Below are 115343 nucleotides of genomic sequence, written 5' to 3'. Positions count from 1 at the left end.
CCTGCAGCTTAAAAACCTGGGTCAAAGATGACGTCATCACCTTCGTTGACGGGGCAAGCGAGTCCACGTTTACACACGGTGCCCCGTGTGTGAAAGGGCTGACCTACCCGCGCCGGGTCTACTCCCCGGACCGTATTAAATACCCGATGATCCAGGATGGGCGCGGCAGCGGTAAATGGCGTCGCATCTCCTGGGATGAGGCCATGCAGCGCATTGCCAGCAAGATGCTGGAGATTAAAAAGAAAGACGGGTCTATGCTCGGCCTGGCGCTGTCGAAATACTCCGGCAACCTGGGCGTGATGAGTTATGCCGTGGAGGGGATGATGTCTTCTCTCGGTTACACCACGCGGTTCGCTGGTACGCCATGCTGGCCAGCAGGGATCGATGCCCAGCACTACGACATGGGCGACATGTGGTGTAACGACCCGGAAGATCTGGTGAAAGCCAAATACATCATTATCTGGGGCGCAAACCCGGCCTGGTGCTCCATGCATACCATGAAGTACATCTATCAGGCGCGTGAGAAAGGGGCGAAAGTGGTGGTCATTGATCCGCTGTTCTCGCAAACCGCCGCGAAAGCCGATTTGTATCTGCGCGTGCGCCCGGGATCGGACGGCGCATTGGCGCTGGGAATGGCGCGGCACCTGCTGGATATTGGCCGCGTCGACCAGGAGTTTGTGAACAACTTCGCGCACGGCTTCCCGGAATTTGAACAGTATCTGCGCAGCAATATTACCGTGGAGTGGGCATCTGAAATCTGTGGCCTGTCGGCAGAGGTGATTCGCCAGCTGGCGGAAGAGTTCACCGCGGTAAAACCTGCCACCGTCTGGATCGGCTACGGGATGCAGCGCCACGTCAACGGTGGGGCGAACGTGCGCGCCATTGACGCTTTTGTTGCCATGACAGGCAACATCGGTGTGGAAGGCGGCGGTGCCCGCTACGGCCATCTGCAGACCTGGGGCTACAACTATCATGCGATGACGCAGAAGCCACCGGTCGGATCTGTTGGCATGGTGGGAGAAAGCGGCCCGGTAGGGGAGTTCGTCAGTGACAGCGGCGAAAAGAGCCACTATTCCGACCGCGCGCTGAACCTGAACCAGACCGCGCAGAGCATTCTTGATGCCAACGATCCGCCCATTCGTATGCTGTGGGTAGCGTGCAAGAACCCGTTCGCGCAGGACTTTGACCGCAACAAAATGGAAAAAGCCTTCAGCAAGCTGGAGATGGTGGTCTGCGTCGATCAGTTCTTCAACGAGACGGTGCAGCATGCCGATATTGTGCTGCCGGTGACCACCACCTTTGAGCACTGGAACCTCTCGTCGTCTTACTGGCATTACTGGCTTTCGGTGAATGAACCGGCCATTAAACCGATGTACGAGTGCAAGAGCGATTTGGATATTGCCGTGCTGCTCTCGCGTACCATCAACAAAATGGAGCCGGGCTCCTGTACCTTCCCGCAGGACATTGACCAGAAAAAATGGCTCGACCTTGAGTTCAATGAGGGCATGGCGAAGCAGTTCGGCATCCGCTCCTGGGACGATCTGCTGGATGGGCCGGTGAAAGCCAAAATGGTCAGCTCGGCGGCCTGGCACGACCGCAAGTTTAAAACACCATCGGGCAAGTATGAGTTCCTCTCCGAGCTGTGTGAAAAGAACGGCCATAAAGCGCTGCCGGAGTATCTGCCTGCCGCGGAGGGCAAGCTGCCGTTCCATCTGTTTACTCCGCATTTGCAGTACGGCCTTCACTCTCAGTTCGTCAACCTCGACTGGATGCAGGTCTTCTGGCCGGAGCCGTTTGTCTATATCCACCCAGCCGCCGCGCACAAGAAGGGGATTCGCGAGCTGGCGAAAGTCCGCGTGTTTAACGACGTGGGCGAAGTGGAGCTGCGGGCGAAGATCACCACCAACGTGCCGGAAGATTTCCTGGTGATGTATGAGTCCTGGTTTAACAAGCTTAAGTACAACGTGCAGAACGTCGTGAAAGATACGCCAGCCGATATGGGCAAGATGGCAACCGGCGCGCCTGGCGCGGCGATCCACAGCCAGTTTGTCGACATTGCCCTTATCGCGAGTGAAGGAGCAGACGCATGAGACGCGCATTTTTAGTGAACAGTGATAAATGTATTGGCTGCCGCGGATGCGCCATGGCCTGCAAGAGCTTTAACCAGCTTGAGCCGGATCGCTTCTGGCGCTATGTCTATCCGCTGGATAAAGAAATTTATCCGCATGAGGAGCGTGCGTTTTTCTCGCTGGCCTGTAACCACTGTGAAAACCCGGCCTGTCTGGCGGCGTGCCCGGTGGAAGCCTACACCAAACGTGATGACGGCGTGGTGGTCCATAACCCTGAACGCTGTATCGGCTGTAAAAACTGCATCCGTAACTGCCCGTACGGCGCGCCGCGCTTCAATGAAGAGACGCAAAAGGCGGAGAAGTGCAGCATGTGCTATGAACGTCTCGATATCGGTATGGCTCCGGCCTGCGTGAACGCGTGTCCGGTCGGTGCCCTGTCGATTATCGATCTGGATGCCGATCCGCTGCCGAACAATGCCGTGCAGTATCCGCCGGGCTTCCCGAAGATGCCTCAGCTTAATCCGGGTACGCGCTTCATTCTGGCCCGTCAGCCAAAACAGCCGGGGGATAAATAATGGAAAAGTATGAATTACCGCTCGTTATCTTTACCGTGCTAAGCCAGATGTCCGTCGGGATGACGCTGCTTCTGACCTGGCGCACGCTGCGTGGTGAAGTGCATGGCACCCGCCTTCACTGGCTAATTACCGGGCTGATTCTGGGCGTTGCCTCCATTGCCGCGGTGCTGCATCTGGCGCACCCGGAACACGCATACAACGCGTTGATTAACCTGAAACATGCCTGGCTGAGCCGCGAAATTCTGGGCGCGACCCTGTACGGCGCCATGATTGGGCTGGCCTTCCTGAGTAAGGGAAACAAAGGCGCAGCGCTGCTGGCGTCCCTGTTCGGGATCCTGCTGGTGGTGGTGCAGGGAATGACCTACGCGGCACCGGCGATGCAGGCCATTGCCAACGGCATCACCATGATGCTGTTCTTTGCGACGGTCTGGGTGATGGGCTGTGCCGCAACGCCGCTGCTCGGGCTGAAAGGATCAAACGCCGCGCTGCGCCAGGGGATTATCGCCCTGATGGCGCTGCTGATTGCCGCGCCGGTGATGTGGCTCAGCGGCGGTACCATCATGAAAATGACCGCTCACGCCTGGTTAAGCTCGCCGCTCTATCTGGGTAGCCTGCTGTGCTGCGTTGTGGGTGGCGCGTTATCGCTGAAGCGCCAGCCGATGCAGAAAGCGGTGTTTGCGCTCCTGCTGGTAGGTGTGGTGCTCAGCCGCCTGACCTTCTTCGGCGATACCGTCAGCACCATCGTCAATATTGGTCACCTGTACTGATAAACAAAACCCCGCGCAAGCGGGGTTTTTTATTGGTATTTACCGGACCACCATCACCGGAATATGGGTGTGGCGGATCACGCTGGAAGCGTTCGACCCCAGCAGGTGAGTGGTAATGGAAGGATTACGTGAACCGATCACCACCACGTCTGCATTCAGCTCCGCGGCCAGTTCATTGACGGCATCGCGCACGCTACCGAACCGGACGTGGGTTTTGATGCGGGAAGGGTCGATGCTGAAATGCCCGACCATGGTCTGCAGCCGCGTTTCGGCTTCGTGCTGTAAGTGCTCCTCAAAGCGACGCACGTCGGCGGCAAAGCGGTGCAGGCTCAGGCTGGCAGAGCCCGGTAAGACGTGTAAAAGATGAATAATTCCGTCCTGCTGCGCGAGGAATTCCGCGTGGCGAACAGCTTTATCGCTCAGTTCCATTTCGAAAACATCAACCGGCATAATGATTGTCTTATACATAACCGTTTCTCCTTGTTTATAAACGCTGGATACATTCAACCACAAAATATGAATGGTTTCTGTAAGCGCTTCGGCACTTTTCCTCTCTCGCCAGGATAAATCTCAAAAGGCGCGTATTTCCCGGCAGACTTTCAGGGGTAGCTACCCTTTATAAACTTACCTGAAACCTTTCGGAGGTCGCATGAAAGCACTCACGTACCACGGTCCGCACCATGTTCGCGTTGAGAATGTCCCCGATCCCATCATTGAACAGCCCGACGATATCATCCTGCGCGTCACGGCCACGGCGATTTGCGGCTCCGACCTGCATCTCTATCGTGGAAAGATCCCAAAGGTGCAGCACGGCGACATTTTTGGACATGAATTTATGGGCGAGATCGTCGAGTGCGGTCGAGAGGTGAAGGACCTGCAAAAAGGCGATCGCGTGGTGATCCCCTTTGTCATCGCCTGCGGTGACTGCTTCTTTTGCCGTCTGCAGCAGTACGCTGCCTGTGAGAACACCAATGCCGGGCAGGGCGCTGCGCTGAACAAAAAGCAAATTCCCGCGCCGGCAGCGCTGTTTGGCTATAGCCATCTCTACGGCGGCGTGCCGGGAGGACAGGCGGAATATGTGCGCGTGCCGAAAGGCAACGTCGGACCGTTTAAGGTGCCGCAGCTGCTCTCTGATGATAAGGCTCTGTTTCTGTCTGATATTTTACCCACCGCCTGGCAGGCGGCAAAAAATGCGCAGATTGAAAAAGGCTCCAGCGTCGCCGTTTTCGGTGCCGGTCCGGTGGGGTTGTTGACGATTGCCTGCGCACGGCTGTTAGGGGCTGAGCAGATTTTTGTTATCGACCATCACCCCTATCGGCTGCGGTTTGCCGAGGCGCGCTACGGTGCTATCCCCATCAATTTTGATGATGATAACGACGCGGCGGAAAAGATAATCGAGCAAACCGCCGGACAGCGGGGTGTCGATGCCGTCATTGATGCTGTCGGGTTCGAAGCCAAGGGTAGCACCACGGAGACGATCCTCAGCAACCTTAAAATTGAGGGCAGCAGCGGCAAAGCGCTGCGTCAGTGTATCGCTGCCGTCCGGCGCGGCGGGGTGGTCAGCGTACCCGGCGTGTATGCCGGGTTTATTCATGGCTTCCTGTTTGGGGATGCCTTCGATAAAGGGCTAACGTTTAAGATGGGCCAGACGCACGTCCACGCCTGGCTGGGCGAACTGTTACCGCTGATCGAAAAAGGGCTGCTGACGCCGGAAGAGATTGTGACGCATTATCTCCCCCTGGCGGATGCGGAACGTGCCTATAAGATTTTCGAAAAACGGGAGGAGGAGTGCCGGAAGGTGATTCTGGTGCCCGGCGCGGAAACACCTGAGGCCGCTGAGCAAAAAGTGAAGGGCCTGGTAAATGCGTTCCCGGGCGGCGTGGTGTGAGATCACTCGCCGGTGGCGCTCAAGGTACTGTCCTGCGATGTAGCGCAATCGGGTGAAGATGTTCGGAAAGAGGATGCAGGCGCATCCTCTGTGCAACGCGGGTCGCGTTTGTTCAGAATGACATTAACGCAGGTAATCGCCCGCGGCTTCTGGCTGGTAGAGCAGCTCCAGCACTTCCAGATGGGTGGAGGCACCGCCCGGCAAGTCCCAGTGGATGGTATCTCCCGTGCGCAGCCCCAGCAGTGCGGCCCCCACAGGGGCCAGAACAGAAAGCTGTGCGCTGCTGTCGGTCATCTGAGCCGGGTAAACCAGCGTGCGGGTCAGTTCTTCACCGGTGGTCAGGTTGCGGAATTTCACCTGGCTGTTCATAGTGACCACGTTATGCGGCATCGTCTCAGGCGTGCACATCTGCGCCCGGTCGAGTTCCTCATTCAGGGCATCGGCCACCGGAAGTGAGGCGAATTCTGCTTTTTCCAGCAGCCTGTCGATACGTTCTGCGTCGAGCTCGTTGATGATGATTGTAGGTCTGGACATTTTTTACTCCATGTCGTTAATGCTGCGTCTAACGCAGAAACCAATCCAAAAGAAAACCCTCGCCGTCTGGCAGCGAGGGTTTAACTCTCCCGATGATACTGGCTGAACGCGCAAGTTTGAAGTGATGAAGGTCACATTCATGTGCCATATGAATTTTCACTGAAATTTATTCAGTCTTCATTCCTGGCGGATTGCGTTACGCTGTATGTTCTGAACCCGGGCGCTGCGCGAAACATCATTCGCCGCAGCCCTTACCAACGAGAGAGCGCTATGTACTTCTACCAACCGTCTCAGGGGCATGGCCTGCCGCATGACCCGCTGAATGCCATTGTCGGCCCCCGTCCGATTGGCTGGATCTCCTCTTGCGACCAGGCCGGTCAGCTCAACCTTGCGCCGTATAGCTTCTTCAACTGCTTTAACTATCGCCCGCCGATCATTGGCTTTTCCAGCAACGGCTGGAAGGACAGCGTGCGTAATATTGTTGAAACAAAGGAGTTTGTCTGGAATCTGGCAACGCGCGATCTTGCGGAAGCGATGAATCAGACCTCTGCCACGCTGCCTCACGACCAGGACGAATTTACCTTTTCCGGATTAACGCCTGCGGCAAGCCAGCTGGTGAGCGCCCCCCGCGTGGCGGAAAGCCCGGTCAACTTTGAGTGCCGCCTGTCTCAGTGCATTCAGCTTACCGGCGCCGACGGTACGCCGGTGGATACCTGGCTGGTGCTGGGAGAAGTGGTCGGGATCCATATTGCCGAAACGCTGCTGGAAGAGGGGATATACCAGACGGCGAAAGCGCAGCCCATCCTGCGTGCGGGTGGGCCGACGGCTTACTATGGCATCAGTGAAGAACACCGGTTTGACATGGTGCGACCGGTGGTGGGCGATCAGTAACCGGCCTTATCAATGACAAATTGTTTTCCGCAGTTGCCTGGATGCGGCTGCGGAGCAAAGGATGTCGCAGAAAGCGGGGCGTTAATGGTGTCTGCTTTGAGTGAAATTTGCATCTCGGTCAGATACGCCGGATTACCGTTGCAGGTCAGCTTGAAGGCTTTGATATTTTCCTTGCCCCAGGTTTTGGCAACGGCGTTGTCAAAATCACTCCGGCTGACGGTTTTACCGTAATTTTCCGCAAGGAAATGACCGACGGCGCTGTTTTTCACTTCCTGATTCATTCTCACCATGGTGCCGAAATAGGCATCGGGATCAAAACCAAAGCAGACGCCATGTTTGGCATATTCGTAACGTTCCAGACAGGAGTTTCCACCCGCGCCCGGCATGACCTCGTTCAGCTTAGCCGCGCCGGAAAGCGACAGCCCGGTTTCGGCTGCTGCGCATTTGCGGCTGGCCTTCACTTCCGGCATGTTCGGGATAGGGCGCGTGGCGCAGCCAAACCGCATCCATCGACGTTCATCCACGCCGCGTGCGGCAATGGATTTCGGCAGGCCGGGCCATAGCCCGTGAACGGTCAGAAAATCGGTTTTATTGTCGCGCTCTTTTTGCAGACGACATTCATCCGGTTCATTGCGGTTACGCTCGACCATGCTTTGACAAAATCCCGTTTGCCAGGATAAAGCCAGCACATAGCGATCGAAATCGCCGTACTGCGTGGCCTTGAGGGGGTCGGCCTGTGCTGAGAAGAGACTGAGTGCAAGCGCTACTGCGCCAGACGGGATAACGATATCCTTCCTGAACATGTGATTTCCTGATTGGTTGTGCGCAATTCATTTTTGTGGGTTATTAAAGCACAAAAAGCGCCCGCAGGCGCTTTTAGGTAATCAGGAATTTCACTTAGGCGGCGCCGGGAACCAGCACTTCGGTAGCAATAATGACGATGATTAGCCCAACCAGCACCGGCACTGACGTGCGTTTCACCACTTCAAACGGCGAGATTTTGGCCATCCCGGCAACCGCCACCACCACGCCTGAGACAGGCGAGATGGTACGACCCAGGTTTGAGGCCTGGAGCATGGGAATGGAAAGATAAGCCGGGTTGATACCGGACGAGTGAGCCAGCTTAGGGATCATCTCAACGAAGGCGTAAAATGGCGCATTCCCGGAACCGGTGGTCATTGCCGCCAGCATGGTCAGTACCACCAGGACCAGCATCAGGATAATACTGGCCGAGCCAAACGAGGTGGCGATGGAGATCAGGCTCTGGATAAAGCCGATCGTGCTCAGACCCTGGGCAAAGACACCTGCTGCAACCAACAGCATCACCACGCCAGCAAACGCATCTGCCATACCGCGATACGCGACCTCAAGGCCGGAGAAGACTTTTTGGGTGTTGAAACCGCGCACGAACTCCAGCACAGCGGCTAACAGCATACAGATAACCAGAATAGTAATAATGTGCAGCTGCGGGCCCCATTTCCCGTCAAAAATGAGCACGCCGATAATCGGCGTGAACGGCAAAATGGCATAGAACGCCGGCGCGGTGGTGGTGATTTCGCTTACATCCATCATTTCATGGCTGATGTTCTCTTTCTTATCGAGATAGCGCTGCCAGAAGAAATGCGCGATACCCATTCCCACAATGGCGACAATCGAGATCGGCAGCGTGGTTTTAAAGGCGAAGTCGATAAGCGACATTTCGGCTGCTTTCGCCGCCAGCACAACGTCACCTGACGTCGGGGAGAGAATAATGGCCGCCGGGGAGGCGCAAATTGCCGCCGCTGCCCCACGGCTGATGCCCACGTTCACCATCACCGGGAACAGCGTGGCCATTAACAGTACGCCAAGCCCGGTTGCCGATGAAACGGCCAGCGACATCAGGCAGGCGAGGAAATAGGCGGCAACCATCAACAGATACGGCGAGTTAATGTACTGCAGGGGTTTCGAGGCAAGCTTCACAACCATGTCGTTCGCGCCGATATGGGTCATATAGGCTGCAAAACCGCACAGCATCATGATCATCATACCCAGATCGCCACCGCGGCTCATGAGCAGGATTTTAATATATTCAACAATATCCGTGGCGGTGTAGCCCGTGCTGGCTGCGCTGGCAGGTAAAACCTGATGACCCATTACTGCGCTGATTATCAGCAGCGTTAAACCACCGACAAATAAAACGCCCGTGGCTGAGTATCCTTTAATGATGTAGCGAGCTACACCCACAATGACGACAACCCCAATTAGGAGCTCGATAAAGGTAAGCATGATTTCCCCTGTGTCTTTCTGCCCTGAGATATAAAAAATTAATATAAAAATGAAGGATGAAAATGTGCCGAATTAATGGCCCGCCCTTGCTGATTAAAATCAATAAACAGACGACTAACGAACAGCATAACAGCGTTTTTGCCATGGCTAAGGCATTTATGTCATAAGGATCTTGACCGGCAAAGACAGCGTAACATGTCTATGTAATGATAACAAAATGTTAAACTTTTGTGTGGTCTGGCCTGTTAGTACTGGAGACCGTTAACAGACATTAGGCGTACATGATGTGGGTTTATTCGGGATAAGCAGAACGCCGCTTTAGGAATATTCCCGAAAAGCGGCCTGATATTTAAGAGTAGGGGTGATACCGTTAAGGCTTGGTTCAATTATTCTATGTTAAACTTTGCCTCGAATATCAAGAATGGTAATTGCATTGTGATTGTACGTAATACTTTTTTCTCTATTTTATTGTTTATTATTGGCCAGTTAACGTTTTCTTCTGTTGCACAGGCAGAGAACAACGCGACGGATAAAGGTTGGTTCTCCACTTTTACGGATAATGTTTCGCAGACCTGGTCAGCGCCTGAACATTATGATCTCTATGTCCCGGCAATAACGTGGCATGCGCGCTTTGCTTACGACAAAGAGAAAACGGATAAATACAACGAGCGTCCCTGGGGAGCGGGTTTTGGTCAGTCGCGCTGGGATGATAAAGGAAACTGGCATGGCATCTACCTGATGGCCTTCAAAGACTCCTTTAACAAGTGGGAACCGATTGGCGGCTACGGCTGGGAAAAAACCTGGCGCCCGCTGGCGGATGAGAACTTCCACGTTGGTCTGGGCTATACCGCCGGGGTGACCGCGCGCGACAACTGGAAGTACATTCCGATCCCCGTATTGCTGCCTCTGGCCTCTGTTGGTTACGGCCCTGCAACGTTCCAGATGACCTACATTCCGGGAACGTATAACAACGGTAACGTTTACTTCGCCTGGATGCGTTTTCAGTTTTAACTGACAAAACATTACCTGGTGGTGAAAAAACGTGCAGCCGTTGATTCGTAAGCGATAAAAATCTGTCAGTGAAAATTAACGCGACTTTAGTCACTTTTTGTCAAAGATCCGCTGGACAAAAGGTCCCACAATTGATGTACTGGTAACCGACACAGCATTTGTGTCGTTTTTTAATGTAAAGGTAATTTTGATGTCTAAGATTAAAGGTAACGTTAAGTGGTTTAATGAGTCCAAAGGATTCGGTTTCATTACTCCTGAAGATGGCAGCAAAGACGTGTTCGTACACTTCTCTGCAATCCAGTCTAATGGTTTCAAAACTCTGGCTGAAGGTCAGCGTGTAGAGTTCGAAATCACTAACGGTGCCAAAGGCCCTTCTGCTGCTAACGTAATCGCTCTGTAATTCAGACGCGTCAGCAAGAATTTCAAAACCCGCTCATTGAGCGGGTTTTTTTCGTTATGAATCAGCCAAGCAGGTAAATTTTCAGGAAGCTGGCCACGATCAGTACGCTCAACAACACCATGCCTGCGCTCATCAGACTCTGTTTCATTTGTCACCCTCGTTCAGTATTGCCTTCAGAGTGACAGAGAAAAATTAAGCCAACATTAACGCTCCGGCAGTTAATGCGTGCTTACAGAGGAAAAAAGCCAAAATGCGATCCCCGTCATCGCGAAAGATCCGATCATGTTGATCGCGATATTCACCAGCGCCCAGCCGATACGTCCTTCCTGAAAGAGAAAAACCGTTTCCGCGGAAAAGGTTGAAAAGGTGGTCAAACCGCCGCAGAAGCCGGTGGTAATCAAGACTTTCCACATGGGATCGATGTGCGTCATCCGGTTAAACCAGGCCAGCCCCATACCAATAATAAAAGCACCAATCAGGTTGGCGGCCAGCGTTCCTAATGGAATCGCCTGGTGCAGGGGATTAAATCGCATACTCAGTAACCACCTCGCAACGCTCCCCGTGCCTCCACCAATAAAAACAGCTAAAAGGAGTTGTAACACGCTAAATACCTGCTATTTGATGTGTAAGAGTAGCGAGTTTAACGCTGTTTATAATGAGGGGACAAATATGTATGTTGCGGTAGGGCAGTTTGCGGTCACGCCTGACTGGCGGGTTAACGCAGTGCAGTGCGTTAACCTGATGATACAGGCCCGACAGAAAGGCGCGTCGCTGCTGGTGCTTCCTGAGGCGTTGCTGGCAAGGGATGATAACGACCCGGATTTGTCCGTGAAGTCCGCACAGGCCCTTGACGGCGAATTTTTACAACAGCTGCTCGCTCAGAGCGTAGGCAGTACGATGACCACCGTCTTAACCGTGCACGTTCCCTCAACGCCGGGTCGCGCAGTGAATACGCTGGTGGCTATTCGTGACGGTGCCATTGTTGCGCGCTACGCCAAGCTTCATCTCTATGATGCGTTCAGCATCCAGGAGTCGCGACGCGTTGATCCGGGAGATGTCGTCCCACCGCTCATTGATATCGACGGGTTTAAGGTGGGGTTGATGACCTGCTATGACCTGCGTTTCCCGGAGCTGGCGGTGCATCTGGCGCTGCAGGGGGCGGAGGTGCTGGTATTGCCCGCCGCATGGGTTAAGGGGCCGCTAAAAGAGCAACACTGGGCTACGCTGCTTGCGGCACGCGCGCTGGACACGACCTGTTATGTTGTTGCCGCCGGGGAGTGCGGCAATAAAAACATCGGGCAGAGCAGGGTGGTTGATCCCCTGGGAGTGACGATTGCCGCCGCAGCGGAAGCGCCGGTTCTGCTGATGGCGGAGATAATTTTAGAAAGAGTTGCGCTTGCGCGTCAGCAATTACCTGTTCTTCGCAACCGTCGCTTTGCGCCACCGCAATTATTGTGATGTTTTTTTCAACAATGCTTGATTCACCTTGTTACAGATTGCTATTGTGTGCACGCGCCAAATGACCGTTAATACGATCGGGTTTTGGCGCTGAATGCAGCCTGTTTTAAGTAAAGAAGGTATCTATGGGTGAGATTAGTATTACCAAACTGCTGGTGGTTGCCGCACTGGTCGTCCTGCTGTTTGGTACCAAGAAGTTACGCACGCTGGGTGGTGACCTGGGGGCTGCCATCAAAGGCTTCAAGAAAGCGATGAACGACGATGACGCAGCCGCGAAGAAAAGCGCTGACGACATCCCGGCAGAGAAGCTTTCCCACAAAGAGTAACGGCAATGCCTGAGGGCTTGCGAAAAAAAACCGGCTCATGAGGCCGGTTTTTTTGCATTACTGTAAATGAATATTACGACGTTATTTGACTTCTTCGCCTTTCGCCTGCATATCCGCATGGTAAGAAGAACGAACAAATGGACCACAAGCCGCGTGGGTAAAGCCCATCGCCAGCGCTTCGGCTTTCATCTCGTCAAATTCATCCGGGCTCACGTAGCGCTGTACCGGCAGGTGGTGACGGCTTGGCTGCAGATACTGGCCGAGCGTCAACATGGTCACACCGTGGCGGCGCAGATCGCGCATGACGTCGATGATTTCGTCATTAGTTTCACCCAGACCAACCATCAGACCTGACTTGGTCGGGATATGCGGATGTGCTTCTTTAAAGCGCTCCAGCAGCTTCAGAGACCAGTTATAGTCGGCTCCCGGACGCACCTGACGGTAAAGACGCGGAACGTTCTCCAGGTTGTGGTTAAACACATCTGGCGGCGTCGCGGTCAGGATATCCAGCGCGCGGTCCATACGGCCGCGGAAGTCAGGAACCAGCGTTTCGATTTTGATGTTCGGGCTTTTTTCGCGAATGGCAGTAATGCAGTCAGCGAAGTGCTGAGCACCACCATCACGCAGATCGTCGCGGTCAACGGAGGTGATAACCACATAACGCAGCGCCATGTCGGCGATGGTTTGCGCCAGTTTTTGCGGCTCGTTGGCATCGGGGGCCACCGGGCGGCCATGCGCCACGTCGCAGAATGGGCAGCGGCGGGTACAGATGGCACCCAGAATCATAAACGTCGCGGTGCCGTGATTGAAACATTCAGCAAGGTTCGGGCAAGAGGCTTCTTCACAAACAGAGTGAAGGCCATTCTTACGCATCGCCGCTTTGATCCCCTGGATACGCGAAGAGTCTGCCGGAAGTTTGATTTTCATCCATTCCGGTTTTCTTAACAGCGCCTCGCGCTCTGTAGCCACGTTTTTAACCGGGATAAGGGCCATTTTATCGGCATCGCGGTATTTAACACCGCGTTCCATCACAATGGGTTTACTCATAGCGTGCGTGTTCCAGTTGCGAATATCGAAGGAAAGCGTTTCAATTCAAGGGAATGTTGTATTTATCAACTATTTTTGAACGAACGACAGGCAGTATATCATTTATAGGGGCGTTAAAGCAGCCTGCCAGGTCGCCAATTTGTAAAATAGTTGTTGTTTTGTGCCTTTTGCCCTGCGAGCGGCAGGGACGTGTACGGGTACGCTCTGTCAGAAGGCCTGACGGATAATGCGGATGACGTTTTCCAGTACCGGATCGCGCAAGCTGAGCTTGTTGTAATGCAGTGAAATCTCGATAGATTCTGCATTGAGCTGGCTAAGCGGAATACTCTCCAGCGGCCAGCATTTCCGCAGCAGGTTATACAGGCGTGAAGGCATGATGCACAGCATATCGCTGCTGCCAATCAGGGATGCGGTGGTGAACATATTGTAACTGCTGAAACTGATCTGACGTTCCGGGAAAATTTCGTCTATACGCTGACGCAGAGCGTGATTAGATTGCCCTTCGGTCATAAAAGACGAGTGGTCGTAGTTGCGCAGGTTTTCAATGGATAACGGCTCGCTGAGGACGGGGTGCTGCTTGCGGCAAACCAGCACCAGGTTATCCGCGTAAAGCACATTTTGCCCCAGCGCTCGGGCGCTAAAGCTGCCGCTTTCGATGACCAGGTCCGTCTGGAACTGAGCAAGCTGAACGTCAGGTTCGTTAAGAGGCACATTGCGAAGCAGAAGCTGAGGCGCATGCTCTTTCACTGCCTGGAAGATCGCGGGCATCACCAGCACGCCGACAGAAGGGGAGCAGCCGATGGTGATGGTTCTCTGTTTGTCATAGCTTCCGGTTAAATCCAGCGCACCCAGAATCGACTCCAGCCCCTGGCTGATGTATTCGTGGAGATGTGTCGCATAGGCTGTTGGCGTGACGCCCTGGCCCTTACGGATAAATAAGGGGTCGGGAAATATAGCCCGTAGCTTTTGAATTGACTGACTTATTGCCGATGGCGTGAGATTAAGAATTTTCGCAGCATTAACGATACCCTTATGGACATATACTGCCTCAAAAATAGTCAGTAAATTGAGATCAATATTACGTAAAGTCCGAAAAATTTGCGGCTTATCTTCGCCACCAGGGTCATTCAGGCGTTTGGCTGGTAAATTATTATACTCCACGCTTTCACTCCGTATACATTCACAACATGAATGATAGTTCAATTTATTTATTATGCTTGTAGAGATTCGTAAAGTGTTGCTTTTGTTCCACTTGTTTATCAAAAACAAACAGTTGTGTGATTATCACTCAAGTTACTTAGCCTGTGTATGCCGTGCTGTCCGGAGGCTAAATAATATGTAAGGGCAATATTCGGGCGCTTCGAAAATATAGAATCTGCGGATTATTGTAAAGCGTAAAAGCGGTAAATAAACAGTGGCCCGTCAAATTATCGAGCCATTCTGGATGATATATTAAGCAGGGATATATTCGTGCGGGGGATTGTTAAGTAGCGCTAACACATTCTTCAGAAGCACGGGACGTATATTTTCTGGCGTAGCGGTATCGACCCACTGGCGCATTTGCGTCATTTCCATGCCGGCGTAGCCGCAGGGGTTTATGCGCTGGAAAGGCGTAAGATCCATATTAATATTCAATGCCAGACCGTGGAAGGAACAACCTTTACGAATACGTAGCCCCAGAGAGCAGATCTTCATTTCGCCAACGTAGACGCCCGGCGCATCGGCACGCGGATGCGCGTCAATCCCATACTCCGCCAGCGTGTTGACGACGGTCTGTTCCAGTAACGTCACCAGCTCACGTACGCCAAGCTTTCTGCGCTTCAGATTAAGCAGGACGTACATGACCTGCTGACCCGGACCGTGGTAAGTCACCTGTCCGCCACGATCGCTCTGGATCACCGGGATATCGCCCGTCATTAATAAGTGTTCCGCTTTTCCCGCCTGGCCCTGCGTAAATACCGGCAGATGTTCGACCAGCCAAATCTCATCAGGGGTTGTGTCATCGCGTGAATCGGTGAACTCGTGCATAGCCTGAGAGACAGGCTCATAAGGTTGCAGCCCGAGATGACGGACCAGAATTTTATCCTGATACAAAACGCGTCTCCGAAGACGAGAAACAAAAGATGAGGGGGAGTATATCACAGCGGGGAAGAGGGGTTACCCGGTAAACCGGGTAACCGCAAAGGGACTACAGCACCATACGAACGATTTCGATATTGCCGAGCTCTTCGTACAGCGTCTCAACCTGCTCGATATGTGTGGCAGTGATGGTAATAGAAACCGAGTGGTAGTTGCCCTTGCTGCTTGGTTTTACTGACGGAGAGTAGTCACCCGGCGCATGGCGCTGTACCACTTCAACCACCTGATCAACCAGCTCAGGTTTCGCCAGACCCATTACTTTGTAGGTAAACGGGGTAGGGAATTCAAGCAGTTCGTTAAGTTTGGTTTTCATGTCAGCTCCGGCGTAACGTCAAAAAGAATAACTCCCACGTCAGGTGGGAGTTATCAGGATACTTAGTATATGGGGATCAAAATCACACTTTCAAGTGTTCGATTTTTAGCCAAACCAGTGATGGAACATCAATTTAATGTAATCAATGATTTTGCCGAAGAAATTGCCTTCAGGAATTTCTTCCAATACCACGAGTGGACGCTGGTCGATCGTTTTACCGTCCAGCTGGAAGTTGATGGTACCCACCACCTGGTTTTTATGCAGCGGGGCATGCAGTTCGGTGGTGTTGAGCACATAGCTTGCTTTCAGATCCTTCATACGACCGCGTGGAATGGTCAGGTAGAGGTCTTTATCCACGCCCAGAGAAGCACGATCGTTATCGCCGAACCAGACGGGTTCAGAAGCAAATTCTTTGCCTGCTTTCAGCGGGTTCACAGTTTCGAAGAAACGGAAGCCCCAGGTCAGCAGCTTCTTACTCTCGGTTTCGCGACCTTTAAAGGTGCGACCGCCCATCACGGCAGAGATCAGGCGCATCTGGCCTTCAGTGGCAGAGGCTACCAGGTTGTAACCGGCTTTGTCGGTGTGGCCGGTTTTGATGCCGTCAACGTTCAGGCTGTTATCCCACAGCAGGCCGTTACGGTTGGTCTGACGAATGCCGTTGAAGGTGAACTCTTTCTCTTTGTAGATAGAGTACTCGTTAGGTACGTCGCGGATCAGCGCCTGACCGATCAGCGCCATATCACGTGCGGAGCTGTACTGACCGTCTGCATCGAGACCGTGTACGGTCTGGAAATGGCTGTTCTTCAGACCCAGGGCATTTACGTAGCTGTTCATCAGGCCCACGAACGCATCCTGACTACCGGCGGCGAAATCGGCCATGGCCACGCAGGCATCGTTACCGGACTGCAGGTTAATGCCACGAATTAACTGAGAAACCGGAACCTGCATTCCCGGTTTCAGGAACATCAGCGAGGAACCTTTGAAAACCGGGTTCCCGGTAGCCCACGCATCGTTGCCGATGGTGACCAGATCCGTCTCTTTGAACTTACCGGCTTTCATTGCCTGGCCGATGACGTAGCTGGTCATCATTTTGGTCAGGCTGGCCGGGTCACGGCGGGCATCGGCATTCTGTTCTGCCAGCACTTTGCCAGAGTTGTAATCGATCAGGATGTAGGATTCCGCGTCGATTTGCGGAACGCCAGGGATCATGGTCTTGATATTCAGGTCATCAGCATGAGCTGCAGAGAGTGCAGCCGCGCAAAGGGCCGTGGTCAGCGCCATGCGCTGCACAAAACGAGCAGAAAAAGTGGTCTTCATGGTCAGAACTACGACATCCGTGATGGAATTAAAAAAAGTGCCTTACTATAGCAAATGCTATTCAGGCAGGCATCCGACTTTAAGCATGAGTTTGTGAATGTGTTTTACACAAATTGACATTTCGGATACCGCCGATTAATTACTTCGTAACAGCGATAAAGGACTGCAGCTGTGCCTCGCTCTGCAAACGCTGCTGCAGGGATGCCGCCTGCGACTTGCTGGCAAACGGCCCCATCTGAATACGCCAGACCGCGCCGTTTTGCTCAACGCGTCCTGGCACGCCAAACTGCTGGCTTAGACGCTGCTGATACTGCTGGGCACGGGCCCGATCGCTCACTGCGCCCACCTGGACGACAAAGCCGCCGCTGGCTGCTGCGGGAGCGGCAACGGCTGCGCTCTGGGTCGTGACCGGAGCCGTTACCGGGGCAGGCTGCTGCACGACGGGGGCGGCAACAGGGGCTGGCGTCGGCTCACTGCTCTCCAGCACGCCCGAGGCTAAGTTCGTTGGTGCGCCAAGGAAGCCGCTGCTTTTTACCGGTGCGCCAGTGGCATCATCGCTTTGCAGGGTGTCATTGCTGATTGGGCGTATTTCTCCCGCCGGCTGAGAAGGCTCTGCCGGCGAGGAGACGCTTCCCATGCCGCCGTCCAGATTTGGGCGGTCGGGGAGGGCATAGGTCTGTTTCGCCACCGTGGTACACGCGGTTCCCGGCCCGGAGAGCGAACCATCCTGCGCCACGATAATTGGGTCAATGCGAACTTTGGTGTTGTTCGAGGTATTCAGGCGATCGGCAGACGCGCGGGACAGGGAAATCACCCGGTCATTACCGTACGGGCCGCGGTCGTTAATACGCACGACGATCATACGGCCGTTCGCCAGGTTGGTGATACGGGCGTAGCTAGGGATAGGTAGCGTCGGGTGCGCTGCAGTCAACTGCATTGGGTCAAATGTTTCACCCGATGCCGTCAGGTTACTGCCCGGCTCAGCATCATAAATGGCGGCAAAGCCAGCCTGGCTAAAGCGGGACGGATCCTGCACAATTTTGTAGCTTTTGCCGTCGCGCTCGTAATCCTGATTCGCGCTGGCATTCAGCGGTTCATAAACGGGATCGGCACCGCTAATTTCAACGATTGGGCCATTACACACCGCAGGCTGCGGCGGCGCGACGGTTGCCTGTTGCTGACCATCATCACTTGTACAGGCCGCAAGTAAACTTGCCGCAATGCAGATACCCAGCCACTGCTTACGCATTCCGATCCCCTTATTTTTATACGCTTTTTGACAACATTTTTCTGTGGGTGTGGATCGACATCACGATACCAAACCCGGCCATCAACACGATCAGTGCCGAGCCTCCGTAACTCACCAGCGGCAGCGGTACGCCTACCACCGGCAGAATACCACTCACCATACCAATATTTACGAAGACATAAACGAATAAAATCAACATCAGTCCGCCTGCCATGACGCGGCCGAAGGTGGTCTGCGCGCGGGCCGCAATCCACAAACCTCGCATGATGAGCAGCACGTAGAGCGCCAGCAGGATCAGGATGCCAACCAGTCCCAGCTCTTCCGCCAGTACCGCAAAGATAAAGTCGGTGTGGCGCTCCGGTAAAAACTCCAGCTGCGACTGGGTACCGTGCAGCCAGCCTTTACCGCGCAGGCCGCCGGAGCCAATCGCAATCTTGGACTGAATAATATGATAGCCCGCACCGAGCGGATCGGTTTCCGGATCCAGAAGCATCATGACGCGCTGGCGCTGGTAGTCATGCATCAGGAAGAACCACAGGATAGGGATAAACGCAGCAACCAGCACCACCGCGATACCAATCAGACGCCAGCTTAAGCCCGACAGGAACAGGACAAACAGGCCGGAGAGGGCGATAAGGATCGAGGTGCCGAGGTCAGGCTGCGCCGCAACCAGCAGTGTCGGCAGGAATATCAGCACCAGGGCGATAGCGGTATTTTTCAGCGACGGCGGACAGACGTCGCGGTTGATAAAGCGCGCCACCATCAGCGGGACTGCGATTTTGGCAATCTCCGAGGGCTGGAAACGGACTACGCCCAGATCCAGCCAGCGCTGTGCCCCTTTTGAGATGGCACCGAACGCATCTACCGCCACCAGCAAAATAATACAGAAGATGTAGAGATAGGGCGCCCAGCCTTCATAGACGCGCGGCGGGATCTGCGCCATTACCACCATAATGACCAGACCCATCGCGATCTGGCCGATCTTGCGTTCCATCATGCCGATGTCCTGGCCGCTGGCGCTCCAGATAACCAGGGCGCTGTAAACCAGCAGGGCCAGCAGGATCAGCAGCATGGCTGGGTCGATGTGAATTTTATCCCACAGCGATTTTTTATTTGGATTATCCGTCATGATTATTGGTCCTCCGCCGCAGCGGCGGCCGGATTTTCAGCCGGCAGTTCGGTGTTGTTATCACCCAGCATAATGTGGTCCAGGATCTGGCGCATGATGGTCCCTACCGCCGGTCCAGCGCCGCCGTTCTCCAGAATCATTGCCACCGCCACCTGCGGGTTATCATAAGGGGCAAACGCCGTCATCAGCTTATGGTCACGCAGACGTTCGGCAATGCGGTGTGCGTTATAGGTTTCATTGGCTTTCAGGCCAAAGACCTGCGCCGTACCGGATTTCGCGGCCACTTTATATGGCGTACCGGCGAAATACTTGTGCGCGGTTCCGTTAGGACGGTTTGCCACACCGTACATACCGTCTTTCGCTATTTCCCAGAAGCCGGAATGGATGTCGCCTACCGGCGCTTCATGGGGCTGCACCCACGGCACTTTTTTGCCATCTTCAACGGTGCTTTGCAGCAGATGCGGAACTTTCACCACGCCGTCGTTAATGAGGATCATCATCGCTTTGTTCATCTGAAGCGGGGTGGCCGTCCAGTAACCCTGGCCGATACCCACCGGTATGGTATCACCCTGATACCACGGCTTCTTAAAGCGCTTCAGCTTCCACTCACGGGTTGGCATGTTGCCGGAGCGCTCTTCAGCCAGATCCACGCCGGTGTAGTGCCCGTAGCCGAATTTGCTCATCCACTCTGACAGGCGGTCAATGCCCATGTCATACGCCACCTGATAGAAGAAGGTATCCGCAGATTCTTCCAGAGATTTCGTAACGTTCAGATGGCCGTGGCCCCATTTCTTCCAGTCGCGATAGCGTTTTTCAGAGCCCGGTAGCTGCCACCAGCCCGGGTCAAACAGGCTGGTATTGCGGTTGATGACGCCCGCGCTCAGCGCCGAGACCGCCACGTACGGTTTAACCGTTGATGCCGGCGGGTAAACGCCTTGCGTGGCGCGGTTCACCAGCGGGGTGTTAGGGTCATTCAGCAGGCCGGAATAGTCTTTGCTGGAGATGCCGTCAACAAAGAGGTTCGGGTCATAGCTTGGCATAGAAACCATCGCCAGAATGCCGCCGGTGCGTGGGTCGGTGACCACCACGGCGGCGCGGCTGCCCGCCAGCAGGGTTTCAATATACTGCTGCAGTTTGAGATCGAGCGTCAGATAGACGTCGTGCCCCGCCTGAGGCGGCACTTCCTTAAGCTGGCGAATGACGCGACCACGGTTGTTGACCTCAACTTCTTCATAGCCGGTCTGCCCGTGCAGGACATCTTCGTAGTAGCGTTCAATCCCCAGCTTGCCGATATCGTGCGTCGCGGCGTAGTTCGCCAGCTTGCCGTCTTTATCGAGGCGCTCGACGTCTTTATCGTTAATCTTGGAAACGTAGCCAATCACATGCGTCAGCGCGGATCCGTATGGATAGTAGCGACGCTTGTAACCCTTCACTTCCACACCGGGGAAGCGGTACTGGTTCACCGCAAAACGGGCGACCTGGACTTCCGTCAGATTGGTTTTAACCGGAATGGAGGTGAAACGGTGAGAGCGGGCGCGCTCTTTTTTGAAGGCCGCGATATCATCATCGTTAAGATCGACAACGCTCCTTAGCGCTTCCAGCGTATTCTGCACGTTATCGACCTTCTCCGGCATCATCTCGACTTGATAGATGGTGCGGTTTAACGCCAGAGGGGTGCCGTTACGGTCGTAGATAATGCCGCGGCTGGGTGCGATAGGCACCAGCTTAATGCGGTTTTCGTTAGAACGCGTCTGGTAATCGGTAAAGCGGACAATTTGCAGATTATAAAGGTTGGCGATCAGCACGCCGGTAAGCAGCAAAATCCCCGTAAAGGCGACCAGCGCCCGGCGCACAAACAGCGCGGACTCAGCCGTATAGTCGCGAAAAGAATTCTGTAGTTTCATCCGCTGCTTAATCTACCCTGGTCAGTCATTACTCGCGGTGATAGGGGTGGTTGGTAGTAATGCTCCACGCGCGATACAAGCTTTCCGCCACCAGGACCCGCACGAGCGGGTGGGGCAGCGTCAGCGCAGAGAGAGACCAACTTTGTTCTGCTGCCGCTTTGCAGGCGGGGGATAACCCTTCAGGTCCGCCAATCAACAGACTGACGTCGCGGCCATCCTGCTTCCAGCGCTCCAGTTCATGCGCCAGCTGCGGCGTATCCCAGGGTTTACCTGGAATATCAAGGGTGACGATGCGGTTCTTGCCTGCGGCAGCAAGCATCAGTTCACCCTCTTTGTCGAGAATACGTTTGATATCCGCGTTCTTACCGCGCTTCCCGGCGGGGATCTCCACCAGTTCGAACGGCATGTCTTTGGGAAAACGACGCAGATATTCAGTAAAACCGGTTTGTACCCAGTCCGGCATTTTGGTGCCGACGGCGACCAGCTGCAACTTCACGCATTAACCCCAGAGTTTTTCCAGCTCATACAGGCGACGGCTCTCTTCCTGCATGACGTGGACAATCACATCGCCGAGGTCAACAACCACCCAGTCAGCGGTCGCTTCACCTTCAACGCCAAGCGGTAAGAGTCCTGCTGCGCGCGATTCCTGAACCACATGGTCGGCAATCGAAACAACATGACGCGTAGAGGTACCGGTGCAGATAATCATGCAGTCGGTAATACTGGATTTACCCTTAACGTCGATAGCGATGATGTCCTGACCTTTCAGGTCATCAATTTTGTCGATAACAAAATCCTGGAGTGCTTTACCCTGCAAGTTTTCCCCCTGGGTGAATGAGATTGTACAACTATGAATTCGTGGCCAGACAGTATACCTGAACTGACGCCCCTGTCGGGACAAATGTCACCGTCCGGGCTTTTGAAGGCGGGTATCATCCCACCCTCCGCCTGAGATTGCATCGCCATTTTTGTAAAACAATTTCTGTAAAGCAACGATCGGCGGGAAAGTCTGGCAGCGGAGGATAACAGTATGGCTTAACCTGTCAAGGCAGGATAATCAATATGCTGCTTTTTATGCCCTCCGGCTATTTATCTGCGGTTTTCTGATACAACCCGTGCGTATGAATATACGCCAGCACCGGGGCAGGCAGCAGATCGTCACAGGCTAAACCCTGCTGTAAACGTTCGCGAATAACGGTCGCAGAGATGTCGAACCACGGCGTCTCCGCCAGATAAATCTTCCCGGCGGGCTGGTTGTGAAGATCTTCAACGTTATCGGTGAGATGGTCTTCAAGCCACTGCTGATATTGCGCTTCGCGCATGGTCAGCGGGTAGCCCGGACGGCGGCAGACGAGCAGGTGGCTGTTCCCCAGAATGGTTTCATACTTGTGCCACGTGGGGAAGTTGAGCAGGGAGTCCTGACCGATGATAAAGGCGAGCGGCTGGTCAGGCCCTTGCTCGGCCCGCCACTCCTGCAGCGTTTGCGACGTCCACGAGGGGGTGTCGCGACGCAATTCCCGTTCATCCAGCCTGAAGAGCGGCTTATCCGCGATAGCCAGAGCGAGCATCTCTTTGCGCTGCTCGCTGGTTGCTTCAGGCTGGGGGCGGTGCGGCGGAACATTATTGGGCATGATGGTAACGCGCTGCAGGCCGATCAGATTTGCCAGAATTTCTACCGGCTTCAGATGCCCGTAGTGTACCGGGTCAAAGGTGCCGCCATACAGGGCCTGTAAAGAGTGCATACTATCCATCAATAAATACGTCAGCCAGCGCCTTGTGGCAGAGCAGCAGGGAAAGGCTTTCCAGCTCCGCCCACACCGACTGGCCGTAATCTTGTTTTAGGGTAAGCTCGGCGCGCATCAGAAGCTGCACCGCCTGGCGCAGCTGTTCATGGCTCAGGCGGTTGATGGCCTCGGTGGTCATTGCCCGCCGGTTTTGCCACACCCGGTGTTTATCAAACAGGGAGCGTAACGGCGTATGGGCCGACTGGCGCTTGAGCGTTATCAGCAGCAACAGTTCGCGCTGCAGCGTGCGCAGCAGGATGACGGGTTCACTGCCCTCCAGGCGCAGCTGCTGGAGAATATGCAGGGCGCGTTTGCTTTTCGCCAACAACAGAGCATCCACCCAGTGGAACGGCGTGAAGTGTGCGGCATCGTTAACGGCCTGCTCAACGCGCGGTAAGGTCAGCTTGCCGTCCGGCCAGAGCAGGGAGAGCCTGTCCAGCGCCTGTGCCAGGGCCAGCAGGTTGCCTTCATAGCAGTAGCAGAGCAGTTGGTTCGCCGCATCGTCCAGTTGAAGGTTGTGCTGCTTCGCTCTCGCGGCGACCCATTTAGGCAGGTGCGCCTGCTCAGGCGTCTGGCAGGTGACCAGCACCGCGTGGGTCGCGAGCTGGGTGAACCATGCCGCGTTTTCCTGCGCTTTGGTGAGCTTGCTGCCGCGCACAATTAACAGCAGATCGCTATGTAACAGGCTGACCAGCGTGGCGAGTTGCTCATTGATGGCAGCGTTAGGGCCGTTCTCCGGCAGCAGGATCTGGATTGTCTGGCGCGACGCAAAAAGGCTCATCGCCTGACAGAGTGAGAAGAGGGCGTTCCAGTCGGTGGCGTTATCCACCTGAACGGTATGGTGTTCATCAAAGCCCTGAGCCGCGGCCGCATGCCGCACGGCATCCAGGCTTTCCTGAAGTAGTAACGGGTCGTTTCCGAGCAGCAGATACGCCGCGCGCAGCCCTTCATTGAGCTGCGCGCGGAGTTGTTCAGGATACAGCCTGATCATCATTTACCCAAAGAGGTAGAAACAGGAGGCGTACTGGCATCCGGTTTTTCAATAATGTCAGAGCCTTCTCGGTTAGACGCTGCAATACCCGGCAGTTTGCGGATCAGCTGTTCCGCCGCCTTGTCGTACATTTCGTTGATGATAATCTGCTGTTCGGCATCTTTTGCCAGCGCGGTTTGCGGGTTATCAAAGAACGAACGATACACTTTTGCGCTGATCGGATAGATGTCTTTACCCGGGATCAGTACAGCCGCGTTGACCGACAGCACCATCTGATATTCAGCCGTGCGGCCGTCCTGGAAGATGGATGCCGTATCCTGGCCCAGCGTCATTCCCAGTACGCGCAGAGACGGTACATCCTGGCGCAGCGTACCTTTCTCAACAAGCTCAACGCCGTTCAGGCGCAGCTGATTACGAATGGCCCGGCTGAGCGGTCCGTTTGGATCCCCGGAATCAAAGATCATTGTTTTCATCTCAGCAGGCACCGCCGTGGTATTGCGCAGGTGCCAGCCACAGCCAGCGGTGACAAGCACCGCCAGAGATAAGAGTATTGTTGCCAGTTGTCGCACGTTTCCTCCCGCGCTTAGCCAACGACCAGATTGAGCAGTTTACCCGGTACGTAGATCGCTTTACGTAAGGTAACGCCCTCAAGATATTTCGCAACCAGAGGTTCCTGGCCCGCGCGCTCGCGAACCTGATCTTCAGTTGCATCGACCGCCACGGTAATTTTACCACGGACTTTGCCGTTGACCTGGACCACCACCAGCGTGGTGTTTTCCACCATCGCTGCTTCGTCAGCCACCGGCCACGGCGCGTTGTCGATATCGCCTTCGCCTTTCAGCTCCTGCCACAGGGTGAAGCTGACGTGTGGCGTGAACGGGTTAAGCATGCGAACCACGGCCAGCAGCGCTTCACGCATGATGGCACGATCCTGCTCGCCGTCCTGCGGGGCTTTCGCCAGCTTGTTCATCAGTTCCATAATAGCCGCAATTGCGGTATTGAAGGTCTGACGACGGCCAATATCATCGGTCACTTTCGCGATCGTTTTATGAACATCACGACGCAGCGCCTGCTGATCTTCGCTCAGCGCAGCGGCGTTCAGTGCCGGAGCATCACCCTGTGCGGTATGTTCGTACACCAGCTTCCAGACGCGTTTCAGGAAGCGGTTCGCGCCTTCTACGCCGGATTCCTGCCACTCAAGGGTCATATCAGCCGGAGAAGCAAACATCATGAACAGACGTACGGTGTCCGCGCCGTAACGCTCAACCATCACCTGCGGGTCGATGCCGTTGTTTTTAGACTTGGACATCTTGCTCATGCCGGTATAAACCAGTTCATGGCCTTCAGCGTCTGTCGCCTTCACGATACGGCCTTTCTCGTCGCGCTCAACGATCGCATCAACCGGAGAAACCCAGTTACGCTCTCCGTTCGCGCCAACATAGTAGAAGGCGTCTGCCAGCACCATACCCTGGCACAGCAGCTGTTTAGCGGGCTCGTCAGAGTTCACCATGCCGGCATCGCGCATCAGCTTATGGAAAAAGCGGAAGTAGAGCAGGTGCATGATGGCGTGTTCGATACCACCAATATAGATATCTACCGGCAGCCAGTAGTTGGCGGCGTCAGAATCCAGCATGCCTTCTTTGTACTGCGGGCAGGTGTAGCGCGCGTAGTACCAGGAGGACTCCATAAAGGTATCGAAGGTGTCGGTTTCACGCAGCGCAGGCTGGCCGTTGACGGTGGTTTTAGCCCACTCAGGATCGGCTTTGATCGGGCTGGTGATGCCGTCCATAACCACGTCTTCCGGCAGGATCACGGGCAGCTGATCTTCAGGCGTTGGCATGACGGTGCCGTCTTCCAGGGTCACCATTGGAATTGGCGCACCCCAGTAACGCTGACGGGACACGCCCCAGTCGCGCAGACGGAAGTTCACTTTACGCTCGCCCACGCCCAGTGAGGCCAGCTTATCGGCGATGGCGTTGAAGCCCTCTTCGAAGCTGAGGCCGCTGAACTCACCGGAGTTAAACAGGGTGCCTTTTTCTGTCAACGCCTGCTCGGACAGGTCAGGTTCAGAACCATCGGCGGCCAGAATAACGGCTTTAATCGGCAGGTTGTATTTGGTGGCAAACTCGTAGTCACGCTGATCGTGACCCGGAACGGCCATGACTGCACCTGTACCGTACTCCATCAGAACGAAGTTTGCTGCCCAGACCGGGATCGCTTCGCCCGTCAGCGGGTGCTTAGCATAGAAGCCCGTCGCAACGCCTTTTTTCTCCATCGTCGCCATGTCGGCTTCGGCCACTTTCGTGTTGCGGCATTCGTCGATGAAGGTCGCCAGTTCCGGGTTGTTCTCTGCCGCTTTCTGCGCCAGCGGGTGACCTGCGGCCACGGCCAGATAGGTCACACCCATGAAGGTGTCCGGACGGGTGGTGTAGACGGTCAGGGTCTGGTCGTAGTTCTCAACGTTGAAGGTAATTTCCACGCCTTCAGAACGGCCGATCCAGTTGCGCTGCATGGTCTTAACGGTGTCAGGCCAGTGATCCAGCGTATCCAGATCGTTCAGCAGTTCGTCAGCGTAAGCGGTGATTTTGATAAACCACTGTGGGATCTCTTTACGCTCAACTTTGGTGTCGCAGCGCCAGCAGCAGCCGTCGATAACCTGCTCGTTCGCCAGAACGGTCTGGTCATTCGGGCACCAGTTAACGGCAGAGGTCTTCTTGTACACCAGGCCTTTTTTGTACAGCTCGGTGAAGAACTTCTGCTCCCAGCGGTAGTATTCCGGGGTACAGGTCGCCAGCTCGCGGCTCCAGTCATAGCCGAAGCCCAGCATTTTGAGCTGGTTTTTCATGTACGCGATGTTGTCGTACGTCCACGGTGCCGGAGCGGTATTGTTTTTTACCGCTGCGCCTTCTGCAGGCAGGCCGAACGCATCCCAGCCGATTGGCTGCAGAACGTTTTTGCCCAGCATGCGCTGGTAACGGGCGATCACATCACCGATGGTGTAGTTACGCACGTGGCCCATGTGTAGTCGACCAGAAGGATAGGGAAGCATCGACAGGCAGTAATACTTCTCTTTGCTCTCGTCTTCGGTTACTTCAAAGGTGCGCTTCTCGTCCCAGTGTTGCTGGACTTTTGATTCTATCTCTTCCGGGCGGTATTGCTCTTGCATGGCAGCCAGTGGTCCTGTGTTCAATACAGCTACAAAAATGTAGCCAATGGATGTGGTAATTCAGATCCGCATAGCATAGCCCAAACGCCCGCGTCAAAACAGCCTTTCGCGCAATTGCACTTTGCAGGAATTTACCGGGTCTGTGCTTCACCTGACAAAGCGGCGGCGAAATAAGGTCTATTATTAGAAATAGTTACTTACCCGGGAGGCAAAATGATGAACAAGGTTGCTCAATTTTACCGCGAACTGGTGGCGACACTGACGGAACGGCTGCGTAACGGCGAGCGCGATATTGACGCGCTGGTCGAACAGGCGCGTAAACGGGTGACGCAAACGGGTGAGTTAACGCGAACCGAAGTGGAAGAGGTGACGCGCGCCGTACGCCGCGATCTGGAAGAGTTCGCGCGCAGCTACGAAGAGAGCCAGGATGAGATCGCCGACAGCGTCTTTATGCGGGTGATCAAAGAGAGCCTGTGGCAGGAGCTGGCGGATATTACCGATAAAACCCAGCTGGAGTGGCGCGAGGTGTTCCAGGATTTAAATCATCACGGCGTGTACCAGAGCGGTGAAGTGGTGGGGCTGGGGAATCTGGTGTGCGAGAAGTGCCATCACCATATTGCGGTATATACGCCGGATGTGTTGCCGCTGTGCCCGAAGTGCGGGCACGATCAGTTCCAGCGTCGCCCGTTTGAGCCATAAGTAAAAGCGCAGTTTAGTTCCCTCTCCCCGTGGGAGAGGGCCAGGGTGAGGGCGTCAGGCCGCACAATAGTAAGCAAGTCTTTCCGCCAGCAAATCCACAAACGCCTCCCGGTCGATATCCACCATCAGCGTCGTATTCGGTTTATTCCCCGTCAGCGAATAGTAATCCACCACCGTCATCCCCTGGGTATATTTCCCCTGTGTCTCCACGCCAACCCATCTGTCCACCGTGGTAAACATTTCAGGCTTCAGCAGCCAGGCGATGGTGCACGGGTCATGCAGCGGCGCGCCGTGAAAGCCCCATTTCTCGGCTTTGTGGTACTCCATAAAGAAGTCGAGCAGCTCGGCTACGGTTGTCGCAACCGGGTTGCCCACGGCGCGGAAGCGCTCAATATCGTCTGCCATAATCTGTGCCCGATGCGTCACGTCCAGCCCCGCCATCACAATCGGCAGGCCCGACTGGAAGACGATCTCCGCAGCTTCCGGATCAACAAAGATGTTGAATTCGGCCGCAGGCGTCCAGTTCCCCAGCCCCATAGCCCCACCCATAATCACAATACGGGCGATTTTACCGCGCAGTTCCGGATGGCTGTTCAGCAGGAGCGCAACGTTGGTCTGCGGGCCGGTTGCCACTAGGGTGACGGGTTCTGCACTTTCACGCAGCACCTTCGCCATCAGCTCCACGGCGGTGCAGTTTTGCGGTGCAAAGCCCGGCTCCGGCAGCGCCGGGCCATCCAGCCCGCTTTCACCGTGAACGTTGTCGGCAATGATCAGCTCGCGCATCAGCGGCTTAACGGCGCCGCCTGCGACAGGAATATCGGTGCGTTTCAGCAGCGTCAGCATGCGTAAAACGTTGCGCAGGGTTTTGTCCGGCGTCTGATTTCCGGCGGACGAGGTGACCGCTTTCACGTCCAGTTCAGGGGTGGCAAGCGCGAGGACGAGCGCGATCGCGTCATCATGACCCGGATCGCAGTCGAGAATTATAGGGTGTGCCATAGCGTTCTCCATTCTTAGCATTATTTTGTGACAAGGTTAACGCTGCGATGTGACGCCGAATAGAAAAAGAGATCTAAAGCGTGAAGCAGTGCGCAATCCGCAGATTGCGCACCGAGAAGATTAGTGCAGGATTTTCGCGAGGAAATCTTTCGCGCGTTCGGATTTCGGGTTGGCGAAGAACTCTTCTTTCGGTGAGTCTTCGACAATTTTCCCTTCGTCCATGAAGATCACGCGGTTGGCCACTTTACGGGCGAAGCCCATTTCGTGCGTCACCACCATCATGGTCATCCCTTCGTGCGCCAGCTCGACCATCACGTCCAGCACTTCGTTGATCATTTCAGGATCGAGCGCTGACGTGGGCTCATCGAACAGCATCGCCACCGGATCCATGCATAGCGCGCGCGCAATCGCCACACGCTGCTGCTGGCCGCCGGAAAGCTGTGCCGGGAACTTATCGGCATGTGCAGAAAGCCCCACGCGCTCCAGAAGCTTGAGCCCCTTTTCGCGCGACGCTTTTTTATCACGCTTGAGCACTTTGACCTGAGCCAGCGTCAGGTTCTCAATAATGGACAGATGAGGGAACAGCTCAAAATGCTGGAACACCATGCCGACGTGAGAGCGAAGCTGGGCCAGGTTGGTTTTCTTGTCGTTCACTTTCGTGCCGTTAACAACAATTTCGCCCTGCTGCACAGGCTCCAGACCATTAACCGTTTTGATCAGCGTAGACTTACCGGAACCGGACGGCCCGCACACCACCACCACATCGCCTTTTTTGACTTCGGTGGAGCAGTCGGTCAGCACCTGAAAGTGCCCATACCATTTAGAAACATTTTTCAGGGAAATCATTATACCGTCCTTTTCTTCAGCCAGCTGACCAACAGCGACGCGCTTAAACTAATCACAAAATAGACCGCACCCGCGAAGAGCACCATCTCGACCTGCGTACCATCACGTTCACCTATGGTCGACGCGGTACGGAAGAAGTCCGCCAGACTCAGAACGTAAACCAGAGAGGTATCCTGGAACAGCACGATACCCTGGGTCAGCAGGAGCGGAACCATGGCGCGAAACGCCTGAGGCAGAATGATGAGCTGCATGGACTGCCAGTGCGTCATTCCCAGAGCCAGCGCGGCGCTGGACTGCCCACGGGAGATACTCTGGATACCCGCACGGATAATCTCTGAATAGTAAGCGGCCTCAAACATCGAGAACGCCACCATCGCAGAGATCAGGCGGATGTCGGTTTTCGGCGACAGTCCCAGCACATTCTGTAAGAAGCCTGGAACAATCAGGTAAAACCACAGCAGCACCATCACCAGCGGGATGGAGCGGAAGACGTTAACGTAGGCAGTCGCAAACCAGGCGAGCGGCTTAAAGCTCGACAGGCGCATGACGGCCAGCAGGGTACCCCAGACGATACCCACAACGATAGCGATCGCGGTGATCTTTAGGGTAATCACCAGGCCATCGAGCAGGTAAGGCATGGATGGAACAATAGAACTCCAGTCAAATTCGTACATTATTTGCCTCCCAGATTGCCCGGCAGGCGTACTTTGCGTTCAACCAGGTTCATCACCAGCATGATGAAAGCGTTAATCAGAACATACGCGAGCGTGATCGCGGTGAAGGATTCCCACGCGTGAGCGGAGTAATCCAGCAGCTTGCCCGCCTGTGCAGCCATATCCACCAGGCCGATGGTTGAGGCGATGGCCGAGTTTTTCACCAGGTTCATCATCTCAGAGGTCATCGGTGGAACGATAACGCGGTAGGCGTTAGGCAGCAGCACGTAGCGGTAGGTTTGTGGCAGGGTCAGGCCCATCGCCAGGCCCGCATTTTTTTGTCCGCGTGGCAATGACTGAATGGCGGCACGCACCTGCTCGCAAACGCGCGCAGCGGTAAACAGCCCCAGACACATCATGGAGGAGACAAAGAACTGCACGTTCGGATCCAGCTCCGACTTGAACCACATGCCAATATTTTCCGGCAGCAGTTCCGGGATGACCAGATACCAGGTAAAGAACTGCACGATGAGCGGAACGTTACGGAACAGTTCCACATACAGTGTGCCAATTGTTGAAAGAAAACGGTTAGGGACGGTGCGCAGAATACCGAACAGCGAACCGACAAGAAACGCGATGATCCACGCCGTTATCGATAATGCCACGGTAACCTGAAAGCCGCTCCACAGCCAGCCAAGATAGGTGGTGTTGCCGAACGGGGCTTGTTGCAGGAAGATGCCCCAGTTCCAGTCTATTGACATAATAAACTCCAGAAAAAAGAGGGTAGCAGCGCTACCCTCGAAGATTGGTGAGAAGCTCTTTTTTCGCGCTGAGTGGGGAACGACCACTCAGCGTATATGTCTGTCCATGCTTCCCGACAATCGAGAGGGCAGGAGGTCCCGCCCCTGTTGTTCTAATTAGTTAAGAGCCTTGTCATTTGGAGATTTGAACAGCGCTTTCATGTCGTCAGACAGTTCAAAGTTCATATTGAGATTTTTTGGTGGAATCGGGTTCTTAAACCACTTGTCGAACCATTTTTCCGCTTCGCCGGAGGTCTGCACCTGGGCGATAGTGTCATCGATCAGCTTTTTGAACTGCGGATCGTCTTTACGCAGCATACAGCCGTAGGCTTCTTTGGACTGCGCGGTACCGACGATATCCCAGTTGTCTGGTTTCTTCGCCTTCGCACGTTCGCCCGCCAGCAGGGCGTCATCCATCATAAACGCGACGGCACGACCGCTTTCCAGCGTACGGAAGGAGTCGCCATGGTCTTTCGCGCTGATGATGCGCATATCCATTTTCTTCTCGTCGTTTAGCTTGTGCAGCAGGACTTCAGAAGTGGTACCGGAGGTCACAACGACCGCTTTGCCTTTCAGGTCCGCAAAATCTTTGATCGCGCCGCCTTTCTTGGTCAGCAGACGGGTGCCCACGACAAAGATGGTGTCAGAGAAGGCCGCCTGTTTTTGACGCTCGAGGTTGTTGGTGGTGGAACCACACTCGAAGTCAAAGGTGCCGTTTTGCAGCAGAGGAATACGGTTCTGTGAAGTGATTGGGATCAGCTTCACCTGCAGGTCAGGTTTGTTCAGCTTTTTCTTCACAGCTTCAACGATAGCGTTGGAGTAATCCTGTGAATAGCCCACGACTTTTTGCGTGTTGTCGTAGTAAGAGAACGGGACGGAAGATTCACGGTGGCCGACCACGATGACGCCGTTTTTGGCAATCTTGTCGAGAGTGCTGCCTGCTGCCGGAGCGTCTTCAGCGTGAACCACGCCTGCGGACATTCCCATAACCAGCATTGCTGTGGCCAGTTTACGTAATTGCATACCCAACTCCTTTCTTATCAGCGCCAGTGACGCATAGATACCCATTGTGATGTTGTTATATCTCGCGCAATGCGAGTGCAGTGTTATGCAAGCTTGTTAACATTTAGTCTGGCTTAATGTAAAGATTTTGCTGCGTTATTGTTTATTTTTGCGAAGCGCGCCGCACCATTCAGAGGCAATAATCTCCCGTTGCACCGTTTCGGTGCTAGCGACGATCTACACTGGTGCGACAAGGTTGCACGTTAAGCCAGACAGCGTTTACGTGAATAAATAAAGCAACAGGCGTGCCAGAATTGAAGATTGGGAGGAAATTGCCGGGTAAGGCGCAGCCGCCACCCGGCATCAGAAGGCAAGATTATTTATGACGCTGACGCAGGCTCATCAGCACGGCGCCAAAGCCGAACAGCGCGGTCAGGATCCACAGCGGCCAGTTGCCGGTGCGGGCGTACGGCGTCAGGCCCGTGGTTGGCGTGACTTTGGTTGTCAGCACTTCACGGGTGAACTGCGGGATCATGGCCTGGATTTCGCCCTGCGGGCCAATCACGGCGGTGATGCCGTTATTGGTGCTACGCAGCAGCGGACGCGCCAGCTCCAGAGAACGCATGCGTGCCATCTGGAAGTGCTGCCACGGGCCAATCGATTTACCGAACCACGCATCGTTGGAGATGGTCAGCAGATAGTCGGTGTCCGGGCGGAAGTTATCGCGCACCTGCTCGCCGAGGATGATTTCGTAGCAGATGGCGGCCGTCAGGGCCAGACCGTGCGCGTGAAGCTGGGGCTGAACGTACGGACCGCGGCTGAAGGAGGACATCGGCAGGTCAAAGAACGGTGCCAGTGGACGCAAAATAGACTCCAGCGGCACAAATTCACCGAACGGCACGAGGTGGTTCTTGTTGTACCGGTCGGTGGAGTGGTAGCTGTATTCGCTGTCTTTGCCGAGCGTAATAATGGTGTTGTAGGTGTCGTAGCGGTTCTGCTGATTCAGGCGCGCATCAACAATGCCGGTAATCAGGGTGCTGCCGCGCGCCACCAGCAGATCGTTCATCATGTTGAGGAACGGCTGCTGGTTAATTTCCAGATCGGGAATAGCGGATTCTGGCCAGATAATCAGCTGTGATTTGCCCATCACCTCTTCGGTGGCGTTGGCGTAGATCTTCAGCGTGTTCAGCAACTCTTTTTCGTCCCACTTCATGGACTGCGGGATATCCCCCTGCACCATGGAAACCTGCATGGCGCGCTCGGGCTCGGGCGTGAACCACTGGATATAGCGCAGCGGGAAGGGCAGAGCGAACAGCACCAGCGCCACAGCCAGCGGCTTCCAGCCGCGCGTGACCAGCGCCAGTACCAGCAGGCCGCTTACCACCATCAGCAGAAAGTTAATGGCTTCAACGCCCATTACCGGTGCCAGACCTTTCAGCGGGCCGTCAATCTGGCTGTAGCCGAACTGCAGCCACGGGAAGCCGGTCAGCACCCAGCCGCGGAGGAACTCGGTAATCTGCCAGACCACTGGCGCGGCAATGGCGACACGCAGCCAGGTGGTTTTAGGCCACAGGCGAGAGAGAATCCCGGCGAACAGACCGGTATAGAGCGAGAGATAGGCGGCGAGCAGGACGACCAGGAAGACGTTAACCGGCCCCGGCATCCCGCCAAACTGTGCGATGCTGACGTAGACCCAGTTAATGCCGGAGCCAAATAGCCCCAGCCCCCAGAAGTAGCCGATCGCAGCGGCCTGTACCGGACGACGATTCAGGGTTAACCCCTGAAGCCCCATCAGGGAGAGAATGGCCGCGGGCCAGATATCGTAAGGAGAAAAAGCCAGCGTACCGCTGGCTCCGAGTAACAGCGCCAGCAGCAAACGGACGCGCTGGCGTTCAAGCAATGGGGCAAATGCCATTTACATTAATCTTCCAGTTTTGGCACCGGTGAATCGTCCGGCGTTCTGACGTGAACCTGTATAATACGTCGGCTGTCGGCCATTGCCACTTTGAACTGGTAAACGTCGATGTCAACGGTCTCACCGCGCGCCGGAAGATGGCCAAAGGCCTGCATCACCAGCCCGCCAATGGTATCGACCTCTTCATCGCTGAAGTGGGTACCGAAGGCGTCGTTGAAATCTTCAATCGAGGCCAGCGCGCGCACGGTCCAGGTGTGGCGGCTAAGCTGACGGAAGTCGATATCTTCTTCTTCGTCGTACTCGTCTTCGATTTCGCCCACGATCAGCTCAAGAATATCTTCGATCGTGACAAGACCTGAGACACCGCCGAATTCATCAATAACAATCGCCATGTGGTAACGCTGAGAGCGAAACTCTTTCAGCATTCGATCCACACGTTTACTTTCCGGCACGACCACGGCCTGGCGTAACACTTTTTCCATGCTGAAGGCTTCGGCATCGCTGCGCATAAACGGCAGCAGATCTTTGGCCATCAAAATCCCTTCGATGTGATCTTTATCTTCGCTGATGACCGGGAAACGCGAGTGGGCGGATTCGATGATCACATCGAGGCACTCGTCCAGCGTCTGGTTACGTTTCAGGGTGATCATCTGCGAGCGGGGGATCATGATGTCGCGGACGCGCTGGTCGGCAATGTCCATGACCCCTTCGAGCATTTCGCGCGTATCTTCGTCGATAAGGTCGTTCTGCCCGGAATCACGAATCAGCTCCAGCAGTTCATCACGGTTTTTCGGCTCGCCGTGGAAAAGCTGGTTCAGAATGAGGGAGAAAAATCCCTTTTTACTGGTTGTCGTGTCGCTACTGTGTGAATTGTCGTCGCTCATGGCGTTTGTTAAGGGTTCTCTTGTTAGTTCAACGTTAACCGCCGCGCTATGTCCCTGCGCGGCGGCATGGTAGTCAGTAACTGACTATTCTTTCTCGGCAATGTACGGATCCTCATAGCCCAGAGCAAGCATTATCTCTGTCTCAAGGGACTCCATCTCTTCCGCTTCGTCATCTTCAATGTGGTCGTAGCCCAGCAGGTGCAGGCTGCCATGTACCACCATATGCGCCCAGTGCGCTTCCAGCGGTTTCTGCTGCTCTTTGGCTTCCTGCTCAACCACCTGACGGCAGATGATCAGATCGCCCAGCAGCGGCATCTCAATACCCGGCGGCGCTTCGAACGGGAAAGAGAGCACGTTGGTTGGCTTATCTTTCCCGCGGTAGGTCAGGTTAAGCTCATGGCTTTCCGCTTCATCCACCAGGCGAATCGTGACTTCTGATTCTTCCTGAAACTGGGGGATTACCGCATCCAGCCATTTCTGAAACTGTGCCTCTTCTGGCATGCCGGAATTGTCTTCACATGCCAGCTGTAAATCGAGGATCACCTGACTCATTTCTGTTCTTGCTCCTGCGCTTCGCGCTTACGTTCCGCGGCCTGTTCGGCCCTGCGTTTTTGATCCGCCTCTTCCCAGGCTTCATAGGCGTTAACGATGCGCGCGACCACCGGGTGGCGAACGACGTCTTCACTGTGGAAGAAGTTAAAGCTAATTTCGTCTACCTCTGACAGCACCTCAATGGCGTGGCGCAGGCCTGATTTAGTGCTGCGCGGCAGGTCGATCTGGGTGACGTCACCGGTGATCACCGCTTTCGAGTTGAAGCCGATACGCGTCAGGAACATTTTCATCTGTTCGATGGTGGTGTTCTGGCTCTCATCGAGAATGATGAACGCATCGTTGAGCGTACGGCCGCGCATGTAGGCGAGCGGGGCCACTTCGATCACGTTACGTTCGATCAGCTTCTCCACTTTCTCGAAGCCGAGCATTTCAAACAGCGCGTCGTACAGCGGGCGCAAATAGGGGTCCACTTTCTGACTCAAATCGCCCGGCAGGAAGCCGAGTTTTTCACCCGCTTCAACGGCAGGACGGGTCAGCAGGATACGACGGATCTCCTGACGCTCCAGCGCATCCACCGCAGCGGCAACCGCCAGATAGGTTTTACCTGTACCCGCGGGACCCACGCCGAAGGTGATGTCGTGGTCAAGAATGTTGGCGATGTACTGCGCCTGGTTCGGCGTACGCGGCTTGATGACGCCACGCTTGGTCTTGATATTGATCGCCTTGCCGTAGTCCGGCACGCTTTCCGCGCTCTGCTCAAGCACGCGCGCCTCTTTAATGGCGAGGTGGATCTGTTCCGGCTCGATATCCTGAATTTCGCCGCGCATCGGGGCGGTATCGACATACAGGCTGCGTAGAATATCTGCTGCCGCGTTGACGCAGATAGGGCGTCCGGTGAGTTTGAAATGGTTATCGCGACGATTGATTTCGATACCCAGACGTCGCTCCAGTTGTTTGATGTTGTCATCAAACGGCCCGCACAGGCTCAGCAGGCGAGCGTTGTCTGCGGGCTCAAGGCTAATTTCACGCGTATCTATGTTCAAACTGTTCCTCTTTAATTGGTTAACTGACCCGCTGCCACACGGCGCAATAGAACGGTCATTACCGAAATTATTCACGCCACAGAATAAAGGCGCAAGCGTTGCGGTAGATATTGGGGGTGATGAGAGGAAATACAAGGCCTGCCGAAGAGGCAGGCCTGAAGGATCAAGGCTGGTAAATCCCAACGCCAGAATCGTTTTCTTTGCGGGTACGAGAAATAACGGATTCCGGTGACTCGGCAATACGCAGGCCCATTTCGTCCTCGGTGCGTACCACCTTCGCGCGCAGCGAGTTGGTCAGCACTTCGACAATTTCGACGTCCACAAACTTACCGATCATGTCCGGGGTGCCTTCGAAGTTCACCACGCGGTTGTTCTCGGTACGACCGGACAGCTCCATGATGCTCTTGCGGGAGGTGCCTTCCACCAGAATGCGCTGGACGGTTCCGAGCATGCGGCGGCTCCAGGCGTTGGCCTGCTGGTTGATGCGTTCCTGAAGAATATACAGACGCTGCTTTTTCTCTTCTTCCGGCACGTCGTCAACCATGTCGGCCGCAGGCGTGCCAGGACGCGCTGAGAAGATGAAGCTGTAGCTGACGTCAAAGTTCACTTCACCGATGAGCTTCATAGTGCGCTCGAAGTCATCAGCGGTTTCGCCTGGGAAGCCGACGATAAAGTCAGAGCTAATCTGGATATCCGGGCGCGCTTCGCGCAGCTTGCGGATGGTGGATTTGTACTCCAGCACCGTATGCGGACGGCCCATCAGGTTCAGCACGCGGTCAGAGCCGCACTGAATAGGCAGGTGCAGGAAGCTCACCAGCTCTGGCGTATCGCGATAGACGTCAATGATGTCGTCGGTAAACTCCATCGGATGGCTGGTGGTAAAACGAATACGGTCGATGCCGTCAATCGCGGCTACCAGGCGCAGCAGTTCGGCAAAGCTGCCGGTGGTGCCGTCGTAGTTCTCGCCGCGCCAGGCGTTAACGTTCTGGCCCAGCAGGTTCACTTCGCGAACGCCCTGCGCGGCAAGCTGGGCAATTTCAAACAGAATGTCGTCCGCCGGGCGGCTGACCTCTTCACCGCGGGTGTAAGGCACCACGCAGTAGGTACAGTATTTGTTGCAGCCTTCCATGATCGAGACGAAGGCGGTCGGGCCATCGGCGCGCGGCTCTGGCAGACGGTCAAATTTCTCGATCTCCGGGAAGCTGACGTCAACGACCGGGCTACGGTTACCGCGAACCTGATTGATCATCTCCGGCAGGCGGTGCAGGGTCTGAGGACCAAAGACGATATCCACATACGGGGCTCTCTGGCGGATCAGCTTACCTTCCTGCGACGCGACGCAGCCACCGACGCCAATGATCAGGTCCGGATTTTTCCGTTTAAGAAGCTTCCAGCGGCCTAACACATGAAAGACTTTTTCCTGTGCTTTTTCACGAATTGAACAGGTGTTCAGCAGCAGCACATCGGCTTCTTTCGCATTTTCAGTCAGCTGGTATCCGTGGGTGGTATCCAGCAGATCGGCCATCTTGGATGAATCGTATTCGTTCATCTGACAGCCCCAGGTTTTTATATGGAGTTTTTTAGTCATCGACTTGCTCAGCTCAGGATTGCAAGCCGCGTATTGTAATGCTTTGGTGGGGTTGTGACCAGTATGAAGGTTGTGTGTCTCAGGACCGCAAAAATCCGGTAAACTTAAGGGATTCTCCAATAAGGAAAATTGACCATGACACTCCAACACACCGAAGTTGCCGTTGTCGGCGGCGGTATGGTCGGCGGCGCGCTGGCGCTGGGGCTGGCGCAGCAGGGATTTGATGTAACCGTTATTGAACAGGCGGCTCCCCCGGCATTCGATCCCGCCAGCAAACCGGACGTGCGCATTTCCGCCATCAGCGCGGCGTCCGTCGATCTGCTGCGCGGCCTGGGCGTCTGGGAGGCGGTGCAGGCGATGCGCGCACACCCCTATAGCCGTCTTGAAACCTGGGAGTGGGAAAATGCCCACGTGTCGTTTGACGCCGCCGAGCTGAAGCTGCCGCGCCTGGGCTATATGGTGGAAAACAACGTGCTCCAACTGGCGCTCTGGCAGGCGCTGGAGGCACATCCGAAGGTGACGCTGCGTATGCCTGCGTCACTTAAGGCACTGCATCCTCATGAAAGCGGCTATTTGCTGACGCTCGACAGCGGCGATGAACTGGCCGTGAAGCTGGTCGTCGGGGCCGATGGCGCTAACTCGCAGGTCAGGGAGATGGCGGGTATTGGGGTTCATGCCTGGCAATATCAGCAATCCTGCATGTTAATCACCGTTCAGTGTGAGAATGCGCCGGGTGAAAGCACCTGGCAGCACTTTACGCCGAACGGCCCGCATGCATTCTTGCCGCTGTTTGATAACTGGGCTTCGCTGGTGTGGTACGACAAACCGGCGCGCATTCGCCAGCTGCAGGGGCTGTCGATGGAGCAGCTGCAGCGCGAGATCCTGCTTCACTTCCCGAGCCGCCTTGGCAACGTGACGCCAGTCACCGCAGGTGCATTCCCGCTCACGCGCCGTCATGCTTTACAGTATGCCCGAGAAGGGCTGGCGCTGGTGGGCGATGCGGCACACACCATCCACCCTCTGGCGGGGCAGGGAGTCAACCTTGGATACCGTGACGTCGATGCGTTACTGGACGTGCTGGGCAACGCACGCGCTCACGCGGAAGCCTGGGCCAGCCATCAGGTACTGAAGCGATACCAGACGCGCCGTATGGCGGATAACTTCATCATGCAGTCAGGGATGGATCTGTTCTATGCCGGTTTCAGCAATGACCTGGCCCCGGTGCGCATTCTGCGTAACATTGGCTTAATGGCGGCAGAGCGTGCCGGTGGGCTGAAGCGTCAGGCGCTGAAATACGCCCTCGGACTCTAATCTTAATTCCCTCTCCCGTGGGAGAGGGGTAGGGTGAGGGCATCAGGCCGCACTATTCTGAGCAACAAAAACAAAAAAGCCCGCAGAGCGGGCTTGTTTGTTTTAAGTGGCTGGGGTGCAGGGATTCGAACCCCGGAATGCTGGTATCAGAAACCAGAGCCTTACCGCTTGGCGACACCCCAATTGCGTTAAACAGACTGCTTAACGACTTTTAAATTGGCTGGGGTACGAGGATTCGAACCTCGGAATGCCGGAATCAGAATCCGGTGCCTTACCGCTTGGCGATACCCCAACAATTTTTTATTACCGAAACAAATCGATAATCTTAATTTGGTGGCTACGACGGGATTCGAACCTGTGACCCCATCATTATGAGTGATGTGCTCTAACCAACTGAGCTACGTAGCCAGTACTGCAGTCTTCGATGGCTGGGGTACCTGGATTCGAACCAGGGAATGCCGGTATCAAAAACCGGTGCCTTACCGCTTGGCGATACCCCAATACCGCGGAGAACCGCAAAATCGAAGAAATATGGCTGGGGTACCTGGATTCGAACCAGGGAATGCCGGTATCAAAAACCGGTGCCTTACCGCTTGGCGATACCCCATCCGTGCAACGCTTACCCGGGAATGGTGCGGGAGGCGAGACTTGAACTCGCACACCTTGCGGCGCCAGAACCTAAATCTGGTGCGTCTACCAATTTCGCCACTCCCGCAAAAAGATGGTGGCTACGACGGGATTCGAACCTGTGACCCCATCATTATGAGTGATGTGCTCTAACCAACTGAGCTACGTAGCCATCTTTTTTTCGCGTTACCTTATCGGCGTTGCGGGGCGCATTATGCGTATAGACCCTTGCAGCGTCAACACCTTTTTCAACGAAAATAGCCGGAATGTGACTGTTTGGTTAGGTTGCGAACAGCGTGGCCGAATATTCGGCAATTATTGGTTATTAATCGGTTTTTGGTGGTGAAATGTGAGGCAAAAAAAACAGGCCCCTGAGGGGCCTGTTTGAAATCGTTGTGATTATTTGTAGGCGGACTGGTGAACGCCTACCGCACGCCCCGATGGATCGTTCATCGCCTTGAAAGATTCATCCCATTCAATGGCTTTTGCGGATGAACAGGCCACTGACGGACCGCCAGGAACACACTCGGCAGCGCTCGGCACCGGGAACAGTTCTTCAAAGATCTCACGGTAGAGGTACGCTTCTTTCGAGCCCGGCGTGTTGTACGGGAAGCGGAAGCTTGCGGTTTCCAGCTGCTGGTCAGAAATCTGCTTCGCCGCCACCTCTTTCAGGGTGTCGATCCAGCTGTAGCCAACGCCATCAGAGAACTGCTCTTTCTGACGCCATGCCACGCTCGCTGGCAGGTAAGATTCAAAACATTCACGCAGGATATGTTTTTCCATTTTGCCGTTGCCGCACATTTTATCCTGCGGGTTGATGCGCATCGCCACGTCGAGGAATTTCTTATCCAGGAACGGCACGCGCGCTTCCACGCCCCAGGCTGACATCGCTTTGTTGGCACGCGCACAGTCGAACATATGCAGCGCCTGCAGCTTACGCACGGTCTCTTCATGCAGCTCTTTGGCGTTTGGCGCTTTGTGGAAGTACAGGTAGCCGCCAAACACTTCGTCAGAACCTTCGCCGGAGAGCACCATCTTGATGCCCATCGCCTTGATCTTACGCGACATCAGGTACATCGGCGTGGAGGCGCGAATGGTGGTCACGTCATAGGTTTCAATGTGATAGATCACATCGCGGATCGCATCCAGGCCTTCCTGCACGGTGAAGTGAATTTCATGGTGCACGGTGCCGAGGTGGTTTGCCACTTCCTGCGCGGCTTTCAGATCCGGTGCCCCTTCCAGGCCCACGGCAAAGGAGTGCAGCTGCGGCCACCAGGCCTCGGAGCGCTCCTGATCTTCTACGCGACGAGCCGCGAATTTCTTGGTGATCGCGGAGATCACGGAGGAGTCCAGACCGCCGGAGAGCAGTACGCCGTAAGGCACGTCTGACATCAGGTGGCTTTTCACGGAATCTTCCAGCGCCTGACGCAGCTCGGCTTTATCCGTCACGTTGTCTTTCACCGCGTCATAGTCAAACCAGTCGCGCTGGTAGTACGAACGGATTTCACCGTCTTTACTCCACAGATAGCTGCCCGCCGGGAACTCTTTGATGGTGCGGCAGACCGGTACCAGCGCTTTCATCTCTGAAGCAACGTAGAAGTTGCCGTGTTCATCGTGCCCCATGTACAGCGGGATAATACCGATATGGTCACGGCCAATCAGGTAAGCGTCTTTTTCGCTGTCGTACAGGGCGAAGGCAAACATGCCCTGCAGGTCGTCGAGAAACTCGGGACCTTTCTCCTGATACAGCGCCAGGATCACTTCACAGTCAGAGCCGGTCTGGAAGGCGTAGCGGTCGCCGTACTCGGCGCGCAGCGCCTGATGGTTATAAATTTCACCGTTGACAGCCAGCGCGTGCGTTTTTTTCTCGTTATACAGCGGCTGTGCACCGGCGTTGACGTCAACAATAGACAGACGTTCGTGAGCCAGAATCGCTTTGTCACTGGCGTAAACGCCTGACCAGTCCGGTCCGCGATGGCGCATCAGGCGGGACAATTCGAGTGCTTTTTTACGCAGTTCGCCCGCGTCAGTTTTAATATCCAGTACGCCAAAAATTGAACACATAACCTTCTCCGTTAACTCTATTGCATTGTGATGTTGCTTGCTTATGAAAATGCCGCAAAAGGGGGGAGGGGCGCAAGGGTTTTACGGGCCAAAACGGAAATAGTGCAATAGTGATTGCGGAATAGTGAAAAAAGAGTACGTCACGCATCCTTTTATTGATGATTATGCAATGAAAATGGTTTTTTGTTAGATGGTGTTTTGTTTATATAAGCTTAAAATGAAAAACCACGCCCTGGGACGTGGTTCAGAATCAAATAACGTCGATTTCGTCGACAGAGGGGTAAATCCAGCTAGGTCGGAAGGGCATCGTATCGATGTCATCAAGCTGCGAGACGCCAGAAAGTACCAGGATGGTTTCAAGCCCTGCCTGGAAGCCAGCCAGAATATCGGTGCGCAGGTTGTCGCCAACAATGACGGTTTCTTCTGAGTGTGCCTGCATCGTATTCAGCGCGGCGCGGATGATCCACGGGCTCGGTTTGCCGACAACAAAAGGCTTACGGCCCGAGATTTTTTCAATACCGGCGCACAGCGCGCCGCAGGCCGGATAGAAACCACGGCCGTGCGTATCCGGGTTGGTGGCAATAAAACGCGCACCATTGGCGACAAAGTAGGCTGCTTTATGCATCATCTCCCAGTTAAAGGAGCGCGTTTCACCCACGATCACAAAGTCCGGGTTCACATCGGTAATGGTAAAGCCTGCTTTATACAGCTCGTGGATCAGCGCGCCTTCACCGACCACGTAGGCTTTTTTCCCTTCCTGACGCTTCAGGAAATCCGCCGTTGCCATTGCGGAGGTATAAAACACGCTGTCCGGCACGTCGACGCCTGCGGTGGCAAAGCGGTTCGCCAGATCCTGACCGGTTTGGGAAGGGTAGTTCGTGAGTAGAACCAATGGCATTCCTTTGTCGATGATGCGGTGAAGAAACTCCGCAGCACCCGGCACGGCAACGTTGTCGTGCATCAGCACGCCGTCGATATCACAAATTACATTCTTAATGGTCATGGACATTCCGACATCAAAAAAAGAAGGCGTTACTATAAGGTCCGATCAGGATTCCAGCAAATGCTGGAGCAGGATCCCGTTGAGCATGGCGCGCTTGACCAGCGCAAACGCGCCAATCGCCGAGCGATGGTCAAGCTTCGAACGAACCACCGGGAGGTTCTGTCGGAATGCTTTCAGCGCCTGGGTGTTGATACAGCCTTCGATGGCGGGCAGCAGCACCTTTTCCGCTTCAACAATCTCTCCGGCGATCACCACTTTCTGCGGGTTAAACAGGTTAATGGCGATGGCGATGGTTTTCCCCAGATGGCGACCTACCTGCTCGATCACCTCACAGGCCAGCGCGTCGCCTTTATTGGCGGCTTTGCAGATGGTGCCTATCTTGCATTCGTCCAGCGTGACGCGGCTTTGATAACCCTGCTCAAGCAGGTGGCGAACGCGCTGCTCGATGGCCGTGTTGGCGGCGATGGTTTCAAGGCAGCCGAAGTTGCCGCAGTGGCAGCGTTCGCCGAGCGGTTCAACCTGGATGTGGCCGATCTCGCCAACGTTACCGTTACGACCAATAAAAATACGGCCATTGGAGATAATGCCTGCGCCCGTACCGCGGTGTACGCGCACCAGAATAGAGTCTTCACAGTCCTGACTCGCACCAAAGTAGTGCTCAGCCAGCGCTAAAGATCGAATATCGTGGCCGACAAAGCAGGTCACCTTAAAGCGTTTTTCCAGCGCGTCGACCAGCGCCCAGTTCTCAACCTGAATATGCGGCATGTATCGGATCACACCGCTTTCCGGGTCGACCAGGCCCGGCAGAATGACGGAGATGGCGATCAGTTCGCGGATCTTGCGCTGACAGCTTTCAATAAAGTGCGCGATAGTATTCAGCAGCGCGTGTTCCAGCGTCTCCTGGGTGCGCTCGGGCAGTGGGTAGTGCTCTTCCGCAATGGCTTTGCTGCTCAAATCGTACAGCGTGAGCGTGGTGTCATGACGACCAAGCCGGACGCCAATGGCCTGAAAGTTGCGGGTTTCGGTAATGATGGAGATGGCGCGGCGGCCCCCGGTGGAGGCCTGCTGATCGACTTCTTTGATCAAACCGCGCTCAATAAGCTGGCGGGTAATTTTTGTCACGCTGGCGGGAGCAAGCTGGCTTTGTTCGGCTATCTGGATCCGCGAGATTGGACCATGTTGGTCAATCAGGCGATAAACCGCCGCACTGTTAAGTTGTTTAACGAGATCGACATTACCGATTTGAGCTTGTCCGCCTGGTGTCATACTTTTACTTACTCAGTGACGACCTCGTTACCATTAACGATGGTCTTAATAATTTTATAATCGTGTGTGAATGCCGTCAGGTTTGCAACCATACCTGGTGCAATTCCGCCGAGCTGTTTATCCACGCCGATGGCGCGAGCCGGATAAAGGGTGGCCATACGCAGGACTTCATCAAGCGCAATCCCACAATGCTCCACCAGGTTACGCACCCCTTCAATCATGGTCAAAGAGGAGCCACTCAGCGTACCGTTTTCATCCACACACAGTCCATTGCGGTAGTATATTGTTTTACCAGCAAAAATGAACTGCTCAATATTTGCACCTGCTGGCGCGGTGGCATCGGTGACCAGGCAGAGCTTGTCACCTTTCAGCCGTTTGGCGTTGCGAATGTTGGTGTAATCAACGTGCATGCCATCAGCGATAATGCCGCAGTAGACGTCTGGTTCGTCGAGAATCGCCCCGACCAGACCCGGTTCACGGCCGGTAATATACGGCATGGCGTTGTAAAGGTGGGTCGCAAAGATAATGCCGGCACGGAAGCCCGCTTTGGCTTCTTTCAGTGTGGCGTTTGAGTGGCCTGCTGAAACCACAATCCCGGCGGCAGCCAGTTTGCTGATGACCTCAGTACCGGTCATTTCAGGCGCCAGCGTCACTTTAGCGATCACATCAGCATTGGCACACATGTAGTCGACCAGTTCAGCATCCGGCTTGCGCACGTAATCCGGGTTATGCGTGCCTTTTTTCACTATGTTCAGCCATGGCCCTTCCAGATGCAGACCCAGCGCCTGGTTCGGGTGTTTGGCCAGGTATTCGCGCATCACGCGGATACCCTGTTTCATCAGGTCATCACTGCTGGTGATGAGCGTCGGCAGATAGCTGGTGCAGCCTGATTTCTCGTTAGCTTTCTGCATGATTTCCAGCGTTTCAACCGTCACCGCCTCGGCGGTGTCATTGAACTGCACACCGCCGCAGCCGTTAAGCTGTACGTCGATGAAACCGGGGGAGATTACTGCTCCATTGAGTGAGCGCTGTTCTATCTCCGGCGGCAGTTCCGCCAGCGGGCAAACACGTTCAATCAGGCCATTGGCGATAACAATCGCATGGTCATCCAGAATTTCATGGCCGGTATAAATCCGACCGTGGGTTAAAGCGTACATATCGACCCCCGGTTAAAAAAAGCGACCGCCTCTGACAGAAGAGGCGGTTATTCAATTACAGACCTTTGATGTTCTCAGCTTCTAACTCGTTGAAGTATTTCAGCGTTTTCACCTTCAGCTCCATCGTGGACGGTTCGTCGCAGACGATGACTGATTTTGGATGCAGCTGCAGGCAGCTGATGGTCCACATGTGGTTAACGTTGCCTTCAACGGCTGCCTGGAGCGCCTGCGCTTTCACGCCGCCCAGTACCAGAATCATCACCTCTTCGGCATCCAGCAGGGTGCCTACGCCAACGGTCAGGGCGTATTTTGGAACCTGGTTCACGTCACCGTCAAAGAAGCGGGAGTTTGCCACGCGGGTGTCATGGGTCAGCGTTTTAATACGGGTACGGGAAGCCAGAGAAGAAGCTGGTTCGTTGAACGCGATATGACCATCGTTGCCCACGCCACCCATGAACAGGTGGATTTTACCGTAAGAACGGATTTTTTCTTCGTACTGACGGCATTCTGCGTCAATATCAGGCGCATTTCCATTCAGCAGGTTAATATTTTCAGCTGGGATATCAACGTGATCAAAGAAATTGCGGTGCATGAAGCTATGGTAGCTTTCAGGATGCTCCTTTGGCAGGCCGACATATTCGTCCATGTTGAAGGTCACAACGTGTTTAAAGCTAACCTGGCCCGCTTTATGCATTTCAACCAGCGCTTTGTACGCGGTCAGTGGGGTACCACCCGTTGGAAGGCCAAGAACGAAGGGACGATCGGCAGTAGGCTTGAAGGCATTAATACGGTTAACGATATGGCGAGCGGCCCATTTACCGACTTGTTCAGCAGTTGCCAGGGGAATCAGTCTCATTGTTCACCTCAAAGTTTAAGTAGAAGAGTGGGCGGATGGGTATCGGAACCTGATGCTTAAGCGTAACCTGGAACCTTTCAGGCCGGATCAATCCGTCTTGATTTTTTGAATGATAAAATAAGTTTTGGCTGTTAGCCAGTGAAAGGGAGGGAGGAATACGATATTTGGTGACAAAAATCACAAAAAATAGGTGTTTAATTTGCGATACGAATTAATTTTTCACACACTCAGACTGCCAGTGAATCATCAACTGTATCTATCGTTCGTGACACAATAAAAACATAGTTTATGCGCGAGTCTTAATAATGGGTCTCGTAGGGGGAATAGGATGAATATTTTAGGTTTTTTCCAGCGCCTCGGTAGGGCTTTGCAGCTCCCTATCGCCGTGCTACCGGTTGCAGCGTTGCTGCTGCGATTCGGGCAACCCGATCTTCTTAACGTGCCGTTTATTGCCCAGGCAGGCGGCGCCATTTTTGACAACCTTGCGCTGATCTTCGCCATCGGCGTGGCGTCAAGCTGGTCAAAAGACAGCGCCGGTGCTGCGGCACTGGCAGGGGCGGTAGGTTACTTCATCCTCACGAAAGCGATGGTAACCATCAACCCGGAAATCAACATGGGTGTACTGGCGGGTATCATTACCGGTCTGGTCGGTGGTGCCGTGTACAACCGCTGGGCGGGTATCAAACTGCCTGACTTCCTGAGCTTCTTCGGCGGTAAACGTTTTGTGCCAATTGCGACGGGCTTTTTCTGTCTGATCCTGGCAGCTATCTTTGGCTACGTCTGGCCGCCGGTGCAGCATGCTATCCATGCGGGCGGCGAGTGGATTGTTTCTGCGGGTGCAGTGGGCTCAGGTATCTTTGGCTTTATCAACCGTCTGCTGATCCCAACCGGTCTGCATCAGGTGCTGAACACCATCGCCTGGTTCCAGATTGGTGAGTTCACCAATGCTGCGGGCACCGTATTCCACGGCGACATCAACCGCTTCTATGCGGGTGACGGCACCGCGGGTATGTTCATGTCTGGCTTCTTCCCAATCATGATGTTTGGTCTGCCGGGCGCTGCACTGGCAATGTACCTGGCTGCGCCAAAAGCGCGTCGCCCAATGGTTGGCGGCATGCTGCTGTCCGTTGCGATTACCGCGTTCCTGACCGGTGTAACCGAGCCGCTGGAATTCCTGTTCATGTTCCTGGCGCCGGTGCTGTACCTCATGCATGCGGTGCTTACCGGTATCAGCCTGTTTGTGGCGACCCTGCTGGGCATCCATGCTGGCTTCTCCTTCTCTGCAGGCGCGATCGACTACGTGTTGATGTACAACCTGCCGGCGGCAAGCAAGAACGTCTGGATGCTGGTGGTAATGGGTCTGGTCTTCTTCGTCATCTACTTCGTGCTGTTCACTGCGGTTATTCGTATGTTTAACCTCAAAACACCAGGCCGCGAAGATACCAAAGACGAAGTGGTCACCAACGAAGCCAACAGCAATACCGAAGAGGGGCTGACTCAGCTGGCGACCAGCTATATCGCTGCCGTCGGTGGGACTGACAACCTGAAAGCGATTGATGCCTGTATCACCCGTCTGCGTCTGACGGTGGGTGACTCGGCGCGCGTAAGCGACGCAATGTGTAAACGCCTTGGTGCATCGGGCGTGGTTAAACTGAACAAACAAACTATCCAGGTTATCGTAGGCGCCAAAGCGGAATCCATTGGCGACGAAATGAAGAAAGTGGTTGCCCGTGGCCCGGTCGCGGCGGCATCAGCCGACAGCGCACCTGCGTCGACGGCTGCCCCGGTAGCGAAGCCGCAGGCCGTGCCTAACGCCGTGACGGTGGCCGCGCTGGTCTCTCCGGTAACGGGTGACGTGGTTGACCTTGAGCAGGTGCCTGACGAAGCGTTCGCCAGCAAAGCGGTCGGTGACGGCGTGGCGGTGAAACCAACGGACAAAACCGTTGTGTCTCCGGCGGCAGGCACCATCGTGAAAATCTTCAACACCAACCATGCGTTCTGCCTCGAAACCGAAAAAGGCGCGGAGATCGTTGTCCATATGGGGATCGATACCGTAGCGCTGAACGGTCAGGGCTTTACTCGCCTGGTGGAAGAGGGGGCCGAAGTGGTGGCAGGTCAGCCGATTCTGGAAATGGATCTGGACTTCCTGAACGCCAACGCGCGCTCGATGATTAGTCCGGTCGTGTGCAGCAACATCGACGACTTTAGCGGTCTGGTACTCCAGGCTAAAGGTCAGGTGGTTGCGGGTCAGACACCGCTGTATGAGATTAAAGGCAAGTAATCGCTCCTGAGTAGAGTCATGCCTTAAGCGGCGGGGGATATCCTCCGCCGCTTTTTTTTGCAGCAAACGCCCCCATTATTTTCATCTGATACGTATTTTCCGTAACTAAGGGTTGTCACTACGTCCGGCTTATAAGATCATACGCCGTTATACGTTGTTTACGCTTTGAGGAATCCACGATGAGTGAGGCAGAAGCCCGCCCGAGTAACTTTATTCGTCAGATCATCGATGAAGATCTGGCCAGTGGTAAGCACACCACGGTACATACGCGTTTCCCGCCGGAGCCGAACGGCTACCTGCACATTGGTCACGCGAAATCGATCTGCCTGAACTTTGGCATTGCGCAAGACTACCAGGGGCAGTGCAACCTGCGTTTCGATGACACCAACCCAGTAAAAGAAGACATCGAATACGTTGAGTCCATTAAAAACGACGTGCAATGGCTGGGCTTCAACTGGTCTGGCGATATCTGCTACTCCTCTGACTATTTTGATCAGCTGTATGCCTACGCGGTGGAGCTGATCAACAAAGGTCTGGCATACGTTGACGAGCTGTCTGCGGACGAAATCCGCGAGTATCGCGGTACGCTGACTGCACCAGGCAAAAACAGCCCGTTCCGCGATCGCAGCGTGGAAGAGAACCTGGCGCTGTTTGAAAAAATGCGTGCCGGTGGCTTCGAAGAAGGTAAAGCGTGCCTGCGTGCCAAAATCGATATGGCGTCGCCGTTTATCGTGATGCGCGATCCGGTGCTGTACCGCATTAAGTTCGCAGAACACCACCAGACCGGCAACAAGTGGTGCATCTACCCGATGTACGACTTCACCCACTGCATCAGCGATGCGCTGGAAGGCATCACCCACTCGCTGTGTACGCTGGAGTTCCAGGATAACCGTCGTCTGTACGACTGGGTGCTGGATAACATCACCATTCCTGTGCATCCGCGTCAGTACGAGTTCTCTCGTCTGAATCTGGAATACACCGTGATGTCCAAGCGTAAGCTGAACCTGCTGGTGACCGACAAGCACGTTGAAGGCTGGGACGACCCGCGCATGCCGACCATCTCCGGCCTGCGTCGTCGTGGTTACACTGCCGCTTCTATTCGTGAGTTCTGCAAACGTATCGGCGTGACCAAGCAGGACAACACCATCGAAATGGCGTCTCTGGAATCCTGCATTCGTGAAGATCTTAACGAAAACGCCCCGCGCGCGATGGCTGTTATCGATCCGGTGAAACTGGTTATTGAAAATTACCCGCAGGGTGGAAGCGAGCTGGTCTCTATGCCTAACCATCCGAATAAACCGGAAATGGGAAGCCGCGACGTGCCGTTCAGCGGTGAGATCTGGATCGACCGTGCTGACTTCCGTGAAGAAGCCAATAAGCAGTACAAGCGTCTGGTGTTGGGTAAAGAAGTTCGTCTGCGTAACGCCTACGTCATCAAAGCCGAGCGCGTAGAGAAGGATGCTGAAGGTAACATTACCACCATCTTCTGTTCGTACGATGCTGAGACGCTGAGCAAAGATCCGGCAGACGGCCGCAAGGTGAAAGGCGTGATCCACTGGGTGAGCGCTTCCCACGCGCTGCCGGTAGAAATTCGTCTGTACGATCGTCTGTTCAGCGTGCCTAACCCGGGTGCGGCTGAAGACTTCCTGGCGACCATCAACCCGGAATCTCTGGTGATCAAGCAAGGTTATGCGGAGCCATCGCTGAAAGCCGCTGAAGCGGGCAAAGCGTTCCAGTTCGAGCGTGAAGGTTACTTCTGCCTGGACAGCCGTTACAGCACGGCAGAAAAACCGGTATTTAACCGTACCGTAGGTCTGCGTGATACCTGGACCAAGATCGGCGAATAATAACGCTGCACTGGTCAATGAGAAACAAACGCCGCTTATAGCGGCGTTTTTTTATTTAATGATCATATCGTTAAAGTAGGCCCGTAATTAGGCCAGCTAAAATTTTTGGTCAATGCGGTGCTACTTATTTTTCTAAAAAAAGTTTGTCTGTTTCATAAAAATGAGAATTAAGACAAATACGGGTTTTATTACGATCTAATACGCCGAAATTACCTGCTCTACCCCCGCCACACCTCGCATTCGGCCAAATGTTACAAAGCACTACCAATTATGTGCACTTCGTCATAATCCTGACTTTTGCCCACTGAAAAGCATTGATAATTCGCGTCGCGAAAAATAACCTAAAGACGGTAGTTAATTCGAGGGTATTTATAACTACCCCTGGCCTTTTGGTCTTTTATATTTTCGCCGTTTAAGGCGTTTTAATTCGTCAAAGAGGAATAATCTATGCGTACGTTCAGTGGCAAACGTAGTGCGCTGGCGCTGGCTATTGCCGGTGTGACAGCAATGTCGGGCCTGGTGGTGACACCAGAGGCAAAAGCAGCAGGTTTCATCGAAGATTCTACCCTCACTGGCGGTATTTATTACTGGCAGCGTGAACGTGACCGTAAAGATGTCACAGAAGATAAATACAAAACCAACCTCTCTCACTCCACCTGGAACGCCAACCTGGACTTCCAGTCAGGCTACGCCGCCGATATGTTCGGTCTGGATATTGCCGCGTTTACGGCGATTGAAATGGCTGAAAATGGCGACAGCGGCCACCCGAACGAAATTGCCTTCTCCTCCAGCAATAAAGCCTATGACGAAGACTGGTCAGGGGATAAAAGCGGTATCAGCCTTTATAAGGCCGCAGCGAAATTCAAATACGGCCCGGTATGGGCGCGTGGGGGCTATATTCAGCCAACCGGCCAGACGCTGTTAGCACCGCACTGGAGCTTTATGCCTGGTACCTATCAGGGGGCAGAAGCCGGGGCTAACTTTGACTATGGTGATGCAGGTGCGTTGAGCTTCTCCTATATGTGGACCAACGAGTACAAAGCGCCGTGGCACATTGAGATGGACAAGTTCTACCAGAACGATAAGAAAACCAAAGTCGATTACCTCCACTCGCTGGGCGCGAAGTACGATTTCAAAAACGATCTGGTTCTGGAAGCTGCATTTGGTCAGGCGGAAGGCTATATCGATCAGTATTTTGCTAAAGCCAGCTACAAATTTGATATCGCCGGTAGTCCGCTGAGCACCAGCTACCAGTTCTACGGTACGCGCGATAAGGTCAGCGATGGCAGCGTAAATGACATTTATAACGGTACCGCGTGGCTGCAGGCGTTAACCTTCGGCTACAAGGTTGGCCAGGTTGATTTGCGCCTGGAAGGGACATGGGTGAAGGCGGAAGGGCAGCAGGGCTACTTCCTGCAGCGTATGACGCCGACCTATGCCTCATCCAACGGTCGTCTGGATATCTGGTGGGATAACCGCTCAGACTTCAACGCCGACGGCGAGAAAGCGGTCTTCTTCGGCGCCATGTATGACCTGAAAAACTGGAACCTGCCGGGCTGGGCGGTGGGCGCTTCTTACGCTTACGCCTGGGATGCAAAACCAGCAGACATGGCGACGCCGGATGCGTACTACGATCCAAACTATCGCCTGAAAGAGTCCTCCTACAGCCTGGATGCTATCTACACCCTGCAGGATGGCCGCGCGAAAGGCACGATGTTCAAGCTGCACTTTACGCAGTATGACAACCACTCCGATATCCCAAGCTATGCGGGCGGTTACGGCAACATCTTCCAGGATGAACGTGACGTCAAATTCATGGTTATCGCCCCATTCACCATCTTCTGATGAGCACACCGGCGGGCTGAGTCCCGCCGGTCTGGAGACTGCATATGATGAAAAAAATCGTAATCGTCGCGCTGATGGCATCAGGGCTGGTGGCGTGTGTTCAGACTCAGGCGCCGAAAGAGGACGCCCGTCTGAAGGAGGCGTATAGCGCCTGTATTAATACCGCGGAAGGATCGCCTGAGAAAATTGAAGCCTGCCAGAGCGTGCTAAATGTGTTAAAGAAAGAGAAAGCGCATGAGGCGTTCGCGACGCAGGAGAATGTTCGCGTGATGGATTATCAGGCCTGCATTCAGGCACGTAAAACCGGTAACGATCAGGAAGTGGCGAAGCGTTGCGATAAAATCTGGAACGAGATACGCAATAACAACAAATAAGTTGCTCTACGCCCGGTGCACTTTGCTTACCGGGCTTTTTTCAGGCAAAAAAAAGCCAACCTTACGGCTGGCTCAGAGTATGAACGCTAACTTATTTTGTGTCGTGAGCGTGTTCATTCTCGCGGCAATCCCCTTCAGCGCAGTGACCGTAAAGGTACAGGCTGTGGTTGGTCAGGCGAATGCCATGACGAGCTGCGATTTCACGCTGACGCGCTTCGATGGAATCATCGCTAAATTCAATGACCTTGCCGCAATCGAGGCAGATCAGGTGATCGTGGTGATGCTGCTGGGTCAGTTCGAATACAGATTTACCGCCTTCGAAATTATGACGGGTAACAATGCCCGCGTCATCAAACTGGTTCAGCACGCGATATACGGTGGCCAGCCCAATCTCTTCACCCATGTCGATAAGACGTTTATAAAGGTCTTCCGCACTGACATGGTGATTGTCTGGACCCTGAAGCACTTCCAGGATTTTTAACCGAGGAAGCGTTACTTTCAGGCCAGCCTTCTTTAATGCGGTGTTGTTGTCAGTCATGCGGAATCTGTCCTGTTGCTAAACGATTCACTTCTCTGGGAAGTGACAGAAAATGCACCTGGGATAATGCGTCTCATTATAGAACTGCCATGCCTAAATGAAAACTGCAAGTCTCAGGCAAAGTATGCTTATAAAAACGTGGTATCACCTACAAACTTGCTCAAAGGAAACCACATTTTGCCAGGGAGACATTGTACAGGTCTGGGCGAAAAAGTTAAAAGTTTGTAGCAATTAATTTAATCGGTTTTACCTGGAAAAGGGCGCAACCCGCGTTGCGCCGTAAAAAATCAGGCGTTGAGAATATCGTCCAGATGCAGTTCTTCGCGGATCTGCTTAACCCACTTCTCTACACGCTCTGCGGTCAGTTCTGGCTGACGGTCTTCGTCAATGGCAAGTCCGACAAAATGATCGTCATCGGCCAGGCCTTTAGAGGCTTCGAAGTGGTAACCGGCAGTCGGCCAGTGGCCCACAATAACCGCGCCATTAGGCTCAATGATGTCGCGAATCGTCCCCAGCGCATCACAGAAGTACTCGGCGTAATCTTCCTGATCGCCACAACCGAACAGGGCAACCAGCTTGCCGTTGAAGTCCACCTCTTCCAGCGTCGGGAAGAAATCGTCCCAGTCGCACTGGGCTTCACCATAGTACCAGGTTGGAATACCCAGCAGCAGAATGTCATAGCCCTCGAGATCTTCTTTGCTGCTCTTGGCGATGTCATGCACATCAGCAACGTCTTTACCGAGCTGTTTCTGAATGTTTTTTGCGATATTTTCGGTATTGCCGGTATCACTGCCGAAGAAAATGCCGATGATTGCCATGAGTAAAATAACCTCTTGAAACTTAATGGTATGGTGGCGCAATTCGGCCACGGATAAGGGCAATAATAGCAGAACTGGCAACCCTGCGGAAACCGCTATCGCGCAGGACTGCACTCTGTGCTACATGAAAAGGGCGATAAAGGGGTTTTTCAGACTTATGCCTGGCTGCGCAGCGTCTCAAGTTGGGCGATGAGCATCTCTTCAATAAGCTCGCTGCGGCTGATGTTACGCGCCTCTGCCAGCTCGTTAAGCGCATCGACCGCGTCGGCGTTGAGCTTCAGTTCGACACGCTTAAGCCCACGATTTTTATCGCGTTTAAGCTGATTGCGTTTATTGATACGCAGCTGTTCATCGCGCGAAAGCGGATTCGTTTTCGGTCGTCCCGGTCGACGCTCATTCGCGAACAGATCTAGTGTCGTACGGTCCGTTTGTTCTTTGGCCATGATTATGAGACTTCGGGGGAAACACGCCGCCCTGCTAAAGCCCGGGCGATAAGCGCGCCATCATACATCACCAAAAACGGCACGCCAACGACTGGAAGCCCGTCATCTTCCAGTCGCTCTCTTTTTAATCAATTTGCAGTATCAGCGAGATAGCGGCGAATGGCGCGCAGTACAGCATCAGGTTTTTCCGCATGCACCCAGTGTCCGGCACCGGCAATGACGTGGGCGCGCGCCTGCGGGAATTGTGCCAGCAGCGTGTCGCGGTACGCGTCGGTAATATAAGGAGAGTTACCGCCGCGAATAAAGAGGGCAGGGTGTGGCCAGGTGGGAACGGTTTCCCAGCCCACGATGTTGTTGTACTGATCCCACAGCACCGGCACGTTAAAACGCCACTGCCCGTCAACAAACGACTTCAAAAGGAACTGCACCACGCCTTCTTCATCAAGATGCTCACGCATAACCGCTGCCGCCTGCTGACGAGTGGAAACGCCAGCTTCGGTTACGGCATTGATCGCCGCGAAAATCTCATCGTGACGGCGAACGTCGTAATCCACAGGCGCAACGTCAATCACGACAAGCCCGGAAATTCGCTCTGCCGCCAGCGCGGTGAGCGCCATAACCGCTTTACCGCCCATTGAATGCCCGATGAGGGTCACCTTCTGCAGGTTGTGCGCGTCCAGCGTATCCAGCAGATCCTGCGCCATTGCCGCATAGGTCATCTCGTCTGAGCGACCGGAAAGCCCGTGGTTGCGCATATCGACCTGTAAAATATCGTGATCGGTAACCAAATCGCGGGCCAGCACGCCCAGGTTATCCAGGCTGCCAAAAAGTCCATGAACCAGCACGATGGGGGAATTATTGTTCGGCGATTGTGCAGTTTGCGCTCGGGTATTCAATTTCATGGCAAAGTTCTTTTTTTACGTATGTCAGGTTAGGGTATCATGTTGACCATTCTGCCGCCCGGCTGCAAGGTTCCAGTTTAATCTGACTTTTGCCGCCAACCTGGTTTGACGCTATCCGCTGTTGGGATTTGACCTTATAATCCCAATGACTTGTATTCAGATAAGATATCGCACTGGATTAAGATGAAAACAATCGAAGTTGATGACGAACTCTATCAGTATATTGCCAGCCAGACGCGGCATATCGGGGAGAGCGCGTCCGACATTTTACGGCGCATGCTTAAAATTTCCGCCGCTTCACAGCCTGCCACCCCAGTTACCAAAGATGTCGTGTCTCAGCCGAGCGTTGCTGTACAAGCAAAACCTGCCGTGACGCCGGTAAAAGATAAAGTGCGCGCGATGCGCGAACTGCTGCTCTCCGACGAATATGCGGAGCAGAAAAAGGCGGTTAACCGTTTTATGCTGGTGCTGTCTACACTTTACTCCCTGGATAACAAAGCGTTTGCTGAAGCGACCGAGTCGCTGCACGGCCGTACCCGCGTCTATTTCGCGGGCGACGAGCAGACGCTGCTGCAAAATGGCAATCAAACCAAACCTAAACATGTCCCTGGCACTCCGTACTGGGTGATCACCAATACCAATACGGGCCGCAAGTGCAGCATGATTGAACACATCATGCAGTCCATGCAGTTCCCGGCGGAATTGATTGAAAAGGTTTGCGGTACAATTTAACCCTTGCATCATAAGGACCCGGTAATGGCAAATCACAGCCGTGCAGGCCAACCTGCACAACAAAGCGATTTGATTAACGTCGCTCAGCTGACCGCGCAGTATTACGTGCTGAAACCGGTCGTGGGCAACGCAGAACACGCAGTGAAGTTTGGTACATCTGGTCACCGCGGCAGCGCGGCGCGCCACAGCTTTAACGAACCGCACATTCTGGCCATTGCTCAGGCCATTGCGGAAGAGCGCGCTAAAAACGGCGTTACCGGTCCGTGCTACGTGGGCAAAGATACCCATGCGCTGTCTGAACCGGCGTTTATTTCCGTGCTGGAAGTGCTGGCGGCGAACGGTGTGGACGTGATTGTTCAGGAGAACAATGGGTTTACTCCAACACCGGCGGTATCAAACGCGATCCTTGTGCACAACAAAAAAGGTGGCGCGCAGGCTGACGGTATCGTCATTACGCCATCCCACAACCCGCCGGAAGACGGTGGTATCAAATACAACCCGCCTAACGGCGGCCCGGCTGACACTAACGTCACCAAAGTGGTGGAAGATCGTGCAAACGCGCTGCTGGCCGAAGGTCTGAAAGGCGTTAAACGTATTTCTCTTGATGAGGCGATGGCCTCCGGTCACGTGAAAGAGCAGGATCTGGTTCAGCCGTTTGTGGAAGGGCTGGCGGATATCGTCGATATGGCGGCGATTCAGAAAGCTGGCCTGAAGCTGGGCGTGGATCCGCTGGGCGGCTCCGGTATTGAGTACTGGAAGCGCATCGCCGAGCACTACAAGCTGGATCTGACCATCGTGAACGATCACGTCGATCAGACCTTCCGCTTTATGCACCTGGATAAAGACGGCGCGATCCGTATGGACTGCTCCTCCGAATGCGCGATGGCGGGCCTGCTGGCGCTGCGCGATAAATTCGACCTGGCGTTTGCTAACGACCCGGACTATGACCGTCACGGCATCGTCACCCCTGCCGGGCTGATGAACCCGAACCACTATCTGGCTGTTGCGATCAACTACCTGTTCCAGCACCGTCCGCAGTGGGGCAAAGAGGTGGCTGTCGGTAAAACGCTGGTCTCTTCTGCGATGATCGACCGCGTGGTGGACGCGCTGGGCCGCAAGCTGGTGGAAGTGCCGGTAGGCTTCAAGTGGTTCGTTGACGGTCTGCACGACGGCAGCTTTGGCTTCGGCGGCGAAGAGAGCGCAGGCGCGTCCTTCCTGCGTTTCGACGGCACCCCGTGGTCAACCGATAAAGACGGCATCATCATGTGCCTGCTGGCGGCGGAAATCACCGCGGTCACCGGTAAAAACCCGCAGGAACACTACAACGAGCTGGCTGCACGCTTTGGTGCACCAAGCTATAACCGTATTCAGGCTGGCGCGACCTCTGCGCAAAAAGCAGCTTTGTCCAAACTCTCTCCGGAGATGGTCAGCGCAAGCACCCTGGCAGGCGATCCGATCACCGCGCGTCTGACGGCGGCACCCGGTAACGGTGCGTCTATCGGCGGCCTGAAAGTGATGACCGAAAATGGCTGGTTCGCCGCGCGTCCGTCCGGTACGGAAGATGCGTACAAGATCTATTGCGAAAGCTTCCTCGGCGCTGAGCATCGCCAGCAGATTGAGAAAGAAGCGGTAGAGATTGTCAGCGAAGTGCTGAAAAACGCATAACTGCGGTTTGTCTGCCGGGCGGCACTGCGTTTGCCCGGCCTACAACAGCGATCGTAGGCCCGGTAAGCGTTAGCGCCACCGGGCTTTTTTTTAGCTATGTTTGTTCTTCAATTCAAATCTCGGCGACACCAGACCGTACAGCGTCCAGCCCATGAAGGTCACTATCGCCCCGTACAGCATCGCCTCCTGTCCGGACGAGTAGAGCGCATAGAAGCTGTATATCGCCCCAACCAGCGCCACGATATTCGCTACTCGCGCTTTGTGCGGATCCACCTTCGCCACCTTCTGAATGATCGCCAGCGCCGCCATCGACAGAATATACGGGATGATGTTCGTCACCACCGCCAGGTTGACCAGCACGTTAAACTGGCTGTTCAGCGACGGGCTGATGGTCATTAGCGATAATCCGCTCTGGAAGATGACAATTGCCAGCATACCCTGCACCGGCGCATCGGCTTTGGTCACGCGGGAGAAGATTTTCGGGAAATAGCCTTCATCTGCCGAAGATTTAAAAACCTGTGCAATGGTGAACTGCCAGCCAAGCAGCGATCCGCAGCAGGACATCACCATCAATCCCATGATCACTTTCCCGACTTCCGGGGTGAACATCTGCGCAAAGGCCAGTCCGAACGGTGCCGTGGAGTTAGCCAGATCCATGTTTGGCACGATCCCCGCTATCACGTTGGTTGAAACGATATAGATCACCGCCGCGCCCAGTGTCCCGCCGAGAACCGCAATCGGCACGTTCTTCTCCGGATTTTCCACCACTTCCGCATTTGCGCAGGCGGATTCCAGGCCCAGGAAAGCCCAGAGCGTCATGGCGATAGACGAGCCCACGGCGGTGAAGAACGGCACATGGTGCGGGTTCCAGGAGTTGGCGTACAGCGTCGGGCTAAACCAGAACCAGCCGATGATGCACAGACCGACCACCGGGATGATCACGCCCCAGACGGTGATGCTGCTGAGCTGTCCGGTGATGCGCGCGCCGCCAAAGTTGGCGACGGTACAGATCCACAGCACGCCGATGGTCGCCAGCCCAATTTGCACCGGGCTGAGCGTCGCGCCAAACAGCTCAGTACCGTAGCCCACGGCGGAGATGGCAATCGCCACGTTGGCGATCAGCAGCGACACCCCATAGGTATAGTTCGCCATAAAGTTGCCGGACTTGCCGAAGGCGTACTCGGCATAGCCGCCCATGCCGCCTGACTTGCGGCTGAACATCCCGCACTTGGCAAACGCCCACGCCAGCGCCATCGATCCGACAGCCGTCACCAGCCAGGAGATGATAGAGATGGTCCCCACCTCGGCAAGCTTGGTGGGCAGCATGATAATCCCGGAGCCCATCATGTTAACCATGGTGAGGATAGTCAGCTGCACCACGCCCATCTTATTGGACTTGCTCATAATTTTTCTCCTTTCAGCAGCGATGGCTGAGCAGCGGATTGTTTGATGACGTAGCAGCGAACCTGTTTGCGACCCTCACACTCCTCGACGTACACGCCCTGCAGCTCCGGCGCGAAGCCCGGCAGCAGGTTGATGCCTTCTTCCAGCGCGGCAAAGTAGCGCAGCACGGAACCGCCCCAGACTTCCCCTGGAACCACGCACAGTACCCCCGGTGGGTAAGGGAGCGCACCTTCGGCGGCGATGCTGCCTTCCGCGTCGCGCAGGGAGACCAGCTCGACCTCACCGCGCAGGTAGGCGTAGTTCGCCTCTTGCGGGTTCATCATCACGCGCGGGAAGTGAGACTTGCGGAACATCTCTTTTTGCAGCTGCTTCACGTTATGGCGGGCGTACAGGTCGTGCATTTCCTGGCAGATCTGGCGCAGGGTGTAACCCGCGTAACGTTCCGGATGCTGTTTGTAGAGGGAGGGCAGGACGTCTTTCAGCGGCACATCGCTCTCAAGCAGTTTTTCGAAGCGCACCAGTTGGGCGACCAGCTGCTGCAGCTTGCCCATGTCCTCCGCAGGGGTAAGCAGGAACAGGATCGAGTTGAGATCGCATTTTTCCGGCACGATGCCGTTTTCACGCAGGAAGTTGGCGAGAATGGTGGCGGGCACACCGAAGTCGTCATACTCCCCGGTGCGGGCGTTAATGCCCGGCGTGGTCAGCAGCAGCTTGCACGGGTCGATAAAATACTGATGCTCAGCGTAGCCTTCAAAAGCGTGCCAGCGTTCACCCGGTACGAAATGGAAGAAGCGCAGATCGGTTGCAATCTCTGCTGTGTCCCAGCTTTCCCACGCGCGGCCATCCACCGTCTCGGGCACAAATGGACGAATAAATCGGCAGTTCTCCAGGATCAGCTTGCGCGCCTCAATGCCCGTCACCACGCAGTCCATCCACATGTTGCGGCCGCTTTGCCCCTCATGCATGCGGGCGTTAATGTCCAGCGCGGCAAACAGCGGATAAAACGGGCTGGTGGAGGCATGCATCATAAAGGCATTGTTGAGCCGCTTATGTGGGACATAGCGCTGCTGGCCTTTGATGTGGCTGTCCTTCTTGTGAATTTGCGAGGTTTGCGAGAAGCCCGCCTGCTGTTTATGCACGGACTGGGTGACCAGAATCCCCGGATCGTTTTCGTTCAGCTCCAGCAGCAGCGGCGAGCAGTCGGCCATCATCGGAATAAACTGCTCGTAACCCACCCAGGCCGAGTCAAACAGGATGTAGTCGCACAGGTGCCCAATCTTATCCACCACCTGACGGGCGTTGTAGATGGTGCCATCGTAGGTGCCCAGCTGGATCACCGCCAGACGGAACGGACGCGCATCGCGTGCACGGCCTGGCGCCACCTCTGCCACCCGTTCACGCAGGTAGCTCTCCTCAAAGCAGTGCGCGTCAATGCCGCCGATAAAGCCGTACGGGTTGCGCGCGGTTTCCAGATAGACCGGCGTTGCGCCAGCCTGGAGGAGGGCACCGTGATGGTTAGATTTGTGGTTGTTACGGTCGAACAGCACCAGGTCGCCCGGAGTGAGCAGGGCGTTAAGCACCACTTTGTTGGACGACGAGGTGCCATTCAGCACGAAGTAGGTCTTATCGGCGTTAAAGACTTTTGCCGCATGCTGCTGGGCAATGCATGGCGCGCCCTCATGGATCAGCAGATCCCCCATCGCCACGTCGGCGTTGCACAGATCGGAGCGGAATAACGTCTCGCCAAAGAAATCGACAAACTGATTGCCGGCAGGATGACGGCGGAAAAACTGCCCGCCCTGATGCCCCGGGCAGTCAAACGCGCTGTTGCCCTGCTTCACGTAGTCGACAAGGGCGCGGAAAAACGGCGGGCGCAGCTGGGTTTCATACTTCTGCGCGGCCGCTTCCAGTTGGCGTCCATAAAAGTCTTTGCTGGTGTCTGAATGCTCAAATACGCCATGAATGCGCGATAAATAATCTGCCGGGATGATCTCTTCTTTGTGCGTCGCCACAAATACGGGAATGCCAAAACCGGTAGCTTCTATTTCTTCCAGGATACCGCTGGCAATATCCGTGACCGCCAGAACAATGGCGGCAACATCAATATAATCAGAAGCGCGGACATCCACCACTTCACGCTGGGTAGTAAAGCAGTCCGGACATGCACGGCTGGCTGCGATTTTTAAATTTTTCATCTTTCTCTCTTTATTTTAGGTAATAAGCGTCCCTCGATTTCTTGCAAGAAAGAAATCGATAATTTTCCGGAAAAAAAGCAATGGGTAGCCGCTGATTAAAATCAGTGAATTGCTTTTTTGATGATTGAAATTCAGTCCGCCCGGTGCGGATGAGTCTGAATCAAGATGAATGAGCGCACGAGTTCACAGGCAATTGCCTGTAAGTTAAGGTGTTTCAGGATAACCTGTATGCGAGTGCGCCAGAAGTCGAAGGACTACCGGGCATTAAAGAGATGAAAGTCAAAGCAGTTTCGGTGGGCAAACATCATAATATGCGTTGTCCGCCTTATATGGGGCATTAAGCGATTGTTGTTTTCCATGTTTCATTTTCCTTTCAGTAATTGAAAGCATGGTCATTTTATCCAGGCAAAGGCGATTAACCGTGAAGCAGATCACCATTAACCGATCATTTCAGAAATAATTAGTCGTTTTTGATGAATAATGCAGATCAAAATTCTGAATTGTTAGCATCACGTTAATAGATTGTGTTGTGAATGTTTGATGTGAGCATAAATAATAAAAAAATAACGGTTGGGATATTTGTGAAATATTTTCTGAGAGATTTCGTTTTTATTTAAAAATAAATTGAATAGTTATTCAAAACATAAACCGATAACCGATACCGGTTTCAGTTAATAAATGACGGGGGCGCGCGGGGTCAACTTCAAGTTTCTGGCGAAGATGTCCCATATATATGCGTAAATAGTGACTATGCTCCACCGCGTTGGGTCCCCACACCTGACTTAACAGCTGGCGCTGGGTGAGTACTTTACCGTGATTATTAAGCAGCACGGCGAGCAGGCGAAACTCGATTGGCGTGAGATGGATTTCTTCTTCACCGCGCACAATACGTCGCGCGGCCAGGTCAACCCGGATATCCCCAAACGTGTAGGTTGGGTCAGCAGGCGTGGTTGCGCTGTGGCGACGCAGGGCCACGCGCAGGCGAGCCTGTAGCTCGCCGATACCAAAAGGTTTTATCAGATAGTCGTCCGCCCCGGCATCCAGCGCGGCGATTTTATCCGTCTCTTCAGTACGGGCGGAGAGCACCAGAATCGGCATCTGGCTCCACTGACGTACCTCGCGGATAAAATCGATGCCGTCACCGTCCGGCAGGCCAAGATCGAGGATCACCAGGTCCGGCTTGCGGGTCGCGGCTTCAATTAGCCCCCGCTGAAGCGTACCCGCATCATGAACGCGCAGACCATCGCCTTCCAGCGCTGCGCGCAGAAACCGGCTAATGGCGATCTCATCTTCAACAATCAGAACGTTGATCACAAATCCTCAGGTAATTCATTCAGTTCTGGCGGGGTTTCCAGAGGAAGTGTAACACAAAAACGCGCGCCGCCTTCCGGACGATTTTCCGCGAAAATGGTTCCGCCATGAACATCAATTATTGCCTGACAAATCGCCAGCCCCAGCCCCACGCCCGGGATGGCAGACTCTTTATTGCCGCGTGCGAATTTTTCGAAAATAGCCATCTCCTGTCCGGCAGGAATGCCCGGCCCGGTATCCCAGACGTCAAGACGAAGCGTGTCGTCGTCAACCGTCGCATCCACCCCAATCCGGGCGCTGGCACCCGCATATTTGCCGGCGTTTTCCAGCAGGTTAATCAACACTCGTTCAAAAAGGGGACCGTCGACATGAATTAACGTCAGGGGCTCGGGCATGTTCAGCGCAATATGCCGCCCACCGAGGCCGGGTTCGAGCATTTTCAGTGCGCTGCCCACCACCTCTTCAAGCGTGAGCCACTCTTTTTTGAGGTTAAAACCGCCTGACTGGATCCGCGCCATATCGAGCAGGTTATTCACCAGGCGCGTGGTATTGAGCACGTGCTGACGGATTTCGCTGGCCTGCATGGCGTGTTTTGAACCTTCCGCTGCCAGGTCCAGCGTCAGGATTTCCGACTGGCCAAACAGGACGGTAAGAGGTGTGCGCAGGTCGTGTGATAGCGCCGCCAGCAGCGAGTTACGGATGCTTTCGCGCTCGCTTGCCAGCCGGGCCTGCTCTTCGCTGGCGGTGAGGGCCAGCCGTTCCAGCGCGCTGGCAACCAGCAGCGTAAAGGTCTCCAGCAGTCGCTGCTGTTCGGGGATCATCAGCTGGCGCAGATTAGAGGGCTCCACGATAACCAGCCCCAGATTTTTATCGGCGCTGCGCAGGGGCAGAATTTGATAGGGCACGCCGGGCAGGGTGTCGGTTCCTGCACCCGCCGGTAGCCCTTTATCAAAGCTCCAGCGGGCGATGGCTTCGTCCCAGGGCGTCATGCCCGAGGCCGACGTCAGCGGGCGCAGCTTGCCGTGATCGTCCGGGAGTAAAATCAGATTGCTGGCGTGAAAGGTTGAGCGAATAAACTGCTCGCTGGTCTGCACAATATCCAGCGGCGTGCGGCCCACCGCCAGCGATTTCGACATCTCATAAAGATGCCGCGTGCGCTGTTCGCGATAGCGGGCGATACGCGCCTGGTAGCGCACGCCAGCCGTTAAGTTACCTATCACCAGCCCGACGGTGAGCATCACGGCGAAGGTGAGGATGTACTGTACGTCCGAGACGGCGAGCGTCCCGCGGGGGGCAATAAAGAACAGATCGAAGCTGATGACGTTAATAACCGTCGCCAGTACTGACGGCCAGCGTCCGTAAAAGAGCGCCACCACTACCACGCCCAGCAGGTAGATCATCACCAGGTTGGCCGCGTCGAAGGCAATCAGCCATTTGCTGGCGATTATAGTGATCAGGGCGCAGAGCACGACGGCGACAAGGCAGCCGCGGAGCTGAATGCGCCATTTATCGCTGAAGGCCCGGCTGTCCGGCGCGCGGCTGGGGAGGGGAGCAGGTTTATCATCCAGCGCCACGATCACCAGGTCCAGATCCGGCGCGCGGCGGGCCAGCTTGTCGGCAAAGGATTCGCGGCTAAACCAGCGGCGATGCTGGCGGCGGCCAATGACAATTTTCCCCAGGTTATGCTCGCGCGCGTAGCGCAGAATGGCTTTATCTTCCTGCGGATCGGAAAGGGTAGCGGTTTCGGCACCCAGCTCCTGCGCCAGGCGCAGCGAGCTCAGGATCGCGCGGCGCTGGTTTTCGGGCAGAGCGTGCAGCTGCGGCGTTTCGACATACACCGCATGCCAGACGCTGCCAAATTTGGCCGCCAGGCGCGCAGCGGTGCGGACCAGTTTTTCATTGCCGCTGCCGTGGCCCACGCACAGCAGAATAGCATCCCGCGTGTGCCAGACGCGCTCCTGTCCTTGCAGGTCACGCCAGGCGCGCATCTGATCGTCAACGCGATCGGCAGTACGACGCAGGGCCAGCTCGCGCAGGGCAATCAGGTTACCTTTGCGGAAGAAATGTTCGATGGCGCGCTCGGCCTGGCCGGCAATATAAACCTTGCCTTCGTGCAGGCGCTGGCGCAAATCGTCAGGAGGCAGGTCAACCAGCACCACCTCATCGGCAGAATCAAAGAACGGGTCGGGCACCGTCTCGCGCACCTGAATGCCGGTCACGCCGCTGACCACGTCGTTCAGGCTTTCAAGATGCTGAACGTTAACTGTTGTGAACACATCAATGCCGGCCTCGAGCAGCTCTTCAACATCCTGCCAGCGTTTGGGATGGCGTGAGCCTGGCGCATTGCTGTGCGCCAGTTCGTCCATCAGGATAAGGGCAGGGCGGCGCGCGAGGGCGGCATCAATATCAAACTCCGTAACTAAACGACCACGATGGCTGATGCGGCGGGGCGGCTGGGTAGCCAGCCCCTTCAGCAGCGACGCCGTCTCTTTGCGTCCGTGGGTTTCAACCACGCCGATCAGAATATCGAGCCCCTGCGCCCGAAGCCGCTGGGCTTCCGTCAGCATGGCGAAGGTTTTCCCGACGCCCGCGCAGGCGCCAAAGAAAATTTTCAGTTTGCCGCGATGGGCTTCAGCCGTCTGTTCAAGCAGCCTGTCCGGATCCGGGCGCATGGGCTCGTCAGTCATTTAGTTTTTCCTTAGCGCGTCCAGCGCCAGATTCAGCTCAACAATATTTATCACGGGCATGCCGATGAAGCTGACCAGCGGCTTTTGCGTGTGCTCTGCCACCAGCTTGCTCAACTGTTCGACGGTCAACTGACGGGCGGCGGCGACGCGCGGGATCTGCCAGGCCACCGCTGCCGGTGTCAGGCTGTAGTCCAGCCCGCTGGCCGAGGCGGTCACCAGCTCTACGGGCACCTCGCGGCTGGCCTGAGGATTGGCGGCACGCAGGGTTGCCACGCGTTCAGCGACGGCTTTGTCCAGCTCCGGGTTGCTGCCCGCCAGGTTACTGCCGCCGGACGCCATAGGATTATACGGGCTTTCGGCAGTGGCGGAAGGGCGTCCCTGGAAGTAGCGAGCATCCGTAAAGTTCTGACCAATCAGGCGTGAACCGCGGTTTTCGCCGTTTTGTATAATCAGCGAGCCGTTGGCCCGATCCTTAAACCACCACTGGCCCAGCGCGGTGGTTACCAGCGGGTACAGCCCGCCGGTAATGAGAGACAGCAGAATAAACAAAAGTATAGCGGGGCGTAACATCGTCATTTGATTCACCTTTTAAACCAGCCCGAACAGGGTCAACAGCAGGTCGATAGCCTTGATACCGATGAAAGGCACCACCAGCCCGCCCAGGCCGTAAATCCATAGGTTGCGGCGCAGCATGGCGGCGGCGGTCAGCGGCTTATAGCTCACGCCCTTCAGCGCCAGCGGAATAAGAAAGACAATGATCAGGGCGTTGAAAATCACCGCGCTCAGAATGGCCGATGCCGGAGAGTGCAGGTGCATCACGTTCAGCGCATTGAGCTGCGGATAGGTGGCCGCAAAGGCCGCCGGGATAATGGCAAAATACTTCGCCACGTCGTTGGCGATACTGAAGGTGGTCAGCGAACCGCGCGTCATCAGCATCTGCTTGCCGATGTGCACCACCTCAATCAGCTTGGTCGGGTTAGAGTCGAGGTCGACCATGTTGCCCGCCTCTTTTGCCGCCTGGGTACCGGAGTTCATCGCCACCGCCACGTCGGCCTGCGCCAGGGCAGGGGCATCGTTGGTACCGTCACCCGTCATCGCCACCAGACGACCTTCCGCCTGATACTGACGAATCAACGCCAGTTTCGCTTCCGGCGTGGCTTCGGAAAGGAAATCATCCACGCCCGCTTCGGCGGCAATCGCCGCGGCGGTAAGACGGTTATCCCCGGTGATCATCACCGTTTTAATGCCCATTTTACGCAGCTGGGCAAAGCGCTCTTTAATGCCGCCTTTGACGATATCTTTCAGGGCAATTACGCCCAGCACGTTCGCGCCTTCTGCCACCACCAGCGGCGTGGCCCCCTGACGGGCTACGCTTTCGACCAGGTTGTCCACTTCAGGCGGGAAGTGGCCATTGTTGGCCTCAATGTGGCGACGGATGGCGTCAACAGAGCCTTTACGGATCATGCGATCCTGAATGTTAATCCCGCTCATTCGGGTTTGCGCCGTAAACGGCACGAAGGTGGCATGCAGGCTCTGAACGTCGCGCTGGCGCAGGTTAAAGCGCTGCTTGGCGAGGATCACGATACTGCGGCCTTCCGGGGTTTCATCGGCAAGCGAGGAGAGCTGTGCCGCATCCGCCAGCGTTTTTTCATCCACGCCCGGGGCGGGTAAGAATTCGGACGCCTGGCGGTTACCGAGGGTAATGGTCCCGGTTTTATCCAGCAGCAAGACATCCACGTCACCGGCGGCTTCAACCGCGCGCCCGCTGGTGGCGATAACGTTAGCACCGAGCATACGGCTCATGCCGGCCACGCCGATGGCCGACAGCAGGCCGCCGATGGTGGTAGGGATCAGGCAGACCAGCAGCGCCACCAGCACGGTGATGGTGACCGGAGTGCCGCCATAGGCGGAAAATGGCCACAGCGTCGCGGTCGCCAGCAGGAAGACGATGGTCAAGGCTATCAGCAGGATGGTCAGGGCAATTTCGTTCGGTGTTTTACGGCGTTGAGCGCCTTCCACCATGGCGATCATCCGGTCGAGGAAGGTTTCGCCCGGGTTGACGCTGCACTGGATCACCAGCCAGTCGGAAAGAATGCGCGTTCCACCCGTTACGGAGGCAAAATCACCGCCGGATTCACGGATCACAGGTGCGGATTCCCCGGTAATGGCGCTTTCATCTACCGATGCGCCACCTTCAATGACTTCTCCGTCGCACGGGATGATGTCGCCAGCTTCCACCAGCACCACATCACCTTTACGTAGTTCATCCGCCGGAACGTGGTCCATCTGCGCGCCGTATTTCGGTTCACGTAATTTCCGCGCAAACGCCGTTTTTTTCACCCCTTTCAGGCTGTTGGCCTGCGCTTTACTCCGGCCTTCCGCCAGCGCTTCGGCAAAGTTGGCGAATAGCACGGTAAACCACAGCCACAGGCTGATGGCCCCGGTAAACATCGCGTTTCCCGGCATGTGACCCGTCCCCATGGCAATCGCCAGTGCGGTGGTCAGGACGCTGCCGGCCCAGACGATAAACATCACCGGGTTGTGCCATTGCACGCGCGGGCTCAGCTTTTTGACCGCATCCATAAGCGCCTGACGAACTAACGTCGGTTCGAGCAGGGCCAGTTGTTTACGACTCATGACAAATACTCCGCAAAATCAGCGTAAAGAGAGAGTTTCCGCGACCGGGCCTAACGCGAGGGCGGGGATAAAGGTCAGGGCGCCGACCAGCAACACGGTGCCCGTCAGCAGGCCGATAAACAGCGCGCCGTGGGTCGGTAACGTCCCGGTGGTGGTCGGTTGGATTTTTTTATTCACCAGCGATCCGGCAATCGCCATAACCGGCACAATGATCCCGAAGCGGCCCACGAACATGCAGAACGCCAGCAGACAGTTCCAGAACGGAGAGTTGGCGCTTAAGCCTGCAAAGGCGCTACCGTTGTTGTTGGCGGCCGAGGAGACGGCATACAGCACTTCGCTAAAGCCGTGAATGCCCGGGTTAAAGATGCCGCTACGTCCTGCTTCGGTCATCAGCGCCAGCGCGGTGCCGAGCAGCACAAGCGCCGGGGTGACCAGAATCGCCAGCGCGGTTAATTTTATCTCGCGAACGTCGATTTTTTTACCGAGGTATTCCGGGGTGCGGCCAATCATCAGACCGGCAATAAACACCGCCAGCAGCACGAACAGGAGCATGCCGTAAAGACCGGAGCCCACGCCGCCAAACACCACTTCGCCAATCTGCATCAGCCACATCGGGATCATGCCACCCAGCGCCGTAAAGGAATCGTGCATGGCGTTGACCGCCCCGCACGAGGCCGCCGTGGTGACCACCGCATACAGGCTGCTGGCGAGAATGCCAAAGCGGCTCTCTTTACCTTCCATGTTGATATTGTTGTCAGCCCCCAGCTGCATGAAATGGGGGTTGCCGCTCCATTCAGCCCACATCACCAGCGCTACGCAGACCACAAAGATAAGCGACATCGTCCAGAGCAGAGTGCGGCCCTGACGGCGATCGTTGACCACATCACCAAAGGCGAAACAGAGCGCGGCGGGGATCAGGAAGATCGCCAGCATCTGCACAAAATTGGTCAGGGCGGTAGGGTTTTCAAACGGATGCGACGAGTTGGCGTTGAAGAAGCCGCCGCCGTTGGTGCCGAGCATCTTGATGGCTTCCTGCGACGCCACTGGCCCCATCGGCAGGAGCTGTTTTGCCCCTTCCAGCGAGGTATAAGGCGCGTAAGGCAGCAGGTTTTGCAGGGCGCCCTGCTGAATAAAGAACAGCGCGATAAGCAACGCAATCGGCAGCAGGATCCACAGCGTAATGCGCGTCAGATCCACCCAGGCGTTACCCAGGGTACCGATTTTCTGACGTGCAAACGCGCGCGTCAGCGCGAAAATTACTGCGATACCGCTGGCGGCAGAGAGGAAGTTCTGCACGGTTAACCCGACCATCTGGCTGAAGTAGCTGAGCGTGGTTTCACCGGCATAGGACTGCCAGTTGGTGTTGGTAACAAAACTGACTGCCGTATTCAGCGCCAGGTGCCAGGACAGGCCCGGTAACTCTTGCGGATTCAGCGGCAGGCTACCCTGCAGCATCAGCATGGCAAAAAGTGCAAAAAGCCCAACGATATTCAGCAGCAGAATAGCGAAAAGATATTCACGCCAGTTCATCTCCCGATCGACTATCCCCAGTACGCGCCAGATCCCTTTTTCAACGCTTCCCGTGCCGGGCAGGGGGACGTTGTTGATCAATCGCGCCAGTCCCGTTCCCAGCGGTCTTGCCAGAACGAACAATACCACTAAGAAGCTGGCAATAAGCAAAAACGCCTGAGCAGCCATCAGAATGCCTCCGCGTTAATCAGGGCATAGACCAGATAACCCAATAACAGGAACACCAGCACGATGCCGGCAATAAGACCTGCACTCACAATCCACCTCCGGGTGACTTTTGTTGTTGTGCTAACGGTAGGATTTATGGCGCAAAGATTTCGCAAAAATCAGAAGGGTGGGTGTAAAAAAAGTATAAAAATGGCAAAGCCCATAATTTAACTATTGATAAGTAAATCGTTAACTTTTTTGTAACTTAATTACGGCGCGAATGTAAATATTCGCTAAATGAATAAAAATAAGTGGTCGGATGAGTAGTAAAATTACACGCAAAGCGATATTATTTTATCCAGGTCACAGATTTCACATTTTCCGGAGAAGGTTTCCGGCCAACTACAGGGGAGAAAAATATGGATCTTTATAAAGAGTATCCGGCTCATATCGTGTTCATGCGTCGCACTTTCGCCGTAGTGGCTGGCGTGCTGGCCCTGCCGGTGATGCTGTTCTGGAAAGATCGCGCGCGTTTTTATAGCTATCTGCACCGCGTCTGGGCGAAAACCAGCGAGAAGCCGGTGTGGATGGATCAGGCAGAGAAAGCGACCTGCGATTTCTATTGATACAACGCTGACGCGTAGCCATAAAAAAAACCGCCAATAGCAATATGGCGGTTTTTTTGTCCCTCGGGATTCGCGGTCCGTTGGGTGGTCTTGCAGCCCCTACCCGGGATTTTTATCATACCCTTCTGTAAGAAGATGGCAATCCCTCGAAGCCTTTATAAATTCCTAATTTTATTGGTATATCTTACCTTTGCAGCGGATAGTAATTATGATGCTGCGTCCCTTTCCGCCATCTCGCAAATGGGCATCGGTCCTGGGAAAGGTGTATTTTCAGCCGTAAAGCAGCCCGCCTACCCGGGCTTGTGTCCACCGATTTATCACCGGTGGTGAACGGTGGAGCGGTTAGCAGCAGGGACCGCATAGTGAAACGCTATATATGCATCGCGTTCATTGTCGCCAGCGTACTCGTTGTAAAGAGTGATGAACCTAATGCGTTTGTTGCTTTAACCACGATAGCGCAGGACAAGTAGCGTTAAGGCCGCCCCGGGCGGCCTTTTTTATTTCATCCCGTCTACACTTCATGGCAAAGTAGTTCTATGCATGCTTTTTCCTTGTACGGCATGCCCTTATGGACATAATGGACAATAGCCTGGAGTTTTATGCCCACCCATCTGGTTTGGTTTCGCGCGGATTTGCGCGTACATGACAACATCGCTCTCGCGGCAGCCTGCCGCTCTGATGACGCCAGCGTACTGGCGCTATTTATCGCCACGCCTGAGCAGTGGCAGCAGCATGATATGGCTCCACGGCAGGCGGCTTACCTCAAATCACACCTGAACGAACTGCAGCACGCGCTTGCCGAGAAAGGCATTCCGCTGATCTACAAAGAGGTCAGCGATTTTACCGCGCAGCTTCATATGCTGCAGGAGATATGCCAGCAGAACGGCGTCACGCATCTTTTTTATAACTACCAGTACGAACTGAACGAACAGCAGCGGGACCGCCAGCTGGAGAAAATGCTGGGAGAGGTGGTATGTGAGGGATTTGATGACAGCGTGATGCTGGCACCGGGCAGCGTTATGACCGGCGGTCACGAAATGTATAAAGTGTTTACGCCGTTTAAAAATGCTTTTGTTAAGCGCCTGAAAGAGGCTCTGCCGGAGTGCGTACCCGCGCCCGCCGCCAGAGGAGAGGCTATAACCGATCTCCCCGAATTAACGTTCAACTATCCCCAACGGGCATTTGATGAACTTCTGTTCCCTGCCAGTGAGAAGGCCGCTATTGCGAAGCTGCGCCAGTTTTGCAAGCAGGGCGCGGGAGAATACGACGCGCGCAGGGATTTCCCGGCAATTGAAGGGACAAGCCGGTTATCGGCCTGCCTGGCGCTGGGCGTGCTCTCTCCTCGCCAGTGTTTGCATCGTCTTCTGGCCGAACAGCCGCAGGCGCTGGACGGTGGTGCGGGCTCGGTGTGGCTGAACGAACTTATCTGGCGTGAATTCTACCGCCATCTGATGACGTACCACCCCAATCTCTGTAAGCATCGTCCGTTCATTCCGTGGACCGACAGCGTAAAATGGCAGCACGATGAGGTACTTTTACAGGCCTGGCAAAAAGGGGAGACGGGCTATCCGATTGTGGATGCCGCTATGCGCCAGCTAAATGAAACCGGGTGGATGCACAATCGTCTGCGAATGATTACCGCGAGCTTCCTGGTGAAAGATCTGCTTATCGACTGGCGAATCGGAGAGCGCTATTTTATTTCTCAGCTGATCGATGGCGATCTGGCAGCGAATAACGGTGGCTGGCAGTGGGCGGCCTCTACCGGCACCGATGCGGCTCCCTATTTCAGGATTTTTAATCCGACCACTCAGGGGCAAAAATTTGATGCCAACGGCGACTTTATTCGCCGCTGGTTGCCCGCGCTCAGGAACGTTCCTGAAAAAGCGATCCATGACCCGTGGGCATGGGCGGATAAACAGGGCGTAAAGCTCGATTATCCCCGCCCGATTGTCGACCATAAACAGGCGCGCGTCGCCACGCTGGCGGCGTACGAAGCCGCACGAAAAGTTTGAGAGAATGATGATGAAAAACAGTGAACTGGAACGCCTGATTAACGAAAAACTTAATACCGCCTCCTTTAGCGACTATGGCCCGAATGGCCTGCAGGTCGAAGGGCGCGAAACGGTGCAGAAAATCATCACCGGCGTGACGGCAAGCCAGGCGCTGCTGGATGAGGCGGTGCGTCAGGAAGCCGACGCGGTGATTGTCCATCACGGTTACTTCTGGAAAAACGAATCGCCGATTATCCGCGGCATGAAGCGCAACCGCCTCAAAACGCTGCTGTCGAATGATATCAACCTGTACGGTTACCATCTGCCGCTGGATGCGCATCCTGAACTGGGAAATAACGTCCAGCTGGCACAGCTGTTAGGGATTACCGTGATGGGTGAAATCGAGCCGCTGGTGCCGTGGGGCGAACTGTCGATGCCGGTACCGGGGCTGGAGCTGGCCTCGTGGATCGAAGCGCGGCTGGGGCGTCGTCCGCTTTGGTGCGGAGATACCGGGCCGGATACCGTGAAGCGCGTGGCGTGGTGTACCGGCGGCGGCCAGGGCTTTATCGACAGCGCCGCGCGCTTTGGTGTTGATGCGTTTATTACCGGCGAAGTTTCCGAGCAGACGGTCCACTCTGCCCGCGAGCAGGGGCTGCATTTTTACGCGGCAGGCCACCACGCTACCGAGCGCGGCGGTATTCGCGCCCTCAGCGAGTGGCTGACGGAAAATACCGATCTGGATGTGACCTTTATTGATATCCCTAATCCGGCCTGATGAGAGGTAGTTAAGTGCAGCGAGCGCGTTGTTATCTTCTGGGTGAAACCGCGGTAGTTCTGGAGCTTGAGCCTCCGGTGACGCTTGCCACGCAAAAGCGTATCTGGCGCCTGGCACAGCGGCTGCCCGAGCTACCCGGCGTGGTTGAAGCTATTCCGGGTATGAATAATATCACCGTGGTGCTGCGCGATCCGCACACCGGGGCGCTGGATGCCATTGAGCGTCTGCAGCGCTGGTGGGAAGAGAGCGAGGCGCTGGAGCCAGAGTCGCGGGCGATTGAGATCCCGGTTGTCTATGGCGGCAAAGGTGGCCCTGACCTTGGCGTGGTGGCCGAACACTGTGGATTAACAGTAAAGCAGGTTGTGGAGCTGCACAGCTCGGTGGATTACGTCGTCTGGTTTCTGGGTTTTCAGCCGGGCTTTCCGTATCTGGGCGGATTATCTCCCCGGCTGCATACCCCGCGTCGGGCTGAGCCGCGCCTGAGCGTACCCGCAGGAACGGTGGCAATTGGCGGTGAACAAACCGGAATTTATCCGCTTACTTCACCGGGCGGCTGGCAGCTTATCGGGCACACGTCCACGCCGTTATTTGAACCCGGCCATGACGCGCCAATACTCCTGCGTCCGGGTGATACCCTGCGCTTTATCCCGCAGAAGGAGGGGGTATGTTAACGCTTATTCGCGCGGGGCTTTATACCTCCGTTCAGGATGCCGGACGCTTTGGCATGCGCCAGTCCGGCGTGAGCTACTGCGGTGCGCTCGATCGTCCTTCGCTGGAGATTGCCAACCTGCTGGTAGGCAACGCGGGCAGCACGGCGGCGTTAGAAATTACGCTGGGTCAGTGCGTTATTGAATTTGGTGAGGAGACCTGGTTCGCCTTAACCGGCGCGGGCTGTGACGCGACGCTGGACGGCAAAGCGGTGTGGACCGGCTGGCGATTGCGGGCGAAAGCCGGGCAGCGTCTGACGCTTAAGCGTCCTCTGCACGGCGTGCGCAGCTATCTTGCCGTGGCGGGGGGCATCGACGTGCCGGAGGTGTTGGGGTCGTCCAGCACCGACCAGAAAGCGGGAATGGGCGGCCATGAGGGACGGCTGCTGCGCGACGGCGATCGTCTTGCGATTAAGCCATCAGCGCGCCATTTCACCACCACGCAGGGCGTGAAGCAGCTGCTGTGGGGGAACGTGATCCGCGCCTTGCCGGGACCGGAATATCAGGAGTTTGATGAAGCCTCAAAAGAGTCTTTCTGGCGTTCGCCGTGGAAAATCAGCCCGCAGAGTAACCGTATGGGTTACCGGCTTCAGGGGCAGCCGCTGACCCGCACGACTGACCGGGAGCTGCTTTCCCACGGGCTGCTGCCGGGGGTGATTCAGGTGCCGGGCAACGGGCAGCCCATCGTACTGATGAACGACGCGCAAACTACCGGCGGCTATCCGCGTATTGCCTGCATTATCGAAGCGGATCGCTACCATCTGGCGCAAATCCCCCTCGGTCAGCCGATTCATTTTGTGCAGTGTACGCTGGAGGAGGCGCTAAAGGCGAGGCAGGATCGGCAGCGCTATCTCGAACAGCTGGCGTGGAGGCTTGATGGTAAAGATTGATTTAAACGCCGATCTGGGGGAGGGCAGCAGCGCCGATGCGGAACTGATGACCCTGGTCTCCTCGGTCAATATCGCCTGCGGTTTTCACGCGGGCGATGCGCAAACCATGCTGGAGAGCGTGCGTAATGCCATTAAAAACGGCGTGGCGATTGGCGCTCACCCGAGCTTCCCGGACCGGGACAACTTTGGCCGTACGGCGATGGATCTGCCCCCTGAGACGGTCTACGCTCAGGTGCTCTACCAGATCGGCGCGCTGGAGGCGATAGCGCGCGCTGAGCATGGCGTGCTGCGTCACGTCAAACCGCACGGCATGCTCTATAACCAGGCAGCGAAAGATTCGGCGCTGGCGGAGGCGATTGCCCGCGCGGTGCGGGACTGCAATCCGCAGCTGATTCTGGTTGGCCTGGCGGGTAGCGAGCTTATTCGTGCCGGAGAACGGCTGGGGCTGACGACGCGGCAGGAAGTCTTTGCCGATCGGGGATACATGCCGGACGGCAGCCTGGTGCCGCGCACGCAGGCCGGTGCGCTGATTACTGACGAAAATAAAGCGCTGGCGCAGACGCTGGCGATGGTGCGCTTCGGGCGGGTGACCGCCGTGGATGGAACATCCGCAAATGTTCAGGCCGATACGGTGTGTTTACACGGCGACGGGGAGCATGCGCTCCAGTTTGCGCGACGCCTGCGGGCGGCGTTCTCTGAAGAGGGCATTCTCGTCAGCGCAGATTGATTATAAAAGGACAATGACATGCCTGAAGGTCCGGAGATCCGCCGCGCGGCGGATAGCCTGGAGGCGGCGATAAAGGGCAAACCCCTGACCGATGTCTGGTTTGCCTTTCCTCAACTTAAGCCGTTTGAAACAGAGCTGGTGGGACAGACGGTGACCCATATTGAAACGCGCGGCAAAGCGTTGCTCACGCATTTTTCCCATAACCTGACGTTATATAGCCATAACCAGCTCTACGGTGTGTGGCGCGTAGTCGATGCGGACGAGCAGCCGCAAACGACACGCGTGCTGCGCGTCCGGTTACAAACGGCGGATAAGGCGATCCTGCTCTACAGCGCCTCTGATATCGAAATGTTAACGCCGGAGCAGCTGCTGACGCATCCGTTCTTACAGCGCGTCGGGCCTGACGTGCTGGACATGCGCCTGACGGCGAGAGACGTGAAGGCCCGACTGTTATCGCCCAAATTCCGCAACCGCCAGTTTTCCGGATTGTTGCTCGATCAGGCTTTTCTGGCGGGATTAGGCAACTATCTGCGGGTGGAAATCCTTTGGCAAGTGGGGCTGGCGCCTCAGCGCAAGGCCTCTCAGCTTAGCGAGGAACAGCTGGACGCGCTGTCTCACGCGCTGCTGGATATTCCGCGGCTGTCGTACAACACGCGCGGCCTGGTGGATGAGAACAAACATCACGGGGCGCTGTTCCGGTTTAAGGTGTTCCATCGGGCGGGGAAAAAGTGCGAGCGTTGTGGTGGGGTGATTGAGAAGGCTACGATCTCTTCCAGACCGTTTTACTGGTGCCCTCGGTGCCAGATGTAAAAAAGCCGGGTGGCGGAGGTAAAAGCAAAACGGCAACGAAAGTTGCCGTTTTTAATGTTTTCACCCTCTCCCTGTGGGAGAGGGCCGGGGTGAGGGCATCAGGCCGCACCCAACGTTTTTTAGCGCTTCAGGTCAGACTTAAAATCACGCTGCTCGTAGCCGGTGTACAGCTGACGAGGACGGGCGATTTTCATGCCTTCGCTGTGCATTTCGTTCCAGTGCGCAATCCAGCCCACGGTACGCGCCATGGCGAAGATCACGGTGAACATGGAAGACGGAATGCCCATCGCTTTCAGAATAATGCCAGAGTAGAAATCGACGTTCGGGTAGAGTTTCTTCTCGATGAAGTACGGGTCGTTCAGCGCGATGTGTTCCAGCTCCATCGCCACTTCCAGCAGATCGTCTTTGGTGCCCAGCTCTTTCAGCACTTCATGGCAGGTCTCACGCATAACGGTTGCGCGCGGGTCGTAGTTTTTGTAAACACGGTGACCGAAGCCCATCAGGCGGAAGGAGTCATTCTTGTCTTTCGCGCGACGCACGAACTCTGGAATGTGCTCAACGGTGCTGATCTCTTCCAGCATCTTCAGCGCCGCTTCGTTCGCGCCGCCGTGCGCCGGTCCCCACAGGGAGGCGATGCCCGCAGCGATACAGGCGAACGGGTTCGCGCCTGAAGAGCCTGCGGTACGGACGGTAGAGGTAGAGGCGTTCTGCTCGTGGTCAGCGTGCAGGATCAGAATACGGTCCATCGCGCGTTCCAGCACCGGATTCACTTCATACTCTTCGCACGGCGTGGAGAACATCATGCGCAGGAAGTTGCCGGCGTAGGAGAGGTCGTTACGTGGGTACACAAACGGCTGGCCGATGGAGTATTTGTAGCACATCGCCGCCATGGTCGGCATTTTGGACAGCAGGCGGAACGCCGCGATATCACGGTGACGCGGGTTATTTACGTCAAGTGAGTCGTGGTAGAACGCCGCCAGCGCACCGGTAATCCCGCACATCACCGCCATTGGGTGAGAGTCACGACGGAACGCATGGAACAGACGGGTAATCTGCTCATGGATCATGGTGTGACGGGTTACGGTGGTTTTGAATTCATCGTACTGCGCCTGCGTCGGCTTTTCGCCGTTCAGCAGGATGTAGCACACTTCCAGGTAGTTGGATTCGGTGGCTAACTGATCGATGGGGAAGCCGCGATGGAGCAGGATACCTTCGTCACCGTCAATGTAGGTGATTTTGGATTCGCAAGATGCGGTAGAGGTAAATCCAGGGTCAAAGGTAAATACTCCTTTGGAACCCAGCGTACGGATATCAATAACATCCTGACCGAGCGTGCCTTTTAGCACATCCAGTTCAATAGCATCATCACCATTTAGGGTGAGTTTTGCCTTTGTATCAGCCATTTACGGTCTCCTTAGCGCCTTATGCTTAAGACTGCTTTTACCGGATTTGCCTTCAGCTGTTAATCACCGTTACCAGATTGTTATTTGGCTTACCGCTCAGCTCACGAGGAGTAACCAGGGTACAGAGCTATGGCGCCTTGCAGGTAAACAAATGAAATATCAGTGAAACAACAGCAAATCAGCGTTTTTGCAGTCCGAATTATTCAAACCTGTATATCACTAATAACTGTCCTGATAACTTCGGTCAATACCATCACACTGTTACATAACTATTTGTCAGGTGAAAGAGAGACCTCATAACTTTTGCGCATTATATGCCTTTTCTGATGACGTTTGTAACAATATTGTTTAACATTTGTCAAATCAGATGATTAAAAATTAAAAAGATGTTGTTATCGTGACCCTGATCACTGTTCCAGAGAAAACCCAACAAACTGTATGTAGGTTAATTGTAATGATTTTGTGAACGGCCTATACTGCCGCCAGGTCTCCGGAACACCCTGCAATCCCGAGCCACCCAGCGTTGTAACGTGTCGTTTTAGCATTTGGAAGCAATGTTTTGCATGACGCGCAGTTATAGAAAAGGAACGCTGCTTGACCCGCATCGCAGTCCGGAGGAAGGAAACAATAAGAACAGCATGTGGGCGTTATTCATGATAAGAAATGTGAAAAAACAAAGACCTGTCAATCTGGATCTCAAAACGATCCGGTTCCCCGTAACAGCAATAGCGTCCATTCTGCACCGTGTTTCTGGTGTGATTACGTTTGTGGCGGTCGGTATTTTGCTGTGGTTACTGGGCACCAGCCTCTCTTCCCCTGAAGGATTCCTCCAGGCCTCGGCCATCATGAATAGCTTCTTCGTGAAATTTATCATGTGGGGCATTCTCACCGCGCTGGCCTATCACGTTGTTGGCGGCGTACGCCACATGCTGATGGACTTTGGCTATCTGGAAGAGACGTTCGAGGCCGGGAAACGTACCGCGAACATTTCATTTGTGATCACTGTCGTGCTTTCACTTCTCGCAGGAGTTCTCGTATGGTAAGCAACGCCTCCGCATTAGGACGCAACGGCGTACATGACTTCATTCTGGTCCGCGCTACCGCCATCGTCCTCACGCTTTACATCATCTATATGATCGGTTTCTTCGCGACCAGCGGCACGCTGACGTGGGAAATCTGGAGTGGTTTCTTCGGATCGGCCTTCACCAAAGTGTTCACCCTGCTGGCCCTGTTCTCCATCCTTATCCATGCCTGGATCGGCATGTGGCAGGTGTTGACCGATTACGTTAAACCGCTGGCGATTCGCCTTCCGCTGCAACTGATTATTGTTGTTGCGCTGCTGGTTTACGTCATTTATGGATTTGTTGTGGTGTGGGGTGTGTAATGAAACTGCCAGTCAGAGAATTTGATGCTGTTGTGATTGGTGCGGGTGGCGCAGGTATGCGCGCCGCACTGCAAATTTCCCAGAGCGGCCAGACCTGTGCGCTGCTCTCTAAAGTGTTCCCGACCCGTTCCCACACTGTGTCCGCGCAGGGCGGTATTACCGTTGCGCTGGGTAACTCCCATGAAGATAACTGGGAATGGCACATGTATGACACGGTAAAAGGTTCCGACTATATCGGCGACCAGGATGCCATCGAATATATGTGTAAAACCGGCCCGGAAGCGATTCTGGAGCTGGACCATATGGGTCTGCCGTTCTCCCGTCTGGAAAATGGCACCATCTATCAGCGTCCGTTTGGCGGCCAGTCGAAAAACTTCGGCGGCGAGCAGGCGGCGCGCACCGCGGCGGCGGCTGACCGTACCGGTCACGCACTGCTGCACACCCTGTATCAGCAGAACCTGAAAAACCACACCACCATCTTCTCCGAGTGGTATGCGCTGGATCTGGTGAAAAACGCCGATGGCGCAATTGTTGGCTGTACCGCGCTGTGCATCGAAACCGGTGAAGTGGTTTACTTCAAAGCCCGCGCGACCGTGCTGGCGACCGGCGGTGCAGGCCGTATTTATCAGTCCACCACTAACGCCCACATCAACACCGGTGACGGCGTCGGTATGGCTATTCGCGCCGGCGTACCGGTGCAGGACATGGAGATGTGGCAGTTCCACCCAACCGGTATCGCCGGTGCGGGCGTGCTGGTCACCGAAGGCTGCCGCGGTGAAGGTGGCTACCTGCTGAACAAACACGGCGAGCGCTTCATGGAGCGTTATGCCCCGAATGCGAAAGACCTGGCGGGTCGTGACGTGGTGGCGCGTTCCATCATGATCGAAATCCGTGAAGGCCGCGGCTGCGATGGCCCATGGGGTCCACACGCGAAGCTGAAGCTCGACCATCTGGGTAAAGAAGTGCTGGAATCCCGTCTGCCGGGCATCCTGGAACTGTCCCGTACTTTCGCGCACGTCGATCCGGTGAAAGAGCCGATCCCGGTTATCCCAACCTGCCACTACATGATGGGCGGTATTCCGACCAAAGTGACCGGTCAGGCGCTGACCGTGAACGAGCAGGGCGAAGACGTGGTCATTCCTGGCCTGTTCGCGGTGGGCGAAATCGCCTGCGTATCCGTACACGGTGCCAACCGTCTGGGCGGTAACTCGCTGCTGGACCTGGTTGTATTTGGTCGTGCGGTGGGTCTGCATCTGCAGGAGTCCATTGCCGAGCAGGGCGCGCTGCGTGATGCAACCGACGACGAAATCGACGCCTCTCTTGAACGCCTCAACCGCTGGAACGGTAACCGTAACGGCGAAGATCCGGTGGAAATCCGTAAAGCGCTGCAGGAGTGCATGCAGCACAACTTCTCGGTATTCCGCGAAGGCGATGCGATGGCCAAAGGCCTTGAGCAGCTGAAGGCGATCCGCGAGCGTCTGAAAAATGCCCGTCTGGACGACACCTCCAGCGAGTTCAACACCCAGCGCGTTGAGTGCCTGGAGCTGGATAACCTGATGGAAACCGCATTCGCAACCGCCATGTCGGCAAACTTCCGTACCGAAAGCCGTGGCGCCCATAGCCGCTTCGACTTCCCGGATCGTGACGATGAAAACTGGCTGTGCCATTCCCTGTATCTGCCAGAGTCGGAAACCATGACGCGTCGTAACGTCAACATGGAACCGAAACTGCGTCCGGCGTTCCCGCCGAAGATTCGTACTTACTAATGCGGAGACAGGATAATGAAACTCGAATTCTCAGTTTATCGTTATAACCCGGATGTTGATGACGCTCCGCGCATGCAGGACTATACCCTCGAAGCGGAAGAAGGTCGTGACATGATGCTGCTGGATGCCTTAATCCAGCTGAAAGAAAAAGATCCTACGCTGTCGTTCCGCCGCTCCTGCCGTGAAGGGGTATGTGGCTCTGACGGTGTGAACATGAACGGCAAAAACGGCCTGGCCTGTATCACGCCAATTTCAGCGCTGCAGCGTCCTGGTCAGAAAATTGTTATCCGTCCTCTGCCAGGCCTGCCGGTCGTGCGTGATTTGGTGGTAGACATGGGGCAATTCTATGCACAATATGAGAAGATTAAGCCTTACTTATTGAATAATGGGCAAAATCCACCCGCTCGCGAGCACTTACAGTCTCCTGAGCAGCGTGAAAAACTCGATGGTCTGTACGAGTGTATTCTCTGCGCATGCTGTTCAACGTCCTGCCCGTCGTTCTGGTGGAACCCGGACAAGTTTATCGGCCCTGCGGGTCTGCTGGCTGCCTATCGCTTCCTGATCGACAGCCGCGACACCGAAACCGACAGCCGTCTGGAAGGATTAAGTGACGCTTTCAGCGTATTCCGCTGCCATAGCATCATGAACTGCGTCAGTGTGTGTCCGAAGGGGCTGAACCCGACGCGCGCCATCGGCCATATTAAGTCGATGCTGCTGCAGCGCAGTGCGTAAGTAGTGAGAGGGGAGCGCTGTTCCCCTCACCCTAACCCTCTCCCAAAGGGAGAGGGAATAAATTGCAGAAACCTTTAAAAACTGCCCTGAAGTCTAGACAGTTTCTAAAGGTTCCTTCGCGGGCCAAATGAAAAGAGCTCGCAGGTGAACCCCGGCACGTACACGCGGTGTGCGTGGTAGTTTCTACGGCGAAAGTAAGCATAAAAATGCTTAAGGGATCACGATGCAGAACGGCGCAATGAAAGCCTGGCTGGACTCTTCTTACCTCTCTGGTGCCAACCAGAGCTGGATAGAACAGCTCTATGAAGACTTCTTAACCGATCCTGACTCAGTGGACGCAAACTGGCGTTCCATGTTCCAGCAGTTGCCTGGTACAGGGGTCAAACCGGATCAATTCCATTCCAAAACACGTGATTATTTCCGTCGTCTGGCGAAGGATGCCTCACGTTACTCTTCTGCGATTTCCGACCCTGACACCAATGCGAAGCAGGTTAAAGTCCTGCAGCTTATCAACGCTTATCGCTTCCGCGGTCACCAGCATGCGAATCTCGATCCGCTGGGACTGTGGCAGCAGGAACGTGTGGCCGATCTCGATCCGGCGTATCACGATCTGACCGAGGCCGATTTCCAGGAAAGCTTTAACGTAGGTTCCTTTGCCATCGGCAAAGACACGATGAAGCTGGGCGATCTGATTGACGCGCTCAAGCAAACCTACTGCGGCTCCATCGGCGCGGAATATATGCACATTACCTCTACTGAAGAGAAACGCTGGATCCAGCAGCGCATCGAATCCGTAGCGGGCCACGCGACCTTCTCGGCCGACGAGAAGAAACGCTTCCTCAGCGAACTGACCGCAGCGGAAGGGCTTGAGCGCTATCTGGGCGCGAAGTTCCCGGGCGCAAAACGCTTCTCGCTGGAAGGCGGCGACGCGCTGGTGCCGATGCTGAAAGAGCTGATTCGCCACGCAGGCAAGAGCGGCACCCGTGAAGTGGTGCTCGGCATGGCGCACCGTGGTCGTCTGAACGTGCTGGTCAACGTGCTGGGTAAAAAACCGCAGGACCTGTTCGACGAATTCGCGGGCAAACACAAAGAACACCTCGGCACCGGTGACGTGAAGTACCACATGGGCTTCTCGTCAGATATCGAAACCGAAGGCGGTCTGGTTCACCTGGCGCTGGCGTTTAACCCGTCACACCTGGAAATCGTCAGCCCGGTGGTTATCGGTTCCGTGCGCGCGCGTCTGGATCGTCTGGACGAGCCGAGCAGCAATAAAGTGCTGCCAATCACCATCCACGGTGATGCGGCGGTCACAGGGCAGGGCGTGGTTCAGGAAACCCTGAACATGTCGAAAGCGCGTGGTTATGAAGTGGGCGGTACCGTTCGCATCGTGATCAACAACCAGGTGGGCTTCACCACCTCTAACCCGCTGGATGCCCGTTCTACCCCGTACTGCACCGACATCGGTAAGATGGTACAGGCGCCAATCTTCCACGTTAATGCGGATGACCCGGAAGCCGTTGCTTTCGTTACTCGTCTGGCGCTGGACTTCCGTAATACCTTTAAGCGCGATGTGTTCATTGACCTCTTCTGCTACCGCCGTCACGGCCACAACGAAGCGGATGAGCCAAGTGCAACCCAGCCGCTGATGTACCAGAAAATCAAAAAACACCCGACGCCGCGCAAAATCTATGCTGACAAGCTGGAAAGCGACAAGGTGGCGACGCTGGAAGATGCGACCGAAATGGTCAACCTCTACCGCGACGCGCTTGACGCGGGTGAATGCGTGGTGAAAGAGCTGCGCCCGATGAATATGCACTCCTTTACCTGGTCGCCGTACCTCAACCACGAGTGGGATGAGAGCTACCCGAACAAGGTTGAGATGAAGCGCCTGCAGGAGCTGGCTAAACGCATCAGCACCGTGCCGGACGCTATCGAGATGCAGTCTCGCGTGGCGAAAATCTACGCCGACCGTCAGTCCATGGCGGCAGGCGAGAAGCTGTTCGACTGGGGCGGGGCGGAAACGCTGGCTTACGCAACGCTGGTTGACGAAGGGATCCCTGTTCGTCTGTCCGGTGAAGATGCGGGCCGTGGGACCTTCTTCCACCGTCACGCGGTCGTTCACAACCAGTCTAACGGTTCAACCTACACTCCGCTGCAGCACGTGCATAACGGTCAGGGCCAGTTCAAGGTCTGGGACTCCGTGCTGTCTGAAGAAGCGGTCCTGGCATTCGAATACGGCTACGCCACGGCGGAACCGCGCACCCTGACCATCTGGGAAGCGCAGTTCGGTGACTTCGCCAACGGTGCGCAGGTCGTTATCGACCAGTTCATCTCCTCCGGCGAGCAGAAGTGGGGCCGCATGTGTGGCCTGGTGATGCTCCTGCCGCACGGTTATGAAGGCCAGGGTCCGGAGCACTCCTCCGCGCGTCTGGAACGTTATCTGCAGCTCTGCGCCGAGCAGAACATGCAGGTCTGCGTGCCGTCCACCCCGGCTCAGGTGTACCACATGCTGCGTCGTCAGGCGCTGCGCGGTATGCGCCGTCCGCTGGTGGTGATGTCGCCGAAATCCCTGCTGCGTCATCCGCTAGCGGTGTCCAGCCTGGAAGAGTTGGCGAACGGCACTTTCCTGCCGGCCATCGGTGAAATTGACGAGCTGGATCCGCAGGCCGTTAAGCGTGTGGTGATGTGTTCTGGTAAGGTTTATTACGACCTGCTGGAACAGCGCCGCAAGAACGATCAGAAAGATGTCGCCATCGTGCGTATCGAACAGCTTTATCCGTTCCCGCATCAGGCGATGCAGGAAGTGCTGAAACAGTACGCTCACGTACATGATTTTGTCTGGTGCCAGGAAGAGCCGCTCAACCAGGGCGCATGGTACTGCAGCCAGCATCATTTCCGTGAAGTGATTCCATTTGGGTCAGCCCTGCGCTATGCAGGTCGCCCGGCCTCCGCCTCTCCGGCGGTAGGGTATATGTCCGTTCACCAGAAGCAGCAACAAGATCTGGTCAATGACGCGCTGAACGTCGATTAATTAAAGGATACATAATGAGTAGCGTAGATATTCTTGTTCCCGACCTGCCTGAATCCGTAGCAGATGCGACCGTCGCTACCTGGCACAAAAAACCAGGCGATGCCGTTAAGCGCGATGAAGTGCTGGTAGAAATCGAAACTGACAAAGTGGTACTGGAAGTACCGGCTTCGGCGGATGGCGTTCTGGACGCGGTGCTGGAAGATGAAGGCACCACCGTCACCTCTCGTCAGATCCTGGGGCGCCTGCGTGAAGGCAACAGCGCGGGCAAAGAGTCCAGCGCGAAGTCTGAAGAGAAAGCCTCTACGCCGGCTCAGCGCCAGCAGGCTTCTCTGGAAGAACAGTCTAACGACGCCCTCAGCCCGGCGATCCGTCGCCTGCTGGCTGAACACAGCCTTGACCCGGCAGCCATCAAAGGCACCGGTGTGGGCGGTCGTCTGACCCGCGAAGACATCGACAAGCACCTGGCGAAAGCGCCTGCTCAGGCGGAAGCGAAAGCCCCTGTGGCCGCGCCGGCAGCTCAGCCTGCTCTGGGTGCCCGCAGCGAAAAACGCGTACCGATGACGCGCCTGCGTAAGCGCGTGGCCGAGCGTCTGCTGGAAGCGAAAAACTCCACCGCGATGCTGACCACTTTCAACGAAGTGAACATGAAGCCAATCATGGATCTGCGTAAGCAGTACGGTGACGCGTTTGAAAAACGTCACGGTATCCGTCTGGGCTTTATGTCCTTCTACGTGAAGGCGGTGGTTGAAGCGCTGAAACGCTACCCGGAAGTGAACGCGTCTATCGATGGCGATGACGTGGTTTACCACAACTACTTCGACGTCAGCATGGCGGTTTCTACCCCACGCGGCCTGGTGACCCCGGTTCTGCGTGATGTGGATACCCTGGGTATGGCTGACATCGAGAAGAACATTAAAGAGCTGGCCGTGAAAGGCCGCGACGGCAAGCTGACCGTAGACGACCTGACCGGCGGTAACTTCACCATTACCAACGGCGGCGTATTCGGCTCGCTGATGTCTACCCCGATCATTAACCCGCCGCAGAGCGCGATCCTGGGTATGCATGCCATTAAAGATCGCCCGATGGCGGTAGACGGTAAAGTTGAGATCCTGCCGATGATGTACCTGGCGCTCTCTTACGACCACCGCCTGATCGACGGCCGCGAGTCCGTGGGCTTCCTGGTAGCTATTAAAGAGCTGCTGGAAGATCCAACGCGTCTGCTACTGGACGTCTAGTAACGATTTAGCATCACCTGCCCCGTGGACCGGCACACGCTGCGCCGGTCTACAGGTTTGAAGATAACGATTACCCTGAAGGATGGATAGAACACATGAACTTACATGAATATCAGGCCAAACAGCTGTTTGCCCGGTATGGCTTACCGGCTCCGGTGGGTTATGCCTGTACTACCCCGCGTGAAGCAGAAGAAGCCGCATCTAAAATCGGTTCCGGCCCGTGGGTAGTTAAATGTCAGGTTCACGCTGGTGGCCGTGGTAAAGCGGGCGGTGTGAAGGTTGTTAAGAGCAAAGAAGAGATTCGTGCGTTTGCTGAACATTGGCTCGGCAAGCGTCTGGTGACCTACCAGACAGATGCGAACGGCCAGCCGGTTAACCAGATCCTGGTCGAAGCGGCGACCGACATCGCGAAAGAGCTGTACCTGGGCGCGGTGGTTGACCGTAGCTCCCGTCGCGTGGTGTTCATGGCGTCTACCGAAGGCGGCGTGGAAATTGAAAAAGTGGCGGAAGAGACCCCACACCTGATCCACAAAGTGGCTATCGATCCGCTGGCGGGCCCAATGCCTTATCAGGGTCGCGAGCTGGCGTTCAAGCTGGGTCTGGAAGGCAAGCTGGTTCAGCAGTTCACCAAGATCTTCATGGGCCTGGCGACTATCTTCCTTGAGCGCGATCTGGCGCTGATCGAGATCAACCCGCTGGTGATCACCACCCAGGGCGACCTGATCTGCCTCGACGGCAAGCTGGGCGCTGACGGCAACGCGCTGTTCCGCCAGCCGGATCTGCGTGAAATGCGCGACCAGTCTCAGGAAGATCCGCGTGAAGCACAGGCTGCTCAGTGGGAGCTGAACTACGTGGCGCTGGATGGCAACATCGGCTGCATGGTTAACGGTGCGGGCCTGGCGATGGGCACCATGGACATCGTTAAGCTGCACGGCGGTGAGCCGGCAAACTTCCTCGACGTGGGCGGTGGCGCAACCAAAGAGCGCGTAACCGAAGCGTTCAAAATCATCCTCTCTGACGACAACGTTAAAGCGGTACTGGTTAACATCTTCGGCGGCATCGTCCGTTGCGACCTGATTGCTGACGGCATCATCGGTGCGGTAGAAGAAGTGGGTGTTAACGTTCCGGTGGTTGTGCGTCTGGAAGGTAACAACGCTGAACTCGGCGCGAAAAAACTGGCTGACAGCGGCCTGAATATTATTGCAGCGAAAAGTCTGACGGATGCAGCTCAGCAGGTTGTTGCCGCAGTGGAGGGGAAATAATGTCAGTTTTAATTAATAAAGATACCAAGGTTATCTGCCAGGGCTTCACCGGTAGCCAGGGGACTTTCCACTCCGAACAGGCGATTGCCTACGGCACGCAGATGGTTGGCGGCGTAACGCCAGGTAAAGGCGGCACCACACACCTGGGCCTGCCGGTGTTCAACACCGTGCGTGAAGCGGTAGAAGCGACGGGCGCAACCGCGACCGTGATCTACGTTCCGGCACCGTTCTGCAAAGACTCCATTCTGGAAGCGATCGACGCAGGCATCAAGCTGATCATCACCATCACCGAAGGCATCCCGACCCTGGATATGCTGACCGTGAAGGTGAAGCTGGACGAAGCAGGCGTGCGCATGATCGGCCCGAACTGCCCAGGCGTGATCACTCCGGGCGAATGCAAAATCGGCATCATGCCTGGCCACATTCACAAGCCGGGCAAAGTGGGCATCGTTTCCCGTTCCGGTACCCTGACCTATGAAGCGGTTAAGCAGACCACCGACTACGGCTTCGGCCAGTCCACCTGCGTGGGCATCGGCGGTGACCCAATCCCGGGATCTAACTTCATCGACATCCTGAAGCTGTTCCAGGAAGATCCGCAGACCGAAGCGATCGTGATGATCGGCGAGATCGGCGGTAGCGCGGAAGAAGAAGCGGCTGCTTATATCAAAGAACACGTGACCAAGCCAGTCGTGGGCTACATCGCGGGCGTGACCGCGCCGAAAGGCAAGCGTATGGGCCACGCGGGCGCGATCATCGCCGGTGGTAAAGGTACGGCTGATGAGAAGTTTGCCGCGCTGGAAGCCGCAGGCGTGAAGACCGTTCGCAGCCTGGCGGATATCGGCGAAGCACTGAAATCCATCATTAAGTAAGTCCTCTCTGCTCCCCGAACGGGGAGCGATGAAGTATAAAAATGTCCGTTTCGACATGGTTGGCCGCTGTAAAGCGGCCTTTTTTATTGCCTGCGTCTGGCGACGAGAGTGAACTTGTAGTCGTCGGTGTTGAACACGTTGCGGCTGTATTCAAACACCCGTCCGTCTTTCAGGAACCCACGGGAGACTTTTTCCAGGATCGGCTTTGCCGGATCGAGCGACAGCGCGGCGATCGCCTCCTCTGACGGCATGATCGGCATCAGCTCCTGCTCGCTGCGATCGATAACCAGCTTTTTGATCTGCTCAACGTAGTGATATTTCGAATTCTCCATCACTTCCCAGGTGAGGTCGGGAAACATGGCCAGCGGCATCCATGTCTCCTCCAGGTTCACCGGCTTCTGCTTGATGAAACGCACGCGCTTAACGTGCCAGACCTTATCTTCGACGCCAACCGCTAATGTTGCCGCCAGCCGCGCATCGGCTTTCACCACTTCAAAGATTTTGACATCACTGTGCGTATCGACATGACGATCCGCCAGCTTTTCGTAAAAGCCGGTGAGCTGATAAATATCGTAATTGACGCGCTCCTCTTTTTTTACATAAGAGCCGCTGCCCTGAATACTTTCGATGATCTGCTCATCGGCGAGCAGTTTCAGGGCCTGCCGCACGGTGACGCGGCTGACGCGAAACGTCTCCTGAAGACTGGACTCCGTCGGCAGCGCGTCTCCGGGTTTTAATTCCCCGGCGTTGATTTTCTCGCGGAACGCATCGGCTATCTGCCGGTACATCGGTTTGTTGCCCATTTTATCGCGCCTGCTTAATACCTTTTCAGGGAATTATGCATTCAACTGATGATTTGTAAATAATACAATTAAAATACAAATTTGGTTTTTAGTGAAAGTGATCACATAAATGTATTATCAGGTCTGCCAGAATCCTCCCCAGACAATAACTCTGTATAGGTGAGGATCTTTATGAACCTGACGACTCTGACCGATCCGCGTGCTGTTTGCGTTAAGGCGCAATTTACCCGCCGGGATGAGGCAATCCGTCAGCTTACGGCGCGGCTGGTGGCGCTGGGCAAAATCGCTGATGCCGATGCGTTTCTGGAGGAGGTGTTTCATCGGGAATCGCTTGGGCCGACCGCGCTGGGTGAAGGACTGGCCGTTCCTCACGGTAAATCAGCCGTCGTGAAGGAGGCGGCTTTTGCCGTGGCAACTTTGCGAGAACCGCTTGCATGGGAAGGCGTGGACGGGCCGGAAGAGGTTGAGCTGGTTTTTCTGCTCGCCATTCCGCCAGCAGAAGCGGGTTCGACCCATATTCAGGTGCTGACGGAGCTGACGTCTCGCCTGGCGGATGACGATCTCAGGGCGCGCGTGATGGCTGCTACCACGGCGGAAGACGTGCTTGCTGCGCTTGAAGCTGCCCCTGACACGGAAGAGGCAGGCGTCGCGCTGAATGCCCCGACAATCGTCTGCGTGACCGCCTGTCCGGCCGGGATCGCGCATACCTATATGGCCGCAGAGTACCTGGAAAAAGCGGGACGCAAGCTTGGCGTCAACGTGGTGGTCGAAAAGCAGGGGGCGAACGGCATTGAGGGGCGCATCACCGCGCAGCAGCTTCGTGAGGCCAAAGCGTGCATTTTTGCCGCAGAAGTGGCGATCAAAGAGAGCGAGCGTTTTCAGGGGATCCCCGCCATCTCCGTGCCCGTCGCGGAGCCTCTGCGCCATGCTGAAGCGCTGATTGAACGCGCGCTGGCGCTGCAGCCTGCATCCGATGCGCGTCCTGCGCATGTCGATACCGAAACGAAAAAGAGCGTTAAAACTGAACTCAAGCAGGCACTTCTCAGCGGTATCTCTTTTGCGGTGCCGCTGATCGTCGCTGGTGGTACGGTGCTGGCCGTGTCGGTACTGCTGGCGCAAATCCTGGGCCTGCAGCACCTGTTTGACCAGGAAAACTCGTGGCTGTGGATGTACCGCAAACTTGGCGGCGGCATGCTCGGCATTCTGATGGTACCTGTTCTGGCGGCCTATACCGCGTATTCGCTGGCGGATAAACCTGCGCTGACGCCGGGCTTTGCGGCCGGTCTTGCTGCCAATATGATCGGCTCCGGTTTTCTGGGCGCTATCGTCGGTGGGCTGATCGCGGGCTATCTGATGCGCTGGGTGAAAAACCACATCCGGCTCAGTAGCCGCTACAACGGCTTTCTGACCTTTTATCTCTATCCGGTGATTGGCGTGCTGGGCGCGGGCAGCCTGATGCTGTTTGTGATTGGCGAACCGGTGGCCTGGCTCAATAACACGCTCACCGTCTGGCTTAATGGTCTCTCCGGCGCGAATGCGCTGCTTCTGGGGGCAATCCTCGGGTTTATGTGCTCATTCGATTTGGGTGGCCCGGTCAACAAAGCCTCTTACGCGTTTTGCCTGGGGGCGATGGCGAACGGCGTTTATGGTCCTTACGCAATCTTTGCCTCCGTCAAAATGGTCTCAGCCTTCACCGTCACGGCGTCGACGATGCTGGCGCCGAAGCTGTTTAAACCGTTTGAAATTGAAACCGGTAAATCAACGTGGCTGCTCGGCCTGGCGGGCATTACCGAAGGGGCGATCCCGATGGCGATTGAAGATCCGCTTCGCGTCATTGGCTCATTTGTGCTCGGCTCCATGGTAACAGGCGCGGCTGTCGGTGCGATGGGGATCGGGTTGTCTACCCCTGGGGCCGGGATTTTCTCTCTCTTTTTACTTCACGATGCCGGGTTGGGCGGTGTGGTTGCGGCGGCGGGCTGGTTTGGCGCGGCGCTGGCGGGGACCGCTGTCTCCACGTTTGTTCTGCTGCTCTGGCGACGTCAGGCGGTAAAAAAGGGCAAGTACCTCACAGAAGACGCCATACCGTAAAAACTCACAAAACAGGAAACGAAGATGAAAGCTGTATCTCGCGTTCATATCACGCCGCATATGCACTGGGACCGTGAGTGGTACTTCACCACTGAAGAGTCGCGCATTCTTCTGGTCAATAATATGGAAGAGATCCTGACCCGCCTGGAGCAGGACGACGAGTATAAATATTACGTCCTTGATGGCCAGACGGCGGTGCTGGAAGATTATTTTGCCGTCGTGCCCGAAAACCGCGCGCGGGTAAAGGCGCTTGTGGAGCGCGGAAAACTGATTATCGGCCCCTGGTATACCCAGACCGATACCACGATTGTCAGCGGCGAGTCGATTGTCCGCAACCTGATGTACGGCATCCGGGACTGTATGGCGTTCGGCGAGCCGATGAAGATCGGCTATCTGCCGGATTCGTTTGGTATGTCCGGCCAGCTTCCGCATATCTATAACGGATTTGGCATTACCCGGACGATGTTCTGGCGCGGCTGCTCGGAACGACACGGGACCGATAAAACCGAATTTCTCTGGCAGAGCCAGGACGGCAGTGAAGTCACGGCACAGGTGCTGCCGCTGGGCTACGCGATTGGTAAGTACTTACCGGAGGACGAAGCCGGGCTGCGAAAACGGCTCGACAGCTATTTCGACGTTCTGGAAAAGGCCTCCGTCACCAAAGAGATTTTGCTGCCCAACGGTCACGATCAGATGCCGCTGCAGCAGAACATTTTCTCCGTGATGGATAAGCTGCGTGAAATCTATCCGCAGCGTCAATTTGTAATGAGCCGCTTTGAAGAGGTGTATGACCACATTGAGGCACGCCGCGATGAACTGGCGACCCTGAAAGGGGAGTTTATCGACGGGAAATACATGCGCGTGCACCGGACAATCGGCTCCACGCGCATGGATATCAAAATTGCCCATGCGCGTATTGAGAACAAAATTGTCAACATCCTCGAACCGCTGGCGACGCTTGCATGGACGCTGGGCTTCGATTATCACCACGGCCTGCTGGAGAAGATGTGGAAAGAGATCCTTAAAAACCACGCTCACGACAGCATCGGCTGCTGCTGCAGCGACAAGGTGCATCGTGAGATTGTCTCTCGTTTTGAACTGGCTGAAGACATGGCAGATAACCTGGTGCGTTTCTATATGCGCAAGATTGTCGACAACATGCCGCAAAGCGACGCCGATAAACTGGTGATGTTCAACCTGATGCCCTGGCCGCGTGAAGAGGTGTTGAACACCACGATTCGACTGCGCGCCAGCCAGTTCCGTCTGTTGGATGATAAAGGCAACGAGATCCCGTATTTCATTCGCAGCGCGCGCGAGCTGGACCCTGGTCTCATTGACCGGCAGATTGTCCATTACGGTAATTATGAGCCGTTTATGGAGTTTGATATTCAGCTCAGCCAGATACTGCCGTCGATGGGCTACCGTACGCTGTTTATCGAGCCAAACGTGGCCGGGAAGGTGATCTCTCCGGTGATAAACACCGAATCCTTGCTCGAAAACGCCTTCTGGCAGATTGATTTAAATAACGACGGTACGCTGCGCCTGCGCGACAAAGAAACCGGGCTGATTTATGACCGGGTGCTGGAAATCGAAGAGAGTTCGGATGATGGCGATGAGTACGACTACTCGCCTTCGCGGGAAGAGTGGAGACTCACTTCAGCGCAGGGCGAGCATCAGGTCGAGGTTATACACGAAGGCTGGCAGAGCAGGGCGGTGATTCGCCATCAGATCGCGGTACCGGCTAATCTGGCCGAACGCGCGGCGCGTCAGCGAAGCGGGTCTCTCGGCGCTGAGGTTGAAATCACGCTTAGCCACCACAGCAGACGTATTGATGTGGCGGTGCGTCTGGATAATCAGGCTGACGACCACCGCGTCCGCGTGCTGATCCCTACGCCGTTTATGACAGAGGACGTGTTAGCGGATACCCAGTTTGGCACCCTCACTCGTCCGGTGCAGGACGCGGCGATGGAAAACTGGCAGGAGGAGGGGTGGAAAGAAGCGCCGGTTCCCGTCTGGAATTTACTCAACTATGCCGTCCTGCAGGAAAAACGAAACGGGCTTGCGCTGTTCACCGAAGGACTACGCGAGTTTGAAGTAGTAGGCGAGGATAAAAAAGCCTTTGCCCTGACCCTGCTGCGCGGCGTGGGGTTACTCGGCAAAGAAGATTTGCTGTTGCGCCCCGGTAGGCCTTCAGGAATCAAAATGCCAGTTCCTGACTCCCAGGTGCGCGGTTCGTTAAGCTGTCGCTTTAGCCTCTTCAGCTTCAGTGGAACTCCGGAAAACGCGGGCGTCGCGCAGCAGGCTAAATCGTGGTTAACGCCGGTGCAGTGCTATAACAAAATTCCCTGGGACGCGATGAAGCTCAATCGCTCGTCGTTTAGCACGCCGGAAAGTTACAGTCTGCTGGCGCTTTCGCCCACGGGATGCGTGCTCAGTACGCTCAAAAAGGCTGAAGATCGAGACGAGCTCATTCTTCGTCTGTTCAACCCTTCCGAGTCCAGCGCATGTGACGCGACGTTATCCGTGGGTCCGACCGTGAAACGGCGCTGCGAAACGGACATGAATGAACGGATAATAGGCAATCGTGAAGAAGAGGGCATCGTCGGGGCGTTCAGACCGGGACAGTCACGAACCTTCAGCATTCTTCTTGCCTGAAAACCGCTGACACGATCAAAAGGCCGCAGAGTTTGCGGCCTTTTTTCATTAAATAGTCACGCTTCGGTGTTAACTTCCGGGATAATAAAAGTAAATTAAATGTAATTTCTAAGAGTTGCAAAAACAGAATGGAAAAATAAACTGGCCCAGCTACGCTTATTGTTTGTCCCGCTTCGACAGGGCATTTTTCTCTCGCGTTAATTAAAATCACTTCTGTTTATATTTTTTTTGGTCTTCGATAACCAATCGCATCTTTGCATGCACATATCATTAACATGGTTTTTACCATTCTCACCGCAGCTAAACATGATTAACATCAAGACCGGTTTTTGATTTAAATCAAAGTTTAATGCTTGGAAAAAGATACCGAAAAGCGCTAAATTGTCCCCGATCAAAATGGCCGAAAAGTGGTAATTTTGCTATAAATTGATCGCCGTCGAAAAACGTAAATGTGATTCAATAAAAACCTGTTTATTGTAAGGGTTTTGCAGCGTATTATATTTGCGGGATCAATTTGAGTTTTTTATTAACCTATTTGTAACCTGTCGTCATCGTTTTTATCCTTCTCCAGGGTAATAACGACGACCAGGATGCGAATAATTTGTATTGGGGCATGCGTGTGAATCTCTTTCTGACGGGGTTCACTCTCGGAGTCTTCATGCGATGAGCAAGGAGTCATAATGTTAGACGTAGTCGAACTGTCGCGCTTACAGTTTGCCTTGACCGCGATGTACCACTTCCTGTTTGTGCCGCTGACGCTCGGTATGGCGTTCCTGCTGGCAATTATGGAAACGGTTTACGTCCTCTCCGGCAAACAGATTTATAAAGATATGACCAAGTTCTGGGGCAAGTTGTTCGGTATCAACTTCGCGCTGGGCGTGGCAACCGGTTTGACCATGGAGTTCCAGTTCGGGACTAACTGGTCTTACTATTCCCACTATGTAGGGGATATCTTCGGTGCGCCGCTGGCCATTGAAGGCCTGATGGCCTTCTTCCTCGAATCCACCTTTGTAGGTCTGTTCTTCTTCGGTTGGGACCGTCTGGGTAAAGTCCAGCACATGGCCGTAACCTGGCTGGTGGCATTAGGTTCGAACCTGTCCGCGCTGTGGATCCTGGTGGCGAACGGCTGGATGCAAAACCCGATCGCGTCTGACTTCAACTTCGAAACCATGCGTATGGAGATGGTCAGCTTTGCCGAGCTGGTCCTGAACCCGGTTGCTCAGGTTAAATTTGTTCACACCGTGGCATCTGGCTACGTGTGCGGCGCGATGTTCGTGTTGGGTATCAGCTCCTACTATATGCTGCGCGGTCGTGACTTCGCGTTTGCCAAGCGCTCCTTTGCTATCGCTGCAAGCTTCGGTATGGCTGCAATCCTCTCCGTTATCGTTCTGGGTGATGAATCCGGTTACGAAATGGGTGACGTGCAGAAAACCAAACTGGCCGCTATCGAAGCCGAATGGGAAACCCAACCGGCGCCTGCTGCCTTTACGCTGTTCGGTATTCCCGATCAGGACGCGCAGGAAAACCGCTTCGCCATCCAAATCCCTTACGCGCTGGGTATCATCGCAACCCGTTCTGTCGATAAGCAGGTAACGGGTCTGAAGGAGCTGATGGTTCAGCACGAAGAGCGTATCCGTAACGGTATGAAGGCTTACTCGCTGCTGGAACAGCTGCGTGCCGGCTCTACCGATCAGGCCGTTCGCGATCAATTTAACGACGTGAAGAAAGACCTGGGCTACGGTTTGTTGCTGAAACGTTATACCCCGAACGTTTCTGATGCGACGGAAGCACAGATTCAGATGGCGACCAAAGACTCGATTCCACGCGTTGCGCCACTGTACTTCGCATTCCGTATCATGGTGGGCTGCGGCATCATCATGCTGCTGATCATTGCGGCGTCCTTCTGGTCCGTGATTCGTAACCGCATCGGCGAGAAAAAATGGCTGCTGCGTACCGCGCTGTACGGTATTCCACTGCCGTGGATCGCGATTGAATCCGGCTGGTTTGTAGCGGAGTATGGCCGTCAGCCATGGGCGATTGGTGAGGTGCTGCCAACGGCGGTCGCGAACTCTTCCCTGACGGCAGGCGACCTGATCTTCTCCATGCTGCTGATCTGTGGTCTGTACACCCTGTTCCTGGTGGCTGAACTGTTCCTGATGTTCAAGTTCGCGCGCCTTGGCCCAAGCAGCCTGAAAACCGGTCGCTATCACTACGAGCAGTCCACTGCGACTACTCAGCCGGCACGCTAAGACAGGAGTCATCAAATGATCGATTATGAAGTATTGCGTTTTATCTGGTGGCTGCTGGTTGGCGTTCTGCTGATCGGTTTCGCCGTCACGGATGGTTTCGACATGGGGGTGGGGATGCTCACCCGTTTCCTCGGTCGTAATGACACCGAGCGTCGAATCATGATTAACTCCATCGCCCCTCACTGGGACGGTAACCAGGTGTGGCTGATCACCGCAGGCGGCGCGCTGTTCGCTGCCTGGCCGATGGTCTACGCGGCTGCGTTCTCCGGCTTCTATGTGGCGATGATTCTGGTGCTGGCCTCTTTATTCTTCCGTCCGGTCGGTTTCGACTACCGTTCCAAGATTGAAGATACCCGCTGGCGCAACATGTGGGACTGGGGCATCTTCATTGGTAGCTTCGTTCCACCGCTGGTGATTGGTGTGGCATTCGGTAACCTGCTGCAGGGCGTACCGTTCCACCTCGATGAATACATGCGTCTTTACTACACCGGCAACTTCTTCCAGCTGCTGAATCCGTTTGGCCTGCTGGCCGGTGTGGTGAGCGTGGCGATGATCATCACTCAGGGCGCAACTTACCTGCAGATGCGTACTGTGGGTGAACTGCACCTGCGTTCCCGTGCTACTGCTCAGGTGGCGGCACTGGTGACGCTGGTTTGCTTCGCTCTGGCAGGCGTGTGGGTGGTGTACGGTATTGATGGCTACGTGGTGACGTCTGCGATTAACCACTCGGCACCGTCTAACCCGCTGACCAAAGAAGTGGCGCGTCAGGCTGGTGCATGGCTGGTGAACTTCAACAATACCCCTGCGCTGTGGGCGATCCCGGCTCTGGGCGTGCTGCTGCCGCTGCTGACCGTGCTGACGTCTCGTCTGGAGAAAGGTGCTCTGGCGTTCGTGTTCTCTTCACTGACGCTGGCATGCATCATCCTGACGGCGGGTATTGCCATGTTCCCATTCGTCATGCCATCCAGCACCATGCTGAATGCTAGCCTGACCATGTGGGATGCAACCTCCAGCCATATGACGCTGAACTTAATGACTTACGTTGCTTGCGTGTTCGTTCCGATTGTTCTGGCATACACCATCTGGTGTTACTGGAAAATGTTCGGTCGTATCACCAAAGAACATATCGAAAGCAACACCCACTCTATGTACTAAGTAAGGAGCTGAATATGTGGTATTTCGCATGGATTTTAGGGACGCTTCTTGCCTGTGCTTTTGGTGTCATCACTGCCCTGGCGCTTGAGCACGTCGAAGCGACCAAAGCGGGTGAAGAAAAACACTGATGAATATTATCGCGAAGCTTTACGCGGTAATGGATAAGCGCCCGTTACGGGCGCTTTCTTTAGTGATGGCATTACTGCTGGCAGGCTGTATCTTCTGGGACCCGTCGCGCTTTGCGGCAAAGACCAGCGAGCTTGAGATCTGGCACGGCTTCCTCATCATGTGGGCAGTGTGTGCCGGGGTGATCCACGGCGTGGGCTTTCGTCCGAAAGCCGTTCACTGGCAGGGAATTTTTTGCCCGCTGATTGCCGATCTGGTGCTTCTCGCCGGTTTGATTTTCTTCTTCTTCTGAATAAGAAATGTCCGTTAACGTTATGGGCTTACCCGAGCCCATAAAAATTTACTCTCCGTTTACTTTCCCCCATTCCAAACCATCTTCCCCGCGCGTATAGTAGCGAAGTTTAAAAGCTCTAACTTTTGTTGCATTACTGGGATGTAAAGTGAATACAACGCTGTTTCGATGGCCGGTTCGTGTCTATTACGAAGATACCGATGCCGGTGGTGTGGTTTACCACGCCAGCTACGTTGCTTTTTATGAACGGGCACGCACAGAGATGCTGCGCCATCATCACTTTAGTCAACAGGTGCTGTTGGCTGAGCGAGTTGCCTTCGTGGTACGCAAGATGACGCTTGAGTATTTTGCGCCTGCCAGACTCGACGATATGCTCGAAGTCCAAACTGAAATTACATCAATGCGCGGGACCTCACTGGTTTTCACGCAGCGGATAGTCAACGCAGAGAACACCGTACTGAACTCAGCTGAAGTACTGATTGTTTGTGTTGATCCAACCATAATGAAGCCTCGTGCGCTTCCTAAGTCTATTGTCGCGGAGTTTAAGCAGTGACTGACATGAATATCCTTGATTTGTTCCTGAAGGCAAGCCTTCTGGTTAAACTTATCATGTTGATTTTGATTGGTTTTTCAATCGCATCCTGGGCCATCATTATCCAGAGAACGCGTATCCTCAATGCAGCTGGCCGTGAAGCGGAAGCATTTGAAGATAAGTTCTGGTCGGGTATTGAACTTTCTCGCCTGTATCAGGAGAGCCAGGGACGCCGTGAAAACCTGACCGGCTCCGAACAAATTTTCTATAGCGGATTCAAAGAGTTCGCTCGTCTGCATCGGGCAAACAATCATGCGCCGGAAGCCGTCGTGGAAGGGGCATCGCGTGCGATGCGTATCTCCATGAACCGCGAGCTGGAAAATCTTGAAACGCACATTCCTTTCCTCGGCACCGTGGGTTCTATCAGCCCGTATATCGGTCTGTTTGGTACCGTGTGGGGGATCATGCACGCCTTTATCGCGCTGGGCGCGGTGAAGCAGGCGACGTTGCAGATGGTTGCACCGGGTATCGCTGAAGCACTGATTGCGACCGCTATCGGTCTGTTTGCGGCAATTCCGGCGGTAATGGCTTACAACCGTCTGAACCAGCGCGTGAACAAACTGGAACTGAACTACGACAACTTTATGGAAGAGTTCACCGCGATTCTGCACCGTCAGGCGTTTACCAGCACCGAGAGCAACAAGGGGTAAACCATGGCCAGATCGCGTGGACGAGGTCGTCGCGAGCTCAAGTCCGAAATCAATATCGTGCCACTGCTGGACGTTCTGCTGGTACTGCTGCTGATCTTCATGGCAACAGCTCCCATCATTACCCAGAGTGTGGAAGTCGATCTGCCGGATGCGACAGAATCACAGGCGGTGAGCACCAATGACGATCCTCCGGTCATCATTGAAGTTTCCGGCGTAGGGCAGTACAGCGTGGTGGTAGAGAAAGATCGTATGGATCAGCTGCCACCTGAGCAGGTTATTGCCGAAGCGCAGCGTCGCCTGGAGTCAAATCCGAAAACGGTCTTCTTAATCGGTGGCGCGAAAGACGTACCCTACGATGAAATTATTAAAGCGCTGAACTTGCTACATAGTGCGGGTGTTAAGTCTGTTGGCTTAATGACTCAACCTATTTGATCATCCGCGTAGTTTTTGGGAACCGATAGTGTCAAAGGCAACCGAACAGAACGACAAGCTTAAGCGAGCGATAATCGTCTCCGCAGTGCTGCACGTTATTCTTTTTGCAGCGCTGATCTGGAGTTCGTTCGACGAGCATATTGATGCATCAGCAGGCGGCGGTGGAGGGTCTTCCATTGACGCCGTAATGGTGGATCCCGGTGCGGTAGTGCAAAACTATAATCGCGAACAACAGCAGAAGGCGAGTGCCAAACGGGCTGAAGAGCAGCGTGAAAAACAGGCGCAACAGCAGGCGGAAGAGCTGCGTGAAAAGCAAGCCGCCGAGCAGGAGCGTTTGAAGCAGCTTGAGAAAGAACGTTTGCAGGCGCAGGAAGCCGCGAAAGCGCAGGCGGAACAGCAGAAGCAAGCCGAAGAGGCCGCGAAGAAAGCTCAGGAACAGCAAAAGCAGGCGGAAGAGGCGGCAGCAAAAGCCGCAGCGGATGCCAAAGCGCAGGCTGATGCCCAGGCAAAATTAGCAGCAGAAGCGGCGAAGAAAGCGGCTGCCGATGCCCAGAAGAAAGCTGAGGCCGAAGCCGCGAAGAAAGCCGCTGCGGATGCCCAGAAGAAAGCCGAAGCGGAAGCCGCGAAGAAAGCCGCTGCTGACGCACAGAAGAAAGCTGAAGCCGAAGCCGCGAAGAAAGCCGCTCAGGACGCAGAGAAGAAAGCGGCTGCCGAGGCTGCGAAGAAAGCCGCTGCGGCTGAGAAGGCTGCTGCAGAAAAAGCTGCCGCCGCTGAAAAAGCCGCTGCTGATAAAAAAGCTGCAGCTGAGAAGGCCGCTGCCGATAAGAAAGCCGCTGCTGAAAAAGCGGCTGCTAAAAAGGCTGCTGCAGCTGAGAAGGCCGCTGCCGATAAGAAAGCCGCTGCTGAAAAAGCGGCTGCTAAAAAGGCTGCTGCCGCTGAGAAAGCCGCGGCCGCCGCAGGGGTTGACGATCTGCTGGGGGATTTAAGCTCCGGTAAGAATGCACCGAAAACGGGCGGTGGCGCGAAAGGAAACAACGCAGCGCCGACCGGAAGTGGTAACACTAAGAGTAACGGTGCGACAGGGGCTGAAATCAACGGCTATGCCGCGCAGATTAAATCGGCGATTGAAAGCCGGTTCTACGATGCGTCTTCCTATGCCGGTAAAACGTGTACGCTGCGTATAAAACTGGCTCCGGACGGCATGCTGCTTGATATTAAGTCTGAAGGTGGCGACCCGGCTTTATGTACTGCGGCTCTGGCTGCAGCGCGTCAGGCGAAGATGCCTAAACCGCCTTCTCAGGCAGTCTACGAAGTCTTCAAAAATGCGCCGCTGGACTTCAAACCTTAAGTTACATTTTCCCCGTGCAAACGGGGAAAAATAGACCAGGTTTAGTCACAGGGTTCGGGTAGTTTTGTCTATTTGAGTTTGTTAACATTCTGCTAAATTATCGTGGGTAAGGTTACCCGGATAAGGGAGATATGATGAAGCAGGCATTACGTGTAGCATTTAGTTTTTTAATGCTGTGGGCAGCAGTCCTGCACGCAGAAGTACGTATCGAGATCACCCAGGGGGTGGACTCGGCACGCCCAATCGGTGTTGTTCCGTTCCAGTGGGCCGGTCCTGGCGCTGCACCTGAAGATGCCGGTGGCATCGTGGCGGCTGACCTGCGTAACAACGGTAAATTCAACCCGTTAGATCGTTCTCGTCTGCCGCAGCAGCCGGGCAGTGCGCAGGAAGTCCAGCCTGCTGCATGGTCTGCGCTGGGTATCGATGCCGTGGTGGTGGGGCAGGTTACGCCTAACCCGGACGGTTCTTACAACGTGGCCTGGCAGCTGGTGGATACCGGCGGTGCACCGGGTACCGTTCTGGCACAGAACTCTTACAAGGTCACTAAACAGTACCTGCGCTACGCGGCACACGCGGCCAGCGACGCGGTATTCGAAAAGCTGACCGGTATTAAAGGTGCGTTCCGTACCCGTATCGCATATGTGGTACAGACCAACGGCGGTCAGTTCCCGTACGAGCTGCGCGTCTCTGACTATGACGGTTACAACCAGTTCCTGGTGAAACGCTCTTCACAGCCGCTAATGTCTCCAGCCTGGTCTCCGGACGGGTCTAAGCTGGCCTACGTGACCTTCGAAAGTGGTCGTTCTGCGCTGGTTATCCAGACGCTGGCTAACGGTGCGGTGCGTCAGGTAGCGTCGTTCCCACGTCACAACGGTGCGCCTTCCTTCTCTCCAGATGGGTCTAAACTGGCGTTTGCGCTTTCTAAAACCGGTAGCCTGAATCTGTACGTGATGGACATCGGCTCTGGCCAGATCCGTCAGGTGACCGACGGTCGCAGCAACAATACTGAACCATCATGGTTCCCGGACAGCCAAAACCTGGCATTTACCTCTGACCAGGCTGGCCGTCCACAAATCTATAAAGTGAACATTAACGGCGGTGCTCCGCAGCGTATCACCTGGGAAGGCTCTCAGAACCAGAACGCAGACGTGAGCAGTGACGGTAAATTCATGGTAATGGTCAGCTCCAACGGTGGGCAGCAGCACATTGCCAAACAAGATCTGGTAGCGGGTGGCGTTCAAGTTCTGTCGTCAACGTTCCTGGATGAAACGCCAAGTCTGGCACCTAACGGCACTATGGTAATCTACAGCTCTTCTCAGGGGATGGGATCTGTGCTGAATCTGGTTTCTACAGATGGGCGTTTCAAAGCGCGTATTCCGGCCACTGATGGACAGGTAAAATCACCTGCCTGGTCGCCGTATCTGTAAATAATAATTAATTGATTACTAAAGGAATCATAGAAATGCAACTGAACAAAGTGCTGAAGGGGCTGATGATCGCTCTGCCTGTAATGGCAATCGCAGCGTGTTCTTCTAACAAGAACGCCAGCAATGACCAGAGCGGCGAAGGCATGATGGGTGCCGGTACCGGTATGGACGCGAACGGCAATGGCAACATGTCTTCTGAAGAGCAAGCGCGTCTTCAGATGCAGCAGCTGCAGCAGAACAACATCGTTTACTTCGATCTGGATAAATACGACATCCGTTCTGACTTCGCTGCGATGCTGGATGCTCACGCTAACTTCCTGCGTAGCAACCCATCTTACAAAGTCACCGTAGAAGGTCACGCGGACGAACGTGGTACTCCAGAGTACAACATCTCCCTGGGTGAACGTCGTGCTAACGCCGTTAAGATGTACCTGCAGGGTAAAGGCGTTTCTGCTGACCAGATCTCCATCGTTTCTTACGGTAAAGAAAAACCTGCAGTACTGGGTCACGACGAAGCGGCTTACTCCAAAAACCGTCGTGCCGTACTGGTTTACTAAGAGAATTGCATGAGCAGTAACTTCAGACATCATCTGTTGAGTCTGTCGTTACTGGTTGGAATAGCGGCCCCCTGGGCCGCTTTTGCTCAGGCACCAATCAGTAGTGTCGGCTCAGGCTCGGTAGAAGACCGGGTCACTCAGCTCGAGCGTATTTCTAACGCTCACAGTCAGCTTTTAACCCAACTCCAGCAGCAACTTTCCGATAACCAAAACGATATTGACTCTCTCCGTGGTCAGATTCAGGAAAGTCAGTATCAGCTTAACCAGGTTGTGGAACGTCAGAAGCAAATTTTATTGCAGATAGATAGCCTCAGCAGCGGCGGTGCAGCAGCACAACCCGCAGCGGGCGATCAAAGCGGCGCGGCAACCTCAGCGCCTGCGCCGTCTGCTGATGCTTCAGCCTCAACAGGAGCGCCTGTACAGAGCGGTGACGCGAATACGGATTACAATGCGGCCATTGCCCTGGTGCAGGATAAATCTCGTCAGGATGACGCGCTCGCTGCGTTTCAGAACTTTATCAAGAAATACCCTGACTCAACCTATCAGCCAAATGCGAATTACTGGCTCGGTCAGTTGAATTACAACAAGGGTAAAAAGGACGATGCGGCGTTTTATTTTGCCTCCGTGGTAAAAAATTACCCGAAATCGCCGAAAGCGCCAGATGCGATGTTTAAGGTTGGCGTGATCATGCAGGACAAAGGCGACACGGCGAAAGCCAAAGCGGTGTATCAGCAGGTGGTCGCAAAATTCCCCGGCACCGAAGGTGCTAAGCAGGCGCAAAAACGCCTGAATTCGATGGGATGATTATCGCATGACCAGAAATCGCGTTATTTCTGGTCGTGCAGCATGATTACTAAGCAGTTAAGTGATCTTCATCGAAATTTTTGTTGCGCAGAATTCTTAAATCAGTAATATATGCCGCCGTTGCCACGGGATATCAAACAACGTGAAAGCAGCATAAAAGTGGGTCGTTAGCTCAGTTGGTAGAGCAGTTGACTTTTAATCAATTGGTCGCAGGTTCGAATCCTGCACGACCCACCACTTAACGCAGTTCCGGCAGTACAGAGTGGGTGATTAGCTCAGTTGGTAGAGCATCTCCTTTACACGGAGGGGGTCGGCGGTTCGAGCCCGTCATCACCCACCACTCGGGTCGTTAGCTCAGTTGGTAGAGCAGTTGACTTTTAATCAATTGGTCGCAGGTTCGAATCCTGCACGACCCACCAATTTTATTGGTGCCGAGTGATAATTCAGGCAACACCCGAATGGGTCGTTAGCTCAGTTGGTAGAGCAGTTGACTTTTAATCAATTGGTCGCAGGTTCGAATCCTGCACGACCCACCAGCCTGAATAAATTAGCAGTACATCCCGCAAGGGGTCGTTAGCTCAGTTGGTAGAGCAGTTGACTTTTAATCAATTGGTCGCAGGTTCGAATCCTGCACGACCCACCAATGTAAAAAAGCGCCCTAAAGGCGCTTTTTTGCTATCTGCGATCTGGATGATTCGAACCTGCAGCAGGTTCGAGCCGAACGTAGTGAGGCACCGGAGCCGTTTACGGCGACGGCCCGAAGGGCGAGCGAAGCGAGTCATCCTGCACGACCCACCAGTGTAGAAAGGCGCCCTAAAGGCGCCTTTTTGCTATCTGCCGTACAACAAATGCTCCTCACATCTATTCCCGGTGACTTTTCACTCCAGATTCGCTATCTTGTTTAGTATATAAAACACAATTGCCCTGCGTTTTGCTTTGTCAGGCAAAAGAAAGGCAATATTGTTAAGCCAGTAAAACGAGAAGCCATAATGAGCGTGATGTTCGATCCTGAAGCCGCAATCTATCCGTTTCCGCCAAAGCCTGTGCCATTAAGCCAGGATGAAAAACAATTCTACCGCGAGAAGATCAAACGGCTTCTCAAAGAGCGCGATGCGGTGATGGTTGCCCATTACTACACCGATCCGGAAATCCAGCAGCTGGCGGAAGAGACCGGGGGCTGTATTTCTGATTCACTGGAGATGGCCCGCTTCGGTGCAAAACATCCCGCTTCCACGCTGCTGGTTGCAGGCGTGCGCTTTATGGGCGAAACGGCAAAGATCCTCAGCCCGGAAAAAACCATTCTGATGCCGACGCTCAATGCGGAGTGTTCGCTCGATCTCGGCTGCCCGATTGACGAATTCAACGCCTTCTGCGACGCCCATCCTGACCGGACCGTGGTTGTTTACGCCAACACCTCTGCGGCGGTAAAAGCGCGCGCAGACTGGGTGGTCACGTCGAGCATCGCCGTTGAGCTGATTGAGCATCTGGACAGCCTGGGTGAGAAAATTATCTGGGCCCCGGACCGCCATCTTGGCAATTACGTTCAGAAGCAGACCGGCGCTGACGTTCTCTGCTGGCAGGGAGCCTGCATTGTGCACGACGAATTCAAGACCCAGGCGCTGTCCCGTATGAAGGCGCTTTATCCTGACGCGGCCATTCTTGTGCACCCTGAATCACCGCAGTCAATTGTTGATATGGCCGATGCGGTTGGCTCAACCAGCCAGCTTATCAACGCAGCCAGGACGCTGCCGAACAAGCAGCTCATCGTCGCGACCGATCGCGGTATCTTCTATAAGATGCAGCAGGCCGTACCGGAGAAAGAGCTGCTGGAAGCCCCAACGGCAGGTGAGGGCGCGACGTGCCGCAGCTGCGCGCATTGCCCGTGGATGGCGATGAACGGCCTGAAGGCCATTGCCGAAGGGCTCGAGACAGGCGGTGCAGCGCATGAAATTCATGTGGACGCCGCTCTGCGTGAAGGTGCGTTAATTCCGCTTAACCGCATGCTGGATTTTGCGGCTACACTACGTACTTAATTCAAAAACGCCCTGGGGAAAAGATGGATTTTTTTAGCACGCAAAACATTCTGGTTCATATACCGATTGGTGCAGGTGGCTATGACCTGTCATGGATTGAAGCCGTAGGCACGCTGGCGGGGTTGCTGTGTATCTGGCTGGCAAGCCTGGAGAAGATCAGCAACTACGCGTTCGGGCTGATTAACGTCACGCTGTTTGCGATTATCTTCTTCCAGATCCAGCTGTACGCCAGCCTGCTTTTACAGCTGTTTTTCTTCGCTGCCAATATTTACGGCTGGTACGCCTGGTCCCGGCAGAACAGCCAGCAGCAGGCTGAGCTGCAGATCCGCTGGCTGCCCTTACCGAAAGCCATCGCCTGGTTTGTCGCCTGCGTCGTCGCCATTGGTTTGATGACCGTCTACATCAACCCGGTGTTTGCGTTCCTGACCCGCGTTGCCGTTTCGGTCATGTCCGCGATTGGCCTCAACGTGACGATGCCGGAGCTTCAGCCGGATGCCTTCCCGTTCTGGGATTCCTGCATGATGGTGCTGTCGATCGCGGCGATGGTGCTGATGACCCGTAAATATGTTGAGAACTGGCTGCTGTGGGTCATCATCAACGTCATCAGCGTGGTGATTTTTGCCCTTCAGGGCGTCTATGCCATGTCGCTGGAGTATCTGCTGCTGACCTTCATTGCCCTGAACGGCAGCCGGATGTGGATCAAGAGCGCGCGTGAGCGTGGCTCACACGCGCTTTCAAGCTAGTGGTGATGATGTGAATGGTCGGACTGCGCCTCGTTAAGGTGGCAGTCCGGCCCGCTACAGGGCTGATACTCCATCTGGATGGTGGCGTGACCTATCTCATAGTGATGTTCAAGAAAGTGCTGGATGCGTTCAAGCAGCGCGTCGTGGTCATGGGGCGGGATGACCTGGACGTGCAGCGTCATGACCGGCTTCTCGCCTACCAGCCAGACGTGCACGTGATGAACGTTACGCACTTCCGGGACAGTACGGCGCAGGTTTCGTTTCAGCTCGTCAATGTCCATTGATGCCGGCGCCCCTTCCAGCAGTTCATTGACGCTCTCCTTCAGCAGCCGCCAGGCGCTGCGCAAGACCAGACACGATACCAGCACGGAGAGAATGGGGTCGACAGGCGTCCAGCCGGTATAGAGGATCACCAGCGCGGCGACAATCGCCCCGACTGAGCCGAGCAAATCCCCCAGCACATGCAGAGCCGCAGCGCGAACGTTGAGGTTCTTTTCCCCGCTGCCGCGATGCAAAATCCAGAACGCCAGAATATTTGCCAGCAACCCCGCCACGGCAATCACCATCATTGTCGTCCCGGCGATGGGCTGCGGGTGCCTGAAACGCTGTACGGCCTCCCAGACGATAAGAACAGTAATAACCACCAGCGCGATGGCGTTAACAAACGCGGCAAGGGTGGTCAGCCTCAGCCAGCCGAAGGTATGACGCGCGTTGGGCGGGCGGCGAGCAAACTGCACCGCCAGCAGGGCGAAAAGCAGCGCTGCGGCATCGGTCAGCATATGTCCGGCATCAGCCAGCAGCGCCAGCGAGCCGGAAACCAGGCCGCCAATGACCTCGATAACCATAAACGTGGCCGTAACGCCAAAGGCCAGCATAAGTCGTTTTGCATTGTCGTTGCCGGGAGAAGATGGGTGTGAGTGGGTGTGCGCCATGTCTGCTTTCCTGATTCGTTATTATTTTAGTGTAGCGTTTTTAACAGGTTACTCCAAAAAGAAAGGAGAGCCAGGGCTCTCCTTTCACATTTGAAGCATCAAGAATTACTGGGTTGTGCCATCAGTTTTGGTATTGGCGTCGTTACCCACTTTGTCGTTCGGATCGGGACATTTGCCGTCCTTGCACATCGAGTTCTTATGAACCTCATCCGAGCTCATGTTGTCATGATTCATGGTATCGGAAGCACTACCGTTCGGATGCAGCATGGTACCACCGGTGTTGGTATTGCCGGTATTGATCTGGCTGTTATCGACATTATTCGGGGCGATATTCTGTTTCGCATCAGGCGCAACCTGGCCTGCCGCTGCTGCCGCATTGGCATCACCGTTGCTGTCTGAAGCACCCGTTTCTGCGGCCAGGACGCTGCCGCTGGCAAGGGTGAGTGTGGCAGTCAGGAAGAGGGTAGTCAGTTTTGTCATTTTCATGATGGTGCTCCTGTTCTTGTCGTTACGCTGGATAACATTCTCCAACAGTGCATCTTTTTAGAGGCGAAAGATTCCGCCTTACGGACTTACGTCAGTAGGGAATCGCGTTTAAGCGTTTAAAAATGGTTGTTACAGTTAAAAAGCTTAGGTTAGATCTCATTTTTCGCTATTTTGTGGCGATTTTTAGGCGAATTCCAGGAATTATCTGCGTGAAGTGTAAAACCGTGTTTACACTTCCTGGTCGACAAGATAGATTGAAAGCATTGCTTTCATTACTAAAGATATGGCAGAGCTGGAAAGAAGATGAATTATCAGAACGACGATTTACGCATTAAAGAGATCAATGAGTTATTACCTCCTGTAGCACTCCTTGAGAAATTCCCCGCCACTGAAAATGCCGCAAATACGGTTTCTCATGCTCGTAAAGCGATCCACAAGATCCTGAAAGGTAATGACGATCGTCTTCTGGTGGTGATTGGCCCGTGCTCCATTCACGATCCTGCCGCTGCGAAAGAGTATGCGGCTCGTCTGCTCACCTTGCGTGAAGAGTTAAAGGATGAGCTGGAAATCGTCATGCGCGTCTATTTTGAAAAACCGCGCACGACCGTGGGCTGGAAAGGGCTGATTAACGATCCGCACATGGATAACAGCTTCCAGATCAACGACGGCCTGCGCATTGCGCGCAAGCTGCTGCTGGAGATCAACGACAGCGGCCTGCCTGCTGCCGGCGAGTTCCTGGATATGATTACACCACAATACCTGGCAGACCTGATGAGCTGGGGCGCCATTGGTGCCCGTACTACTGAATCTCAGGTTCACCGCGAGCTGGCTTCCGGTCTCTCATGTCCGGTGGGCTTCAAAAACGGTACTGATGGCACCATCAAAGTGGCTATTGATGCCATCAACGCCGCGGGTGCGCCGCACTGCTTCCTGTCCGTGACCAAATGGGGTCACTCCGCCATCGTCAACACCAGCGGTAACGGTGATTGCCACATCATTCTGCGTGGCGGTAAAGAGCCAAACTACAGTGCAAAACACGTGGCAGAGGTGAAGGCCGGGCTGGAAAAAGCCGGGCTGCCACAGCAGGTGATGATCGACTTCAGCCACGCCAACTCCAGCAAGCAGTTCAAAAAGCAGATGGAAGTGGGGGCAGACGTCTGTCAGCAGATCGCCAACGGTGAGAAGGCGGTAATTGGGGTGATGATCGAAAGCCATCTGGTTGAAGGTAACCAGAACCTGGAAGGCAGCGAGCCGCTGGTGTATGGCAAAAGCGTCACCGATGCCTGCATTGGCTGGGACGATACCGATGCCATCCTGCGTCAGCTGGCGAATGCGGTAAAAGCGCGCCGCGGCTGAGTCCTCACGCACAAATAAAAAAGCGCGGAAGGCTCCGCGCTTTTTTTACGTCCGGCGAAAATTACTTCGCTTTACCCTGGTTCGCGACAGCCGCTGCTTTCGCTGCGATCTCGTCCGCGTTACCCAGGTAGTAATGTTTGATTGGCTTGAAGTTTTCGTCGAACTCATATACCAGCGGTACGCCAGTTGGGATGTTCAGTTCGAGGATCTCGTCTTCGCCCATGTTATCCAGATATTTCACCAGCGCGCGCAGGGAGTTACCGTGAGCAGCGATGATCACGCGCTCACCGCTTTTCAGGCGTGGCAGAATGGTTTCGTTCCAGTAAGGCACAACGCGGTCGATGGTCAGCGCCAGGCTCTCGGTGGTTGGCAGCTCAGCATCGGTCAGTTTCGCGTAGCGCGGGTCGTGGCCCGGATAGCGCTCGTCATCTTTGGTCAGCTCTGGTGGGGTGACCGCGAAGCCGCGACGCCACTGTTTAACCTGCTCGTCACCGTATTTCTCAGCGGTTTCCGCTTTGTTCAGACCCTGCAGCGCACCGTAGTGACGCTCGTTCAGTTTCCAGGATTTCTCAACCGGCAGCCAGGCCTGATCCAGTTCGTCCAGCACGTTCCACAGGGTGTGGATGGCACGTTTCAGCACAGAGGTGTAAGCAAAATCAAAGCTGAAGCCTTCTTCCTTCAGCAGTTTACCTGCTGCTTTTGCTTCGCTTACGCCTTTCTCGGACAGATCAACGTCGTACCAACCGGTAAAGCGGTTTTCGTTGTTCCACTGGCTTTCGCCGTGACGCACCAGGACCAGCTTAGTAATAGCCATCTCTTACTCCTCAAGCATTTTTAGAATGATAACAATTCTCATTATATTGCTGTGGCCGTGCCAGCAGCAACGCTTAACCCTAACCATAGCGAAAATAGTCTCTGAGTGTAAGATGCTTGTGAATCCAGGGTTAGGATTTTGTCAGCGATCGGCGCTATTTTCAGCAAGACGCGCAGAAAAAAGCCCTCCGATGGGAGGGCTGGAAATCATTTCGTAATAAAATGGTATTCCGTCACGCTAATGTACTCTTCACCGGGGCGCAGCACGCAGTCCGGCTGCGGCCATTCAGGATGATTGGGGCTGTCCGGCAGGAACTCGCTCTCAAGCGCAAGTCCTTGCCAGTCGCTGTACTCATTGTGTTCGCGCGCCGTCGTGCCGCCGAGGTAGTTGCCCGAGTAGAATTGCAGGGCTGGGGCGGTGGTATACACCGTCATCTGCAGTTTCTCATCGCTGGACCAGACCTGTGCGGCAGGCTGCTTCACATCACCTTTGGCGTGCAGCAGGAACGCGTGATCGTAGCCTTTCACCTTGCGCTGATCGTCATCGCTCAGGAAATCCTGGGCGATAACTTTCGCGCTGCGGAAGTCAAAGCTGGTCCCGCTCACCTCTTTCAGGCCCTGATACGGAATGCCCATCTCGTCAACCGGCAGATACGCGTCCGCCAGGATCTGCAGCTTGTGGTTACGCACGTCGCACTGGTTGCCGTCGAGATTGAAGTAGGCATGGTTAGTCAGGTTAACCGGACACGGCTTGTCGACCGTCGCACGGTATTCAATAGCGATACGGTTGTCGTCCGTCAGCGTAAAGCGCGCGGACGCGGTAAAGTTCCCCGGGAAGCCCTGATCGCCATCAAGCGAATCCAGCGAGAACAGCACTTCGCCGTCGTTTTGACGAACAATTTTCCAGCGGCGTTTATCAAACCCGTCCGGACCGCCGTGAAGCTGGTTCTCGCCCTGGCTTGGCAGCAGGGAGTACTGCACGCCGTCGAGCTCAAAACGGCTTTTCGCGATGCGGTTGGCATAGCGCCCGACGGACGCGCCCAGATAGGCAGACTGATTAACGTACTGCTCGGGTGAGGCGCAGCCCAGCAGGGTTTCGCGCACGCTGCCGTCCGGCATCGGTACGCGGGCAGAAAGCAGGGTCGCACCCCAGTCCATCAGCGTAACCACCATCCCCGCGCTGTTGCGCAGGGTTAACAGGCGATACGGCAGACCATCCGGTGCGAGGGTAGGTGTTTCGTTTAGCACTGTCCGGCTCCTTGTGATGCTTTACATACATAGAACGTTTCTTTGATGCCCGTTTGCGCTTCGTACTGCTTCGCCACGGCGTCCTGGACGGCAGGGACCAGCTCTTCCGGCACCAGCGCGACGATGCAGCCGCCAAAGCCGCCGCCCGTCATGCGCACGCCGCCTTTATCGCCAATAACCGCTTTGACGATGTCCACCAGGGTGTCGATCTGCGGCACGGTGATTTCAAAATCATCGCGCATGGAGGCGTGAGATTCCGCCATCAGCTCACCCATGCGCTTCAGGTCACCTTTCGCCAGCGCGGAGGCGGCTTCAACGGTACGGGCATTTTCGGTCAGCACGTGGCGAACGCGTCTGGCGACGACAGGATCCAGCTCGTGCGCCACTTTGTTAAATTCATCGAGCGTCACGTCGCGCAGGGCAGGCTGCTGGAAGAAGCGCGCGCCGGTTTCGCACTGTTCGCGGCGGGTGTTGTACTCGCTGCCCACCAGCGTGCGTTTAAAGTTACTGTTGATAATCACGACGGCCGCGCCTTTTGGCAGGGGAACGGCTTTGGTACCAAGCGAGCGGCAGTCGATCAGTAAAGCATGCTCTTTTTTGCCCAGCGCGGAGATCAGCTGGTCCATAATGCCGCAGTTGCAGCCCACGAACTGGTTTTCCGCTTCCTGACCGTTCAGGGCAATTTGCGCCCCGTCCAGCGGCAGATGATACAGCTGCTGGAAGACGGTTCCCACGGCCACTTCGAGCGAGGCCGACGAGCTCAAGCCCGCACCCTGCGGCACGTTGCCGCTGATGACTAAATCGGCGCCGCCGAAGTTCTTATTGCGCTTCTGCAGATGCTTCACCACGCCGCGCACGTAGTTAGACCACTGCTGGCTGTCGTACGTCACAATCGGGGCATCAAGGGAAAACTCGTCCGTCTCATTACCGTAATCCGCCGCAATGACGCGGACTTTACGGTCGTCGCGCTTCGCACAGCTGATAACCGTCTGGTAATCAATTGCGCACGGCAGCACGAAGCCGTCGTTGTAGTCGGTGTGCTCGCCGATCAGGTTGACGCGACCAGGCGCCTGAATTACGTGGGTGGCAGGGTAGCCAAATTTCTCAGCAAACAGGGATTGTGTTTTATCTTTCAGACTCATTTTTAGACTCCTGATTCGCGATAGTGGACGTCGCTGACGGCACGCAGACGCTCTGCCGCCTGTTCCGCCGTCAGGTCACGCTGGGTTTCCGCCAGCATTTCATAGCCCACCATAAATTTACGCACCGTTGCAGAGCGCAGCAGGGGCGGATAGAAATGGGCGTGCAGCTGCCAGTGCTGATTCTCTTCGCCGTTAAACGGCGCGCCGTGCCAGCCCATGGAGTACGGGAAGGAGCACTGGAACAGGTTGTCGTAACGGCTGGTCAGCTTTTTCAGCGCCAGCGCCAGGTCGTCGCGCTGCGCGTCGCTGAGATCGGTAATGCGCTGAACGTGCGCTTTCGGCAGCAGCAGCGTCTCAAACGGCCAGGCGGCCCAGTAAGGCACGACCGCCAGCCAGTGTTCGGTTTCCACTACGGTACGGCTGCCGTCAGCCAGCTCGCGCTGGGTGTAGTCCACCAGCATGGGGGAGCCGTTTTCTGCGAAATAGTCCTTCTGGAGACGGTCTTCACGCTCGGCTTCGTTGGGCAGGAAGCTGTTTGCCCAGATCTGGCCGTGCGGATGCGGGTTAGAGCAGCCCATCGCCGCGCCTTTGTTTTCGAACACCTGCACCCACGGATAGCTCTGCCCCAGCTCAGCGGTTTGCGCCTGCCAGGTGCTGACCACCTCTTTCAGCGCGTCCACGCTCAGCTCCGGCAGCGTTTTGCTGTGATCGGGCGAGAAGCAGATCACGCGGCTGGTACCGCGCGCGCTTTCGCAGCGCATCAGCGGGTCGTGGCTCGCGGGGGCATCCGGGGTATCGGTCATCAGGGCGGCAAAATCGTTGGTAAACACGAAGGTGCCTTTGTAGTCCGGGTTTTTATCCCCGGTCACGCGCGTGTTGCCCGGACAGAGGAAGCAATCCGGGTCGTGCTGCGGCAGGGTCTGTTTTGCAGGCGTCTCCTGCGCCCCCTGCCAGGGACGCTTGGCGCGATGCGGAGAGACCAAAATCCATTGCCCGCTTAGCGGGTTAAAACGACGATGCGGATGATCGACGGGATTAAACGAAGTCATGACGGATCCTTAGTCCGGATAACCCTGCGGGTGGCGTGACTGCCAGTGCCAGGTATCCTGTGCCATTTCATCAAGCGTGCGGGTGACACGCCAGTTAAGTTCTTTATCGGCTTTGGTGGCATCGGCCCAGTAAGCAGGCAGGTCGCCATCACGACGCGGAGCGAAGTGGTAGTTCACCGGCTTACCGCAGGCTTTGCTGAAGGCGTTAACCACGTCCAGCACGCTGCTGCCGACCCCGGCACCGAGGTTATAAATATGCACGCCCGGTTTGTCAGCCAGCTGCTGCATGGCTGCAACGTGGCCGTCTGCTAAATCCATCACGTGGATATAGTCACGCACGCCGGTGCCGTCTTCGGTAGGGTAGTCATTGCCAAAAATGGCCAGCGACTCGCGACGGCCTACCGCCACCTGGGCGATGTACGGCATCAGGTTGTTCGGAATGCCCTGCGGATCTTCACCCATATCGCCAGACGGATGGGCGCCAACCGGGTTGAAGTAGCGCAGCAATGCGATGCTCCACTCCGGCTGGGCTTTTTGCAGGTCGGTCAGGATCTGCTCTACCATCAGCTTGCTTTTGCCGTATGGGCTTTGCGGCGTACCGGTCGGGAAGCTTTCAACGTAAGGAATTTTTGGCTGATCGCCATAGACGGTGGCGGAGGAGCTAAAGATAAAGTTTTTGACGTTTGCCGCGCGCATGGCGGAGATCAGACGCAGGGTACCGTTGACGTTGTTGTCGTAATACTCAAGCGGTTTCGCAACGGATTCACCGACCGCTTTCAGCCCCGCGAAGTGGATCACCGCTTCGATGGCGTGGTCGTGAAGGATTTCGGTCATCAGCGCTTCGTTGCGGATGTCGCCTTCCACGAAAGTCGGCTGTTTACCGCCAAGACGTTCAATCACCGGCAGCACGCTGCGCTTACTATTGCACAGGTTGTCGAGGATGATCACATCGTGACCATTTTGCAGCAGCTGCACACAGGTATGACTTCCGATGTAACCGCTACCACCTGTTACCAGAACTCGCATAATTCGCTCCATTGGGCCTATGGTATGTAATAACCATAGCATAACAGAGACGCAAAAAGTGTGACATGGGATAAAATAGTGGAATCGTTTACACTCGTTTTCACACTCGCTTTTTCGATGACGTAGAGCATTCTAGATCAAAGGGATAGCGATGTATTGATGCAAGTTATCTGAAAAGAGGAGGGCGGTGCCCTCCGCGGTTAATCTACGTTGCTGAGAAGGTAGCGATAACCCTCACCGTCCGCGACAAACTCGAGGCGGTGGGTGATGCAGGCGGGGGCATCTTCGGAATGGTGTGAAACGAACAGCAGCTGCGTTTCACCTTCGCTAATCAGCACGTCCACAAAGCGGCGGACCAGCTGTCGGTTAAGCGGATCCAGCCCCTGCAGCGGCTCGTCGAGGATCAGGAGCGTAGGGTGTTTTACCAGCGTGCGAACGATCAGTGCCAGGCGCTGCTGCCCCCACGACAGGCTATGAAACGGCGCGTCAGCCACCCGGTTATCCATCCCCAGAATATCCAGCCACTGCTGAGCCAGCTTGTGCTGTTTATCTGACACCGCCTGATAAATGCCGATGGAATCAAAATAGCCGGAAAGGATCACGTTGCGTACCGTGGTACTGACCCGGTAATCCAGATGCAGGCTGCTGCTAACGTAGCCAATGTGCTTTTTGATATCCCAGATGGTTTCGCCGCTGCCGCGACGGCGGCCAAACAGCGTCAGATCGTTACTGTAGCCCTGCGGGTGATCGCCGGTTATCAGGCTCAGCAGCGTGGATTTCCCCGCGCCGTTGGGACCGACAATCTGCCAGTGTTCGCCAGGATTAACCGTCCAGCTGAGGTGATTCAGGATCGGTCGTTCGTCATAGGAGACTACGCCATCGCGCAGGACGATAAGCGGCTGCCGGGGATCGAGACCGTGGCGTGCTGCCAGCGCGTCGGGATCCGGCAGCGCAATGCCCGCCAGCTTTTCGCTGTGCGCAAGCTGGGCAATCAGCGCCTGTCGGAGCAGCGCGGACTTTTCTCCGGTTTCGATCAGGCTACAGTCTGCCAGCACGCCCGCGTTCTGCACGAAGTCAGGAATTTCATCAAAGCGGTTCAGCACCAGTACGATCGTATAGCCTTCCTGATTCAGAGAGTCCAGCAGGGCAGCCAGCTGGGCGCGGGAGTGGACATCCAGCCCGTCAAAGGGCTCATCCAGAATCAGCAATTCCGGCTGGCTCATGAGCGCCTGGCACAGCAGCGTTTTCCGCGTCTCGCCGGTAGAGAGGTACTTAAAGCGCCGGTTCA

105 protein-coding genes, 12 tRNA genes and 1 other RNA gene (2 of these 118 running past the window's edge) are annotated in these 115343 nt (G+C 55.2%); 54 read left to right on the top strand and 64 right to left on the bottom strand.

What is annotated here, in order from left to right:
- The 3 genes in view from ACTJI7_RS06140 to ACTJI7_RS06130 are tightly spaced (each overlapping or abutting the next) and all read left to right on the top strand, a layout consistent with a single transcriptional unit that may run on beyond the window.
- Positions 1–2090, top strand: partial view of a molybdopterin-dependent oxidoreductase gene (locus ACTJI7_RS06140; protein WP_440669867.1) — the 3' portion only. Its footprint begins 187 nt before the window's first position; 2090 of the gene's 2277 nt are visible here — the last part of the coding sequence; its start codon lies beyond the left edge, outside the window; its stop codon occupies positions 2088–2090.
- Positions 2087–2644: a 4Fe-4S dicluster domain-containing protein gene (locus ACTJI7_RS06135; RefSeq protein ID WP_028012321.1), complete on the top strand. Its 558-nt coding sequence runs from the start codon at positions 2087–2089 to the stop codon at positions 2642–2644. The genes ACTJI7_RS06140 and ACTJI7_RS06135 overlap by 4 nt, the downstream gene beginning before the upstream one ends.
- Positions 2644–3411, top strand: a complete 768-nt coding sequence (locus ACTJI7_RS06130) for a dimethyl sulfoxide reductase anchor subunit family protein (protein WP_041910926.1) — start codon at positions 2644–2646, stop codon at positions 3409–3411. The genes ACTJI7_RS06135 and ACTJI7_RS06130 overlap by 1 nt, the downstream gene beginning before the upstream one ends.
- Positions 3412–3450: 39 nt before the next feature.
- On the opposite strand, the gene uspG is transcribed toward ACTJI7_RS06130, so the two are convergent.
- Entirely contained in the window at positions 3451–3879 is a 429-nt protein-coding gene (uspG, locus tag ACTJI7_RS06125; RefSeq protein WP_028012323.1) for a universal stress protein UspG, read from the bottom strand.
- A gap of 181 nt (positions 3880–4060) precedes the next feature.
- Here uspG and ACTJI7_RS06120 point away from each other — a divergent pair, with 181 nt between their 5' ends.
- Positions 4061–5299 (top strand): zinc-dependent alcohol dehydrogenase, encoded by a 1239-nt coding sequence (locus ACTJI7_RS06120; protein ID WP_028012324.1) that lies wholly within the window; start codon positions 4061–4063, stop codon positions 5297–5299.
- A 123-nt stretch (positions 5300–5422) separates the two neighbouring features.
- Here ACTJI7_RS06120 and rnk read toward each other — a convergent pair whose 3' ends face one another.
- Entirely contained in the window at positions 5423–5833 is a 411-nt protein-coding gene (gene rnk, locus ACTJI7_RS06115) for a nucleoside diphosphate kinase regulator (RefSeq protein ID WP_028012325.1), read from the bottom strand.
- Positions 5834–6103: 270 nt separating this feature from the next.
- On the opposite strand from rnk, the gene ACTJI7_RS06110 reads away from it, so the two are divergent.
- On the top strand, positions 6104–6724 hold the full coding sequence (locus ACTJI7_RS06110; RefSeq protein WP_440669864.1) for a flavin reductase family protein: 621 nt from the start codon (positions 6104–6106) through the stop codon (positions 6722–6724).
- Here ACTJI7_RS06110 and rna read toward each other — a convergent pair.
- Positions 6718–7527 (bottom strand): ribonuclease I, encoded by an 810-nt coding sequence (rna, locus tag ACTJI7_RS06105; RefSeq protein ID WP_440669862.1) that lies wholly within the window; start codon positions 7525–7527, stop codon positions 6718–6720. The two genes, ACTJI7_RS06110 and rna, sit on opposite strands and share 7 nt — an antisense overlap.
- 94 nt (positions 7528–7621) lie before the next feature.
- The gene (gene dcuC, locus ACTJI7_RS06100; RefSeq protein ID WP_028012328.1) at positions 7622–8989 is read right to left on the bottom strand and encodes an anaerobic C4-dicarboxylate transporter DcuC; all 1368 of its coding nucleotides are present in this window, start codon (positions 8987–8989) and stop codon (positions 7622–7624) included.
- Between the two features lie 393 nt (positions 8990–9382).
- On the opposite strand from dcuC, the gene pagP reads away from it, so the two are divergent.
- Complete coding sequence (gene pagP, locus ACTJI7_RS06095) at positions 9383–10000, top strand: lipid IV(A) palmitoyltransferase PagP (protein WP_080339189.1); 618 nt, start codon at positions 9383–9385, stop codon at positions 9998–10000.
- A gap of 190 nt (positions 10001–10190) precedes the next feature.
- Positions 10191–10400, top strand: a complete 210-nt coding sequence (cspE, locus tag ACTJI7_RS06090) for a transcription antiterminator/RNA stability regulator CspE (RefSeq protein WP_002439184.1) — start codon at positions 10191–10193, stop codon at positions 10398–10400.
- Between the two features lie 218 nt (positions 10401–10618).
- Here cspE and crcB read toward each other — a convergent pair whose 3' ends face one another.
- On the bottom strand, positions 10619–11002 hold the full coding sequence (gene crcB / locus ACTJI7_RS06085; protein WP_041910922.1) for a fluoride efflux transporter CrcB: 384 nt from the start codon (positions 11000–11002) through the stop codon (positions 10619–10621).
- A 67-nt stretch (positions 11003–11069) separates the two neighbouring features.
- On the opposite strand from crcB, the gene ACTJI7_RS06080 reads away from it, so the two are divergent.
- Both ACTJI7_RS06080 and tatE read left to right on the top strand, forming a co-directional pair.
- On the top strand, positions 11070–11858 hold the full coding sequence (locus tag ACTJI7_RS06080) for a deaminated glutathione amidase (RefSeq protein WP_063154712.1): 789 nt from the start codon (positions 11070–11072) through the stop codon (positions 11856–11858).
- A gap of 125 nt (positions 11859–11983) precedes the next feature.
- Positions 11984–12184: a twin-arginine translocase subunit TatE gene (gene tatE, locus ACTJI7_RS06075; protein ID WP_028012332.1), complete on the top strand. Its 201-nt coding sequence runs from the start codon at positions 11984–11986 to the stop codon at positions 12182–12184.
- Positions 12185–12265: 81 nt separating this feature from the next.
- Here the strand turns inward: tatE and lipA are convergent, their stop codons facing one another.
- The 14 genes from lipA to leuS all read right to left on the bottom strand — a co-directional run bounded on the left by lipA (position 12266) and on the right by leuS (position 27223).
- Entirely contained in the window at positions 12266–13231 is a 966-nt protein-coding gene (lipA, locus tag ACTJI7_RS06070; protein ID WP_028012333.1) for a lipoyl synthase, read from the bottom strand.
- Positions 13232–13438: 207 nt separating this feature from the next.
- A complete protein-coding gene (locus tag ACTJI7_RS06065; protein ID WP_041910920.1) occupies positions 13439–14392 on the bottom strand; it encodes a YbeF family transcriptional regulator in 954 nt (317 codons plus the stop codon).
- A gap of 291 nt (positions 14393–14683) precedes the next feature.
- Positions 14684–15325: a lipoyl(octanoyl) transferase LipB gene (lipB, locus tag ACTJI7_RS06060; protein WP_028012335.1), complete on the bottom strand. Its 642-nt coding sequence runs from the start codon at positions 15323–15325 to the stop codon at positions 14684–14686.
- A gap of 94 nt (positions 15326–15419) precedes the next feature.
- Positions 15420–15683, bottom strand: a complete 264-nt coding sequence (gene ybeD, locus ACTJI7_RS06055) for a DUF493 family protein YbeD (RefSeq protein ID WP_003858718.1) — start codon at positions 15681–15683, stop codon at positions 15420–15422.
- Between the two features lie 105 nt (positions 15684–15788).
- Positions 15789–17000, bottom strand: coding sequence for a D-alanyl-D-alanine carboxypeptidase DacA (dacA, locus tag ACTJI7_RS06050; RefSeq protein ID WP_028012336.1), 1212 nt, complete (start codon positions 16998–17000; stop codon positions 15789–15791).
- Positions 17001–17139: 139 nt separating this feature from the next.
- Positions 17140–18249, bottom strand: a complete 1110-nt coding sequence (gene rlpA, locus ACTJI7_RS06045; RefSeq protein ID WP_028012337.1) for an endolytic peptidoglycan transglycosylase RlpA — start codon at positions 18247–18249, stop codon at positions 17140–17142.
- A gap of 16 nt (positions 18250–18265) precedes the next feature.
- Positions 18266–19378 (bottom strand): peptidoglycan glycosyltransferase MrdB, encoded by a 1113-nt coding sequence (gene mrdB, locus ACTJI7_RS06040; RefSeq protein ID WP_013097590.1) that lies wholly within the window; start codon positions 19376–19378, stop codon positions 18266–18268.
- Positions 19379–19380: 2 nt separating this feature from the next.
- Positions 19381–21282: a peptidoglycan DD-transpeptidase MrdA gene (mrdA, locus tag ACTJI7_RS06035; protein WP_028012338.1), complete on the bottom strand. Its 1902-nt coding sequence runs from the start codon at positions 21280–21282 to the stop codon at positions 19381–19383.
- 28 nt (positions 21283–21310) lie between these two features.
- Complete coding sequence (gene rlmH, locus ACTJI7_RS06030; RefSeq protein ID WP_003858701.1) at positions 21311–21778, bottom strand: 23S rRNA (pseudouridine(1915)-N(3))-methyltransferase RlmH; 468 nt, start codon at positions 21776–21778, stop codon at positions 21311–21313.
- Between the two features lie 3 nt (positions 21779–21781).
- Positions 21782–22099, bottom strand: coding sequence for a ribosome silencing factor (gene rsfS, locus ACTJI7_RS06025; RefSeq protein WP_003858696.1), 318 nt, complete (start codon positions 22097–22099; stop codon positions 21782–21784).
- Between the two features lie 268 nt (positions 22100–22367).
- The gene (gene nadD / locus ACTJI7_RS06020) at positions 22368–23033 is read right to left on the bottom strand and encodes a nicotinate-nucleotide adenylyltransferase (RefSeq protein ID WP_028012339.1); all 666 of its coding nucleotides are present in this window, start codon (positions 23031–23033) and stop codon (positions 22368–22370) included.
- Positions 23026–24057, bottom strand: a complete 1032-nt coding sequence (gene holA, locus ACTJI7_RS06015; RefSeq protein ID WP_063438236.1) for a DNA polymerase III subunit delta — start codon at positions 24055–24057, stop codon at positions 23026–23028. Before holA ends, nadD begins: the two co-directional genes overlap by 8 nt.
- Positions 24057–24626, bottom strand: coding sequence for an LPS assembly lipoprotein LptE (lptE, locus tag ACTJI7_RS06010; RefSeq protein ID WP_041910796.1), 570 nt, complete (start codon positions 24624–24626; stop codon positions 24057–24059). Before lptE ends, holA begins: the two co-directional genes overlap by 1 nt.
- A gap of 14 nt (positions 24627–24640) precedes the next feature.
- On the bottom strand, positions 24641–27223 hold the full coding sequence (gene leuS / locus ACTJI7_RS06005; protein WP_063154710.1) for a leucine--tRNA ligase: 2583 nt from the start codon (positions 27221–27223) through the stop codon (positions 24641–24643).
- Between the two features lie 216 nt (positions 27224–27439).
- Here leuS and ACTJI7_RS06000 point away from each other — a divergent pair, with 216 nt between their 5' ends.
- The gene (locus tag ACTJI7_RS06000) at positions 27440–27922 is read left to right on the top strand and encodes a zinc ribbon-containing protein (RefSeq protein WP_063154780.1); all 483 of its coding nucleotides are present in this window, start codon (positions 27440–27442) and stop codon (positions 27920–27922) included.
- A gap of 54 nt (positions 27923–27976) precedes the next feature.
- Here ACTJI7_RS06000 and rihA read toward each other — a convergent pair whose 3' ends face one another.
- The 10 genes from rihA to miaB all read right to left on the bottom strand — a co-directional run bounded on the left by rihA (position 27977) and on the right by miaB (position 38201).
- Entirely contained in the window at positions 27977–28918 is a 942-nt protein-coding gene (gene rihA, locus ACTJI7_RS05995) for a pyrimidine-specific ribonucleoside hydrolase RihA (protein WP_063154709.1), read from the bottom strand.
- A gap of 120 nt (positions 28919–29038) precedes the next feature.
- Positions 29039–29764: an amino acid ABC transporter ATP-binding protein gene (locus ACTJI7_RS05990; RefSeq protein ID WP_014883001.1), complete on the bottom strand. Its 726-nt coding sequence runs from the start codon at positions 29762–29764 to the stop codon at positions 29039–29041.
- A complete protein-coding gene (gltK, locus tag ACTJI7_RS05985) occupies positions 29764–30438 on the bottom strand; it encodes a glutamate/aspartate ABC transporter permease GltK (protein WP_028012346.1) in 675 nt (224 codons plus the stop codon). Before gltK ends, ACTJI7_RS05990 begins: the two co-directional genes overlap by 1 nt.
- Positions 30438–31178 (bottom strand): amino acid ABC transporter permease, encoded by a 741-nt coding sequence (locus ACTJI7_RS05980; protein WP_028012347.1) that lies wholly within the window; start codon positions 31176–31178, stop codon positions 30438–30440. The genes gltK and ACTJI7_RS05980 overlap by 1 nt, the downstream gene beginning before the upstream one ends.
- Positions 31179–31334: 156 nt before the next feature.
- Entirely contained in the window at positions 31335–32240 is a 906-nt protein-coding gene (locus tag ACTJI7_RS05975; protein ID WP_014831086.1) for an amino acid ABC transporter substrate-binding protein, read from the bottom strand.
- A gap of 355 nt (positions 32241–32595) precedes the next feature.
- Positions 32596–34134, bottom strand: coding sequence for an apolipoprotein N-acyltransferase (lnt, locus tag ACTJI7_RS05970; RefSeq protein ID WP_063154708.1), 1539 nt, complete (start codon positions 34132–34134; stop codon positions 32596–32598).
- Between the two features lie 5 nt (positions 34135–34139).
- On the bottom strand, positions 34140–35018 hold the full coding sequence (gene corC, locus ACTJI7_RS05965; RefSeq protein WP_440669858.1) for a CNNM family magnesium/cobalt transport protein CorC: 879 nt from the start codon (positions 35016–35018) through the stop codon (positions 34140–34142).
- An 84-nt stretch (positions 35019–35102) separates the two neighbouring features.
- On the bottom strand, positions 35103–35570 hold the full coding sequence (ybeY, locus tag ACTJI7_RS05960) for an rRNA maturation RNase YbeY (protein WP_003858677.1): 468 nt from the start codon (positions 35568–35570) through the stop codon (positions 35103–35105).
- Entirely contained in the window at positions 35567–36613 is a 1047-nt protein-coding gene (locus ACTJI7_RS05955; RefSeq protein ID WP_028012349.1) for a PhoH family protein, read from the bottom strand. The genes ybeY and ACTJI7_RS05955 overlap by 4 nt, the downstream gene beginning before the upstream one ends.
- Positions 36614–36776: 163 nt before the next feature.
- Complete coding sequence (gene miaB / locus ACTJI7_RS05950; RefSeq protein WP_028012350.1) at positions 36777–38201, bottom strand: tRNA (N6-isopentenyl adenosine(37)-C2)-methylthiotransferase MiaB; 1425 nt, start codon at positions 38199–38201, stop codon at positions 36777–36779.
- 135 nt (positions 38202–38336) lie between these two features.
- Between miaB and ubiF the strand changes: the two genes are divergently transcribed.
- Positions 38337–39512 (top strand): 3-demethoxyubiquinol 3-hydroxylase, encoded by a 1176-nt coding sequence (gene ubiF, locus ACTJI7_RS05945; RefSeq protein WP_047363671.1) that lies wholly within the window; start codon positions 38337–38339, stop codon positions 39510–39512.
- A gap of 107 nt (positions 39513–39619) precedes the next feature.
- Here ubiF and ACTJI7_RS05940 read toward each other — a convergent pair.
- The 12 genes from ACTJI7_RS05940 to nagB form a co-directional block, all read right to left on the bottom strand.
- Positions 39620–39694 (bottom strand) — tRNA-Gln (locus ACTJI7_RS05940).
- Between the two features lie 35 nt (positions 39695–39729).
- Positions 39730–39804, bottom strand: a tRNA-Gln gene (locus ACTJI7_RS05935).
- A gap of 39 nt (positions 39805–39843) precedes the next feature.
- A tRNA-Met gene (locus ACTJI7_RS05930) sits at positions 39844–39920 on the bottom strand.
- 17 nt (positions 39921–39937) lie between these two features.
- Positions 39938–40012, bottom strand: a tRNA-Gln gene (locus ACTJI7_RS05925).
- Between the two features lie 32 nt (positions 40013–40044).
- A tRNA-Gln gene (locus tag ACTJI7_RS05920) sits at positions 40045–40119 on the bottom strand.
- Between the two features lie 23 nt (positions 40120–40142).
- Positions 40143–40227, bottom strand: a tRNA-Leu gene (locus ACTJI7_RS05915).
- 7 nt (positions 40228–40234) lie between these two features.
- Positions 40235–40311: transfer RNA gene (locus ACTJI7_RS05910), tRNA-Met, on the bottom strand.
- Between the two features lie 227 nt (positions 40312–40538).
- Entirely contained in the window at positions 40539–42203 is a 1665-nt protein-coding gene (asnB, locus tag ACTJI7_RS05905; protein WP_041910781.1) for an asparagine synthase B, read from the bottom strand.
- 250 nt (positions 42204–42453) lie between these two features.
- Positions 42454–43206, bottom strand: coding sequence for a ribonucleotide monophosphatase NagD (gene nagD / locus ACTJI7_RS05900; RefSeq protein WP_028012353.1), 753 nt, complete (start codon positions 43204–43206; stop codon positions 42454–42456).
- A 45-nt stretch (positions 43207–43251) separates the two neighbouring features.
- Positions 43252–44472, bottom strand: coding sequence for a DNA-binding transcriptional regulator NagC (gene nagC / locus ACTJI7_RS05895; RefSeq protein WP_048961127.1), 1221 nt, complete (start codon positions 44470–44472; stop codon positions 43252–43254).
- A gap of 8 nt (positions 44473–44480) precedes the next feature.
- Positions 44481–45629: an N-acetylglucosamine-6-phosphate deacetylase gene (gene nagA, locus ACTJI7_RS05890; RefSeq protein ID WP_440669854.1), complete on the bottom strand. Its 1149-nt coding sequence runs from the start codon at positions 45627–45629 to the stop codon at positions 44481–44483.
- A 55-nt stretch (positions 45630–45684) separates the two neighbouring features.
- Positions 45685–46485: a glucosamine-6-phosphate deaminase gene (nagB, locus tag ACTJI7_RS05885; protein WP_028012356.1), complete on the bottom strand. Its 801-nt coding sequence runs from the start codon at positions 46483–46485 to the stop codon at positions 45685–45687.
- A 328-nt stretch (positions 46486–46813) separates the two neighbouring features.
- On the opposite strand from nagB, the gene nagE reads away from it, so the two are divergent.
- From nagE to chiQ, 4 genes are all read left to right on the top strand, one after another.
- Positions 46814–48766 (top strand): PTS N-acetyl glucosamine transporter subunit IIABC, encoded by a 1953-nt coding sequence (nagE, locus tag ACTJI7_RS05880; RefSeq protein ID WP_028012357.1) that lies wholly within the window; start codon positions 46814–46816, stop codon positions 48764–48766.
- A gap of 179 nt (positions 48767–48945) precedes the next feature.
- Positions 48946–50613 (top strand): glutamine--tRNA ligase, encoded by a 1668-nt coding sequence (gene glnS, locus ACTJI7_RS05875; RefSeq protein ID WP_041910779.1) that lies wholly within the window; start codon positions 48946–48948, stop codon positions 50611–50613.
- A 447-nt stretch (positions 50614–51060) separates the two neighbouring features.
- Positions 51061–52458, top strand: a complete 1398-nt coding sequence (gene chiP / locus ACTJI7_RS05870) for a chitoporin ChiP (protein ID WP_028012359.1) — start codon at positions 51061–51063, stop codon at positions 52456–52458.
- A gap of 47 nt (positions 52459–52505) precedes the next feature.
- Positions 52506–52832 (top strand): ChiQ/YbfN family lipoprotein, encoded by a 327-nt coding sequence (gene chiQ, locus ACTJI7_RS05865; RefSeq protein ID WP_028012360.1) that lies wholly within the window; start codon positions 52506–52508, stop codon positions 52830–52832.
- Positions 52833–52923: 91 nt separating this feature from the next.
- Here the strand turns inward: chiQ and fur are convergent, their stop codons facing one another.
- The 4 genes from fur to ybfF form a co-directional block, all read right to left on the bottom strand.
- On the bottom strand, positions 52924–53370 hold the full coding sequence (gene fur / locus ACTJI7_RS05860) for a ferric iron uptake transcriptional regulator (protein WP_028012361.1): 447 nt from the start codon (positions 53368–53370) through the stop codon (positions 52924–52926).
- Positions 53371–53657: 287 nt separating this feature from the next.
- A complete protein-coding gene (gene fldA, locus ACTJI7_RS05855) occupies positions 53658–54188 on the bottom strand; it encodes a flavodoxin FldA (RefSeq protein WP_008501067.1) in 531 nt (176 codons plus the stop codon).
- Between the two features lie 155 nt (positions 54189–54343).
- The gene (ybfE, locus tag ACTJI7_RS05850) at positions 54344–54631 is read right to left on the bottom strand and encodes a LexA regulated protein (protein ID WP_014883017.1); all 288 of its coding nucleotides are present in this window, start codon (positions 54629–54631) and stop codon (positions 54344–54346) included.
- Positions 54632–54759: 128 nt separating this feature from the next.
- A complete protein-coding gene (gene ybfF, locus ACTJI7_RS05845; RefSeq protein WP_063154706.1) occupies positions 54760–55533 on the bottom strand; it encodes an esterase in 774 nt (257 codons plus the stop codon).
- A 183-nt stretch (positions 55534–55716) separates the two neighbouring features.
- Between ybfF and seqA the strand changes: the two genes are divergently transcribed.
- Both seqA and pgm read left to right on the top strand, forming a co-directional pair.
- A complete protein-coding gene (seqA, locus tag ACTJI7_RS05840) occupies positions 55717–56265 on the top strand; it encodes a replication initiation negative regulator SeqA (protein ID WP_041910775.1) in 549 nt (182 codons plus the stop codon).
- Between the two features lie 24 nt (positions 56266–56289).
- A complete protein-coding gene (gene pgm, locus ACTJI7_RS05835) occupies positions 56290–57930 on the top strand; it encodes a phosphoglucomutase (alpha-D-glucose-1,6-bisphosphate-dependent) (RefSeq protein WP_193066804.1) in 1641 nt (546 codons plus the stop codon).
- 90 nt (positions 57931–58020) lie between these two features.
- On the opposite strand, the gene potE is transcribed toward pgm, so the two are convergent.
- The 9 genes from potE to kdpF form a co-directional block, all read right to left on the bottom strand.
- Entirely contained in the window at positions 58021–59334 is a 1314-nt protein-coding gene (gene potE / locus ACTJI7_RS05830) for a putrescine-ornithine antiporter (protein WP_045630860.1), read from the bottom strand.
- Entirely contained in the window at positions 59331–61529 is a 2199-nt protein-coding gene (speF, locus tag ACTJI7_RS05825; RefSeq protein ID WP_440669851.1) for an ornithine decarboxylase SpeF, read from the bottom strand. Before speF ends, potE begins: the two co-directional genes overlap by 4 nt.
- Positions 61530–61783: 254 nt before the next feature.
- Complete coding sequence (gene speFL / locus ACTJI7_RS05820; protein ID WP_003858645.1) at positions 61784–61888, bottom strand: leader peptide SpeFL; 105 nt, start codon at positions 61886–61888, stop codon at positions 61784–61786.
- 277 nt (positions 61889–62165) lie between these two features.
- Positions 62166–62843: a two-component system response regulator KdpE gene (gene kdpE / locus ACTJI7_RS05815; protein WP_192978756.1), complete on the bottom strand. Its 678-nt coding sequence runs from the start codon at positions 62841–62843 to the stop codon at positions 62166–62168.
- Positions 62840–65527: a two-component system sensor histidine kinase KdpD gene (gene kdpD / locus ACTJI7_RS05810; RefSeq protein WP_048957830.1), complete on the bottom strand. Its 2688-nt coding sequence runs from the start codon at positions 65525–65527 to the stop codon at positions 62840–62842. Before kdpD ends, kdpE begins: the two co-directional genes overlap by 4 nt.
- Positions 65528–66103, bottom strand: coding sequence for a potassium-transporting ATPase subunit KdpC (gene kdpC / locus ACTJI7_RS05805; RefSeq protein WP_440669848.1), 576 nt, complete (start codon positions 66101–66103; stop codon positions 65528–65530). It abuts the gene before it with no gap.
- Positions 66104–66115: 12 nt separating this feature from the next.
- Positions 66116–68164 (bottom strand): potassium-transporting ATPase subunit KdpB, encoded by a 2049-nt coding sequence (gene kdpB, locus ACTJI7_RS05800; protein ID WP_048957828.1) that lies wholly within the window; start codon positions 68162–68164, stop codon positions 66116–66118.
- Positions 68165–68182: 18 nt separating this feature from the next.
- Positions 68183–69862 carry a potassium-transporting ATPase subunit KdpA gene (gene kdpA, locus ACTJI7_RS05795; protein ID WP_440669845.1) on the bottom strand — a complete coding sequence of 560 codons (1680 nt, stop codon included), beginning with the start codon at positions 69860–69862 and terminating at the stop codon, positions 68183–68185.
- On the bottom strand, positions 69862–69951 hold the full coding sequence (gene kdpF, locus ACTJI7_RS05790; RefSeq protein WP_014069365.1) for a K(+)-transporting ATPase subunit F: 90 nt from the start codon (positions 69949–69951) through the stop codon (positions 69862–69864). Before kdpF ends, kdpA begins: the two co-directional genes overlap by 1 nt.
- Positions 69952–70260: 309 nt before the next feature.
- On the opposite strand from kdpF, the gene ACTJI7_RS05785 reads away from it, so the two are divergent.
- From ACTJI7_RS05785 to nei, 7 genes are all read left to right on the top strand, one after another.
- Positions 70261–70467 (top strand): YbfA family protein, encoded by a 207-nt coding sequence (locus tag ACTJI7_RS05785; protein ID WP_014069366.1) that lies wholly within the window; start codon positions 70261–70263, stop codon positions 70465–70467.
- 599 nt (positions 70468–71066) lie between these two features.
- Entirely contained in the window at positions 71067–72479 is a 1413-nt protein-coding gene (gene phrB, locus ACTJI7_RS05780) for a deoxyribodipyrimidine photo-lyase (protein ID WP_193051175.1), read from the top strand.
- A 10-nt stretch (positions 72480–72489) separates the two neighbouring features.
- Positions 72490–73233 carry a type 2 GTP cyclohydrolase I gene (locus ACTJI7_RS05775; protein ID WP_028012373.1) on the top strand — a complete coding sequence of 248 codons (744 nt, stop codon included), beginning with the start codon at positions 72490–72492 and terminating at the stop codon, positions 73231–73233.
- A gap of 14 nt (positions 73234–73247) precedes the next feature.
- Complete coding sequence (gene pxpB / locus ACTJI7_RS05770; RefSeq protein ID WP_041910767.1) at positions 73248–73904, top strand: 5-oxoprolinase subunit PxpB; 657 nt, start codon at positions 73248–73250, stop codon at positions 73902–73904.
- Entirely contained in the window at positions 73898–74830 is a 933-nt protein-coding gene (gene pxpC, locus ACTJI7_RS05765; protein WP_028012375.1) for a 5-oxoprolinase subunit PxpC, read from the top strand. Before pxpB ends, pxpC begins: the two co-directional genes overlap by 7 nt.
- A complete protein-coding gene (pxpA, locus tag ACTJI7_RS05760; protein WP_328728892.1) occupies positions 74817–75557 on the top strand; it encodes a 5-oxoprolinase subunit PxpA in 741 nt (246 codons plus the stop codon). The genes pxpC and pxpA overlap by 14 nt, the downstream gene beginning before the upstream one ends.
- 18 nt (positions 75558–75575) lie before the next feature.
- A complete protein-coding gene (gene nei / locus ACTJI7_RS05755) occupies positions 75576–76367 on the top strand; it encodes an endonuclease VIII (RefSeq protein WP_063154696.1) in 792 nt (263 codons plus the stop codon).
- Between the two features lie 119 nt (positions 76368–76486).
- Here the strand turns inward: nei and ACTJI7_RS05750 are convergent, their stop codons facing one another.
- Entirely contained in the window at positions 76487–77770 is a 1284-nt protein-coding gene (locus tag ACTJI7_RS05750) for a citrate synthase (RefSeq protein ID WP_028012378.1), read from the bottom strand.
- A gap of 638 nt (positions 77771–78408) precedes the next feature.
- Here ACTJI7_RS05750 and sdhC point away from each other — a divergent pair.
- From sdhC to sucD, 8 genes are all read left to right on the top strand, one after another.
- A complete protein-coding gene (sdhC, locus tag ACTJI7_RS05745) occupies positions 78409–78813 on the top strand; it encodes a succinate dehydrogenase cytochrome b556 subunit (protein ID WP_026080740.1) in 405 nt (134 codons plus the stop codon).
- A complete protein-coding gene (gene sdhD / locus ACTJI7_RS05740) occupies positions 78807–79154 on the top strand; it encodes a succinate dehydrogenase membrane anchor subunit (RefSeq protein ID WP_003858621.1) in 348 nt (115 codons plus the stop codon). Before sdhC ends, sdhD begins: the two co-directional genes overlap by 7 nt.
- Positions 79154–80920 carry a succinate dehydrogenase flavoprotein subunit gene (gene sdhA, locus ACTJI7_RS05735; RefSeq protein WP_041910764.1) on the top strand — a complete coding sequence of 589 codons (1767 nt, stop codon included), beginning with the start codon at positions 79154–79156 and terminating at the stop codon, positions 80918–80920. The genes sdhD and sdhA overlap by 1 nt, the downstream gene beginning before the upstream one ends.
- A 15-nt stretch (positions 80921–80935) precedes the next feature.
- Complete coding sequence (gene sdhB, locus ACTJI7_RS05730; RefSeq protein WP_008501090.1) at positions 80936–81652, top strand: succinate dehydrogenase iron-sulfur subunit SdhB; 717 nt, start codon at positions 80936–80938, stop codon at positions 81650–81652.
- A gap of 223 nt (positions 81653–81875) precedes the next feature.
- Positions 81876–84683: a 2-oxoglutarate dehydrogenase E1 component gene (gene sucA / locus ACTJI7_RS05725; protein WP_045261080.1), complete on the top strand. Its 2808-nt coding sequence runs from the start codon at positions 81876–81878 to the stop codon at positions 84681–84683.
- 14 nt (positions 84684–84697) lie between these two features.
- Positions 84698–85918, top strand: a complete 1221-nt coding sequence (odhB, locus tag ACTJI7_RS05720) for a 2-oxoglutarate dehydrogenase complex dihydrolipoyllysine-residue succinyltransferase (RefSeq protein ID WP_041910762.1) — start codon at positions 84698–84700, stop codon at positions 85916–85918.
- Between the two features lie 95 nt (positions 85919–86013).
- Complete coding sequence (gene sucC, locus ACTJI7_RS05715; RefSeq protein ID WP_006809579.1) at positions 86014–87180, top strand: ADP-forming succinate--CoA ligase subunit beta; 1167 nt, start codon at positions 86014–86016, stop codon at positions 87178–87180.
- Entirely contained in the window at positions 87180–88049 is an 870-nt protein-coding gene (gene sucD / locus ACTJI7_RS05710; protein WP_008501094.1) for a succinate--CoA ligase subunit alpha, read from the top strand. Before sucC ends, sucD begins: the two co-directional genes overlap by 1 nt.
- 83 nt (positions 88050–88132) lie before the next feature.
- Here sucD and ACTJI7_RS05705 read toward each other — a convergent pair whose 3' ends face one another.
- Complete coding sequence (locus tag ACTJI7_RS05705) at positions 88133–88852, bottom strand: GntR family transcriptional regulator (protein ID WP_063154695.1); 720 nt, start codon at positions 88850–88852, stop codon at positions 88133–88135.
- A gap of 171 nt (positions 88853–89023) precedes the next feature.
- Between ACTJI7_RS05705 and mngA the strand changes: the two genes are divergently transcribed.
- The 21 genes from mngA to pnuC all read left to right on the top strand — a co-directional run bounded on the left by mngA (position 89024) and on the right by pnuC (position 106003).
- Positions 89024–90940, top strand: coding sequence for a PTS 2-O-a-mannosyl-D-glycerate transporter subunit IIABC (gene mngA, locus ACTJI7_RS05700; RefSeq protein ID WP_063154694.1), 1917 nt, complete (start codon positions 89024–89026; stop codon positions 90938–90940).
- Positions 90941–90964: 24 nt separating this feature from the next.
- A complete protein-coding gene (gene mngB, locus ACTJI7_RS05695) occupies positions 90965–93595 on the top strand; it encodes a mannosylglycerate hydrolase (protein ID WP_063154693.1) in 2631 nt (876 codons plus the stop codon).
- Between the two features lie 680 nt (positions 93596–94275).
- Positions 94276–95844, top strand: coding sequence for a cytochrome ubiquinol oxidase subunit I (cydA, locus tag ACTJI7_RS05690; protein ID WP_045261075.1), 1569 nt, complete (start codon positions 94276–94278; stop codon positions 95842–95844).
- A gap of 15 nt (positions 95845–95859) precedes the next feature.
- Positions 95860–96999, top strand: coding sequence for a cytochrome d ubiquinol oxidase subunit II (gene cydB, locus ACTJI7_RS05685; RefSeq protein ID WP_028012386.1), 1140 nt, complete (start codon positions 95860–95862; stop codon positions 96997–96999).
- A gap of 14 nt (positions 97000–97013) precedes the next feature.
- Positions 97014–97127, top strand: coding sequence for a cytochrome bd-I oxidase subunit CydX (cydX, locus tag ACTJI7_RS05680; RefSeq protein WP_003858598.1), 114 nt, complete (start codon positions 97014–97016; stop codon positions 97125–97127).
- Positions 97127–97417 (top strand): cyd operon protein YbgE, encoded by a 291-nt coding sequence (ybgE, locus tag ACTJI7_RS05675; protein WP_008501100.1) that lies wholly within the window; start codon positions 97127–97129, stop codon positions 97415–97417. Before cydX ends, ybgE begins: the two co-directional genes overlap by 1 nt.
- Before the next feature lie 148 nt (positions 97418–97565).
- Positions 97566–97970 (top strand): tol-pal system-associated acyl-CoA thioesterase, encoded by a 405-nt coding sequence (gene ybgC / locus ACTJI7_RS05670; RefSeq protein ID WP_003858593.1) that lies wholly within the window; start codon positions 97566–97568, stop codon positions 97968–97970.
- Positions 97967–98659 (top strand): Tol-Pal system protein TolQ, encoded by a 693-nt coding sequence (gene tolQ, locus ACTJI7_RS05665; protein ID WP_008501101.1) that lies wholly within the window; start codon positions 97967–97969, stop codon positions 98657–98659. The genes ybgC and tolQ overlap by 4 nt, the downstream gene beginning before the upstream one ends.
- Before the next feature lie 3 nt (positions 98660–98662).
- Positions 98663–99091 (top strand): colicin uptake protein TolR, encoded by a 429-nt coding sequence (gene tolR, locus ACTJI7_RS05660; RefSeq protein WP_003858589.1) that lies wholly within the window; start codon positions 98663–98665, stop codon positions 99089–99091.
- 28 nt (positions 99092–99119) lie between these two features.
- On the top strand, positions 99120–100439 hold the full coding sequence (gene tolA, locus ACTJI7_RS05655) for a cell envelope integrity protein TolA (protein WP_440669840.1): 1320 nt from the start codon (positions 99120–99122) through the stop codon (positions 100437–100439).
- Between the two features lie 134 nt (positions 100440–100573).
- Positions 100574–101866, top strand: coding sequence for a Tol-Pal system beta propeller repeat protein TolB (gene tolB / locus ACTJI7_RS05650; RefSeq protein ID WP_440670044.1), 1293 nt, complete (start codon positions 100574–100576; stop codon positions 101864–101866).
- A 35-nt stretch (positions 101867–101901) separates the two neighbouring features.
- A complete protein-coding gene (gene pal, locus ACTJI7_RS05645) occupies positions 101902–102423 on the top strand; it encodes a peptidoglycan-associated lipoprotein Pal (protein WP_003858578.1) in 522 nt (173 codons plus the stop codon).
- A gap of 9 nt (positions 102424–102432) precedes the next feature.
- Entirely contained in the window at positions 102433–103227 is a 795-nt protein-coding gene (gene cpoB, locus ACTJI7_RS05640; RefSeq protein ID WP_028012389.1) for a cell division protein CpoB, read from the top strand.
- A 161-nt stretch (positions 103228–103388) separates the two neighbouring features.
- A tRNA-Lys gene (locus tag ACTJI7_RS05635) sits at positions 103389–103464 on the top strand.
- 27 nt (positions 103465–103491) lie between these two features.
- A tRNA-Val gene (locus ACTJI7_RS05630) sits at positions 103492–103567 on the top strand.
- Between the two features lie 3 nt (positions 103568–103570).
- A tRNA-Lys gene (locus ACTJI7_RS05625) sits at positions 103571–103646 on the top strand.
- A 41-nt stretch (positions 103647–103687) separates the two neighbouring features.
- A tRNA-Lys gene (locus ACTJI7_RS05620) sits at positions 103688–103763 on the top strand.
- A 31-nt stretch (positions 103764–103794) separates the two neighbouring features.
- A tRNA-Lys gene (locus ACTJI7_RS05615) sits at positions 103795–103870 on the top strand.
- Positions 103871–103896: 26 nt separating this feature from the next.
- Positions 103897–104025: non-coding RNA, RtT sRNA (locus ACTJI7_RS05610), on the top strand.
- Positions 104026–104216: 191 nt separating this feature from the next.
- The gene (nadA, locus tag ACTJI7_RS05605) at positions 104217–105260 is read left to right on the top strand and encodes a quinolinate synthase NadA (protein WP_192971394.1); all 1044 of its coding nucleotides are present in this window, start codon (positions 104217–104219) and stop codon (positions 105258–105260) included.
- 23 nt (positions 105261–105283) lie between these two features.
- Positions 105284–106003 carry a nicotinamide riboside transporter PnuC gene (pnuC, locus tag ACTJI7_RS05600; RefSeq protein WP_150143087.1) on the top strand — a complete coding sequence of 240 codons (720 nt, stop codon included), beginning with the start codon at positions 105284–105286 and terminating at the stop codon, positions 106001–106003.
- On the opposite strand, the gene zitB is transcribed toward pnuC, so the two are convergent.
- Positions 106000–106935, bottom strand: a complete 936-nt coding sequence (zitB, locus tag ACTJI7_RS05595; protein WP_438906988.1) for a CDF family zinc transporter ZitB — start codon at positions 106933–106935, stop codon at positions 106000–106002. The two genes, pnuC and zitB, sit on opposite strands and share 4 nt — an antisense overlap.
- A 105-nt stretch (positions 106936–107040) precedes the next feature.
- Positions 107041–107421 (bottom strand): protein YbgS, encoded by a 381-nt coding sequence (locus ACTJI7_RS05590; RefSeq protein ID WP_045259933.1) that lies wholly within the window; start codon positions 107419–107421, stop codon positions 107041–107043.
- A 303-nt stretch (positions 107422–107724) separates the two neighbouring features.
- Between ACTJI7_RS05590 and aroG the strand changes: the two genes are divergently transcribed.
- Positions 107725–108777, top strand: coding sequence for a 3-deoxy-7-phosphoheptulonate synthase AroG (aroG, locus tag ACTJI7_RS05585; RefSeq protein ID WP_193030855.1), 1053 nt, complete (start codon positions 107725–107727; stop codon positions 108775–108777).
- A 61-nt stretch (positions 108778–108838) separates the two neighbouring features.
- Here the strand turns inward: aroG and gpmA are convergent, their stop codons facing one another.
- The 6 genes from gpmA to modF all read right to left on the bottom strand — a co-directional run.
- Positions 108839–109591 (bottom strand): 2,3-diphosphoglycerate-dependent phosphoglycerate mutase, encoded by a 753-nt coding sequence (gene gpmA, locus ACTJI7_RS05580; protein WP_008501111.1) that lies wholly within the window; start codon positions 109589–109591, stop codon positions 108839–108841.
- A gap of 206 nt (positions 109592–109797) precedes the next feature.
- Positions 109798–110838, bottom strand: a complete 1041-nt coding sequence (galM, locus tag ACTJI7_RS05575; protein WP_248199417.1) for a galactose-1-epimerase — start codon at positions 110836–110838, stop codon at positions 109798–109800.
- On the bottom strand, positions 110832–111980 hold the full coding sequence (galK, locus tag ACTJI7_RS05570) for a galactokinase (RefSeq protein WP_049137001.1): 1149 nt from the start codon (positions 111978–111980) through the stop codon (positions 110832–110834). The genes galM and galK overlap by 7 nt, the downstream gene beginning before the upstream one ends.
- Before the next feature lie 2 nt (positions 111981–111982).
- Positions 111983–113029, bottom strand: coding sequence for a galactose-1-phosphate uridylyltransferase (gene galT, locus ACTJI7_RS05565; RefSeq protein WP_048957134.1), 1047 nt, complete (start codon positions 113027–113029; stop codon positions 111983–111985).
- Positions 113030–113038: 9 nt separating this feature from the next.
- Positions 113039–114055 (bottom strand): UDP-glucose 4-epimerase GalE, encoded by a 1017-nt coding sequence (gene galE, locus ACTJI7_RS05560; RefSeq protein ID WP_041910754.1) that lies wholly within the window; start codon positions 114053–114055, stop codon positions 113039–113041.
- A 200-nt stretch (positions 114056–114255) separates the two neighbouring features.
- Positions 114256–115343, bottom strand: the 3' portion of a protein-coding gene (modF, locus tag ACTJI7_RS05555) for a molybdate ABC transporter ATP-binding protein ModF (RefSeq protein ID WP_440669835.1). It continues 385 nt past the right edge of the window; 1088 of the gene's 1473 nt are visible here — the last part of the coding sequence; its start codon lies beyond the right edge, outside the window; its stop codon occupies positions 114256–114258.

The sequence above is a fragment of the Enterobacter sp. 22499 genome (assembly GCF_052044815.1).
GTDB classification, from domain to species: domain Bacteria; phylum Pseudomonadota; class Gammaproteobacteria; order Enterobacterales; family Enterobacteriaceae; genus Enterobacter; species Enterobacter bugandensis.
This window is presented reverse-complemented; position numbering and strand designations above follow the sequence as displayed.

Bases quoted from the DNA above. Each gene is read 5' to 3' on its own strand.
- chiP (WP_028012359.1), top strand. From the start codon at position 51,061: ATGCGTACGTTCAGTGGCAAACGTAGTGCGCTGGCGCTGGCTATTGCC.
- cspE (WP_002439184.1), top strand. From the start codon at position 10,191: ATGTCTAAGATTAAAGGTAACGTTAAGTGGTTTAATGAGTCCAAAGGA.
- glnS (WP_041910779.1), top strand. From the start codon at position 48,946: ATGAGTGAGGCAGAAGCCCGCCCGAGTAACTTTATTCGTCAGATCATC.
- leuS (WP_063154710.1), bottom strand. From the start codon at position 27,223: ATGCAAGAGCAATACCGCCCGGAAGAGATAGAATCAAAAGTCCAGCAA.
- tolB (WP_440670044.1), top strand. From the start codon at position 100,574: ATGAAGCAGGCATTACGTGTAGCATTTAGTTTTTTAATGCTGTGGGCA.
- tatE (WP_028012332.1), top strand. From the start codon at position 11,984: ATGGGTGAGATTAGTATTACCAAACTGCTGGTGGTTGCCGCACTGGTC.
- mrdB (WP_013097590.1), bottom strand. From the start codon at position 19,378: ATGACGGATAATCCAAATAAAAAATCGCTGTGGGATAAAATTCACATC.
- pgm (WP_193066804.1), top strand. From the start codon at position 56,290: ATGGCAAATCACAGCCGTGCAGGCCAACCTGCACAACAAAGCGATTTG.
- ACTJI7_RS05775 (WP_028012373.1), top strand. From the start codon at position 72,490: ATGAAAAACAGTGAACTGGAACGCCTGATTAACGAAAAACTTAATACC.
- ybeY (WP_003858677.1), bottom strand. From the start codon at position 35,570: ATGAGTCAGGTGATCCTCGATTTACAGCTGGCATGTGAAGACAATTCC.
- uspG (WP_028012323.1), bottom strand. From the start codon at position 3,879: ATGTATAAGACAATCATTATGCCGGTTGATGTTTTCGAAATGGAACTG.
- ybfF (WP_063154706.1), bottom strand. From the start codon at position 55,533: ATGAAATTGAATACCCGAGCGCAAACTGCACAATCGCCGAACAATAAT.
- pal (WP_003858578.1), top strand. From the start codon at position 101,902: ATGCAACTGAACAAAGTGCTGAAGGGGCTGATGATCGCTCTGCCTGTA.
- potE (WP_045630860.1), bottom strand. From the start codon at position 59,334: ATGAGCAAGTCCAATAAGATGGGCGTGGTGCAGCTGACTATCCTCACC.
- nagA (WP_440669854.1), bottom strand. From the start codon at position 45,629: ATGTACGCTTTAACCCACGGTCGGATTTATACCGGCCATGAAATTCTG.
- rna (WP_440669862.1), bottom strand. From the start codon at position 7,527: ATGTTCAGGAAGGATATCGTTATCCCGTCTGGCGCAGTAGCGCTTGCA.
- sucC (WP_006809579.1), top strand. From the start codon at position 86,014: ATGAACTTACATGAATATCAGGCCAAACAGCTGTTTGCCCGGTATGGC.
- pagP (WP_080339189.1), top strand. From the start codon at position 9,383: ATGTTAAACTTTGCCTCGAATATCAAGAATGGTAATTGCATTGTGATT.
- nagE (WP_028012357.1), top strand. From the start codon at position 46,814: ATGAATATTTTAGGTTTTTTCCAGCGCCTCGGTAGGGCTTTGCAGCTC.
- ACTJI7_RS06080 (WP_063154712.1), top strand. From the start codon at position 11,070: ATGTATGTTGCGGTAGGGCAGTTTGCGGTCACGCCTGACTGGCGGGTT.
- tolR (WP_003858589.1), top strand. From the start codon at position 98,663: ATGGCCAGATCGCGTGGACGAGGTCGTCGCGAGCTCAAGTCCGAAATC.
- mngA (WP_063154694.1), top strand. From the start codon at position 89,024: ATGAACCTGACGACTCTGACCGATCCGCGTGCTGTTTGCGTTAAGGCG.
- sdhB (WP_008501090.1), top strand. From the start codon at position 80,936: ATGAAACTCGAATTCTCAGTTTATCGTTATAACCCGGATGTTGATGAC.
- holA (WP_063438236.1), bottom strand. From the start codon at position 24,057: ATGATCAGGCTGTATCCTGAACAACTCCGCGCGCAGCTCAATGAAGGG.
- galK (WP_049137001.1), bottom strand. From the start codon at position 111,980: ATGAGTCTGAAAGATAAAACACAATCCCTGTTTGCTGAGAAATTTGGC.
- pxpC (WP_028012375.1), top strand. From the start codon at position 73,898: ATGTTAACGCTTATTCGCGCGGGGCTTTATACCTCCGTTCAGGATGCC.
- chiQ (WP_028012360.1), top strand. From the start codon at position 52,506: ATGAAAAAAATCGTAATCGTCGCGCTGATGGCATCAGGGCTGGTGGCG.
- ACTJI7_RS05750 (WP_028012378.1), bottom strand. From the start codon at position 77,770: ATGGCTGATACAAAGGCAAAACTCACCCTAAATGGTGATGATGCTATT.
- mngB (WP_063154693.1), top strand. From the start codon at position 90,965: ATGAAAGCTGTATCTCGCGTTCATATCACGCCGCATATGCACTGGGAC.
- sdhC (WP_026080740.1), top strand. From the start codon at position 78,409: ATGTGGGCGTTATTCATGATAAGAAATGTGAAAAAACAAAGACCTGTC.
- dcuC (WP_028012328.1), bottom strand. From the start codon at position 8,989: ATGCTTACCTTTATCGAGCTCCTAATTGGGGTTGTCGTCATTGTGGGT.
- ACTJI7_RS05590 (WP_045259933.1), bottom strand. From the start codon at position 107,421: ATGAAAATGACAAAACTGACTACCCTCTTCCTGACTGCCACACTCACC.
- fur (WP_028012361.1), bottom strand. From the start codon at position 53,370: ATGACTGACAACAACACCGCATTAAAGAAGGCTGGCCTGAAAGTAACG.
- ACTJI7_RS05705 (WP_063154695.1), bottom strand. From the start codon at position 88,852: ATGGGCAACAAACCGATGTACCGGCAGATAGCCGATGCGTTCCGCGAG.
- fldA (WP_008501067.1), bottom strand. From the start codon at position 54,188: ATGGCAATCATCGGCATTTTCTTCGGCAGTGATACCGGCAATACCGAA.
- galT (WP_048957134.1), bottom strand. From the start codon at position 113,029: ATGACTTCGTTTAATCCCGTCGATCATCCGCATCGTCGTTTTAACCCG.
- ACTJI7_RS05785 (WP_014069366.1), top strand. From the start codon at position 70,261: ATGGATCTTTATAAAGAGTATCCGGCTCATATCGTGTTCATGCGTCGC.
- ybfE (WP_014883017.1), bottom strand. From the start codon at position 54,631: ATGGCCAAAGAACAAACGGACCGTACGACACTAGATCTGTTCGCGAAT.
- rlpA (WP_028012337.1), bottom strand. From the start codon at position 18,249: ATGCGTAAGCAGTGGCTGGGTATCTGCATTGCGGCAAGTTTACTTGCG.
- nagD (WP_028012353.1), bottom strand. From the start codon at position 43,206: ATGACCATTAAGAATGTAATTTGTGATATCGACGGCGTGCTGATGCAC.
- miaB (WP_028012350.1), bottom strand. From the start codon at position 38,201: ATGACTAAAAAACTCCATATAAAAACCTGGGGCTGTCAGATGAACGAA.
- galE (WP_041910754.1), bottom strand. From the start codon at position 114,055: ATGCGAGTTCTGGTAACAGGTGGTAGCGGTTACATCGGAAGTCATACC.
- speFL (WP_003858645.1), bottom strand. From the start codon at position 61,888: ATGGAAAACAACAATCGCTTAATGCCCCATATAAGGCGGACAACGCAT.
- ACTJI7_RS06110 (WP_440669864.1), top strand. From the start codon at position 6,104: ATGTACTTCTACCAACCGTCTCAGGGGCATGGCCTGCCGCATGACCCG.
- ybeD (WP_003858718.1), bottom strand. From the start codon at position 15,683: ATGAAAACCAAACTTAACGAACTGCTTGAATTCCCTACCCCGTTTACC.
- ACTJI7_RS05975 (WP_014831086.1), bottom strand. From the start codon at position 32,240: ATGCAATTACGTAAACTGGCCACAGCAATGCTGGTTATGGGAATGTCC.
- cydB (WP_028012386.1), top strand. From the start codon at position 95,860: ATGATCGATTATGAAGTATTGCGTTTTATCTGGTGGCTGCTGGTTGGC.
- cpoB (WP_028012389.1), top strand. From the start codon at position 102,433: ATGAGCAGTAACTTCAGACATCATCTGTTGAGTCTGTCGTTACTGGTT.
- lipA (WP_028012333.1), bottom strand. From the start codon at position 13,231: ATGAGTAAACCCATTGTGATGGAACGCGGTGTTAAATACCGCGATGCC.
- cydX (WP_003858598.1), top strand. From the start codon at position 97,014: ATGTGGTATTTCGCATGGATTTTAGGGACGCTTCTTGCCTGTGCTTTT.
- zitB (WP_438906988.1), bottom strand. From the start codon at position 106,935: ATGGCGCACACCCACTCACACCCATCTTCTCCCGGCAACGACAATGCA.
- seqA (WP_041910775.1), top strand. From the start codon at position 55,717: ATGAAAACAATCGAAGTTGATGACGAACTCTATCAGTATATTGCCAGC.
- rihA (WP_063154709.1), bottom strand. From the start codon at position 28,918: ATGGCACACCCTATAATTCTCGACTGCGATCCGGGTCATGATGACGCG.
- ACTJI7_RS05990 (WP_014883001.1), bottom strand. From the start codon at position 29,764: ATGATTTCCCTGAAAAATGTTTCTAAATGGTATGGGCACTTTCAGGTG.
- aroG (WP_193030855.1), top strand. From the start codon at position 107,725: ATGAATTATCAGAACGACGATTTACGCATTAAAGAGATCAATGAGTTA.
- nagB (WP_028012356.1), bottom strand. From the start codon at position 46,485: ATGAGACTGATTCCCCTGGCAACTGCTGAACAAGTCGGTAAATGGGCC.
- kdpD (WP_048957830.1), bottom strand. From the start codon at position 65,527: ATGACTGACGAGCCCATGCGCCCGGATCCGGACAGGCTGCTTGAACAG.
- ACTJI7_RS06130 (WP_041910926.1), top strand. From the start codon at position 2,644: ATGGAAAAGTATGAATTACCGCTCGTTATCTTTACCGTGCTAAGCCAG.
- kdpC (WP_440669848.1), bottom strand. From the start codon at position 66,103: ATGACGATGTTACGCCCCGCTATACTTTTGTTTATTCTGCTGTCTCTC.
- nagC (WP_048961127.1), bottom strand. From the start codon at position 44,472: ATGACACCAGGCGGACAAGCTCAAATCGGTAATGTCGATCTCGTTAAA.
- ubiF (WP_047363671.1), top strand. From the start codon at position 38,337: ATGACACTCCAACACACCGAAGTTGCCGTTGTCGGCGGCGGTATGGTC.
- nei (WP_063154696.1), top strand. From the start codon at position 75,576: ATGCCTGAAGGTCCGGAGATCCGCCGCGCGGCGGATAGCCTGGAGGCG.
- dacA (WP_028012336.1), bottom strand. From the start codon at position 17,000: ATGAAGACCACTTTTTCTGCTCGTTTTGTGCAGCGCATGGCGCTGACC.
- nadD (WP_028012339.1), bottom strand. From the start codon at position 23,033: ATGGATAGTATGCACTCTTTACAGGCCCTGTATGGCGGCACCTTTGAC.
- rnk (WP_028012325.1), bottom strand. From the start codon at position 5,833: ATGTCCAGACCTACAATCATCATCAACGAGCTCGACGCAGAACGTATC.
- speF (WP_440669851.1), bottom strand. From the start codon at position 61,529: ATGAAAAATTTAAAAATCGCAGCCAGCCGTGCATGTCCGGACTGCTTT.
- odhB (WP_041910762.1), top strand. From the start codon at position 84,698: ATGAGTAGCGTAGATATTCTTGTTCCCGACCTGCCTGAATCCGTAGCA.
- asnB (WP_041910781.1), bottom strand. From the start codon at position 42,203: ATGTGTTCAATTTTTGGCGTACTGGATATTAAAACTGACGCGGGCGAA.
- gpmA (WP_008501111.1), bottom strand. From the start codon at position 109,591: ATGGCTATTACTAAGCTGGTCCTGGTGCGTCACGGCGAAAGCCAGTGG.
- ACTJI7_RS05980 (WP_028012347.1), bottom strand. From the start codon at position 31,178: ATGTCAATAGACTGGAACTGGGGCATCTTCCTGCAACAAGCCCCGTTC.
- kdpA (WP_440669845.1), bottom strand. From the start codon at position 69,862: ATGGCTGCTCAGGCGTTTTTGCTTATTGCCAGCTTCTTAGTGGTATTG.
- sdhA (WP_041910764.1), top strand. From the start codon at position 79,154: ATGAAACTGCCAGTCAGAGAATTTGATGCTGTTGTGATTGGTGCGGGT.
- ACTJI7_RS06000 (WP_063154780.1), top strand. From the start codon at position 27,440: ATGAACAAGGTTGCTCAATTTTACCGCGAACTGGTGGCGACACTGACG.
- kdpB (WP_048957828.1), bottom strand. From the start codon at position 68,164: ATGAGTCGTAAACAACTGGCCCTGCTCGAACCGACGTTAGTTCGTCAG.
- pnuC (WP_150143087.1), top strand. From the start codon at position 105,284: ATGGATTTTTTTAGCACGCAAAACATTCTGGTTCATATACCGATTGGT.
- sucA (WP_045261080.1), top strand. From the start codon at position 81,876: ATGCAGAACGGCGCAATGAAAGCCTGGCTGGACTCTTCTTACCTCTCT.
- ACTJI7_RS06135 (WP_028012321.1), top strand. From the start codon at position 2,087: ATGAGACGCGCATTTTTAGTGAACAGTGATAAATGTATTGGCTGCCGC.
- corC (WP_440669858.1), bottom strand. From the start codon at position 35,018: ATGAGCGACGACAATTCACACAGTAGCGACACGACAACCAGTAAAAAG.
- lnt (WP_063154708.1), bottom strand. From the start codon at position 34,134: ATGGCATTTGCCCCATTGCTTGAACGCCAGCGCGTCCGTTTGCTGCTG.
- phrB (WP_193051175.1), top strand. From the start codon at position 71,067: ATGCCCACCCATCTGGTTTGGTTTCGCGCGGATTTGCGCGTACATGAC.
- mrdA (WP_028012338.1), bottom strand. From the start codon at position 21,282: ATGAAACTACAGAATTCTTTTCGCGACTATACGGCTGAGTCCGCGCTG.
- nadA (WP_192971394.1), top strand. From the start codon at position 104,217: ATGAGCGTGATGTTCGATCCTGAAGCCGCAATCTATCCGTTTCCGCCA.
- ybgE (WP_008501100.1), top strand. From the start codon at position 97,127: ATGAATATTATCGCGAAGCTTTACGCGGTAATGGATAAGCGCCCGTTA.
- gltK (WP_028012346.1), bottom strand. From the start codon at position 30,438: ATGTACGAATTTGACTGGAGTTCTATTGTTCCATCCATGCCTTACCTG.
- pxpA (WP_328728892.1), top strand. From the start codon at position 74,817: ATGGTAAAGATTGATTTAAACGCCGATCTGGGGGAGGGCAGCAGCGCC.
- cydA (WP_045261075.1), top strand. From the start codon at position 94,276: ATGTTAGACGTAGTCGAACTGTCGCGCTTACAGTTTGCCTTGACCGCG.
- ACTJI7_RS06120 (WP_028012324.1), top strand. From the start codon at position 4,061: ATGAAAGCACTCACGTACCACGGTCCGCACCATGTTCGCGTTGAGAAT.
- sdhD (WP_003858621.1), top strand. From the start codon at position 78,807: ATGGTAAGCAACGCCTCCGCATTAGGACGCAACGGCGTACATGACTTC.
- sucD (WP_008501094.1), top strand. From the start codon at position 87,180: ATGTCAGTTTTAATTAATAAAGATACCAAGGTTATCTGCCAGGGCTTC.